This is a genomic window from Bradyrhizobium sp. SZCCHNS1050 (genome assembly GCF_032484785.1).
Classification (GTDB): Bacteria; Pseudomonadota; Alphaproteobacteria; order Rhizobiales; family Xanthobacteraceae; genus Bradyrhizobium.
The window spans coordinates 1-114,821 of record NZ_JAUETR010000001.1; the positions used below are offsets into that span (position 1 = coordinate 1).

102 protein-coding genes and 1 riboswitch (1 of these 103 running past the window's edge) are annotated in these 114,821 nt (G+C 65.1%); of the genes, 46 read left to right on the forward strand and 56 right to left on the reverse strand.

Features of this window, described 5'->3' with window-relative positions; translation table 11 throughout:
• The first annotated feature begins 858 nt into the window (after positions 1-858).
• Complete coding sequence (locus QX094_RS00005) at positions 859-2,058, forward strand: IS256 family transposase (RefSeq protein ID WP_315714240.1); 1,200 nt, start codon at positions 859-861, stop codon at positions 2,056-2,058.
• A gap of 681 nt (positions 2,059-2,739) precedes the next feature.
• On the opposite strand, the gene QX094_RS00010 is transcribed toward QX094_RS00005, so the two are convergent.
• From QX094_RS00010 to QX094_RS00020, 3 genes are all read right to left on the reverse strand, one after another.
• Entirely contained in the window at positions 2,740-2,967 is a 228-nt protein-coding gene (locus QX094_RS00010) for a hypothetical protein (protein WP_315718641.1), read from the reverse strand.
• Between the two features lie 330 nt (positions 2,968-3,297).
• Positions 3,298-3,507 carry a PRC-barrel domain containing protein gene (locus QX094_RS00015; protein WP_315718640.1) on the reverse strand — a complete coding sequence of 70 codons (210 nt, stop codon included), beginning with the start codon at positions 3,505-3,507 and terminating at the stop codon, positions 3,298-3,300.
• A gap of 143 nt (positions 3,508-3,650) precedes the next feature.
• The gene (locus QX094_RS00020) at positions 3,651-5,318 is read right to left on the reverse strand and encodes a tannase/feruloyl esterase family alpha/beta hydrolase (RefSeq protein ID WP_316184464.1); all 1,668 of its coding nucleotides are present in this window, start codon (positions 5,316-5,318) and stop codon (positions 3,651-3,653) included.
• Positions 5,319-5,504: 186 nt separating this feature from the next.
• On the opposite strand from QX094_RS00020, the gene QX094_RS00025 reads away from it, so the two are divergent.
• A complete protein-coding gene (locus QX094_RS00025) occupies positions 5,505-6,863 on the forward strand; it encodes an LLM class flavin-dependent oxidoreductase (RefSeq protein WP_315755046.1) in 1,359 nt (452 codons plus the stop codon).
• Positions 6,864-6,875: 12 nt separating this feature from the next.
• On the opposite strand, the gene QX094_RS00030 is transcribed toward QX094_RS00025, so the two are convergent.
• Positions 6,876-7,526 carry an aspartate/glutamate racemase family protein gene (locus tag QX094_RS00030; RefSeq protein WP_315755044.1) on the reverse strand — a complete coding sequence of 217 codons (651 nt, stop codon included), beginning with the start codon at positions 7,524-7,526 and terminating at the stop codon, positions 6,876-6,878.
• A gap of 115 nt (positions 7,527-7,641) precedes the next feature.
• Entirely contained in the window at positions 7,642-8,304 is a 663-nt protein-coding gene (locus tag QX094_RS00035) for an O-methyltransferase (protein WP_315755042.1), read from the reverse strand.
• A 93-nt stretch (positions 8,305-8,397) separates the two neighbouring features.
• On the opposite strand from QX094_RS00035, the gene QX094_RS00040 reads away from it, so the two are divergent.
• Both QX094_RS00040 and QX094_RS00045 read left to right on the forward strand, forming a co-directional pair.
• Entirely contained in the window at positions 8,398-9,048 is a 651-nt protein-coding gene (locus tag QX094_RS00040; RefSeq protein WP_315755040.1) for a TetR family transcriptional regulator, read from the forward strand.
• Between the two features lie 357 nt (positions 9,049-9,405).
• Positions 9,406-10,845, forward strand: a complete 1,440-nt coding sequence (locus QX094_RS00045) for an IS1182 family transposase (protein ID WP_315716201.1) — start codon at positions 9,406-9,408, stop codon at positions 10,843-10,845.
• 146 nt (positions 10,846-10,991) lie between these two features.
• Here QX094_RS00045 and QX094_RS00050 read toward each other — a convergent pair whose 3' ends face one another.
• Complete coding sequence (locus QX094_RS00050) at positions 10,992-12,827, reverse strand: hypothetical protein (RefSeq protein ID WP_316184466.1); 1,836 nt, start codon at positions 12,825-12,827, stop codon at positions 10,992-10,994.
• A gap of 1,161 nt (positions 12,828-13,988) precedes the next feature.
• Between QX094_RS00050 and QX094_RS00055 the strand changes: the two genes are divergently transcribed.
• The 5 genes from QX094_RS00055 to QX094_RS00075 all read left to right on the forward strand — a co-directional run bounded on the left by QX094_RS00055 (position 13,989) and on the right by QX094_RS00075 (position 17,965).
• On the forward strand, positions 13,989-14,609 hold the full coding sequence (locus QX094_RS00055) for a nitroreductase family protein (RefSeq protein ID WP_316166948.1): 621 nt from the start codon (positions 13,989-13,991) through the stop codon (positions 14,607-14,609).
• A gap of 92 nt (positions 14,610-14,701) precedes the next feature.
• Complete coding sequence (locus tag QX094_RS00060; RefSeq protein ID WP_315718465.1) at positions 14,702-15,997, forward strand: O-acetylhomoserine aminocarboxypropyltransferase; 1,296 nt, start codon at positions 14,702-14,704, stop codon at positions 15,995-15,997.
• Positions 15,998-16,001: 4 nt separating this feature from the next.
• Entirely contained in the window at positions 16,002-16,784 is a 783-nt protein-coding gene (locus QX094_RS00065; protein ID WP_316166952.1) for an alpha/beta hydrolase, read from the forward strand.
• Positions 16,785-16,907: 123 nt separating this feature from the next.
• A complete protein-coding gene (locus tag QX094_RS00070; protein ID WP_316184468.1) occupies positions 16,908-17,312 on the forward strand; it encodes a BA14K family protein in 405 nt (134 codons plus the stop codon).
• 140 nt (positions 17,313-17,452) lie between these two features.
• On the forward strand, positions 17,453-17,965 hold the full coding sequence (locus tag QX094_RS00075; protein WP_316176121.1) for a hypothetical protein: 513 nt from the start codon (positions 17,453-17,455) through the stop codon (positions 17,963-17,965).
• A 60-nt stretch (positions 17,966-18,025) separates the two neighbouring features.
• On the opposite strand, the gene cyoB is transcribed toward QX094_RS00075, so the two are convergent.
• The 13 genes from cyoB to QX094_RS00140 form a co-directional block, all read right to left on the reverse strand.
• Positions 18,026-20,029 (reverse strand): cytochrome o ubiquinol oxidase subunit I, encoded by a 2,004-nt coding sequence (gene cyoB, locus QX094_RS00080; RefSeq protein WP_316184470.1) that lies wholly within the window; start codon positions 20,027-20,029, stop codon positions 18,026-18,028.
• Positions 20,030-20,044: 15 nt separating this feature from the next.
• Entirely contained in the window at positions 20,045-21,814 is a 1,770-nt protein-coding gene (locus tag QX094_RS00085) for an SDR family oxidoreductase (RefSeq protein WP_316184471.1), read from the reverse strand.
• A 171-nt stretch (positions 21,815-21,985) separates the two neighbouring features.
• Positions 21,986-22,894: a flagellin gene (locus tag QX094_RS00090; protein WP_315828416.1), complete on the reverse strand. Its 909-nt coding sequence runs from the start codon at positions 22,892-22,894 to the stop codon at positions 21,986-21,988.
• Positions 22,895-22,909: 15 nt separating this feature from the next.
• Positions 22,910-24,667 carry a flagellar hook-associated protein FlgK gene (flgK, locus tag QX094_RS00095; protein WP_316184472.1) on the reverse strand — a complete coding sequence of 586 codons (1,758 nt, stop codon included), beginning with the start codon at positions 24,665-24,667 and terminating at the stop codon, positions 22,910-22,912.
• Positions 24,668-24,694: 27 nt separating this feature from the next.
• Complete coding sequence (locus tag QX094_RS00100; protein WP_315718457.1) at positions 24,695-25,147, reverse strand: flagellar protein FlgN; 453 nt, start codon at positions 25,145-25,147, stop codon at positions 24,695-24,697.
• A gap of 15 nt (positions 25,148-25,162) precedes the next feature.
• A complete protein-coding gene (locus QX094_RS00105; protein WP_315754493.1) occupies positions 25,163-25,432 on the reverse strand; it encodes a hypothetical protein in 270 nt (89 codons plus the stop codon).
• A gap of 2 nt (positions 25,433-25,434) precedes the next feature.
• Positions 25,435-26,673, reverse strand: a complete 1,239-nt coding sequence (gene flgE / locus QX094_RS00110) for a flagellar hook protein FlgE (protein ID WP_315769942.1) — start codon at positions 26,671-26,673, stop codon at positions 25,435-25,437.
• 22 nt (positions 26,674-26,695) lie between these two features.
• Positions 26,696-27,361: a flagellar hook assembly protein FlgD gene (locus QX094_RS00115; RefSeq protein ID WP_315718454.1), complete on the reverse strand. Its 666-nt coding sequence runs from the start codon at positions 27,359-27,361 to the stop codon at positions 26,696-26,698.
• A 364-nt stretch (positions 27,362-27,725) separates the two neighbouring features.
• Entirely contained in the window at positions 27,726-27,998 is a 273-nt protein-coding gene (locus QX094_RS00120; protein ID WP_315754497.1) for a hypothetical protein, read from the reverse strand.
• Between the two features lie 231 nt (positions 27,999-28,229).
• Positions 28,230-28,655, reverse strand: a complete 426-nt coding sequence (locus QX094_RS00125) for a flagellar export chaperone FliS (RefSeq protein ID WP_315828418.1) — start codon at positions 28,653-28,655, stop codon at positions 28,230-28,232.
• Entirely contained in the window at positions 28,655-30,370 is a 1,716-nt protein-coding gene (fliD, locus tag QX094_RS00130) for a flagellar filament capping protein FliD (protein WP_316184473.1), read from the reverse strand. Before fliD ends, QX094_RS00125 begins: the two co-directional genes overlap by 1 nt.
• Before the next feature lie 61 nt (positions 30,371-30,431).
• A complete protein-coding gene (locus QX094_RS00135) occupies positions 30,432-31,256 on the reverse strand; it encodes a flagellin (protein ID WP_315718450.1) in 825 nt (274 codons plus the stop codon).
• Between the two features lie 138 nt (positions 31,257-31,394).
• Positions 31,395-32,099 carry an RNA polymerase sigma factor gene (locus QX094_RS00140; protein WP_315754502.1) on the reverse strand — a complete coding sequence of 235 codons (705 nt, stop codon included), beginning with the start codon at positions 32,097-32,099 and terminating at the stop codon, positions 31,395-31,397.
• Positions 32,100-33,039: 940 nt separating this feature from the next.
• On the opposite strand from QX094_RS00140, the gene QX094_RS00145 reads away from it, so the two are divergent.
• The gene (locus tag QX094_RS00145) at positions 33,040-34,371 is read left to right on the forward strand and encodes a hypothetical protein (protein ID WP_316184475.1); all 1,332 of its coding nucleotides are present in this window, start codon (positions 33,040-33,042) and stop codon (positions 34,369-34,371) included.
• An 18-nt stretch (positions 34,372-34,389) separates the two neighbouring features.
• Entirely contained in the window at positions 34,390-35,115 is a 726-nt protein-coding gene (locus tag QX094_RS00150; RefSeq protein ID WP_315718447.1) for a formyltransferase family protein, read from the forward strand.
• Here the strand turns inward: QX094_RS00150 and bluB are convergent, their stop codons facing one another.
• Together bluB and QX094_RS00160 are read right to left on the reverse strand one after the other, a co-directional pair.
• Positions 35,116-35,772, reverse strand: coding sequence for a 5,6-dimethylbenzimidazole synthase (bluB, locus tag QX094_RS00155; protein ID WP_315754509.1), 657 nt, complete (start codon positions 35,770-35,772; stop codon positions 35,116-35,118). It lies immediately after the preceding gene.
• Positions 35,769-37,109, reverse strand: a complete 1,341-nt coding sequence (locus tag QX094_RS00160) for a cobyrinate a,c-diamide synthase (protein ID WP_316187409.1) — start codon at positions 37,107-37,109, stop codon at positions 35,769-35,771. The genes bluB and QX094_RS00160 overlap by 4 nt, the downstream gene beginning before the upstream one ends.
• 47 nt (positions 37,110-37,156) lie before the next feature.
• Here QX094_RS00160 and QX094_RS00165 point away from each other — a divergent pair, with 47 nt between their 5' ends.
• On the forward strand, positions 37,157-38,287 hold the full coding sequence (locus QX094_RS00165; protein ID WP_315754512.1) for a cobalt-precorrin-5B (C(1))-methyltransferase: 1,131 nt from the start codon (positions 37,157-37,159) through the stop codon (positions 38,285-38,287).
• Here the strand turns inward: QX094_RS00165 and cobM are convergent.
• Genes cobM through cbiE form a run of 3 tightly spaced genes read right to left on the reverse strand, consistent with a single transcriptional unit; the run spans position 38,257 to position 40,651 of the window.
• A complete protein-coding gene (gene cobM, locus QX094_RS00170; protein ID WP_316184478.1) occupies positions 38,257-39,018 on the reverse strand; it encodes a precorrin-4 C(11)-methyltransferase in 762 nt (253 codons plus the stop codon). The genes QX094_RS00165 and cobM overlap by 31 nt on opposite strands.
• Complete coding sequence (locus QX094_RS00175; RefSeq protein ID WP_315754516.1) at positions 39,015-39,419, reverse strand: cobalamin biosynthesis protein; 405 nt, start codon at positions 39,417-39,419, stop codon at positions 39,015-39,017. The genes cobM and QX094_RS00175 overlap by 4 nt, the downstream gene beginning before the upstream one ends.
• Complete coding sequence (gene cbiE, locus QX094_RS00180; protein ID WP_316187412.1) at positions 39,416-40,651, reverse strand: precorrin-6y C5,15-methyltransferase (decarboxylating) subunit CbiE; 1,236 nt, start codon at positions 40,649-40,651, stop codon at positions 39,416-39,418. The genes QX094_RS00175 and cbiE overlap by 4 nt, the downstream gene beginning before the upstream one ends.
• A 14-nt stretch (positions 40,652-40,665) precedes the next feature.
• Here cbiE and QX094_RS00185 point away from each other — a divergent pair, with 14 nt between their 5' ends.
• Positions 40,666-41,439, forward strand: a complete 774-nt coding sequence (locus QX094_RS00185) for a cobalt-precorrin-6A reductase (RefSeq protein WP_316187414.1) — start codon at positions 40,666-40,668, stop codon at positions 41,437-41,439.
• On the opposite strand, the gene cobJ is transcribed toward QX094_RS00185, so the two are convergent.
• From cobJ to QX094_RS00225, 8 genes are read right to left on the reverse strand one after another with little or no spacing between them, the layout of a single operon-like run.
• The gene (cobJ, locus tag QX094_RS00190; RefSeq protein WP_316187416.1) at positions 41,403-42,170 is read right to left on the reverse strand and encodes a precorrin-3B C(17)-methyltransferase; all 768 of its coding nucleotides are present in this window, start codon (positions 42,168-42,170) and stop codon (positions 41,403-41,405) included. The genes QX094_RS00185 and cobJ overlap by 37 nt on opposite strands.
• Positions 42,167-42,925, reverse strand: a complete 759-nt coding sequence (locus QX094_RS00195) for a precorrin-2 C(20)-methyltransferase (protein WP_315718438.1) — start codon at positions 42,923-42,925, stop codon at positions 42,167-42,169. The genes cobJ and QX094_RS00195 overlap by 4 nt, the downstream gene beginning before the upstream one ends.
• Positions 42,922-43,554: a precorrin-8X methylmutase gene (locus tag QX094_RS00200; protein ID WP_315718437.1), complete on the reverse strand. Its 633-nt coding sequence runs from the start codon at positions 43,552-43,554 to the stop codon at positions 42,922-42,924. The genes QX094_RS00195 and QX094_RS00200 overlap by 4 nt, the downstream gene beginning before the upstream one ends.
• Positions 43,547-44,830 carry a precorrin-3B synthase gene (cobG, locus tag QX094_RS00205; protein WP_316187420.1) on the reverse strand — a complete coding sequence of 428 codons (1,284 nt, stop codon included), beginning with the start codon at positions 44,828-44,830 and terminating at the stop codon, positions 43,547-43,549. The genes QX094_RS00200 and cobG overlap by 8 nt, the downstream gene beginning before the upstream one ends.
• Entirely contained in the window at positions 44,827-48,246 is a 3,420-nt protein-coding gene (gene cobN / locus QX094_RS00210; RefSeq protein WP_316187423.1) for a cobaltochelatase subunit CobN, read from the reverse strand. Before cobN ends, cobG begins: the two co-directional genes overlap by 4 nt.
• Before the next feature lie 9 nt (positions 48,247-48,255).
• Positions 48,256-49,293: a cobalamin biosynthesis protein CobW gene (cobW, locus tag QX094_RS00215; RefSeq protein ID WP_315718434.1), complete on the reverse strand. Its 1,038-nt coding sequence runs from the start codon at positions 49,291-49,293 to the stop codon at positions 48,256-48,258.
• 20 nt (positions 49,294-49,313) lie between these two features.
• A complete protein-coding gene (locus tag QX094_RS00220) occupies positions 49,314-49,709 on the reverse strand; it encodes a DUF1636 domain-containing protein (protein WP_315718433.1) in 396 nt (131 codons plus the stop codon).
• Between the two features lie 3 nt (positions 49,710-49,712).
• Positions 49,713-50,345 carry a HupE/UreJ family protein gene (locus tag QX094_RS00225; RefSeq protein ID WP_315828430.1) on the reverse strand — a complete coding sequence of 211 codons (633 nt, stop codon included), beginning with the start codon at positions 50,343-50,345 and terminating at the stop codon, positions 49,713-49,715.
• A 118-nt stretch (positions 50,346-50,463) separates the two neighbouring features.
• A riboswitch (cobalamin riboswitch) is annotated at positions 50,464-50,657 on the reverse strand.
• Between the two features lie 34 nt (positions 50,658-50,691).
• Here QX094_RS00225 and cobU point away from each other — a divergent pair.
• From cobU to QX094_RS00240, 3 genes are read left to right on the forward strand one after another with little or no spacing between them, the layout of a single operon-like run.
• Complete coding sequence (gene cobU, locus QX094_RS00230) at positions 50,692-51,228, forward strand: bifunctional adenosylcobinamide kinase/adenosylcobinamide-phosphate guanylyltransferase (RefSeq protein WP_315754529.1); 537 nt, start codon at positions 50,692-50,694, stop codon at positions 51,226-51,228.
• A 16-nt stretch (positions 51,229-51,244) separates the two neighbouring features.
• The gene (gene cobO, locus QX094_RS00235; RefSeq protein WP_315718430.1) at positions 51,245-51,853 is read left to right on the forward strand and encodes a cob(I)yrinic acid a,c-diamide adenosyltransferase; all 609 of its coding nucleotides are present in this window, start codon (positions 51,245-51,247) and stop codon (positions 51,851-51,853) included.
• Positions 51,854-51,857: 4 nt separating this feature from the next.
• Positions 51,858-53,351 carry a cobyric acid synthase gene (locus tag QX094_RS00240; protein ID WP_316187426.1) on the forward strand — a complete coding sequence of 498 codons (1,494 nt, stop codon included), beginning with the start codon at positions 51,858-51,860 and terminating at the stop codon, positions 53,349-53,351.
• Here the strand turns inward: QX094_RS00240 and cbiB are convergent.
• On the reverse strand, positions 53,338-54,309 hold the full coding sequence (cbiB, locus tag QX094_RS00245; RefSeq protein WP_316187429.1) for an adenosylcobinamide-phosphate synthase CbiB: 972 nt from the start codon (positions 54,307-54,309) through the stop codon (positions 53,338-53,340). The two genes, QX094_RS00240 and cbiB, sit on opposite strands and share 14 nt — an antisense overlap.
• Positions 54,310-54,346: 37 nt before the next feature.
• On the opposite strand from cbiB, the gene cobD reads away from it, so the two are divergent.
• Positions 54,347-55,402, forward strand: a complete 1,056-nt coding sequence (cobD, locus tag QX094_RS00250; RefSeq protein WP_316187431.1) for a threonine-phosphate decarboxylase CobD — start codon at positions 54,347-54,349, stop codon at positions 55,400-55,402.
• Here the strand turns inward: cobD and QX094_RS00255 are convergent.
• The 3 genes from QX094_RS00255 to cobT are packed head-to-tail and all read right to left on the reverse strand — an operon-like array spanning position 55,399 to position 57,763.
• The gene (locus QX094_RS00255; protein WP_316187433.1) at positions 55,399-56,118 is read right to left on the reverse strand and encodes an adenosylcobinamide-GDP ribazoletransferase; all 720 of its coding nucleotides are present in this window, start codon (positions 56,116-56,118) and stop codon (positions 55,399-55,401) included. The two genes, cobD and QX094_RS00255, sit on opposite strands and share 4 nt — an antisense overlap.
• The gene (locus QX094_RS00260; protein ID WP_316187435.1) at positions 56,115-56,708 is read right to left on the reverse strand and encodes a histidine phosphatase family protein; all 594 of its coding nucleotides are present in this window, start codon (positions 56,706-56,708) and stop codon (positions 56,115-56,117) included. Before QX094_RS00260 ends, QX094_RS00255 begins: the two co-directional genes overlap by 4 nt.
• Positions 56,708-57,763 carry a nicotinate-nucleotide--dimethylbenzimidazole phosphoribosyltransferase gene (gene cobT / locus QX094_RS00265; protein ID WP_316188181.1) on the reverse strand — a complete coding sequence of 352 codons (1,056 nt, stop codon included), beginning with the start codon at positions 57,761-57,763 and terminating at the stop codon, positions 56,708-56,710. The genes QX094_RS00260 and cobT overlap by 1 nt, the downstream gene beginning before the upstream one ends.
• A 142-nt stretch (positions 57,764-57,905) precedes the next feature.
• Between cobT and QX094_RS00270 the strand changes: the two genes are divergently transcribed.
• Both QX094_RS00270 and QX094_RS00275 read left to right on the forward strand, forming a co-directional pair.
• Positions 57,906-60,263 (forward strand): Orn/Lys/Arg decarboxylase N-terminal domain-containing protein, encoded by a 2,358-nt coding sequence (locus QX094_RS00270; RefSeq protein ID WP_316184491.1) that lies wholly within the window; start codon positions 57,906-57,908, stop codon positions 60,261-60,263.
• An 8-nt stretch (positions 60,264-60,271) separates the two neighbouring features.
• A complete protein-coding gene (locus QX094_RS00275) occupies positions 60,272-60,844 on the forward strand; it encodes a GNAT family N-acetyltransferase (RefSeq protein ID WP_315718423.1) in 573 nt (190 codons plus the stop codon).
• Positions 60,845-60,853: 9 nt separating this feature from the next.
• Here QX094_RS00275 and QX094_RS00280 read toward each other — a convergent pair whose 3' ends face one another.
• The 3 genes from QX094_RS00280 to QX094_RS00290 all read right to left on the reverse strand — a co-directional run bounded on the left by QX094_RS00280 (position 60,854) and on the right by QX094_RS00290 (position 62,547).
• Positions 60,854-61,066, reverse strand: a complete 213-nt coding sequence (locus QX094_RS00280; protein ID WP_315754543.1) for a hypothetical protein — start codon at positions 61,064-61,066, stop codon at positions 60,854-60,856.
• Between the two features lie 270 nt (positions 61,067-61,336).
• Positions 61,337-61,465 (reverse strand): hypothetical protein, encoded by a 129-nt coding sequence (locus tag QX094_RS00285; RefSeq protein ID WP_316184493.1) that lies wholly within the window; start codon positions 61,463-61,465, stop codon positions 61,337-61,339.
• A gap of 32 nt (positions 61,466-61,497) precedes the next feature.
• Positions 61,498-62,547 (reverse strand): hydroxyacid dehydrogenase, encoded by a 1,050-nt coding sequence (locus QX094_RS00290; RefSeq protein ID WP_316184495.1) that lies wholly within the window; start codon positions 62,545-62,547, stop codon positions 61,498-61,500.
• 151 nt (positions 62,548-62,698) lie between these two features.
• Between QX094_RS00290 and QX094_RS00295 the strand changes: the two genes are divergently transcribed.
• From QX094_RS00295 to QX094_RS00305, 3 genes are all read left to right on the forward strand, one after another.
• Positions 62,699-63,250, forward strand: a complete 552-nt coding sequence (locus QX094_RS00295) for a thiamine pyrophosphate-binding protein (RefSeq protein ID WP_316184497.1) — start codon at positions 62,699-62,701, stop codon at positions 63,248-63,250.
• Complete coding sequence (locus tag QX094_RS00300; RefSeq protein WP_316184499.1) at positions 63,247-63,846, forward strand: thiamine pyrophosphate-dependent enzyme; 600 nt, start codon at positions 63,247-63,249, stop codon at positions 63,844-63,846. Before QX094_RS00295 ends, QX094_RS00300 begins: the two co-directional genes overlap by 4 nt.
• 130 nt (positions 63,847-63,976) lie before the next feature.
• Entirely contained in the window at positions 63,977-64,330 is a 354-nt protein-coding gene (locus QX094_RS00305) for a VanZ family protein (RefSeq protein ID WP_316187437.1), read from the forward strand.
• Positions 64,331-64,382: 52 nt separating this feature from the next.
• Here the strand turns inward: QX094_RS00305 and QX094_RS00310 are convergent, their stop codons facing one another.
• Positions 64,383-64,772, reverse strand: coding sequence for a DUF1236 domain-containing protein (locus tag QX094_RS00310; RefSeq protein WP_315718467.1), 390 nt, complete (start codon positions 64,770-64,772; stop codon positions 64,383-64,385).
• Between the two features lie 948 nt (positions 64,773-65,720).
• Here QX094_RS00310 and QX094_RS00315 point away from each other — a divergent pair.
• Complete coding sequence (locus QX094_RS00315; protein WP_315828441.1) at positions 65,721-66,227, forward strand: hypothetical protein; 507 nt, start codon at positions 65,721-65,723, stop codon at positions 66,225-66,227.
• A 355-nt stretch (positions 66,228-66,582) separates the two neighbouring features.
• Here the strand turns inward: QX094_RS00315 and QX094_RS00320 are convergent, their stop codons facing one another.
• Positions 66,583-66,846, reverse strand: coding sequence for a hypothetical protein (locus tag QX094_RS00320; protein WP_315828442.1), 264 nt, complete (start codon positions 66,844-66,846; stop codon positions 66,583-66,585).
• Between the two features lie 345 nt (positions 66,847-67,191).
• On the opposite strand from QX094_RS00320, the gene QX094_RS00325 reads away from it, so the two are divergent.
• Positions 67,192-68,595: an ABC transporter substrate-binding protein gene (locus tag QX094_RS00325; protein WP_315828443.1), complete on the forward strand. Its 1,404-nt coding sequence runs from the start codon at positions 67,192-67,194 to the stop codon at positions 68,593-68,595.
• A gap of 171 nt (positions 68,596-68,766) precedes the next feature.
• Here QX094_RS00325 and arr read toward each other — a convergent pair whose 3' ends face one another.
• From arr to QX094_RS00365, 8 genes are all read right to left on the reverse strand, one after another.
• Complete coding sequence (gene arr, locus QX094_RS00330; protein WP_315718415.1) at positions 68,767-69,180, reverse strand: NAD(+)--rifampin ADP-ribosyltransferase; 414 nt, start codon at positions 69,178-69,180, stop codon at positions 68,767-68,769.
• A 121-nt stretch (positions 69,181-69,301) separates the two neighbouring features.
• Entirely contained in the window at positions 69,302-69,934 is a 633-nt protein-coding gene (locus QX094_RS00335) for a glutathione S-transferase family protein (protein WP_316184742.1), read from the reverse strand.
• Between the two features lie 295 nt (positions 69,935-70,229).
• Positions 70,230-70,814, reverse strand: coding sequence for a HEAT repeat domain-containing protein (locus tag QX094_RS00340; RefSeq protein ID WP_316171908.1), 585 nt, complete (start codon positions 70,812-70,814; stop codon positions 70,230-70,232).
• Between the two features lie 215 nt (positions 70,815-71,029).
• On the reverse strand, positions 71,030-71,821 hold the full coding sequence (gene hyi, locus QX094_RS00345; protein WP_316184504.1) for a hydroxypyruvate isomerase: 792 nt from the start codon (positions 71,819-71,821) through the stop codon (positions 71,030-71,032).
• Positions 71,822-71,855: 34 nt separating this feature from the next.
• Positions 71,856-73,643: a glyoxylate carboligase gene (gene gcl / locus QX094_RS00350; protein WP_315754561.1), complete on the reverse strand. Its 1,788-nt coding sequence runs from the start codon at positions 73,641-73,643 to the stop codon at positions 71,856-71,858.
• A gap of 171 nt (positions 73,644-73,814) precedes the next feature.
• On the reverse strand, positions 73,815-75,617 hold the full coding sequence (locus QX094_RS00355; protein ID WP_316187439.1) for an adenine deaminase: 1,803 nt from the start codon (positions 75,615-75,617) through the stop codon (positions 73,815-73,817).
• Positions 75,618-76,212: 595 nt separating this feature from the next.
• Positions 76,213-77,034, reverse strand: a complete 822-nt coding sequence (locus tag QX094_RS00360; protein ID WP_316187441.1) for an IclR family transcriptional regulator — start codon at positions 77,032-77,034, stop codon at positions 76,213-76,215.
• A gap of 126 nt (positions 77,035-77,160) precedes the next feature.
• The gene (locus tag QX094_RS00365; protein WP_316187443.1) at positions 77,161-79,302 is read right to left on the reverse strand and encodes an acetate--CoA ligase family protein; all 2,142 of its coding nucleotides are present in this window, start codon (positions 79,300-79,302) and stop codon (positions 77,161-77,163) included.
• A 188-nt stretch (positions 79,303-79,490) separates the two neighbouring features.
• On the opposite strand from QX094_RS00365, the gene QX094_RS00370 reads away from it, so the two are divergent.
• The 3 genes from QX094_RS00370 to frc all read left to right on the forward strand — a co-directional run bounded on the left by QX094_RS00370 (position 79,491) and on the right by frc (position 83,361).
• Positions 79,491-80,222, forward strand: a complete 732-nt coding sequence (locus QX094_RS00370; RefSeq protein WP_315718407.1) for a GntR family transcriptional regulator — start codon at positions 79,491-79,493, stop codon at positions 80,220-80,222.
• Between the two features lie 61 nt (positions 80,223-80,283).
• Positions 80,284-82,017 carry an oxalyl-CoA decarboxylase gene (gene oxc, locus QX094_RS00375; protein WP_315828567.1) on the forward strand — a complete coding sequence of 578 codons (1,734 nt, stop codon included), beginning with the start codon at positions 80,284-80,286 and terminating at the stop codon, positions 82,015-82,017.
• Positions 82,018-82,083: 66 nt separating this feature from the next.
• A complete protein-coding gene (gene frc / locus QX094_RS00380; protein WP_315718405.1) occupies positions 82,084-83,361 on the forward strand; it encodes a formyl-CoA transferase in 1,278 nt (425 codons plus the stop codon).
• Positions 83,362-83,518: 157 nt separating this feature from the next.
• Here frc and QX094_RS00385 read toward each other — a convergent pair whose 3' ends face one another.
• On the reverse strand, positions 83,519-84,118 hold the full coding sequence (locus tag QX094_RS00385; protein WP_316187445.1) for a hypothetical protein: 600 nt from the start codon (positions 84,116-84,118) through the stop codon (positions 83,519-83,521).
• A 210-nt stretch (positions 84,119-84,328) separates the two neighbouring features.
• Here QX094_RS00385 and QX094_RS00390 point away from each other — a divergent pair, with 210 nt between their 5' ends.
• A complete protein-coding gene (locus QX094_RS00390; RefSeq protein ID WP_315716201.1) occupies positions 84,329-85,768 on the forward strand; it encodes an IS1182 family transposase in 1,440 nt (479 codons plus the stop codon).
• Between the two features lie 274 nt (positions 85,769-86,042).
• Here QX094_RS00390 and QX094_RS00395 read toward each other — a convergent pair whose 3' ends face one another.
• On the reverse strand, positions 86,043-86,771 hold the full coding sequence (locus QX094_RS00395) for a PRC-barrel domain-containing protein (RefSeq protein WP_316188182.1): 729 nt from the start codon (positions 86,769-86,771) through the stop codon (positions 86,043-86,045).
• A 90-nt stretch (positions 86,772-86,861) separates the two neighbouring features.
• Positions 86,862-88,052 carry an HWE histidine kinase domain-containing protein gene (locus QX094_RS00400; RefSeq protein WP_316187447.1) on the reverse strand — a complete coding sequence of 397 codons (1,191 nt, stop codon included), beginning with the start codon at positions 88,050-88,052 and terminating at the stop codon, positions 86,862-86,864.
• Between the two features lie 1,847 nt (positions 88,053-89,899).
• Between QX094_RS00400 and QX094_RS00405 the strand changes: the two genes are divergently transcribed.
• The gene (locus tag QX094_RS00405) at positions 89,900-91,696 is read left to right on the forward strand and encodes an ATP-binding protein (RefSeq protein WP_316175931.1); all 1,797 of its coding nucleotides are present in this window, start codon (positions 89,900-89,902) and stop codon (positions 91,694-91,696) included.
• Positions 91,697-92,002: 306 nt separating this feature from the next.
• On the opposite strand, the gene QX094_RS00410 is transcribed toward QX094_RS00405, so the two are convergent.
• The gene (locus QX094_RS00410) at positions 92,003-92,479 is read right to left on the reverse strand and encodes a peptidoglycan-binding domain-containing protein (RefSeq protein ID WP_316175930.1); all 477 of its coding nucleotides are present in this window, start codon (positions 92,477-92,479) and stop codon (positions 92,003-92,005) included.
• 482 nt (positions 92,480-92,961) lie between these two features.
• Between QX094_RS00410 and QX094_RS00415 the strand changes: the two genes are divergently transcribed.
• From QX094_RS00415 to QX094_RS00470, 12 genes are all read left to right on the forward strand, one after another.
• Positions 92,962-93,099, forward strand: a complete 138-nt coding sequence (locus QX094_RS00415; protein ID WP_315716173.1) for a hypothetical protein — start codon at positions 92,962-92,964, stop codon at positions 93,097-93,099.
• 392 nt (positions 93,100-93,491) lie between these two features.
• Positions 93,492-94,490 carry a tripartite tricarboxylate transporter substrate binding protein gene (locus QX094_RS00420; RefSeq protein WP_315716172.1) on the forward strand — a complete coding sequence of 333 codons (999 nt, stop codon included), beginning with the start codon at positions 93,492-93,494 and terminating at the stop codon, positions 94,488-94,490.
• A gap of 9 nt (positions 94,491-94,499) precedes the next feature.
• Complete coding sequence (locus QX094_RS00425; RefSeq protein ID WP_316175929.1) at positions 94,500-94,994, forward strand: tripartite tricarboxylate transporter TctB family protein; 495 nt, start codon at positions 94,500-94,502, stop codon at positions 94,992-94,994.
• Positions 94,995-95,035: 41 nt separating this feature from the next.
• Positions 95,036-96,535, forward strand: a complete 1,500-nt coding sequence (locus tag QX094_RS00430) for a tripartite tricarboxylate transporter permease (RefSeq protein WP_315753031.1) — start codon at positions 95,036-95,038, stop codon at positions 96,533-96,535.
• Positions 96,536-96,743: 208 nt separating this feature from the next.
• Positions 96,744-98,030 (forward strand): oxalate/formate MFS antiporter, encoded by a 1,287-nt coding sequence (gene oxlT, locus QX094_RS00435; protein WP_316175928.1) that lies wholly within the window; start codon positions 96,744-96,746, stop codon positions 98,028-98,030.
• Positions 98,031-98,273: 243 nt separating this feature from the next.
• Positions 98,274-99,593, forward strand: coding sequence for an oxalate/formate MFS antiporter (gene oxlT, locus QX094_RS00440; RefSeq protein ID WP_316175927.1), 1,320 nt, complete (start codon positions 98,274-98,276; stop codon positions 99,591-99,593).
• A gap of 220 nt (positions 99,594-99,813) precedes the next feature.
• The gene (locus QX094_RS00445) at positions 99,814-100,233 is read left to right on the forward strand and encodes a CBS domain-containing protein (RefSeq protein WP_316175926.1); all 420 of its coding nucleotides are present in this window, start codon (positions 99,814-99,816) and stop codon (positions 100,231-100,233) included.
• Positions 100,234-100,370: 137 nt separating this feature from the next.
• Positions 100,371-101,339, forward strand: a complete 969-nt coding sequence (locus tag QX094_RS00450) for a zinc-binding dehydrogenase (RefSeq protein ID WP_316175925.1) — start codon at positions 100,371-100,373, stop codon at positions 101,337-101,339.
• Positions 101,340-101,447: 108 nt separating this feature from the next.
• Complete coding sequence (locus QX094_RS00455) at positions 101,448-102,836, forward strand: cation diffusion facilitator family transporter (protein WP_316175924.1); 1,389 nt, start codon at positions 101,448-101,450, stop codon at positions 102,834-102,836.
• A 207-nt stretch (positions 102,837-103,043) separates the two neighbouring features.
• Positions 103,044-105,368, forward strand: a complete 2,325-nt coding sequence (locus tag QX094_RS00460) for a PAS domain-containing sensor histidine kinase (RefSeq protein ID WP_316175923.1) — start codon at positions 103,044-103,046, stop codon at positions 105,366-105,368.
• Between the two features lie 20 nt (positions 105,369-105,388).
• Positions 105,389-105,544, forward strand: coding sequence for a hypothetical protein (locus QX094_RS00465; RefSeq protein ID WP_316175922.1), 156 nt, complete (start codon positions 105,389-105,391; stop codon positions 105,542-105,544).
• Between the two features lie 114 nt (positions 105,545-105,658).
• Entirely contained in the window at positions 105,659-105,976 is a 318-nt protein-coding gene (locus QX094_RS00470) for an antibiotic biosynthesis monooxygenase (protein ID WP_316175921.1), read from the forward strand.
• Positions 105,977-106,040: 64 nt separating this feature from the next.
• Here the strand turns inward: QX094_RS00470 and QX094_RS00475 are convergent, their stop codons facing one another.
• Both QX094_RS00475 and QX094_RS00480 read right to left on the reverse strand, forming a co-directional pair.
• Entirely contained in the window at positions 106,041-106,580 is a 540-nt protein-coding gene (locus QX094_RS00475) for a DUF4240 domain-containing protein (protein WP_316175920.1), read from the reverse strand.
• Between the two features lie 323 nt (positions 106,581-106,903).
• Complete coding sequence (locus tag QX094_RS00480; RefSeq protein ID WP_315716160.1) at positions 106,904-107,797, reverse strand: LysR family transcriptional regulator; 894 nt, start codon at positions 107,795-107,797, stop codon at positions 106,904-106,906.
• Positions 107,798-108,058: 261 nt separating this feature from the next.
• Between QX094_RS00480 and QX094_RS00485 the strand changes: the two genes are divergently transcribed.
• From QX094_RS00485 to QX094_RS00505, 5 genes are read left to right on the forward strand one after another with little or no spacing between them, the layout of a single operon-like run.
• A complete protein-coding gene (locus tag QX094_RS00485) occupies positions 108,059-108,535 on the forward strand; it encodes a formate dehydrogenase subunit gamma (protein WP_316171189.1) in 477 nt (158 codons plus the stop codon).
• Positions 108,532-110,088 (forward strand): NADH-quinone oxidoreductase subunit NuoF, encoded by a 1,557-nt coding sequence (locus QX094_RS00490; RefSeq protein WP_316184527.1) that lies wholly within the window; start codon positions 108,532-108,534, stop codon positions 110,086-110,088. The genes QX094_RS00485 and QX094_RS00490 overlap by 4 nt, the downstream gene beginning before the upstream one ends.
• A 25-nt stretch (positions 110,089-110,113) precedes the next feature.
• Positions 110,114-112,993, forward strand: coding sequence for a formate dehydrogenase subunit alpha (fdhF, locus tag QX094_RS00495; RefSeq protein ID WP_315768112.1), 2,880 nt, complete (start codon positions 110,114-110,116; stop codon positions 112,991-112,993).
• A 1-nt stretch (position 112,994) separates the two neighbouring features.
• Positions 112,995-113,843 (forward strand): formate dehydrogenase accessory sulfurtransferase FdhD, encoded by an 849-nt coding sequence (gene fdhD, locus QX094_RS00500; RefSeq protein WP_315768114.1) that lies wholly within the window; start codon positions 112,995-112,997, stop codon positions 113,841-113,843.
• Positions 113,833-114,075: a formate dehydrogenase subunit delta gene (locus tag QX094_RS00505; RefSeq protein WP_315716156.1), complete on the forward strand. Its 243-nt coding sequence runs from the start codon at positions 113,833-113,835 to the stop codon at positions 114,073-114,075. Before fdhD ends, QX094_RS00505 begins: the two co-directional genes overlap by 11 nt.
• Positions 114,076-114,108: 33 nt before the next feature.
• Here the strand turns inward: QX094_RS00505 and QX094_RS00510 are convergent, their stop codons facing one another.
• A protein-coding gene (locus tag QX094_RS00510; protein ID WP_316187451.1) for a bifunctional [glutamine synthetase] adenylyltransferase/[glutamine synthetase]-adenylyl-L-tyrosine phosphorylase crosses the window boundary here: on the reverse strand, positions 114,109-114,821 show its 3' portion. Its footprint extends 2,245 nt past the window's final position; the window shows 713 of its 2,958 coding nt (coding positions 2,246-2,958); the start codon falls outside the window, past its right edge; the stop codon is at positions 114,109-114,111.

Sequence of the window (114,821 nt, forward strand, 5' to 3'; positions counted from 1 at the left end):
AGCCAGGATCAAACTCTCAAGTTGAACTTGAAGCTTTGAACCGGCTGATCACAACGTTTGACGAGGTCCCACCAATCAGTACCCACGCTTCACAGCGCAAATACCATGGTGTTACCTTTGAAACATTGTCCGCCGAAGTCTTCTCGTCCGATCCCAGAACCAAAAGCCGAAGCCTTCAATCCCGAGACCCGCAAGGACTCCGCCGTCCACGTTTCTCTTTCTTCATCTTCACTTGTCAAACAGCCCGCACTTGTTAGTTCGCTTCGAACTAATTAGTGCATCAACTTCTTTGGTCTCTTTCACCGTGGAAGCCCCGATTGCCGGGGCGCTTCACATAGCTGATTTTGAGAGACCGTCAAGAGCCTTTCTGAAGAAAAACTCAGGAGCCAGTCGGAAGAAGAAACATCAAAGAAAACAACGTTGGTCCCGAAAGTCGGGGGCCTCAGTCATCAGTGATGTCCGGCTGGCGTGGTGGTGAGATAGTGCGATGCCGCATCCTGCGCAAGAACTTTTTGCGACGGCTGTGCAGAAATGTGGATAGCGCTGTCGCCGCCCACGCTCGGCCTCCTCACACGCCGTTTCTGTTCCATTTTGGAGCGGCGGGCGCGCGCAGCGTCAGGAATTGCTCGCCTTCGGTTGCACCAGCGCACGATGCGAGTGCGGCATGGGCATCAGGACGAGATCCTTCCGCCGGACAAGGTGGTCGTGTCCCCGGAGGTGGTGTAGCTCGGTGGAGCAAAGCCGCCCGGACGCGCGCTCCCAAATAGCGCCGTAGCGGGCGGGCGGCTTTGCGGTGGTCACCGGCAGTTCTCCGGTAGGATCGGGTTGCGACACGCCAACGCAACCGAGGAACCACCGATGACCGAAGACATGATGAACCTGCGCACGCTGGTAGAGAAGACCCCAGACGCCGATCTGCTGCGCGAGATGATCGGCTTTGCGGCCCAGCGCCTGATGGAGCTGGAGGTCGAGAGCCAGACCGGGGCTGCCTATGGCGAGAAGAGCCCCGAACGTCTGGCCCAGCGCAATGGCTACCGCGACCGGATCTGGGAGACCCGCGCCGGTGCGGTGGAGCTGCGCATCCCAAAGCTGCGCAAGGGCTCCTATTTCCCCGGCTTCCTGGAGCCGCGGCGCATGGCCGAGAAGGCGCTCACCGCCGTGGTTCAGGAGGCTTACGTTCAGGGCGTCTCGACCCGTTCGGTCGACGATCTGGTGCAGGCGATGGGCATGACCGGCATCTCCAAGAGCCAGGTCAGTCGGTTGTGCGGCGAGATCGACGACAAAGTGAAGGCCTTCCTCGGCCGTCCAATCGAGGGTGACTGGCCCTATCTTTGGATCGACGCCACCTATGTGAAGGTGCGCCAGCAGGGGCGCATCGTCTCCGTCGCGGTGATCGTTGCAGTCGGCGTCAACAGCGACGGCCGGCGCGAGGTTCTCGGCATGGACATCGGGCCGTCCGAGGCCGAGACGTTCTGGACCGCCTTCCTGCGCAAGCTGGCCCGCCGCGGCTTGCGCGGCGTCAAGCTGGTGGTGTCCGACGCCCACGAGGGCATCAAGGCCACCGTGACCAAGGTGCTCAACGCCAGCTGGCAACGCTGCCGCGTCCACTTCATGCGGAACGTGCTGGCTCATGCCGGCAAGAGCGGACGGCGCGTGGTCTCCGCCTTCATCGCCACGGCCTTTGCCCAGGACGATGCCGAGGCCGCTCGCACCCAATGGCGCAAGGTCGCCGATCAGCTCCGTCCCAAGCTGCCCAAGCTTGCCGGCTTCCTCGACGAGGCCGAGACCGACGTGCTTGCCTACATGACGTTCCCGCCGCAGCATCGGACCAAGTTGCACTCCACCAATCCGATCGAACGCCTCAACGGCGAGATCAAACGGCGCACCGAGGTGGTCGGCATCTTCCCCAATGAGGACGCTATCGTCCGCCTCATCGGAGCTGTCCTGCTCGAACAGAACGATGAATGGGCGGTCCAACGCGCCCGCTACATGACGCTGGAAACCATCGCGCCATTGAGCGATGATCCGAACGTCAGCCTCACGGCTATCGCCAGCTGACAGGCCCGGCTCCAGCCGGCGAACGCGGTGGGCCGCCAGCTACACCACGCTTGGGGACACGATCGACAAGGTTGGTCGACAGACGCTGTCGAGATTGCTGGTGCCGATTTCGAGGGTCGCGATCCCCTCCCCCGCCTGCGACGATCGCGGCGCGGCGCGGAACGCCAATGGTTCCGGACCGAACGGGCCGCTGAGCCCGGGATCGAAGTTCGCGGCGTCGCACACATTCGCGAATGCGAACTGGCATTGGTCTCGCCACCGCGAGCACGGAAGTGATGCGAGGGACGATCGGCGATATCCGCAAGCCTGGCGGTGACGCGGCCGGGAATGGCTCGGCTGTCCCGGCCGGATCGGTCAGCCCTGTTGCCGCAAGCTCCGGAAATACCACCAGCCCGACGAGGGCGCCCTCGCCACCAACCAAACATGCTTCAATCAGCGCGGGCTTGGAATTGGTTCATCGTGCTCGCGTCTCTGGACTGACTTGCCCAACGCACGGACGTTACGGTCGCTTGGGACGTCGATCCTGTCGAGCGCGTCGTTGCAGCGATGCCAGCATCAATTCGAGCCCGCATGCAGCAAGAGCAGCCGCGGCATTGTTGCTTGGTCGACATTGTTGCCTGGTGACCTGCCGCGTGGTGACCTCCGCGGCGCCGCGTCGTCCGAGTCCGGCGCGAGACGGCGTCAACGCGATCGCGGCGGCGTGCTGCGTGCGGGAGCCGTCAGGAAGCGATCGAGCTCGACGATCGCTTCGGCCTCGCGGGCGCGCCGCAGCTGCCTGGCCTGCTCGATGCCCGGGGGCAGACGTTTCGCCCTGTCTCGCGCTTCGCGCGCCATCTCCAGCAACCGCTCACCCAACGACATCGTCTGCTTGACACGCCGGCGCCGCTTCTTTTGACCTTCTACGTCCATGCGGGATTGCATCCAGTTTCATTGATGCGCATCGACGACTCTAGATCAGGAGCTGCCGCGCGCATCAACATAAGTGAATCGGCCGTGACCAACGTCGTCCGGGCGGCAGAGCAGCAGCGGCCGGCCGCGCCGGGAGCATCGAGGCTAGCCGCAGCGCCGCCGACGGCTCCTTCGCACGGCTGGGATGCGTGGACCGGGGGCGGTCTCTGCCCGCCCCGGTCCCATCGGCTGATGCGCGCGGTTGGGCAGAACGAGCATGCGCTTTCGCCGCAGCGTCCGGAGCCAGTCCAGCACGTCGTTGCGCGACCTGAGTGGACGAGGCAATGCCACTCAGGCCTGCGCGAACTTGATGGTCGACACCGGCCAGCGGCCGTCATGGCCACCGATGGTGATGCGCAGACCGTGGAGTTCGTCAAGATGGACGTACTCCACTGTTCCGGCCTTGCCGTCGCTCAGCGCCACAGCCTTGCCGACCAGCTCGGTCTGCGCCCGTTCGAATTCGCGCAGGATGCAGAAGGCTCGCGTCTTGACGGCAACCATGAGGAACTTCGAGACCTGAGGGGGGAACCGCCGGGCAGCACAGGCCGCTCGACGGTCGTTCAAGTCGGCACGCGGACGCCGCACGTCAACCCGTCCTCAAGCAATCGTGCGCGCCGCAAGGCAGCGAGCGCCGGGCTTGCCCATCAGCGGCACTCGAAATTCGCCGCATCCTCGAGGCTGCCGCTGCCCTTGTAGGTCAGCACCCTCGGGAACGCGCAGAGATCGCGTGTGCGCCCGGGCCATGGCACATCGGGCGCGCGACGCGCGGTGGCCCGGATCGCATCGGGCGCCGCGGCCGTGCCCTCCACCCATCGGTCCAACGCGGTCAGCAAGTCGAACTGATCGGTGGCGGGTCCGCCGCCGCAATGGTTCATGCCGGGAACCAGGAACAACCGTGCGAAGCCGTCGGCATCAGCGCCGTATTTGGTCTTGAGCTGATCGACATAGTCGACGGTGTCGAGCGCCGAGAAGATCGGATCGGCCGTGCCGTGATAGAATAGCATCTTGCCGCCCTTCGCCTTGAAGGCGTCGAGATCGGTCGAGGTCGCGGCCTCATATTCCATGCCGGCGTCGAAGCCGCCGGCGCCCTTCATCACCTTCCGCGTATCGCGGTCGAGATCGAAGTTGCGCACCCAGGCGACGAGATCCTCCGGCGTCTCCGGCGGGCTCATGAAATCATAGGCGACGCCGCCGGGAATGAGCGTGAGGTTGCGCGCATTGGGCGGACTCGCTTTGGGCGTACCGAGCTTCCAGGCGCGCCAGCCGGGCGCGGCGAGGCCGGGATCATACGGCCAGCGCGCATAGATCAATCCGCCCATGGAATTCCGGCTGCCGTCGAACATCAGCTTGACGGCTTTCAGCTTGGGGACAGGCAGGCACTGCGAACTCTGGCCCTCCTTGCAGGCGAGCACGGCCGGATCGAAGCGGCAGGCCATGACGTCCTGCACCATGCCATCCTTGGCGCCGTCGGCGCCATCGCACGACGCGGTCACGGCATCGGCCACCAGCTTCAGGTCCTCGTCGCTCAGCGCGCTGCCGACATCGGCCTTGCCGTCCGGGCCGGGCGGCGCGATCGCCAGCAGCGCCTGCTCCTGCGCGATCACATCGATGCCGGCCAGCGGCACGCGATAGGCCGGCGCGCCGGCGATGACGCCGTCGAACAGCTCCGGGAAGCGCTGCGTCACCGCCATCGCCTGGCGGCCGCCGTTGGAGCAGCCGGCGAAGTAGGAGCGGCGCGGCGCCTTGCCGTACAGCTTCTCGGCCGCGGCCCTGGCGGCAGCAGCCACCGGCGGAATCGAGCTGTAGCCCTTGTCGCGCCGCGCCTGCGGATCGAGGCCGAACAGATAGGGCCCGAGCGGTCCCGGCTCCTCGAGATGGCCTGCGTCGGTCGAGGCCACGGCATAGCCGTTCGAGAGTCCATTGGGCGGCGTGGCGCCGGTGAGCAGGCCGAGCGCCGGGCGCACCACACCGTCGACGCCGCCGCCGCCCTGGAAGACGACCTTGCCATTCCACGTCGCAGGCAATCGCAGCTCGTAGCCAACAGCATAGGGCTTGCCGTCGATGCCGGTACGCTCGTTGATCTTGCCCCGGATCAGGCAGTGATCCGGCGCAGGTGCGGTCGCGCCCGCAGGCGCGGGCGGCGCCAGTTGCACGCCGCCCGCAGCGACGAATTCCGCCGTGACGATGCGGCCGCTGCCGGAGAAGCCGTGCGCCAGCGTGGCGCAGCTCGCCTTGAAATCCTCCGCCTGCGCGGACGCCATGGCCGACGTCGTCAGCAAGACCGCGGTCAGCGCCGTCACACGGATCGTCATCACGGTCGTCCTCACACCTGCGGGCCAAAGCCCGTCACGCATCGTCGTTGCTTCGCGGCGCGCTCGATCGCTTCCGACCATAGCCAAGCCTGCGCCCGCCGCAAGCGGCCGTGCGCATGGGTGCGATTGAAAACGTCAGCCGAAGCGTGCCATCTGATGGGTGTCAAGGAAGCGTCGAGGGACATCATGGCTGCGGACATCAGGTTGAATGCGTTTGCGATGAACTGCGTCGGGCACCAGTCGCCCGGCCTGTGGCGGCATCCGCGCGACCGTTCCTCCGACTACAATCGCCTGCCCTATTGGCTCGACCTCGCCAAGACCTTGGAGCGCGGCCGCTTCGACGGACTGTTTCTCGCCGACGTGCTCGGCGTCTACGATGTCTATGGCGGCAACCCCGACGCGGCGCTCCGCCACGCCATCCAGGTGCCGGTGAACGATCCGATGATGCTGATCTCGGCGATGGCCGCCGCGACCTCCCATCTCGGCTTCGGCGTCACCTGCACCTTGTCCTATGAGCCGCCCTACCCGTTCGCGCGGCGGATGTCGACGCTCGATCATCTCACCGAGGGCCGTATCGGATGGAACATCGTCACCGGCTATCTCGACAGCGCCGCACGCGGCATGGGCAGGGAGCGCCAGACCGCGCATGACGATCGCTACGACGTCGCCGACGAGTACATGGAGGTCGTCTACAGACTGTGGGAAGGCAGCTGGGAGGACGACGCCGTCAAGCGCGACCGGACAAGCGGCGTGTTCACCGATCCCACGAAGGTTCACCGTGTCAGCCATCGCGGCGAGAACTACCAGCTCGACGCCATCCATCTCTGCGAGCCGTCGCCGCAGCGAACGCCGGTGCTGTATCAAGCCGGCACCTCGCCGCGCGGCCGCGTGTTCGCCGGCCGGCATGCCGAATGCGTGTTCATGTCCGGCCCGTCCGCCAAGATCATCGCGCCGCGCGTCGCCGCGATCCGCCAGGCCGCCGCCGACGCGGGTCGCGCGGGCAGCGACATCGTCATCTTCAGCATCGCCACCGTCGTGCTCGGCGAAACCGATGCGGCGGCCGAGGCGAAGTTCGCCGACTATCGCCGCTACATCGACCACGAGGCGTCGCTGACCTTGATGTCGGGCTGGACCGGCGTCGACTTCTCGACCTACGACCTCGACCAGCAGGTCCGCCACGTGCTCAACGATGCCGGCCGCAGTGCGATGGACAACGTCACGCGGGCCGATCCGGACCGGGTGTGGACCGTGCGCGAGGTTGCCGAGCATGTCGGCATCGGCGGTATCGGCCCGGTGTTCGTCGGCTCACCGGCGAAGGTCGCCGATCTCATCGAGAGCTGGATCGAGCAGACCGGCGTCGACGGCCTCAACCTCGCCTTTGCGCTGTCGCCGGAGAGTTTTGCCGATGTCGCCGACATGCTGGTGCCGGAGCTGACCCGGCGCGGCCGCTACAAGAAGGCGTATCAGCCAGGGACGTTGCGCGAGAAGCTGTTCGGCCGTGCCCGGCTCGCGGCGCCGCATCCGGCGGCGAGCTACCGGCCGTAATGCCGCTGGCACTCAGCCCGACAGACGCGACAGCAACACGGCCACCGCCGCCGCGATCGGCTTGATGATCGGCACCGCGAATTGCCGCTGCAACTGATCGGCGGCCTGCGCCAGCGGCCCGCCGCCGATGATCACGGCCTCGGCGCCGTCCTCGGCAATACAGGCGCGCGTGGCTTCAGCCAGGGCGGCAGCAAGCCGCGCCGGATCGACGGCGAGCGCGGCCGGGTCGCCTTGCGTCAGACGCGTCCCGGTGAACTGCGCCGACAGGTTCAGCCTGTCTGCAAGGCCCGCGATGCTCGCGACCAGCGCAGGCGTCACCGTGGCAACGCCGAAGCGCCGCCCGCCCTCTGCGGCCTCGCGCATCGACGCCTCGCCGATGCCCGCCACCGGCAGCGAGCACTGGCTGCCAAGCTCCGCGGCGCCGGGATCGCCGAACGCCGCGACGATGATGCCGTCGCAAGCATCGCGATGCGCGCGGCCGATATCGACCACTTCCGCCGCCGATGCGGCCAGCGCCTCGGCATCCACGATCATGGCCGGCGCCCGCGTCGCGGTCGCGCCGACCACCTCGGCCCGGCCGGCGCAGCAGGCCGCCGCAATCGACACCATCATCGCGGTGGTCGTGGCCGAGCTGTTGGGATTGATCAGGAGGATGCGGGGCATGAGGACGGTTGCTCAGATGACGAAGCTCTCCTCGTGAACAATCGTCGGCCAAACGTCAACTCCAGGCCCATTCGCCGATGAGGGTGGCGGGCATCCGCCGTTCGTCGCCGGCCGATCACCCGATCCGCATCGACAATTCGACTTCGTCGCCGAACGGCACCGACAGATAGCCGTTATCAGGCGAACGGACGTAGGCGAGGTAGTCGGGGCTGTGGTCGGCATTGTCAGCGACGATGAACGCGCCGGCGCTGAGCCGGCTCTCGAGCAGCGCCAGGATATCGCCATACAGCGGCTTGGCGCCGTCGAGCAAAACCAGGTCGATCGCGTCCGGGAGATCACCGCTCAAGGTCTGCAGGGCGTCGCCCTGGCGGATCTCGACCAGATCGGCCAGGCCGCCCTCCGCGAGGTTGGCATGGGCACGGGCGACCTTGGACGGCTCGAACTCCGTGGTGATCAGCCGGCCGCCGCCATTGTCGCGCAGCGCCGCGGCGAGGAACAGCGTCGAGATGCCGAACGAGGTGCCGAATTCGACGATCGATCGCGCACCGACGCCGCGCGCCAGCATGTAGAGCAGCATGCCGGTGTCGCGCGACACGGGCAACGGAAAGTCCTTGAGCTGCGTGTAGAGCTCGACATGACCGGACCTGCTGCGCATCAGTTGCGCGCCCCGTTCGGCCATGCCGGCGAAGATCGGGCTCGTCTCCGGCCGCAGCAACGTGGCCTCGGCAAGCAGGCGATCCAGCAGCGGCGCCACCGGCTGAGTGGTCAGGGTGATCATTGATATTCTCCGTGTTCTCGATGCGTGTCGTTTGCGTCGAAGTCAGAATACGAATAATCATTCGCATTCGCTAATCGCATTTCGGAACGCTCCATGGCCCCGGCTCGAAAAGCCCCGATTTCCCCGCGAAAACTGCCGCAACAGGCACGCTCGGCCGACCTCGTCGCGGCCATTCTGCAGGCGGCTGTTCAGGTTTTGACCAAGGAAGGCGCGCAACGTTTCACCACGGCCCGTGTCGCCGAGAAGGCCGGCGTCAGCGTCGGCTCGCTCTATCAGTACTTCCCGAACAAGGCGGCGATCCTGTTCAGGCTGCAGAGCGACGAGTGGCAGCAGACGACGAAACTGCTGCACGGCATTCTGGAGGACACGCGCCGTCCGCCTCTGACGCGATTGCGCGCGCTCGTTCACGCGTTCCTGCAATCGGAGTGCGACGAGGCCGCCGTACGCGGCGCGCTCGACGACGCCGCCCCGCTCTATCGCGACGCGCCCGAGGCACGCCAGGCCAGGGCCAGTGGCCGCCGCGCCATGCTCGCCTTCATGCGCGAGGTGCTGCCTCGTGCCGGAGAGACCGAGCGCGCGCGTGCCGCCGACCTGATCAAGACGACGCTCGGTCAGGTCGGCAAGCACTTCTCGGAGACACCGCGAAGCCGGGCCGAGATATCGGCCTATGCCGATGCGATGGCCGACATGTTCTGTGCGTACCTCTCCACCGCGAACAAGCCCCACAGACGTAAGGCCGGGTAGTCCTAGAGCCGGCGCCTCTCCGGTCAAGCGGCCTCTCGGGGCACTCCCGCCATGCGCGGGCTTGTCCCGCGCATCCACGCCTCTCCCACGCAAACTGGGAACCTCTGCACGGCCACGGGCTGCCGCGACACTACGTTGACTTGATGCCGTCGTATCCCAGATCGCCGCCGACTTGATGCAGCGCCGCAGGTCGGGTGCCCGCAGCCAACAACGGACCTCTCATCAGACTCCGGGAGTGCCCGTTAAGGGCGATGTCCGGACACGACAGAGGCGCCCGACCGTGTCGCGAATGACCCTGGCTGTGTGAAAACGCTGCGCGGCTGTTATGATTCTCCAGTGATTCTTTTGGGGGAATCGATGAGGCGCTTCGTTGAAGAGGCGGATCGTGGGCAATGGACGCTGTTGCCTGAATGCCTCGATGATTTCATTGACGAGAGCAACCCCGTTCGCGTGATCGACGCATTTGTCGAAGCGCTCGATTTGTCTGAGATGGGTTTTGAAGGGGTGGAGCCGGCAGCCACCGGTCGGCCGTCGTACCACCCCTCGGTTCTCCTGAAGCTTTACATCTACGGCTATCTGAACCGGGTGCAGTCGAGCCGGCGGCTCGAACGGGAGGCCGGCCGCAATCTCGAGGTGATGTGGCTGCTGGGTCGGCTCGCGCCCGATCACAAGACCATCGCCGACTTCCGTAAAGACAACGGCCTGGCGCTTCGCATGGTCTGTGCGCGCTTTGTCGAACTCTGCCGTGGGATGGGCCTTCTGGCGACGGCGAGCGTCGCCATCGATGGCAGCAAGTTCAAAGCCGTGAACAACCGAGACAAGAACTTCACACGGGCAAAGGTCCAACGGCGGCGTGCTCAGCTGGAGGAGAGCGTCGCGCGTTATCTGAGCCAACTTGACACGGCCGACCGCCAGGAGCCGACAGAGGCGCTGGCTGCGAAGGTGACGAGACTTGCCGAGAAGCTCACGAAGCTGAAGGAGGAAATGGGCAAGCTTGCCGCGTATGAGAAGCAGATGCTTGCGTCGTCCGATCAGCAAATCTCTCTGACCGATCCCGACAGCCGCTCGATGGCAACGAGCGGCCGCGGCTCCGGCGTTGTCGGCTACAATGTACAGGTCGCCGTGGACACCGAGCACCATCTGATTGTGACGCACGAGGTCACGAACAGCGGTTCAGATCGCGCCCAACTTGCTAACATGGCCAAACAGGCAAAGGCCGTTCTCAAGAGCGAGACGCTCGACGCTGTAGCCGATCGCGGCTACTTCAATAGCCCAGAGATCCTCGCGTGCCACGAGGCCGGAATCACGGTGACGCTGCCCAAGCCGCAGACGTCAAATGCTAAGTCGGAGGGACGCTTCGGTAAGCAGGACTTTGTCTATTTGCCAGAACAGGATGCCTATCGCTGCCCAGCTGGAGAGCGATTACCGTATCGCTATACAAACGAAGAAGACGGCAAGGTGTTGCGGCGCTACTGGACCACAGCCTGTCAAACCTGTTCGCTCAAATCCCAGTGCACGCCGGGGCCGGAGCGGCGGATTACACGGTGGGAGCACGAGCATCTGCTTGAGGCAGTGCAGCAGCGCCTTGACGCAAACCCGGAAGCGATGCGCCAGCGGCGCGAGACGGTCGAACATCCGTTCGGCACGATGAAGGCCCGTATGGGAGCGACGCACTTCCTCACTAAATCGCTCCCAAAAGTAGCCGCCGAGATGGCCCTATCGGTTCTGGCCTACAACCTCACACGGGTCATGAACATCGTCGGGGTCAAGCCGTTGATCGCGGCAATCACAGCCTGAGAAACGCCCGCGTCCTCGTGGTCAGGACGGACGTCCGCAAGGCCGTTTTTACACGACCAAGACCCTAACCGGAAAGTCGCGTAACACAAAAGATAATGGGGTGATCTCGTGCAACGTGTTCATATAGCGATCGCGGGCCTGCGAGCTCAGTCCGATAATCGGCCCGCAATCTTTACGAGGGCCTCGGCTGTCGTGTTCTTGTAAGGCTGCGCGTACGCGATCTGCATGGCCTCGGCGAAGCTCGCCATAGCATCGGCCGTGAGGCCCGCCTTCGCCTGCGCACCGCCGATTGACGCTAGGGCTTCGACCTGATCGCGCCCCCAGGTGACGTGTTGCGTCACCTGCTTCGCCTGGTCGATCCTGCCGGCTTCAGCCCGGGCCTTGGCAATCGACGCGAGCAGCTCGGAGCGACGATAGAGATTGTCCTCGGCCCCGGCGGCATCGATTGCTTCGGCGATCCGTCCAGCCTCGGCGAGCCCCTCGGCGACGACGCCTTGCCCTTGGGGAATGATATCAGGACCCAGCCTGAGCGCCGACGCGTTTTGAAAGGCGTCCACCGTGCTGCCGGCTCTTGCTTGCGCCTTGGCGATCGCGCGCAGTGCATAGCGACGGTCATAGTCGACGTTGACGAGCTTGCCATCGCTCATGACCTTTGCGACATATCCCGACGTAGCCATGGTACCGCCGATCAGTCGGGTGACATGGAGGGCTTCATCGATCAGATCAGCATCCGCTTGTGAGACGGCGATTTTCGACAAAAGCCCGTCGTTCGGTTGGAACGACAACGCAGCTTGGACGGCCCGGTCGAAGGACGCGATCGATTGTGTGGCCATGCCGGCCTTCGCTTGCGCCTTGGCAATGGCGTGCCAAGCGAAGGCGCGTGGTTTGTCCTGATCGATTGGCTCCGCGAGCGCGATTGCTTCGTCCAGGCGGCCGTTGTTCGCCAACGTCGTTGCGATAAGGCAGAGCACGGTGGCGCGCTGCTCTCCATCCGTGAAGGCGGCGACGAAATCTCGGACATTATCAGGGACCTTGGCCTTCACAGGCGAACTGGGCGTCGTCGCCTCATCGGCGATGAGATCGGGCGTCAGCCGAGGCTCGAGAATGTGCCCGAGCACGATGCCGCGCTCCCATCGGTCATCGATCGAGCGCGCAACTTCCAAGGCCGAACCGACCGCACCGGCCCGCGCTAGCGCGACGCCAATGGCTGCAAACGTCTGGGCGCGCTCCATCGAGCGCGGGACCAGTCTCGCAACCCGCATGGCGTCGGCGACTTTTCCCGCGCGGGCCTGCGCTTGCGCGATGATGGCGAGCGCCGGGATGAATTCCGAGGGGTGATGAACGCCCGTCGTCGCTATGGGCGGCGGATACCGCTGTTCGACCGCTAGCACTGTTTGAAGCGCGGCCACGATCTTGTCGTCCTCTCCCCGCGCCACTGCGCTGGCGCGCAGCTCCCAGGTCACCCGGCGTATGATGAGGGCACGATCCGGCAAGTCCTCGATCGCCTGCACCCGTCGAAGCGCATCGTCAAGCCGGCCGGCGTTCCCCTCTGCAATCGCGATCGCCCCGAACGCCGCGGCCTGTACGTGGCGGTTCTCGATCGATTTGGCGGTCTTCAGCGCGTCGGCGAGCTTGCCGGCCTGCGCCTGAACCTGCGTGATGATCTCGAATGCGTCGTCGCGACGATAGCTATCCTTCGCGATTGACTTTGCGGCCTGCACGGCCAGATCGATCGTCCTGGCGGCCCCAGTGAACAGGCCGGCCTTCAACTGTGCCTTGGCAATCTCGCCGAGCTTGTGCGCAGACAAATGCGGGTCGTCGATGGTGCGGGCGACCTCTGCGGCCTCACGTAGGACGCAGGCCCGTCTCGGGGCTATGAGGCATTCATCCCAACTGGCGTCGGACGCGTTCGCGACCGATTGAGCGGCTGCACCGTATGCCAAAGCGAGGATGAACGGGCGGATGATGATCGTCCAGATCATGACTTTCCTGACTCCTGCCGCACCTTTCCACCATCGTGCTGTGGCCAGGAAATGGCAATGACTGGATGAGTTCCTGATGCCTGGTCAGTCGGTGTGTTCGACTTCTCGTTCGGGCTGAATGCGGACGCCGCCGGCTCGATCGCAGAGGTCTGCCTTAGTCACGGGCTGTCCTCCCGAACGTGCCCACTCCGCGGCTCCTGCCCCCCATGGCTGCCGGCTCGGCGCACCGCGCAAGTCTGCGGGCTCCGGCCAAATCCGCTCGTGAGCTCCCGCGCTTCATTTCGGCCGGCAGTTCGATAGGACATGCCCGCCCAGACCTCTGCGGAGGGTCGCGAAGACTTCATGGCCGGGCCGAGGCCCTGCCATGACGTCGCGGCAGAGGGACACAAACTGATTGTGATATGCCGAAGCCCCAGGGCTTGCGTGACGAGCCGATGGCTTCTCCTCGCGCGTGCGCGACGAAACGGAATTCGCCCGCGTTCTCAAGCTGATTTGCCCTGTCCAGTCCCGTAGCCGAAAATATTTCTGTTTCTTTTTTTCAGAACTCGTGATTGAATAGCGCCATCCCGCCCGATCGAGAGGGGCGCTTCGCGAACGTCACGAAACGTTGGTGCGGGATGCGATGGCCGGTTCTCGTCGCAGCGTGCGTCACGCGCGCGGACGAACGATGGGAGCCGGACGGCGAAATCGCGTGGTCCTGATACTCCGATGCTAGTATCAAGTCTGCGACGAGGCTCGGCTTCGCGCAGGCGACGGTGGCCAGAAAGCTCGGCGCGCCGGGGAGAACGCGTATAAGCCGTAAGCCCGTTGCGCAGGGAAGGCCGGATGTCCGGCTGATCCTGTGGTAACCGCCGCGTGCTTCCTTTTTGCACGCGGGCCATGGGTGTCAGTCGACGCCCGGCCTTCCCTGTGCCCTCTCTCGATGGAGAGACGAACGGCAGACATCTCTCGGACGCCTTGCGCGTCGCGAGGATGCGGGCGGCTGTCTCGTCGGATCTCGCGCAACACGGAACCAAAACCTCTTGCGACGCAGGCACATGAGAGACGTTCCTCTCCGATCTGGACTCCCAAAGCACCGTGAGCCACACAGAGGTCGCGATTGTGCTGCGCAGCGAGGCGCGGCACGAGGCCCGACGACGGGCCTGAACGAAGGAGACCCCCGTGACTGCCCATCTTCCTCCCCCGACCGGCCGCATCACCGAGCATCCGGCGCATCGCATCTTCGTCGATCGCTGGTCGCCGCGCGGCTTCAGCGACGAGGCGCTTCCCGAGACGGAGCTCCTGACCTTCATCGAGGCGGCACGCTGGGCGCCCTCCTCCTACAATTCGCAGCCCTGGCGCTTCCTCTACGCGCTGCGCGGCTCGGCCGAGTTCGACACCTTCCTGGCGCCGCTGGTCGAGTTCAACCGCGGCTGGGCGCAGCATGCCGCGGCGATCGTCTACGTGCTGTCGAAGAAGACCTTCATCCCGGCGGGCAAGACCGAGCCGGCACCGACGCGCACGCATTCCTTCGATGCCGGCGCGGCCTGGGCCAATTTCGCCAACCAGGCCGCGTTGTCCGGCTGGATCACCCATGGCATGAGCGGCTTCGACGTCGCCGCCGCGCAGACGGCCCTCGGGGTGCCCGCCGGTTTCGCCGTGGAGATCGCGATCGCGGTCGGCCGCAAGGGCGATGGCGAAAAGCTGCCGGCCATGCTCAAGGAGCGCGAGAAGCCGAGCGCACGCCTGTCCATCGCCGAGATCGCCTCGGCCGGCCTGTTCCCGCAGCGCTTCGGCGGCTGATCGATGTCGCAGGGGCGGCGCACCGCGCCGCTCCTGACGGACCGCGAAATCTGTGGCAGAAGATGCGATCTGCTTGAGGAGAGTTGATCCGCATGCCGCCGCCGAAACCGCCCGCCTTCGAGACCCTGAGCCTGCACGCGGGCCAGCACCCGGATCCCGCGACCGGCGCCCGCGCGGTGCCGATCTATCAGACCACGTCCTATGTGTTCGACGACACCGAGCACGCCGCGGCGCTGTTCAATCTCGAACGCGCCGGCCACATCTATACCCGCATCTCCAACCCGACCACGGCCGTGCTCGAAGAGCGGCTCGCCGCGCTCGAAGGCGGCGTCGGCGCGGTCTGCACCGCGAGCGGCCAGGCGGCGCTGCATCTGGCCATCGCCACGCTTCTGAATGCGGGCGATCACATCGTGGCCTCCTCCTCGCTCTATGGCGGCACCATCAACCTGCTCGCGCACACGCTGCCGCGCTTCGGCATCACCACGAGCTTCGTCAAGCCCAGGGATCACGACGGTTTCCGCGCTGCGATCAAGCCGAACACGCGGCTCCTGATCGGCGAGACCCTCGGCAACCCCGGCCTCGAGGTGCTGGACATCCCCAAGGTCTCGGCGATCGCGCACGCGGCCGGCGTGCCGCTCCTGATCGACAACACCTTCGCCACGCCCTATCTGAGCCAGCCGATTTCCCAAGGCGCCGACATCGTGATGCACTCCGCGACCAAGTGGCTCGGCGGCCATGGCATCGCGATCGGCGGCGCGATCATCGATGGCGGCCGGTTCGACTGGCGCGCCTCGGCCAAGTTCCCGCAGCTCACCGAACCCTATGCCGGCTATCATGGCATCGTCTTCGACGAGCAGTTCGGCGCGGCCGCCTTCATCATGCGCGCGCGGACCGAAGGCCTGCGCGATTTCGGCGCCTGCCTGTCGCCGACCAACGCGTTCCATCTGCTGCAGGGCGTAGAGACGCTGCATCTGCGCATGGAGCGGCACGTCACCAACACCCGCGCGGTGCTGGAGGCGCTGACCGCCAACAAGGCCGTCGACTGGGTGCTGCATCCTTCGCTCGAGACCCATCCGGACCATGCGCTCGCCAAGGAGCTGTTGCCGCGCGGCGCCGGCTCGATCATCTCGTTCGGTATCAAGGGCGGACGTCCCGCGGGACGCAAGTTCATCGAGAGCCTGAAGCTGATCAGCCATCTCGCCAATGTCGGCGACGCCAAGACGCTGGTGATCCACCCCGCCTCGACCACGCATCAGCAGATGGACGCAGCCCAGCTCGCCGCGGCCGGAATCGGCGAGGAGCTGATCCGGCTCTCGGTCGGCATCGAGGCGGCCGGCGACATCATCGACGATCTCGGACAGGCGCTGCGCGCCTCGCAGAAGGTGTGAGCCCATGCAACTGTCGATCGGAGATCACGAGGTCTTCGCTGCCACGGGCGGCCGCGAGTTCGATTCGTCCCTGCCCGCCGTCGTCTTCATCCATGGCGCCGGCTTCGATCATTCGGTCTGGGCGCTGCACAGCCGCTGGTTCGCCCATCACGGCTTTGCCGTGCTGGCGCCCGATCTGCCGGGCCATGGCCGCTCGACGGGGCCGGCGCTGCCGACCATCACCGCCATGGCCGATTGGATCGTCGCGCTGTTGCAGGCGGTGAACGCGAAGCCCGCTCACCTGATCGGGCATTCGATGGGATCGCTGATCGCGCTGGATGCCGCGGCGCGCCATCCCGATCGCGTGTCGGCGCTCAGCCTGATCGGCACCGCGGCAGCGATGACGGTCGGACCTGACCTCCTGAAGGCCGCCGAAGCCAACGATCACGCCGCCATCGACATGGTCTCGATCTGGGGCCTCGGTTTTGCCGCCGAGCTCGGCGGCAGCCGCGCGCCCGGGCTGTGGATGCATGGCGGCGCGCAGGCGACCCTGGAGCGCTGCGCGCCGGGCGTGCTGTTCAACGATCTCTCCGCCTGCAACGACTATCAGGATGCGCTGGCAGCGGCGGCCAGGATCAAGGTTCCGACGCGGCTGATCCTCGGCGAGAAGGACATGATGACGCCGCTGAAGGCCGGCAAGGCGCTGGCGGCTGCAATCGCGCAATCGCGCACCATCGTGCTGCCCGGCGCGGGGCATACGATGATGACGGAATGTCCGGATGCGCTGCTCGACGCGCTGATCGAGTAGCTTGCGGTCACGGTTCGCTCTTTGCTGCGACCTCGCGCCGCCGACATGCTCCTTTGCAGCGCGGAACGGAGGGCGACGGCGAGCCGTTGCCCTCCGGCACAACGAACAGAAAGGAGCACGCAGATGGATCTGCGCAAACTTTTGACGGTCGCCACCATCGGAACGATGTCGCTCGCGGCCGCATCGCCGCTCGCCGCAGCGCCGTTGCTGTCGAACCACCCGGCGCCGACCCCAGCCGCGCAGAACGCGACCGAGCTGCAGCAGGTGCAATATCGCCACTGGCGCGGCGGTTACGGTCATCGCCACGGCTATTACGGCCATCGCTATGGCGGGCATCGCCACGGCTACGGTGCGGGTGCCGCCGCCCTGGGCGGTCTCGCGGCCGGCGCGATCATCGGGGGCGCCATCGCCAACAGCCGCGCCGAGGCCGCCAACGCCCAGGCCTATTGCGCCCAGCGCTTCCGGTCCTACGACCCGGGCTCCGGCACCTATCTCGGCAATGACGGCCTGCGCCATTCCTGCCCGTAGCGACATCAAGGCCGATGCCGGTCTCCGGCATCGACCGCCGCCTGGACCCATGGCGCGTGACAAAACGTCCGCTGCGACAAATGCAACGAAGTTCGTCTCATCCGGTTGAGTATGAGCCTGAATCAACGGGAGACATCGGGATGGTCACCTTCAAAGCCGCCGCGACGCTCGCCATCGCCGGCGCACTTTCTGTATCCACGCTGCACTCGGTATCGGCTGCGCCGCTGACGTCGCTGTCAGCAGCCGCCAAACCGGGCGCCGAAAGCTCGAATGCCGTGCAGGTCCGCTACGGCGGCTGGCATGGCGGCTGGGGCGGCGGTGCCGCAATCGGCGCGGGGCTGTTGGCGGGTGCCCTGATCGGATCGGCGATCGCCGCCCCCTCCTACTATGGCGGCTACGCGCCCTATCCCTACTACGGCGGGTATCGCTACGCCGCCTATCCCTACGGCTATGGCGGCTACTACCCGGCCTACCGCCCCTATTACGGCGGCTACGGCTACGGCTACAGCTACGTGCCGCGCCCGATCTATCGCAGCTACGGCTATTCCTATGGCCCGCGGCCGTGGCGCCACAGCTACGGCTATTACCGCGGTCCGGGTTGGGGCCATCACCGCCACGGCCATGGCGTGATCCGCGCCCATCATCGCTGGTGATGTGAATTCGCCGGTGCGTGCGGCTGGCCCGACGCACCGGCAGCTTCCCTTCGATGGGTCTCAGGCCCCGGCAGCCGCCGACGACGACAATCCCTGCCGCGCTTCGATGATGCCCCGATCGATCCGGGCGACCTCCGCCGCAGGGATGACGTACTCGTCGTGATCGCGCCAGGCAAACACGACGAATGTCGCCAACGCGCCCATTGCGCCGAGCGCCACCATCCACCAGATGTGCCAGATCAGCGCGAAGCCCATGACCGTGGCGAAGAAGGCGCAGACGAATCCCGTGGGGGAGTTTTTTGGCAGCTCGATGTCCTGGTAATCCTTTTCCCGCGTATGGAGCTGCTGGTCTTTTGCATTTTCCTTGATCCGCCAATACGCATCCTGCCCCGTCACATTCGGCAGCACCGCAAAATTGAACACCGGCGGCGGTGAGGACGTGGCCCATTCGAGCGAGCGGCCGTCCCAGGGGTCGCCGGTCGTATCGCGCAGGAGCTCGCGATCGCGGATGCTGAAGACCAGTTGGAGAATCTGAAGAATGACGCCGATCGCGAGCAGCGCCGTGCCGAACGTTGCAGCTGCAAGCCAGGGACGCCATTCCGCGACATCGTAGTGCTGCATCCGTCGGGTCATGCCGAGCAGGCCGACGACATAGAGCGGCATGAAGGTCACGTAGAAGCCAATGAGGGTGAACCAGAACGCCGCCTTGCCCCAGCTCTCATACAGCCGAAAGCCGAACGCCTTTGGAAACCAGTAAGTGACACCCGCGAACACCCCGAACAGCACGCCGCCGATGATGACGTTGTGGAAATGGGCGACCAGGAACAGGCTGTTGTGCAGCAGGAAATCCGCCGGCGGCACCGCGACAAGCACGCCGGTCAGCCCGCCGATCATGAAGGTGATCATGAAGCCGACCGACCACAGCATGGGCGTCGTGAAGCGCACCCGCCCGCCATACATCGTGAACAGCCAATTATAGATCTTCACGCCCGTAGGCACCGCGATGATCATGCTCGCAATGCCGAAGATCGCGTTCACGTTGGGGCCCGCCCCCATCGTGAAGAAATGATGCAGCCAGACCATGAAGGAGATGACGCAGATCGCCATGGTCGCCAACACCATCGAGCGATAGCCGAACAGCGACTTGCTCGAGAACGTCGCGACCACCTCGGAGTAGATCCCGAACGCCGGCAGAACCAGGATGTAGACCTCGGGATGTCCCCAGGCCCAGATCAGGTTCATGAACATCATCATGTTGCCGCCGGCCTCGTTGGTGAAAAAGTGGAAGCCGAAATAGCGGTCGAGCATCAGCATCGTCAGCGTCGCCGTGAGGATCGGAAACGCCGCGACGATCAGCAGGTTCGTTGCCAGCGTGGTCCAGCAGAACATCGGCATGCGCAGATAGCTCATGCCCCGGGTGCGCAGCTTGAGGACGGTGGTGACCAGGTTGATGCCGCTGACCAGGGTCCCGACGCCGGAGATCTCCAGCGCCCAGATGTAATAGTCCACGCCGACTCCCGGCGAGTAGGTCAACTCCGACAAGGGCGGGAACGGCAGCCAGCCGGTGCGCGCGAACTCGCCGACCACGAGGGACACGTTGACCAGCAGCGCGCCGGTGGCCGTGAGCCAGAAGCCGACGGAGTTCAGCGTGGGAAAGGCGACATCCCGTACCCCGAGCTGCAGCGGCACGACCAGATTCATCAGCCCGATCACGAACGGCATCGCCACGAAGAAGATCATGATAGTGCCGTGGGCGGAGAAGATCTGGTTGTAGTGCTCCGGCGGAAGATAGCCGTTGGAATGAAACGCCACCGCCTGCTGCGTTCGCATCATGATCGCATCGGTGCCGCCACGCAGCAGCATCATGAAGGCGAGCAGCATGTACATCACGCCGATCCGCTTGTGATCGACGCTGGTGATCCATTCACGCCAGAGATAAGGGAAGTACCCCTTCGCCAAGACCCATCCGAGGACACCGAGGATCGCCACCAGCACGAGGCCTGCGGCCACGAGCGGGATGGGCTGGCCAAAGGGGATCGCCGACCAATCGAGCTTGCCGAGCATGGACGCCCCCGGGGATCAGCGAGTAATATGTCGGCGCGATGGCCGCGAAGGCCGGCGGGCGCGCGCAAGAGCAACCAACGCGATGCCTCCGAGCCCAAGTGCCAATCCAATTCTGCTGAGCTGCCCGGCCGGCGGCAGCTTCTTGCGCACGAGCCAGCCGCCGCTCACCGCGGTGCCAGCGGCGATCGGCGCCAACACGGCACCTGTGCTGCGTGGTGCGCCCTTCGCGCGCGACAACAGGAAACGGAACGCCGTGCTCAGGAGTCGCTCGGTCGGCCAGCGCGCCAGGGCATAGGAGATCTGCCCGAGCCGCGCCGGCCAGCCGACGGCGACTTCGTCGTGAGGAGCGCGGATCAACTGCAAGAACGTCTCGGCGACGTCCTCGGGCCGATACAGCAGCGGTCCTGGACCGAGATGGCGGCCGGACATGTTGGCGCCATGCACGAAGCCGGGCGTGTCGACCATCGCGGGGAATACGCTGCAGACGTGGATATCCTTGTGACCGGCGAGTTCCTGACGCAAGCTCGCCGAGAAGCCGCGGAGGCCGAACTTGCTGGCGGTGTAGGCGGCGGCGAACGGAGTCGGAGCCCATCCGCCGAGCGAGATGTTGTTGATCAAGGTTCCGCGCTGCTGCCGCAGGAAGACCGGCAGAACCGCATAGGCACCGTTCATCGTCCCCAGCAGATTGACCTCGATGGTCTTACGGTGGAGCGCGATGTCGGCGTCCTGATAGGCGCCGAACACCCCGGTTCCGGCGTTGTTGATCCAGACATCGATGCCACCGAACGTCTGCACGGCCTGATCGGCCAAGTGCATGACCGCGGCTGCATCGGTCACATCGGTGCCGACGGCGATGGCGCGCCCGCCAAGGGTTTCGCATTCGGCCGCGACGTCTTTCAGAACGTCCACGCGCCGCGCGGCCAGCACGATGCTGGCCCCTTCCCGCGCCAAGGCGAGTGCCGTCGCCCGGCCGATGCCGCTCGAGGCGCCCGTCACCACGACGCGCGTTCCCTTCAGATCACGCATCAGCCGGCGCGCCTCGGGGGAGGCATCCAGCAGCCAGCCGAGCGCGCGGCGCAGCTGGTGCGCGCCGCCGGTGTCGAACCATCGGCCATGGGAAAAGACGACACGTTCGGGCGCCAGCGCAATCAACCGCGCCGCCGCGAGCCGGACGGCACGGCCGCCGAGCCGCAGCAGCATCCGCAGATGGGTCGGTGCCTTGCCATCAGGCGCGGTGATCCCGAGCAGATTCGCCGCGGTCCGCGCCACGATGCCCAGACCTTCCGGTGCCAGGTTCTGCACGAGGTCTGTCAGGACGAGTGTGCGGCTCGGCCTGTGAAACAGCTCCACTTCGGTGAACATCGGTGCGGCAACGAGCACCAACTGGATATCTGCGGACCATTCGTCCGGCGTGACATCGGTCAGCTCACGATCGATACGCAGGCCGCTTCGGCGAACCTGCTGGCGCTCTGCCAAGCCCGGCGCAGCGAAGACCTGCGCATTCGGCAGGGCCGCCTGCCAGTCCGGCAGGAACATCCAGTGCGCGACGTTGGGCGCGAGCAGATATTTGATGGGTCCCAGCTGCTCCAGCTCCTCCCGCAGCGCATGAGTGAAGCGCGTGGTCGAGTGCAGCAGCAGATCACCGCTCGACAGGCGGATCACCGTCATGCGCACGGAGAGCGGCAGTCCGGCGGCCCGAATCCGGCCGCCGTCGACGATCCACACATTGTCCGCCACGGGCCGCAAGCCATGGCCGTAGCTTCGAGGCTGAGTTATCTGGTCCATGAGAGTTCCGCCGACGAGATGCCCGTCAACAAACCTCCGGCGCGGCGCATGGTTTCAATCGGCCGGGAATGCGGATCCCAAGGCCGGCCGCCGGCAAGGTCTAGGCCCGCCTGGCAGATCCGGCTCTGCTCGGGTCCCTGCGCCCTGCATCGCCGCGCGATAAGTCGGGGCTCAACGCAGGTAACTGGCCAGGTTCAGGCTCTGGATCTTGGAGATGGCGGTATAACTCGCCGTGAGCTGGGCTTGATAAGTCGAGAGCTGGGCGGTGACCGCCGCCACATCGACGCTGGTCAGGTCCGTCGCCAGGCTCTCGGCATAGCTCTTGTAATCGGTCTGCTGCGACTTCGCGCTCTCGATCCGGGACGCCGCATCGGAGAGCTTGGCCTGTACCGTGGCGACATCGTCCACCGCCTGATCGGCAAGCGACAGCGCGGAGGTGATGTCGGTTCCGGACAGGGTCGAGCTGTTGGCCACGAACTTCAGGACCCGCATGACCTCCTCGAACGCCGGATTGTCGGCAGTAACGCCATAGGTGACCGACTGCCCATCGGAAACCCGGACCGAGGCAAGCTCGCTGTCGCCCTGAAAATAGCTGGTATCCGTCGTGGTCAACGATCCCGTGCCGGAGGCGAAGCTCGACGTATCGACCGCCGCCGTCGCGGTCCGCGCACCGCCGAACAGATATTGCCCGTCGTACTGGGTGTTCAGAATGCCCGACATCTGCTGCAGCAACTGCTGCGCACTGCTGATCGCGGACGTGGTTCCCGTGCTGCTGCCGGAGCTCGCAGCGCTCAGGGCCGTGCGCAGCTGACTGACGATGTCCGACACCTGCCCCACGGCAGAGTACATGACCTGCACTTTGCTGTCCGCCAGAGTCGCAGCGTCGATGTAGGACTGCGCCCGCGCGACAGAGACCTGCAGATTGACGACGTGCTGGGTGTCGGCGCCGTAACCGGCGAGATACTCGGCCTTCAGCCCCGAGGCCTCCTGCACCTGGAGGTTGGCCATGGTCGCCTGCGTCCGCAGCGCGCCCGTGATCATCTGGTCGGAGTTCGAGAATGTCGCAATCCGCATCGTCATGATGTCCACTCCGGACTAGGTCGATTGCACGGCAGTGAGCAGCGACGAGAACATGCTGTTGACCACGGAGATCAGCTGCGAGGCGGCAGCGTATTTGTTCTGCAGCGAGCTCAGCCGCGCCGTCTCCTCGTCGAGGTTGACGCCCGATTGCGAGGACAGCGAACTGGCATAGCTCGACTGGGCCGTCGACTTCGCGGTGTAGGCAGTGGAGGCCTGCGACGCCTTGCTGGCGACATTGGCGACGATCGCCGCGGCGTAGTCGGCGAACGAGCCGGTCGTTGCGCTCAGGCCGCCAGCCGAGGCGAAGCTGGTCGAGCCGGTCAGCTTGTCAACGAGCGCGTCGATGACCGTCGCCGAGCCGGCCGTCAGCACCTGGCTGCCGGTCGTCAACGTCGCGGAGCCGTCGAGCGTGCCGGTGGGCAAACCGGCCGCGCCGCTCAGGATGCTGCTGTTGACGGCAAAATTGGCGGCGCTCGTGCCGGTGACGAGGTCATTCATGCCGAAATAGTCGGAGAAGCCGCTGCCGCCGACCGCGCTGGTCATGTCGTTGATCGCGATGCCGTTCGACGACGACGTGGCGCTGATCGACAGGTGTCCGCTGGAATCGATCGAGGCAGAGACCCCGGAGATGCCGTTGAGCGCCGTGACCAGATCGCCCACCGTCGCATAGGACGACAGGTCGAGATCCTCGTACGAAACGAGATTGCCGCTCTGGTCAGCCACGGCGATGCGGACCGTTCCGGACGCCGACAGGGCCGTCGTACTGCTGACGCTCGCCGACCCGGTCAGAGCGGTCGGAGGTGGAACGGCCGATGCGCCATTGGTGATCGCATTCAGCGACGATTTCAGCTGCGAGGCCAGCTGATCGAGCTGGGTCTGCGCGGCCGGCAGGGTCTCGTCCCGCAACGTGACTAGCGAACCGATCTTGCCCGACGTGATCTGCGACGTGACGTCGACGCCGTCGACCATGATGCCGCTGAAGCCGCCGGACGCATAGCTCGACGCCGCCGAGACATTCGCCGAGGCCGTATAGCTCAGCGTGTGCGCCGAGCTGTCGACGAGAGCTCGCCCCGACGAGGTATAGACCTGAAGGTCGCCGTTCGACGCCGCGTAGTAGCTGACGTTCATATAGGACGAAAGGTCCTGCAACGCGGCATTGCGCTCGTCCTCGAGATCGGCGGTCGATTGGCCGGACGCCGCCATCTTGCGGATCTCGACATTGAGATCGGCGATCTGTTGCAGGTCGTCGTTGGCGCTCTGAACCGACGACGCGATGTCCTTGTCGGCGTTGGCCCGCAACGTCTGCACACCGCTCGACGTGCTGCGCAGCTGGCTGGCGAAGTCATCCAGCGCGCTGACGACTGCCGATTGCAGCGAAACACTGCTGGGCGAGCTCGCCAGCGACGACAAGGCGGACTCCAGCGATGCCAGCGAGTTTGCCAGCGACGTTCCCGTCGTCGAGGTGCCGGATGGGGACGCGCTGCCGAACAGCTGCTGCAGTTGCGTCAGATAGTTGTTCGTGGTGTCGGCCGCGCCGAGCTCCGAATTGGCTCCGATCAAGGATTTCAGCAGCAGCTTGTCGACATTGCTCGAAATGCCGGTAATGGAAACGCCGGTCCCGATTCCGCCGGTCACGTTCGTGACCTGGTTGGCCGTCTTCTGCGTATACCCCTTCGTGTCGGCGTTCGAGATGTTCGACGACGCCACGCTGATCTGCAGCTCCGTGGCCGAGATGCCGCTGAAGGCGACCAGCCGTGCTATGTCGAGCGACATTGCCCTACTCCCGCTGTTGGCTGGCCATCACGCCCTCACGTTGGTTCCACAGGACGTCGCACGCGCGGTACGACGTCCACCGGCGCCATAGGGCGAGGCATTCGCGATCTGCTCGCGGATCGCCTGCATCACCGCCTCGATGCGACGATTGCTGGCTTCGATCGCAGCCCGCAGCCGAACGAGGTTCTCGTCCATCGCGCCACGAAGGTTGAAGATGTGCTCCATGAGCTGCTCGCGCAGCACACGGTCGCGGACGTCGAGGCTCGCCGTTCGCCTGGCGCATTCGGCGACCCGCTGCTCAAACAGCCCGGCGAGCCGATTCTTGTCGTCGAGCTGCTTGGAACGCGAGGCCGGGAGCCCTTTGGCAAGCTCCGCATTCTCCTCCGACACCACCGCGATGAGTTCGTCGATCAGCGCGATCAAGGTCCGCACTTCATCTTCGCTGGCCGGCCGCTGATCGGCCTGAATTGCGTGTTTCATCCTGTCGCTCCCATCCTACTGTTCACGCTGCGGTCGGCGGCTGATCTGCGCGACACGGGCGTAGGTATTCAGCGCCGTCACCCTCACGGTGGCGACCTTGAGCTCTTCGTCGAGCAGCGCGCATTCACGCAGCAGCTTTCGTCGGACCGTTTCGATATCGTCGATCAAGGCCAGCAGTTGCGCGCGGTCGTCCTTGCCGGCGGTCGCAGCGCGCAGTCTCAGCCGCTGCAGCCTCTTCAGCAGAGCCTCGCCCTCGCCGAGCCGCTCCCTCTTCAGGTCGGCCATGATCACCTCATCGACGAAATCAGCGTGTCGTACATCTTGTTGACGGCCGAGATCACCTGCGATGCCGCCGAATAGGCCTGCTGAGCCGAGATCATGTTGCTGAACTGGCCCGTGGTGTCGGTCGTGCTCGATTCCAGCTCACTGCCGTAGATGGTTCCTGCACCATTCTCGCCGGACGCCTGCAGGGTCGCATTGCCCGACGTCGCCGTCGACGTGTACATGCCGCTGCTATGCGCCACGAGACCATTGGGATCGGCGAAGGTCGCTACCGCGAGCTTGTAGATCGGAACCGTCTGTCCGTTGGAATAGGTCGCCTCGACGAGACCATTCTTGCCGACCGAAATGCTGCTCAGCGTGCCAAACGAGATGCCATCGGAATTGGCGCTGAAGTTGGAGACGCTCGGCGTCGTGCTGCCGGACGACAACTGGGTCAGGCCGTCGGTACCGCCGCCGGTGGTGCCGAAGCTGAGCGCGATCGAGCTCGCCGCGGCGCCGTTGTTCCAGGTGATACCGAGATTGGTCGAGGAGACCGTGCTGAGCGAACCATCTGAGTTGAAATCGATCGTATAGGTGCCGCTCGTCACGGTGCCGTCCGACGCCGTCGCCGGCGCGAAATCAGCGGTCCATTCGTTCGCCGTCGCCCCCTTGGTCCAGGTGACGTTGAGCGTGTGCGATTGCCCCAGCGAATCGTACACGGTCATCGAGCTGCTGAAGGTGTCTCCGCTCGCGGCATCGGCCGGCAGGTTGGCCGCAAGCGACGTCTTGGTCGTCGCCCCACCATTCGTCAGCGCCACCTTCGTATTGACCGGCTCGAGGCCGTTGCCGACCACGTTGCCGGTTGCATCGGTGCGCCAGCCTTCGAGATAGTAGCCGTCGTTCTCGAGATAGCCGGCATTGTCGGTGGTGAACGCGCCGTTGCGGGTGTAGAAAGTCTCGCCTCCGGCCGAAGTCGAGTTGGTCGCGACGAAGAAACCCGAGCCCTGGATTGCGACGTCGGTCGCGTTGGTGGTGGCGGCCAGCAGCCCCTGCTGCGTGATGTTGGCACGGCCGGAGACCGAGACGCCCCCCGAGGAATAGGCTTTCGAACTGCTCGATGCCGTCACCAGCTGCTCGAACAGGCCGGAGGTGGTCTTGTATCCGGTCGTATCGGCGTTGGAGATGTTGTCGCTGATCATGGCGAGCGACGAACTCTGCGCATTGAGCGCCGAGATCGCCGATGACAGGGCTCCAGAAAGACTCATAATTGTACTCCGGGTAATGCCGTCAGGAGGTGACGCCGATGATGTTGCTGGCGCTGACAGGAACGCCGCCGACGGTGAGCGAGGGCGTGCTGGTCGAGGTGTCGATGCCGGTTACGGTCCCGGTGACCGTCGTGTAGTTGAGGACCGAGGTGCCCGCGGAGTCCGTCGCCGTCACGGAGATCGTGTACTGGCCGCCGTCGCTGAGCTGATTGCCGCTGGAATCGGTGCCGTCCCAGGTGATCGAATTGGCGCCCTTGTTGCCGGTCCCGGTGCCGGTCCAGACCGTGCTTCCGGAGGAATCCTTGATCGAGATCGAAACGTTCGATGCCGCCGACGACAGCGAATAGCCGAACGTCGCCGAGCCGTTCGATAGAACGGCGGTGTCACTCTTGGCCTCGACGGTGTGACCGATGTAGTTCACCGAATTCAGCGTCACCAGGCTCGAGAACGAGCCGGCCAGCGAGGTCATGCTGCTGTTGAGCGACTGCTGCGAGGTGTAGTTGGCGTAGGACGTCATCTGGTTGATGAAGTCGGTCACGCTGGTCGCGTTGAGCGGATCCTGGTTCTGGAGTTCGCTCACCAGGAGCTGAAGAAAGTCGGTCGAGCTGAGCGTCGTACGAGATGTGTCGCTGGATGATGAGGTCGATGAGGTGGTCGCAGTCGACGAACTCGCGGCGGAAACGGTCATGGCAGAACTCCGGCTCGCGCCGCGAACGGCGGCGGGACACAGCACGACCACGCGGTCGTGAAGGCGTTTGCTGATCAAACGGCCGGAGCGCCGATTCCAGGCGCACAATTAGTCGGTCGAATTAGTTGATCCGACGGCAGATTTTGCCGCTGCGCGGTTGCGCTGGGTGGGCAAAAATCGCCTGGTGCGAGGCCCCGATCTGCATCGGCGCGACGGCTCGCCGTCGCCGCACTCGGGCGCCTGGACTCGCGCGCAAGAGAGCTCGACAGATTGAGCGAGATGACTGATGCGATGGTGTTGCGCTTCCAGCGCCGAAGTCCAACCGGCCAAAGCGTAGCCGCCCAAGCTCGGCCCTGGCTAGGGCTCAGCCAGGCTGGTGGGCGTCGGCCGGGGCGGTTGCCGCTTCCTCTTGGGTCAGGCGATGGGCCGCAGCAAGGATGCGCGACGTCAAGCCCGCGGGTGCACGCGCCGGCGGCGACGAAAGCGCCTCACGAACAAGACGTGCCTCGGACAGCAATCGATCGGCTTCGGGAGAGGATGCCAGCAGGTCAGCAGCTGACTGACGCTGCTCCGCTGGCCAGCGCGAGATGTCCTCACCCAGCCTGCCGATCAGATCCTCGAATTCCCTGACGTCCATCGTCCGCCCAATCCAGCGCTTCCAGCTTGGTCATAAAGCATTCAGCCCGCGAACGAAATTGATATCGGCAATTGTGGCGATCGACCGCAACCGGACACGGAAAACTCCGTACTTTTCGGGAGCCGTATGCACGCGAGGCCGCACTGGATACCGAAACGGGAGACAATGCAGCCCGTTTCTGATCCGTTTCCCAAGATTTCCGCGGTGCGGCAGGGGCCTGATTCGCCAGAGCTACCGAGGGTTGGCCGAATCACCGGCCGCTCGCTTTCCCCGGGTTGCCGCCTCGACAGCCTCCCACGCCTCCCGCAGTTCCAGCAGACTTTCGGTGATCCGCTGGAAATTCTCGCGCATGTGAGGTCGACCGTAGGCCCGCAGCGCGGCCACGATCAGGGCGTTGTAGGTTCCGAACAGCTGGTCGGCGACCGGCCCGCCGCGCGTCGGATCGAGGTGAAGGCTCAATCCGCGCAGAATGGCCGTCGCCCGGGTCACATGGATGTGCCCCTCCTCGAAGCGGCGAGCCTCCTGCGCCTGCAGCGACTTCTGCAAGCTCATCATCGCTCCGTTGAGCAGCATGATGACGGCCCGCAGCGGCGGAACGGCCACCGCAGCGCCGCGATAGGCCTGACTTGCGAATTGCGCCATCGAATTCTGGGTCATCAGTTACTCGAACTCGCGTTGAGAAGGGCTTTCAGATAAGTGAGCGTGTTGTTGGCGCTCTCGATCGCAGCCTGATATTTGGCGTACTGCGCCGTAAGCTGCGTCTGGAACGTGGAGGCCGAGCTCTTGATGTCATCGACCTTGGCCTGCATCGTGTCGTCCTGCGAGGTCAGATTATCGATCAGCGTCTGCAGCGATCCCGTGCTGGATGATGCGGTCTTGGCGATCTGGTAGATCTGGGTCGCGAGCCCCTGTGTGGAGGTCACGGTGATCGATTGCGACGTCGAGCCGGCATAGGTGAAGGCCATCCCGGCATAGATCGTCCCGGAATTGCCCACGATCGTGTTGCCGCTCACCGTGAACAGGGAGCTGTCGCCACCGACGGACGCCGCCGAAAGATTTCCCGACGAATCCACCGTCAGATCAAGGGTGAACGACTGCGGCGACGACCCGGTATTGACCACGCTGAGCTGGCTCGACGAGGTCTTGGTCTGCGCCGACAACAACGTCGTCACGCCGCTCAGATTGGTGCTGAGGATCGTCGACAGCGTGCTGGTATCGAGTTCGAGCTCGTTCTTCTCGTTGAACGACAGGCCAAGGTCGGCCATCGTCAACCCGCCGACCGAGGTTCCGAGCACGGCCTGAAGCGAATTCATGATGTCGCGCATGGTGCCGTCGCCGAACAGGACGGAGCTCGAGGACGCCGTCCCGTCTGAATTGGTGGTCTGCTGCGCGATCACGGCATCGCGGAATGCATTGTAGTCGGTAACGAATGTCTGCAATGCCGACGAGATCTGGCTCGTGTCCGTCCCGATCGTGACGGTCAGCGTCGTTCCGGACGGGGTCGCCTGCAGCAGGTCGAAGGTGACGCCACTGAGAACGTCGGTGATGTCGTTGGTATCGCGCGTCAGGCTGATCCCATCGAGCGTGAATTCCGCTGCCTGCGCGGTCTGCAGCACCGTCGCGAAGGCTCCCGAGCTGTCGGTCACCCCGAGCTTGTTGAGGATGTCGTCCCCGGACGAGCTTGCATAGGTAATGTCCGCCGCATCCTGGGTCCCCGTCAACACCAGCTGATAGGACCCGCTCGATACCTGGACGATCGACGCCTCGACATTGGTCGTGGAGCTCTGGGCATTGATCGCGTCGACGACATCCTGCAGCGACATGCCGCTGGTGATGGTGATGTCGGCCGTGCTGCCCCCGGACAGGCCGAGCGAGAACGTACCGGAATAGCCGAGTGCCGCGGTCTGGCTCGACTGCGTCGCGCCCGTCACCTTGTGAGCCGTGGCGACCTGGCTGATCGTCAGCGTGTGGCTGCCGGTCGCGGCTCCGTTGCTCACCGACATCGACAGAGCCGATGAGGCGCTGACGTCGCCGGTCGCGCTGATGGTGGCGGCCCGCGTGGCGAAGGCGTTGGTCGCAAGCGAGTTCACCATCGACGTCGCCAGTGACGACAATCCAGATGACAGCGTCTTCAGCGCGGTCTGCAGCGTCTGATACGCCGTGATCTTGGCCTCATTGGCCGTGATCTTGGTCGAGATCTGGGTCGCCTGGGTGAGCTTGGCATTGACGGCGGACTCGATCAGCGCGGTCCAGTCGATCGTGCTCGTCGTGCTCGTGCCCGACGTCGTGAGCGAGCTGCTCGAGCTCGCCGACGATGATGAAGACGACGACGTCGTGCTGCTCGTGCTCGAGGTTGCGCTGCTCACCGTCATCCGTCGTCGTCCTCCAAGGAAGAAGCCGGACCGGCGAGGCGCCGGCCCGGCAGATCACGGCTCAGCCCAGCAGCTTCAGGAGGTACTGCGGGATCTGGTTGGCGGCGGCTTCCGCCGACACCGCGGCCTGGGTCTTCACCTGCGCCGACGACAGCTTCGCCTGCTCGGACGCGATGTCGACGTCCTTGATCGCGGAATTGGCCGATTGCAGGTTCTGCGTCTGCGTGGAGATCGAGTCGGCCGAGAAGTTGAAGCGCGACTCCTGCGCGCCGATGTCGGCGCGGGCCTTCGACACGGTGTCGATCGCGGTGTCGAGAGCGGTCAAGGCTGCGGTCGCGCCGGTCTGGGTGCTGACGTCGAGCGACGAGACGCCGAGCGTGCTCGCGGTGAGATCCGACAGCGTGATGTTGATGGTGTCGGACGCGGACGAGCCGACCAGGACCGAGACGCCCGACGAGAAGGTGCTGGTGCCGTCGAGCAGGCTCTGGCCGCTATAGCGCGTTCCGGTCGCGATCGACGAGATTTCACTGGTGAGCTGCGAGAATTCCGACTGGATGTAGGTGCGGCTAGTTCCGACCGTGGTGCCCGATGCGGACTCGGAGGCCAGCGACTTCATGCGCGCCAGGATGTCGCTGATGTTGGATGCGCCACCATCCGCGGTCTGCAGGATCGACGTCGCCTGCGCCGTGTTGGTCGCGGCCTGCTGCAGCGTGGTGATGTCCGACGAGATGCGCGTCGAAATGGCGAGACCGGCCGCGTCGTCCGAGGCTGACGTGATGCGCGAACCGCTCGACAGCTTGGAGAGCGAGCTCGTCTCCTGGTTGGAGTTGATGTTCAGGTAGCGGACGGCGGAGTTGGCGGCGATGTTGGTGGAAATTGCGGGCACGGTGAGGACTCCTGAGTGATCGGCAAAGCACGCCGCATCGTGGAAGGACTGACGGTGCGGATCGGCCCCGTCTGACCGATCAAACGGAAGCGCCTGAGGGAATCAGGCGGGAATTCTCCCGCGACGGGATTTTTATGGTTAGCAATCCGTGAAGGCGCCGCGAATGTCGCGCTCGTGACGCCGCAGCATGTCGCGCAGATGCTGGCGTCCCCGTTTCAACAGCGACTCCACGGCGGCCACTGTCGTGTCCATCACCTCGGCGATCTCGCCGTTGCTCATGTTCTCGTGATACGACAGGATCACAGCGATCCGTTGCTGTTCCGGAAGCCGCTGCATCGCTCCCTCCAGGAGGTCGCTGAGCTCCGCACGCTCGATGACGCTCACTGCATCCGGCTTGCCGTCCGCAACCTCGGGCACCACATCGACATTCTCGGTCCGCGGCTTGCGCCGGATGTCGATGCAGCGGTTGCTGACGACGCGATAGAGCCAGGTCGAGAATTTGGCGCGGCCGTGCTGCCACCGCCCGCGGTGCGTCCAGACCTTCAACATCGTATCCTGCACGACGTCCTCTGCATCGGCAGCATTGCCGACGATGCGCAACGCAATCGCATAGGCGCGGTCGATGTGGCGCTCGACGAGGAGACGAAATGCGAGTTCCTCTCCGGTGGCCAGCCGGTCGAGCAGATCCTTGTCCTCGTCAAAGATCGCAGCCTCGCCTGGCGGCGCGGAGTCGGGAACGGTGCTGGCCGACTCGCTCGACAGCAGCGTCGCAACGTCCGGCGCCTCCGGCTCCTTCGAAGATACGCCATCGGCCGGGGCCCAGACGTCCAGCGCGTAGCTCATTTCCGAATCTCCAACCCGCAATGCCGATTACGCAATTCGCAGACGGCTTCCGATCGTTGAACGCTGCGATCGAGAGAAGCAGGCGAAGATTTTTTGTGACTTTTCAGGTAGTTAGATGGAATGTTTTGCCTAGGGACAGGCAAATTCTGCCGCACTCGGATCGAGCGCTCGACGGTCGTTGAGAAGGAAAGGCCGATGTTCGGCATGGCGGGGATTTCATTCCGGAAGACGAATTCAGCAGAAAACGCGAGCCGCAACGCTTACTAACAGCATCCGTGGATGCGTACCGCGCACGCCAAATCCGCGCTCGCGCAAGGTCCGGAATTCTTGCGAAACGATCATCTCGCCCGGCAATTTTTTCCGAATCACCTCGACGAAATTATCTCATTTTTCGACTCTGTCAGTTGCCGCAGACGCGATTTTTGAATCGCGTGACGATTTTTGCGACATGACGCGCCTGATCTGTCGCGTTCTTACGTTGTAGTTGCTGATGACGCGACAAATGAAGCGAACGACGTGATGCGTCGCGCGCCATCGACACGCGCCTGGATGTCCATCGATGTCCATAGCGTCACCGAATGTTGCTGAATGTTTCGATCGATACAGACTCTCCGGAGCGGAGTTGCGTTCAACGTATCAGCGTGAAGCGCGGGATCCGCGCAGCGATCGCTTTTGCGCGCCCAATCGCTCACGTCAGTGCTGGTCAACTTGATCAGACCGGACGCGAATGCTCGTACTTCCGCTTCTGCAATCACGATGTCGATTCAACCGTTCGGGTTTCGAGCGGCGCGCCCGGCAACATTGCGAAACGAAGTTCGCGTTTTCCGTGTCGAGAGCCTCGTCCTACGCGCATCATCGCAATTCATCAGTGCAAGCACATGCGCGATCGACGCGCCTGATTGGCTGACGTGGTCCGTTTGATTGTGCAGGAGGACCCGGCATGACGCGACAAGGCCCGAAGACCATTGACGACGACCCGCTGCAAGCCCTGCGCGCTCTTGGCGTCAAGCTCGGTCAGCAGCAAGGTCGTCGTCTCCAATGGCTGTCGAGGACGTTCGGGCCGCCGATTCACTGCGGCGACCGTCCGTCGCTTGGCCGTGGCCGTACGGTCGTCCTGCTCGACCCGCCGACGGGCGCGGGTGCCGAACTGCTGCATGGCTCGCTGACAACGTATGACGCCGTGGTCATCCCCTTCGGCGAAAATCCTGCGTTCGATTTCCTGAAATCCAAGTTGACCGCGTTCGGTACCGTCGGCACCTCAGCCGACGGTCCGCATGAATTGTGGTGGGGCGGCCGCGACTGGCCTGCTCCGGAGGCGGCACCCGCAGCCGCGATGCGTGTCGTGTCCTGCCATCCAACGACCGTCGGCGACCTGCACGTCTATCATCTCAGACGCTCGCTGCAGCGGTTCGGGCTCCCATTCGACATCGAGGCGATCGATCGACGCCCCGGCGAGCGTCTGAGCGCTGCCGACAAGGCCGACTTCATCGCGCGGATGTGGCAGCGTCACCGCGAGCCGCTGTTGTACGTCGAGGCCGACGTGATGTTTCAAGCCTCCCCGGACCTTCCTCATCTGACGGGCTGCGACTTCGCCGTCCATAAGTGGAACGGCTGGGAGATGTCGCCGCGCACCCTCTATTTCGGTCGCTCCAAGGCGGCCGAGACAATGCTGACGACCTGGCGCGAGATCGCCTCGTCATACCCCGATGTCTGGGGCGGCTATCTGATCGACCAGGCCTGGAGTGCGGTAACGTCTCAGATCGCGCTCGACACGGTCTGGCTTCCCCGCAGCTTTCATGCCGTTGCAGGGGAAGCCGGGGTCCGCAACGCGACGATCGTGCACAATCTGAAGCCGACCAAGGCTGATCTTGGTCCCGACCCGGACTTCGCCGAGGTGGCGCGGTCGCCGCGGCGGGCTGGGCGCGTCGGCGCGCTGGAGTCGCTGCTCGTGGTGCGCTCGAGAGTGAAGTCCGACCGGGGCATCACGGTCATCCTGCGCGACGTCGAACGCAGTAGCGCACGCGCAACGGCTGACAGCATCGAGAGGCTGACCAGCGCCTTCGTCGCCGATTGCGGCGGCTTTGGCCGCCTCGAGCTTTCGCTGTGCTCGTGGCCGCCGGAGGTTCGCATCGCGAGGGAGGCCGCTTTGCTGGCCGACAACATGGTGCTCGAGATCATCCCCGGTCAGGAACTGCCGGCCGATCTGTTCGCCGCCACCGCCGCCTCGGAAGCGACGCGCCGGCCCGCCAGCTTCAACGCCCATCGCCACTGACGCCAGCCAGGACAAATCATGTTCGACACCATCATCCTTCTCACCGGCAGCCGCGACCAGCAGCTCGCATTGTCGGAGCTCCTGCGGGCGCACAACCCTGCCCTCGCATTCCGTTTCGCGGTCAGCCTGCAGGACATCGAAGCCATCGAGCGCGACGTGCTCGGCAGATCCCGCCTGCTTGCCTTCACGACCGGCGTCATCGTGCCCGCCGCCATCCTTCAGGCGGTCGGCCACGGCGCCTACAATTTTCATCCGGGCCCGCCGGATTATCCCGGCTGGGCACCGGCCCATTTCGCGATGTACGACGGTGCGACGCGCTTCGGCGCGACGGCCCATGCGATGGAGGCCCGGGTCGACTGCGGCGCGATCGTCGGTGTCGAGACGTTCGACATCCCGCGAGGCGTCGATGTCCGCGGCTTGGAGCAGATGACGTTCGTGCGGCTCGCCTATCTGTTCTGGCGGATGTCGCGCGACCTCGCCTGCCATGCCGGCCCGCTGCCGGCACTCGGCACCGGTTGGAGCGGCGCGAAGAGCACCCGGCAGATGTACGCCGCCATGTGCGACATGCCCGTCGACATCGATCCGGCCGAAATGGCGCGCCGCATCCGCGCCTTTCACGACGATTTCCGCGGCATTCCACTGACCCTCAACCTGCACGGCACACGGTTTCAGCTCATGCGCGCCGCGGACGCTGTCGGCGAGCCGATGACGGTTGACGCACCGGCGCTGGCGCTCGCATCGTGACTAGCGCTTGAGCGGCTTGATCACGGTCTGGTCGAGCCGCGTTTCCCAGCCGTGACGTTCCAACTCGGGATCGTCATGCTCCTCCTGCGGCCAGCCGACGCAGAGATACGCAATCAGGCTCCAGTCGGACGGCAACTCGAGTTCACGACAGACAGCCGCCGGGTCCAGGATCGACACCCAGCCGACGCCGAGACCTTCCGCGCGCGCTGCCAGCCAGAACGTCTGGATCGCGGCCACCACCGAGTAGCGGAGCGTTTCCGGCATCGTGGCGCGGCCGAGACGATGGCCGGTGGCAGCGCCCTCGTCGGCACAGACTGCGAGATGGACCGGCGCCTGCGTCAAGCCTTCCAGCTTGAGTCTTGCATAGAGCGCGCGGCGCTCACCATCATAGCCGGCGAGCGCGGCCTGGTTCGCGTGCTGGAAGTTCTCGATGACCGTCGCGCGGCGTTCAGGGCTCTCGACGAGCACGAACCGCCAGGGCTGGCAGAAGCCGACGGATGGCGCATGGGACGCGAGCGCGAGCAACTGTTCGATCAGCTCTGGGGAGACCGGATCGGCGCGGAAACGGCGGACGTCGCGACGCCAGCGCACCAGCTCGGCAAAGCGCTGCCGGAATGTCGCGTCGAACTGCGGAGGGCTTCGGCCTGGCTCGCTCATGCGCCCTCCCCGCTCAGGACGTGCAGGAACGATCCGGTCACCGACCCGCGCCGGGCGCCGTGCTCGGCGACAACGCCGCCCGACGCATCGCGGCACGCGATCAGCGGATCGTCTGCCTCGCTCAGGATGGTTGCATAGTGGAATTCGTGACCGTGAACGACGGCCCCTCTTCCGCCGAGACTGCAGTCGGCCAAGAGCGTCGCTTGACGATAGCCGAGATGCAGGCGGCGGCGCGCGAACGACGTTTCCAGCGACAGCAGCCCGGCCATCGCATGCCGGACACCGTGAGCATCCTCGAGTCCTGTCCCCAGCGTCATGTAGCCGCCGCACTCACCGTGGATCGGCACGCCGCGTAACGCCATCGCGCGCAACGCATCGAGGAACGACCGCGCCGAGGCCAACCGTCCCGCATGCAATTCGGGATAGCCGCCTGGCAGCCAGACCGCGTCGGCTGCGGGATCGGGAGCCTCGTCGTTCAACGGCGAGAACGGAATGGTCTCCGCGGCCTGAGCGCGCCAGTGCCGGAGGAGGTGCGGATAGCTGAACGAGAAGGCGGCATCTGCTGCGAACGCGATGCGCTGTCCGGGCGGTTTGAGGCCGAGGCTGGATGTCTGCGCCGCCAGATCGGGCGCGCGGATCGGGTTCGCGAGAGCGAGCAGCGCGTCGAGATCGACCGATCCGGACACGCTGGCCGCGAGACGCTCGAGATGGGCCTCGATGGCCGTGATCTCCTGGGCCTGGACCAGGCCGAGATGACGTTCCGGCAAGGTCAATTGCGCGTCCCGCGCCAGAGCGCCGAGGACCTTGATTCCGATAGCCGCGAACGCCGGCTCGATGAGCGCTCGGTGGCGCTCGCTCGCGACCCGATTGAGGATCACCCCGGCCACGCGAACATCGTCGCGAAAACGCGCGCAGCCGAGCGCGACGGCGGCGGCCGTCTCGGTCTGCCCACTGACATCGAGAACGAGCACGACTGGCCAGCCGGTCAGGGCTGCGAGATCCGCGGCCGAGCCGCTGCCCGCGCGCCCGGGATGTGACGCACCATCGAACAGGCCCATGACGCCCTCGATGATGGCGATATCGGCGTCGGCGGCAACGCTGCAGGCAAGCCCGAGCAGTTGCCGCGCCGACATCGCCCAGCCGTCGAGATTGTAGCTCGTCCGTCCTGCAGCGGCCGTGTGATAGGCAAGATCGATATAGTCCGGGCCGCATTTGAAGGGTTGCACGCGCGCGCCGCGCCGGCTGAGCGCACGCAAGAGCCCGAGCGTGACCGTCGTCTTGCCGGCGCCGGAACGCGGCGCGGCGATGATGATTCCGTTGGGCGCCACCATGGTCATGGCCGCAACGCCGTCGAGGCATGGCAAAATGTGCTATGCGAGCGGACATGATGGAAACCGTGGATCCGCCGAACCGACCGCTGAAGCGTGGCTGGACGACCGGCAGCTGCGCCACGGCCGCGGCGCGCGCCGCCTACGAGCTGCTGATCACGGGCAACTGTCCTGCCATGGTCGAGATCGCCCTGCCGGGCGGACGTCGCGTCGGCTTTGCGATCGCGATGCATGAGGCCGACGGCACCAAGGCAACCGCGGGCGTGGTCAAGGACGCCGGCGACGATCCTGATGTCACGCACGGTGCGCTGGTCAAAGCGACTTTGCGGCGCGGTGCAGACAATTCCGGCGTGACGTTCCGCGCCGGCCCCGGCGTCGGCACAGTGACGCGACCGGGATTGCCGCTGCCGCCGGGAGAACCTGCGATCAATCCGGTGCCGCGCGAGATGATCGCGGCGGCGATCAATGAGGCCGCTGCCGCGCTCGGCGCGGCGCGCGATGTGGCCGTCGAGATCTCCATTCCCGGCGGCGAGGAGCTCGCCAGGAAGACGCTGAACCCGCGGCTCGGCATTGTCGGCGGCCTGTCGATCCTCGGCACCACGGGAATCGTGGTGCCGTTCAGTTGTGCTGCCTGGATCCACTCCATCTATCGCGGTATCGACGTCGCGCGCGCGGCTGGCCTGCCGCACATCGCCGGCGCGACGGGAAGCACGTCCGAGAAGGCCGTGCAGCAGCTCCATGGCCTGCCGGAGACGGCGCTGATCGACATGGGCGATTTCGCCGGCGGCATGTTGAAATATCTGCGCCGGCATCCGGTCGCACGCGTCACCGTGGCCGGCGGCTTCGCCAAGATGACCAAGCTCGGCCAGGGCCTGCTCGACCTGCATTCGCGCGCCGGCGAGGTCGATCTCGGCTGGCTCGCGAACACGCTGCATGACGCGGGGGCGCCGGCCACGCTGGTCACGAGCGCGCGCACGGCCAACACCGCGCTGCAGGTGCTGCAGGAGGCCGAGCGGGTCGGATTTCCCGCCGGCGAGGCCGTCGCGCTCGCCGCCTGGAAGACGGCGCGGCGTGCGCTGGGCGACAACGACATGGCCCTCGACGTCGCCGTGTTCGACCGTGACGGCCGGCTGGTGGGACAAAGTCAGGGACCGGCTCATTCGCCCCTCCCGCGGAAGCGCCGCTGATAGCCGGTATCGTACAGCGCGCTGTCGCGAAAATCCTCGGCTGCGAGCGCGCGGCCCACGAGGATCAGCGCGGTCCGCTCCACGGCGGAAGCCGCGGCTCGTCCGACGATCGTCGCCAGCGTGCCGGTCAGGACCAACTGATCCGGCCAGCTCGCGCGATAGACGATTGCCACCGGACAGTCGTCACCGTAATGCGGCCGCAGCTCGTCAACGACTTTATCGAGAACGTGGATCGAGAGATGGATGGCGAGCGTGGCGCGCGACTGCGCGAACAGCGAGAGCTGCTCCGTCTCCGGCATGGCCGACGCGCGGCCGGACGTCCGCGTGAGCACCACCGATTGGGCGAGGCCCGGCAAGGTCAGTTCGCGGCCAAGCGCGGCGGCAGCCGCCGCGAACGACGGCACGCCCGGTGTGATCGTGTAGGGGATCCGCAACGCATCGAGGCGCCGCAATTGCTCGCCGAGCGCGCTCCAGATCGAGAGATCGCCGGAATGCAGTCGCGCCACATCTTCGCCCGCGAGCGTGGCGCGCTCGATTTCGGCGACGATCTCGTCGAGCGACATCGGTGCCGTGTCGACGATACGCGCGCCGGGTGGACAATGATCGAGCAGCGCCCGAGGGACCAGCGAGCCCGCATAGAGACACACCGGGCAGCGCGCGATCAGGTCGCGGCCGCGCAAGGTGATCAGGTCCGGCGCGCCTGGACCCGCGCCAACGAAATGCACCGTCATGAGGCAGGCTCCGCAACAATGGCGCCGTCGCCCTCCGCCACCGCGCAGGTCGCTACGGCGTTTGCGACGCGCACGAGGATCAGCCGGGCATTCACGCCGGCGGCAGCGAGCGCCGCCGTCTCGGCAACCGAAGGTACACCCTTCAAGCACCTGACGCGATCGCTCCGCGTGATCGCGCGATCGGCAACAGCCGCCATGTCAGCAGAGGCGATGGCGACGAGCGGACGGCCAAGCCGCTGCGCGGCGCAGATCACGCCAGGCTCACTGGCCTTGTCAGCCGCAGTGGCGAGCACCGACACGTCTGCGGGCGCGAGGCGCGCAAGCGAGAGCGCATGCGCGATGACCGCCTCGATATCTGCGACGTCGGCGGCACGCCGGCAACCAATCCCGAGCGCGATCATGGCTTCGTCACCCGCCACTGCGTGATCGGCATGGCCTGCCGCCAGCCATGCATGCGGCCAACCGGCTCGATGCGCGAAACGGCGATGCGGATCAGTTCACCGCCATGCTGGCCGAACAACGCGCTGAGCCGCGTCTCGCCTTCGAGCGACACCACGTTGGCGACGAGGCGGCCGCCGGGTTTCAACCGCGACCAGACGGCTTCGAATACCCCCGCTTCCGAAATGCCGCCGCCGATGAAGACCGCATCCGGCGTTTCGAGATCCGCCAGCACCGCTGGCGCGCGCCCCGTCACCAGTGTCAGCTCGGGAGTGCCGAGCGCCAGCGCGTTGCGCATCGCCCGGTCGGCCCGGTCCTGGCGCGCCTCGATGCCGATTGCGCGCAACGAGCCATGACGCAGCAGCCACTCGATTGCCACCGAACCCGAGCCCAGCCCGACGTCCCACAACAGCTCGCCCGGACGCGGCGCCAGGGCCGACAACGTCACGGCGCGGACCTCGCGCTTGGTCAACTGGCCGTCATGCTCGAACAGGTCATCGGCAAGACCGGCGGTCAGCGGGATCACGGGCGCGTCAACCTCCGCGTCGACATCGATCGCGATCGTCGTCAGCGGATGAATATCAGAGAGATCGAACGCGTCGGCCGACGCGCTGCGCACCCGTTCGTGCGCGCCGCCGATCGCTTCCAGCACCGTCAGGCGCGAGCGTCCCATGCGGCGTGAGGTCAGCAGCGCGGCGAGCCGTGCGGCAGTGGAACCGTCCCAGGCCAGGGCCAGAATGCGCGCCGCCGGCGCGAGATGGCGGATGATCCCTTCGAGCGGGCGGCCGTGCAGCGTCACCTGCGCCACATCCTGCAGCGGCCAGCCGAGCCGTGCCGCTGCGAGGCTGAAGGCCGAGGGCTGCGGGACGCAAAGCATCTCGGCGGACGCGAAACGCTGCATCAGCTGCTTGCCGACGCCGTAGTTGAAAGGATCGCCGCTTGCGAGAACGACGACGGGCTCTCCCCGTCGCGCCGCGATCTGGTCGAACGCGAGCTTCAGCGGGCTGGGCCACGCCAGCCGTTCCCCCGCAATCAACGGCGCCGCAAGCTCGAGATGGCGCGCGCCGCCGACCACGAGCGCCGCCTGCGCGATGAGACGTCGTGCAGACGTTGAGAGACCGTCAATACCATCCTCGCCAATCCCGACGATGGACAGCCAGCGCTGCGCGTTGCAAGTTGCGGCCGAGTTCACCATGGACCCTGCCCCGCATGCGCATCCTCATTCTCGGCGGGACGACCGAGGCTTCGGAGCTGGCGAAGCTGCTCGCCGGCGACGACCGGTTCGCAGCGACGCTTTCGCTCGCCGGCCGCACCGCTTCGCCCAGACCGCAGCCGCTGCCGACGCGCATCGGCGGCTTCGGCGGCATCGGCGGACTGGAAGCCTGGCTGCGCGATCATGCAATTGACGCCGTCGTCGATGCCACGCATCCCTACGCCGACCAGATCTCGCGACATGCGGTTGCAGCCTGCCATGCGCTGTCGGTGCCGCTGGCGTCGATCCGGCGCGCGGCATGGCAACGTCAGGCCGGCGACCGCTGGATCGAGGTCAGCAGTGCCGACGACGCGGCTTCCGCGCTCGGAGCAGATCCGGCGCGTGTGTTCCTCAGCCTTGGTCGCCTGGAGCTCGCAGCCTTCGCAGCAGCCTCGCAGCATCACTACGTCGCGCGAACCATCGATCCGCCTGGCGACGTCGCGTTGCCGCCCGACATTCGCTTCGTCCACGATCGCGGGCCGTTCGACGAGGCGACAGAGGAAGCCTTTCTGATCCAGGAGCGCATCGCTTTCGTGGTGTCGAAGAACTCCGGAGGCGCCGCGACCTATCCGAAAATCGCAGCCGCGCGGCGGCTCGCGATTCCCGTGGTGATGATCGCCCGACCCGACAAGCCGCAGGGCGTCGCGCTGGACGGCGCGCGAGCCGCGTTGCAATGGCTGGAGGCACGACTGGCTCATGCGCCGCCCTCGACCTCGCGGCGCAGCGTATAGACGTAGGGCGCCTTTCCCTCGCGCGCGATCAGGCGCGTGGCGGTCGATCCGATCAGCACGAGCGTTCGCATGTCCGCCTTGCCGGGATCGACGTTGCCCAGCGTGGTGACGATCCGTCTGACCTCACCACTGCCCGCGGCCCGCACGATGACGACGACGGTCGAAGCCGGCTTGATCCGCCGCAGCAGCGCGAACGCCTCGCCCAGCTGATGAGGTCGCGCCTTGGACAGCGGATTATACAGCGCGATGACGAAGTCGGCGGCGGCCGCCGCCTCGAGGCGGCGGCGGATGGTCGTCCAGCTCTTGAGATTGTCGGACAGCGAGATCGCGCAGAAGTCGCCACCGAGCGGCGCCCCGACCTCGGCCGCCGCCGCCAGCATGGCTGTGACGCCAGGCTCGACGCGGATGTCGAGGTCACGCCACGCCGCCGGTCCCGCCTCGACCGCTTCGAACACCGCTGCGGCCATCGCGAACACGCCGGGATCACCGCCGGACACCACCGCGACCTGCTTGCCGTCGCTTGCGAGCGCGAGTGCGTGGCGGGCGCGGTCGAGCTCGACGCGATTGTCGCTGGCGTGCCGGATTTGACCCGGACTCGTCGTGGTCACCCTGTCGAGATACGGTCCATAGCCGATCAGATCGGTCGCGCCTGCGATGGCGGCCGCGGCGGCCGGCGTGATCAGTTCGGCCCGCCCCGGGCCGACGCCCACGATCGTCAGTGTACCCGTCATAGCCGGCGCCCTTGTCCGGGGATCAGGATCATCGAGAAATAGGGGCCGCGGTCCAGTTCGACCTCGGCCAGCGGCGCGACACGTTGCGCCTCCATCGTGCCGCGCTCGACATAGAGCGCGCGATCGAGCAATCCGGCGCTGATGATCGCGCGCTTCACTTTAGCAAGGTTGCGCCCGACCTTCATGATGACGGCGGCCTCGCAACGCGTCAGCCGGTCATGCAGGACGTCCTCGCCCAGCGTGCCCGGCAGCACGGACAGGACATCGTCGCCCCAGGTGATGGGAACATTAGCCTTGGTCCAGCAGCCGGACATGCCGGTGACGCCCGGGACGACCTCGACCGGATGATCGCGCTCGAGCCGCCGCCACATATGCATGAACGAGCCGTAGAAGAACGGGTCGCCTTCGGACAGCAGACCGACCGATCGCCCCGCCGCCAGATGCGCGGTGATGCTCTCCGACGCGCGCCGGTAGAAATCGGCGATCTGGGACTGATAGGACAAGTCGGCGACGGGCAATTCCTCCGTGACCGGATATTCGAGCCGCAGCTCGTGGCGGCCGGATTCCATCAACGGCGCCACGATCCGTCGCGCGTTGCCTTCCATCCCGCGCTTGGCAAAGAACGCCACCACGTCGACGGACCGAACCAGACCAGCGGCGCGCAAGGTCAGATAGCGAACGTCGCCCGGACCGACGCCGATGCCGTACAGCGTACCCGGATCGGCCGAGCCCGCGATGGTGTCGAGCAGGCTCATTCGACGTCGCTCGCGATCGCATTCACCGCCGCAACCGCCATGGCGCTGCCGCCCTTGCGGCCCTTGACGATCAGATACGGTACCCGACCATCGGCCGCGAGCGCCTCCTTGGACTCGCGGGCTCCCACGAACCCCACAGCCGTTCCGATCACCGCCGCCGGTCGCGGCGCGCCCTGATCGAGCATGTCGAGCAGATGAAACAATGACGTCGGCGCATTGCCGATCGCCACCAGGGCGCCGCCGAGGTGCGGCCGCCACAGCTCCAGCGCTGCTGCGGATCGGGTCGTGCCGAGCTGCGCGGCGAGCGCCGGCACCTCGTGCGCATCGAGCGTGCAGATGATCTCGTTCCTCGCCGGCAACCGCGCCCGCGTGATCCCCTGCGCCACCATCTTGGCATCGCACAGGATCGGCGCGCCACGATCGAGCGCCTCGCGCGCCGCGGCGGCGAAGTGTTCGGACATCGCGATGTCGGAGGTGATCTCGACCATGCCGCAGGCATGGATGATACGCACGGCGATCTTCTCTTCCAGTCCGCGGAAGCGCGACAGATCGGCCTCGGCGCGGATGGTCGCGAACGAGCGGCGATAGATCTCCGCGCCGTCCTTGATGTAGTCGCGCAGCTCAGACATCGGCCTTTTCTTTCGTTTCGAACAGCCCGTCGACGTCGATCTCGGTGGGATCGAGCATGCCGCAGGGCTCGCTCTTCACCGTGCCGTTGCGGACGACGTGATAACCTTCGCCCTCGCCGACCAGCACGACGTCCGCGGCTGCCGAGCGTGCGCAGCCCTTGGCGCAGCCGGAGACGTGCAGCGTGCCGTTGAATCCGGTCCGAGCCATCGCATCCGCGAGCACGCGGGCATCCTGTCGCGTCGCCAGTCCCGTCGATGGACAGCAGCCGACGCCCGAGCACGCGTCGATGCGCATCAATGGATCGGTATCGTCGACGACCAGGTCGAGCCGGGCTGCATCCGCCACCAGTTGCTCCGCGGTCACGACGCCCGCGGAGACATAAAGCGCGCGCCATGGTGACAGGCGGACCTCGGCGACATCGTGCGCCGCGAGCATGGCCGCAAGCCGCGCCAGCGTGCCACTATCGATGCGGCCGAATGGCACGCCGAGACCGACGGCGCAGGTTTGATCCGTCAGAGCAATGATGCCGCAACGTCGTTGCGATATGGTGGCTGACGCTGTCGCGATGACGTTTGAAACGTTTGAAACATCGAGGCCCAGTTCAGCGCGGATGGCAGCGCTCGCTTGCGGCTGCAACGTCGCGGAACGTCGCGTCGGGCTGTGTTGCAGCACCAGCCGCGCGAGGTGAACGGCCGTCGACGCCGCGTCGGTCACGGCTGCCGTTCCCAGCCACACATCGTCGTTCGAACTGGCAATGCCGACGGCGATCCGCCTTGCCTCAGTACCACCACAGGCGACGAGACGAACATCCGCGGCGAGCCCGGTCAGCGGCAGCCTGCCGCCGCCGTCCAGCGCAAAGCCGAACTTGGGCGGCAGCGCATGGAGCGCCTGATCCGAGGCCAGCAGCGTCTCCAGCTCGGCGGCGACGGGGCGCATGTCGACCCATTCGGCCGGGTCGAGTCCCGCCAGCGGGTTGACGACGATGTTGCGGATGGCCTCGAGCTCGGCGCTGTCATCGAGCAGGCCGAGCGATGCCATCAGTTCCCACAGCGGCGCGAGCGTCTCGGACGATACGCCGCGAATCTGCAGATTGGCACGGCGCGTGAGGTCGATCTGGCCATTGCCGTAGCGCTGAGCGGCCTCGGCAAGCTCACGCAGCGCCGACACCGGCAACGCGCCACCATGCGGCCGGACACGAACGATGAGGCCGTCGCCGCTCGGCATCGGCCGCCGCGCGCCCGGGCACCAGCCCTTGATCTCGACCGAGGCGGTCATGACGCGCTCTCCGCTTGCGTCAGGCGCGCGCGGGCATGCGCAAGCTCATCGGCGACGGCATTCCGGCGTGGCACCCACAGCTGCCGTCGCAGCGCGTCTTCGAATCGCGCCACGATCGCGGCGACGGCCGCGGGATTGCGTGCGGTCATGCCGTCCAGCACGGCCTCGTCGCGCAGCAGCGCACCATGCGCCAGATCGAACAGGTGCTCGGCAACGGTGTCGGAGGTGGCCGCAAAGGCGTAGAGCGCGTCGACGCCCTGCGCGATCTCGGCGACGCCGCGGTAGCCATGCGCGAGCATTCCCGCGATCCAGCGCGGATTGGTGAGACGGCCGCGCACCACGCGGGCAATCTCCTCGCTGAAGCTCCGCGCCGCCGGCGCCTCCGGACGGCTGGTGTCGAGATGAAGCAGTACGGGCGACGCGCCGAGCGACGCTGCAGCGGCTGCGAAGCCTCCGGCGAAATCGGCCACCTCCTCGCCATCGAGGAGGTCGCGCTCACGATCGTCCTGCGGATGCACGAGGGCATCGGCGCTGCGGACACGGGCGCGGAACGTGTCGGAGGCCGACACGCCGTCATGCGCTCCGCCGAAACTGTAAGCGGTGCTCTCAAGATACGCTTCGCCGAGCTGCGACCGGCTCGTCCAGTCCATCCCGAGCGCGAGGTCGGCGGCAACGGCGCCGTAGCTGCCGGGCGCGCCGCCGAACACGCGCGCCAGGCTCTCGCCGCGCCGCCGTGCCGCGGCCAGCGGATTGTCGGCATCGTCCTCGTCGAGTGACGCCACCTTCTGCACGGCGAGATCAAACAGCGCGATCTGCGCTTCGAACAGGTCGCGGAACAGCCCCGAGATCCGCAGCGTCGCATCGATGCGCGGGCGGTCGAGCATCGCCAACGGCAGCACGTCGACGCCGGTGACCCGATTGGAGTTGAGGTCCCAGCGCGGCCGCGCGCCGAGATAAGCCAAGGCCTGGGCCAGATCGTCGCCGCCCGTGCGCAGCGATGCGGACGCCCAGAGATCGAGCATGAGCGCGCGCGGGTAGTCGCCATGATCCTGCAAATAGCGCCGGATCACCTCATCAGCCGCGCGTACGCCGACCAGGGCCGCGGTCCGGGTCGGGATCGCGCGCGGATCGATCGCGGTCAGATTGCGGCCCGTGGGCAGCACGTCGAGACGGCCGCGGCTCGGCGCGCCGGCGGGACCGGCAGCGACGCGCCGGCCATCGAGCGCGGCCAGCAACGCGCTTCGCTCGGCCGCAGCGCTCGCGGCGATCCGTGCGGCGATGTCGGCGCGATCGACCGTCACCACCTGCCCCATCGCCGCCGTGATCGCATCGGCCAGCAGGGCGGTCGCCGCCGTGTCGGGCGCCTCCCCAAACACATGCAGGCGGTCGCGCACCGCGAGCTCCTTGATGTCGCAGAGCTGCGCATCGAGCTGCGCGATCGCCTCGCGTCCGGTCATGGCACGGTCGAGCCCGCAATCGGCGGCCAAGCCGCCCTGCCAGGCCCGCGCAACGATTTCCTCCTCGAGCAGTTTCAGGCGGCGTTTGTCGAGGCCATCCGCCTCGGCATATTCCTCGACCAGCCCCTCCAGCTCCAGCAGGGATCCGTGCAGACCGGCCTGCGACAGCGGCGGCGTCAGATGCCCGAGCGTCAGTGCCGACAACCGCCGCTTGGCCTGCATCGCTTCGCCGGGATTGTTGACGATGAAGGGGTAGATCACCGGCAGCGGGCCCAGCACGGCCTCCGGCCAGCAGGCATTTGACAGCGCCAGCGCCTTGCCCGGCAGCCATTCCAGCGTGCCATGCGCACCAAGATGGATCAGCGCATCGATCAGCTCGGCCTCTCGCAGATATGCATAGAGCGCGACATAGGCGTGCCGCGGCGGCACGCTGGTGTCGTGATAACCGGACTTGCGATCGGCGCGACTGCCACGATCCGGTTGCAACAAGATCAGGAGTTTTCCCGCACGCAGCACCGGAAAATGGAAGGCGCCATCCCGGAACGCCGGGTCCGCTTCCGCCTCTCCCCAGATGTCATGTAGCGCACGCTGCAGATCGTCCGGCAACAGCACCAGAGCACACCGATAGGCCGCGAGCGGCACCACGAGCTCATCCGCCTCGTCCCGCAGCAGCGTTTCGATATCGTCCGTGGTCGGCGCTACGCGGCCGATGTCGTACCCCGCCTCCGCCAACAGCCGCGCAATGGCGGCTGCGCTTGCGCTGGTGTCGAGACCGACGGCGTAGCCGCGGCGGCCGCCGCGCGACGGATAATCGGAGAGCACCAGCGCCACACGCCGCTCGCCGGCCGGCAGCCCCCGCAATTGCGCCCATCGCGCCGCCAGCTGCGCGACGTAAGCAATGCGGTCCTGTTGAGGTACATAGCGCATCGCGCTGAACTGCAGACGCTCATCCGCCGGCGCCTCGCCCTTGAACGCAATCGGGCGCGCCAACAGCCGGCCGTCGAGCTCCGGCAGCACGACATTCATCGCGAGGTCCGTCGGCGACAGTCCGCGCGCCGACGAGGCCCAGGCCTCTTCCGTGCTCTGCGCCTGGATGATTTGCAGAACTGGTGCATCGGCCACGTCGAGCACCGTGGTGCCGTCGTCGCGCAGCGCCGAGAACGCGGTGGCGTTCAAAATGATCGCAGGACGCCGGCGCTGGACGAGTCGCGCCAGTGCATCCCCGATATTGGGATCCTTCAGGCTGGTCACCGCGACCGCGACTGCCGCCAGCCCTTTGGCTTCGATCGCCCGCATCAGCTCAGCCATCCCGGCCGTATCGGCAGCGAGCAGGCTCGCACGGTAGAACACGATCAGCGCGCTCGGCCGCGCATCATCATGGCCGCAGAGATCATCGATGCCGACGGCTCCGCGATCGGGCATGAAGCCGACGATCGAACCGATCGCGATCGGTTCGGCAAACTGCGCGTCGCGCCCGAGCAGCGTCGCGAGATAGCGCAGGGCCTCGCGCGCATTGCCGACACCGCCCTCGTGCAGATAACCGTAGAGACGCGAGGTCGCGTCCTGCGGCAAGGTCGAGAGCTCAGCAAGCCTGTCGTCGGCGCGATCGTCACCCGGCAGTGCCGCGAACAGGATGTGGCGGCTGCGGCAGACCGATGCGATGCGCTCCAGCCCGTACCGCCAATAGTCGAGCCCGCCGAGACAGCGCACGACGACGGCGCGCGCGCCCAGCACGACGCGGTCGACATAGAGATCGACCGACATCGGATGCTTCAGCCGTTTCAAGCTGGCGAGGCGCAGGCTCGGCAGCTCATCTGACGACGCGGTCCAGGCTTCGGCCAGCGCCGACAGGTCGGTGTCCGAGAACGACAGCACGACGATCTCGGCCGGCGACTGTGCAAGATCCACGGCCTGTTCGAGGTCGTCGAGATCCGCGCCCGTCGTCGCCAGCAGGTGCATCGGTAACGCCTATCCTGTGATCAGGCTCTGGATGGCAGCGGCATCGAGGCCGCGCTCGCCGATGATCACCAGCCGCCCCTGCCGCGATTCGCCCGAGCGCCACGGGCGCTCGAACTGATGCTGGATGCGGCTACCCACGGCCTGCACCAGGAGGCGCAGCGGCTTGCCGGCGACTTCCACGAACCCTTTCACCCGCAACACATCATGTGCGTCGACGGCGGCCGCGATGCGGTCGACGAGCGCATCGGGCGAAGCCTGCGCCGGAACGTCAAGCACGAAACTCTCGAAATCGTCGTGATCGTGCTCGGCCTCGTTGTCGTGATGCGACGGCCGGGCCGCGAGATCGTCCTCCGCGGCGGCACCGAGCCCGAGCAGCACCGAAGCCGACAGCCTGCCGTGCTCCGTCGCGATCACCTTGACGGCACGCTGCACCTTCGCCGCGATCTCGGCGGCGACGTCCTTGCGCTGCTCCTCGCTCATCAGGTCGCTCTTGTTCATCACGACGAGATCGGCGCACAGCAGCTGGTCCTCGTAGACCTCCTCCAGCGGATTGTCGTGATCGAGCGACGCATCGGTGGCGCGCTGCGCGGCGAGCGCTTCGGGATCGTCGGCGAAGCGTCCCGCGACCACCGCCGGACCATCGACGACCGCAACGACGCCGTCGACGGTGACGCGCGTCGCGATCTCGGGCCAGTTGAAGGCCTGCACCAGCGGCTTCGGCAGCGCCAGCCCCGAGGTCTCGATCACGATATGCTCAGGCGGCTCCTTCTGATCCAGCAGGCTCCTGAGCGCGGGGACGAAATCATCGGCAACGGTGCAGCACAGGCAGCCGTTCGACAGCTCGACGATGCGATCCTCCGGACAATCCGGCACGCCGCAACCCTTCAGGATGTCGCCGTCGATGCCGACATCGCCGAACTCGTTGACGATGATGGCGAGCCGGCGACCGTTCGCGGTCTCGATCAGGTTGCGCACCAGCGTGGTCTTGCCGGCGCCGAGGAAACCGGTGACGATGGTGCAAGGCGTCTTGGCGAACGACTTCGTCATGGCGATACGATCTCTCGTTTTCAGCGTGGCGCTGACAGCGCAGGCACGCGCGCGACGGTGTTCTTGCGAATGTATTCGGGACGCTCGCGCCAGGCCGGCAGGCCGGCGTCATGGCGCTGATGCAGTTGCGCAAATGTCAGCACATCCCGCGCATGCAGATCCGGATCGAGCGCGCCGAGCACATAGGTCCATTTGCCCGGCGCCGTCACCGCAACCGTGCACGCACGATTGCAGTTCGACAGACACTCGACACCGACAACGGTGACACCGGCGCGCTGCGCGGTCGGCAACGTCTCGATCGCGGCGAGCAAACGGGCTCCGGCCCGCGGCTGATCAGGCGGCGTAGGTTCCGTCCCCTGCGAACGGCAAGTGACGCAGACGAACAGCGTCGTCTCACCAGTCTCGGATGCGGTCATCAATCAGCCGATCACGCCGGCCGCCGTCGCCGCGGCGACCCCACCCACCAGCACGATGGCAGCGCCCGCGAGCCGCAGCGCCAGCGGCGCAGCCGTCTTGGCCTTTGCCGACAGCAGCCTGGTGCCGAGGAACGCGCCGGCGGCGATGATGGTCTGGATCACGAGCAGACCGACGAGATAGGCCCCGAGCGGGGTATTCTCGGCCCCGACGATCGATTCGCCCAGCGCATATCCATGGACGAGACCGGTCACGGCGAACAGGCCGGCGACGGGCAGCACACCGAAACGGCCACGCATCACCACCACCAGCCCAACCACGACGGTGGTCAGGCCGACCAGCAGCTCGGCAGCCGGGATGTTGGCCTTGGCCACATGAAGGCCGACGCCCGCGATCATCGCGGTGGTGAAGGCGAGCACCGGCGCGAAGCCGCGGCCCAGAAGCGCTGCAACGATGCCCGCGCCCACGATCGCCGCCAGATGGTCGATTCCGATGACAGGATGGCCGAGGCCGGACAGCATCCCCTGCGCAAACGTCTGCGGCAGCTTGCCCCCCATCATGTGATGCGCGAAGGCGGGATCGGTGGCGAGCAGCACCAGGCTCGCGGCTGCAAAGGTCGTGGTACGGGTCAACTTCATGGCCGTCTCCGTCGCTTGCCGGCTCCCCAGAGGACCGGACGATGCGCTGCATCCGACGGCACCCCGCCCATCCCGGCGGGATCAGAACCAGCATCGCGACTCCCCGCGCGACGGGTCGGCCAACAGCAATGTCGACGGCAGGTCTCCTGGCTCTCGGGTCACCGCATGAAGCCACCTTCCCGGTTTCCCAGTGGTGTCTTGGCCTCACACTCGCCGATTACAGTTGCGGGGGCAGCCACGGCCTTGGGTCAAGAACCCGCACCGTGTTCCCTAAATCTCTCCTTTCGGAGAACCGTCATCTGTTAGATACGGGTCGCACCAAAGCCCGTCAATCGGAATCGTCCCCATGGTCCCCGCCCCGCCGCATCCCGCCCTGCCGCGCCTGACGCTGGTGCTCGGCGGTGCGCGCTCGGGCAAGAGCCGCCATGCCGAGGCCCTCGTCACCGCCCTTCCCGCGCCTTGGACCTATGTTGCAACCGCGCAGGCGTTCGACGCCGAAATGACCGACCGGATCGCCCAGCACAAGGCGCGCCGCGCCAAGGGATGGCAGACGCTGGAGACGGCGCATGATCTCGCGGGCCTCGTCCGGGCAAGCGGAGAATCGGGCGTACCGATGCTGATCGATTGCCTGACGCTCTGGCTCAGCAACGTGATGCTCGCCGACATGAACGTGCCGGCCAGATGTGCCGAGCTGATCGACGCGCTCAGGAACGCGCATGGCCCGATCGTGGCCGTGTCCAACGAAGTCGGATTGGGCATCGTGCCGGACAACGCGCTCGCGCGCGCCTTTCGCGATGCCCAGGGGCGACTGAACCAGGACATCGCGGCCTTAGCGGATCGCGTGATCCTGATGGCGGCGGGACTGCCGCTGACGTTGAAGTGACCAGGAGAAAATGCCGATGACCGGAAGTGCCGACGATTCACGCCACAAGGCGAAGATGGAGAACCGCAAGGCGGTGCAGGATGCCGAGGTCGCCTCCAAGACCGTGGAGAAGGGCCTGCTGATCGTTCACACCGGCAAGGGCAAGGGCAAATCGACGGCGGCGTGGGGCCTGATGCTGCGCGCACTCGGCCGCGGCTTTCGCATCGGCGTCGTGCAGTTCGGCAAAGGTGCGTGGGAAACAGGCGAGCGCAAGGCGATCGAGAAGTTCGGCGATCAGGTGTCGTGGCACACGCTCGGGGAAGGCTTTACGTGGGAGACGCAGGATCGTGCGCGCGACGTCGCCGCGGCCGAGCGCGCCTGGGCGAAGGCTAAGGAGCTGATGGCGGATCCGTCGATCCGGCTGCTCGTCCTCGATGAGCTCAACATCGCGCTGCGCTACGATCACCTTGATATCGCAGACGTCGTCGCCACGCTCGCAGGGCGCCGTCCCGATCTGCACGTCGTCGTCACCGGCCGCAACGCCAAGCCGGAGCTAATCGAGGCCGCCGATCTCGTCACCGAGATGAACCTCGTGAAGCATCATTTCGCGGCCGGCGTGAGGGCGCAGGAAGGCATCGAGTACTGAGTTCATGAGCGCGCGGGCCATCATGTTCCAGGGCACCGGCTCCGACGTCGGCAAATCGCTGATCGTCGCGGGGCTCGCGCGCGCGCTGACATTGCGCGGCCTCAAGGTGGCGCCGTTCAAGCCGCAGAACATGTCGAACAACGCCGCCGTCACCGCTGATGGCGGCGAGATCGGCCGTGCCCAGGCGCTGCAGGCGCGCGCGGCGCGGCGGCCGATGACGGTGCACATGAACCCGGTGCTGCTGAAGCCACAAAGCGAGATCGGGTCGCAGGTCGTGGTGCAGGGCCGCGTCATCGGCACCGCCAAGGCGTCGGCCTATCAGGCGATGAAGCCGCAACTGATGGCGGCCGTGCTCGACAGCTTCCATCAGCTCGCGGCGGATGCCGACATCGTGCTGGTCGAAGGCGCAGGCTCCGCCTCCGAGATCAACCTGCGCGGCGGCGACATCGCCAACATGGGCTTTGCGCAGGCGACGCAGATTCCGGTGGTGCTGATCGGCGATATCGATCGGGGCGGCGTGATTGCGAGCCTGGTCGGCACCAAGACGGTGATCCCGCCGGACGATGCCGCGCGCGTGGCAGGTTTCCTCGTCAACAAGTTTCGCGGCGACCCCGCCTTGTTTGCGTCGGGCATGAACGAGATCGCGCAGCGGACGGGGTGGACATCGCTCGGGCTCATTCCGCATTTTCCGGATGCGCGCCGCCTGCCAGCGGAGGACGCGCTTGGCCTGGCTGAACGCGGATCATCGGGAGGACAACGGCCGAAGGTCGTCATCCTCGCCTACCCGCGCATTTCCAATTTCGACGAGTTCGATCCGTTGCGGCTGGAAGATGGAATCGATCTGCAGTTCTTGCGGCCAGGCACGCCGATCCCCGGCGACGCATCGATGGTGATCCTGCCGGGCTCGAAGGCGACGATCGCCGATCTCGCCGCCCTGCGCGGCGCCGGCTGGGACATCGATCTGGCCGCGCATCTTCGCCGCGGCGGTCGCGTGCTCGGCATCTGCGGCGGCTATCAGATGCTCGGGCGCGTGATCAGCGATCCCGATGGGCACGAGGGTGCAGCTGGTTCCGTCGCGGGACTTGGCCTGCTCGACGTCGAAACGACCCTGACCGATGACAAGGCGTTACGCGAGGTCCAGGGCACGCTGACGCACGATAAGCTCTCGTTCCGCGGCTACGAGATGCACATCGGCCGCACGGAGGGACGGGCGACACAGTGCCCCTTCCTGACCTTCTCCGATGGCCGGCGCGATGGCGCCATCGCGCCTGATGGCCTGGTAGCCGGCTGCTACGTGCATGGCCTGTTCGCCGACGACGGCCTGCGCAGCCATTGGCTGCGCGGCCTCGGCGCGACGACCAGCGGCCTCTCCTATGAGATCGATGTGGACACGACGTTGGATGCACTCGCGGCGCATCTCGAGCGCTACGTCGACGTTGACCGTATCCTGGCATTGGCGAGCAAGCCCGCGCCGCCCGTGGCGGCTACAGGATCCTGACCAGGACGAGTCCTGCGACGACCAGGGCTTGAACCAGACAGGCCAGCCGATACAGCCGCAAGGCCTGCCGGATGTCGGACGCGTCGAGATCGGCGCGCCCGTCGCCCATCCAGGCATCGGTGACGAGATGACCGTGATAGACGCGCGGCCCCGCCAAGCGCAGTCCGAGCGCACCGGCCATCGCCGCTTCCGGCCAGCCGGCGTTGGGCGAACGGTGCTTCGACGCATCGCGTGCAACGGCTCGCACCGCGGCCGAAGCCGAGGCGCTCGGGATGCAGGCCGCGGCGGCTGCGATCCACAGCGCGGACAGGCGCGAGGCCGGCAGGTTGACGAGATCGTCGAGCCGCGCCGCCGCCCAGCCGAACGCGCGGTGACGGTCCGAGAGATGACCGATCATGCTGTCGGCGGTGTTGAGAGCCTTGTAGATCAGGATGCCCGGCAGCCCGCCGACGACGAGCCAGAACACGGGTGCGACGACGCCATCGGAGAAGTTTTCTGCCAGGCTCTCGATCGCGGCCCGCGCGACGCCGGCCTCATCCAGCCGCTCGGGATCGCGGCCGACGATCATCGAGACGGCTCGGCGGCCGCCCTCGAGCCCCTCCTGCCCCAGTCCCTCTGCAACCGCGGCGACATGCGTGTCGAGACTGCGCTGGGCCAGCAGGCTGCTTGCCGCCACACCAAGGATGATGGTTGCGACCGGTTCGCCGACGAGCGCCTGCATGACCCATGTTGCGGCGAGACCGGTGGCCATCATCCCCGCGACGAGCAGGCACACGAGCGCAATGCCGCGCGCGCGTCGTGCGGCAAAGCCGTCTGCTGCCCTGTTCCAGCGGCGGTCCCCCCATGCTATCAGCGCGCCCACCCACATCACGGGATGACCGATCCGCTGCACCAGGACCTGGGGATAACCGACCGCCGCCTCGACGAGGAGCGCCGTGAGCGCGAGAGAGACGAACATCGATCTCCACTGAAGGAAAGACATGTAAAGGAAAGAGATGGACGACAGACCGACTAGCATGCGCGCGGACGAGCCGGAAGCGATCCTTCACGGCGGCGATCTCGCTGCGATCAGCCGTCGCTATCCGGATGCGCCACAGCCGTGGATCGATCTGTCGACTGGAATCAACCCGATCCCCTATCCCGTGCCGGCGATCCCGGCTGAGAGCTGGGCAAGGTTGCCCAGCAAGCTCGACGAGCAGGCGCTGTTGTCCGCTGCTGCCGCACGCTACGGCGTGCGGACACCCGCATCGATCGTTGCAGCCGCAGGCACCCAGGCGCTGCTCCAGATCCTGCCGCGTCTGCGCGCTCCAAGTTCGGTTGCCGTGCTGGCGCCCACCTACGAAGAACATGAGCTCTGCTGGCGCAGCTGCGGCCACCAGGTGCGTCTGGTCGACAAGGTCGAAGCACTGGCCGAAGCAGACGTCGCCATTGTGGTCAACCCGAACAATCCCACGGGGCGATTGATGCCGCGCGCCACACTCCACTTGCTGGGCGTGTTTCTCGCCCGTCGCAACGGTTTGCTCGTGGTGGACGAAGCCTTTGCTGATTTCTGTCCCGTTGAGGCAAGCCTGATACCGAACTTGCCACCAGCCACGCTGGTGTTGCGATCGTTCGGAAAGGCTTACGGCCTCGCCGGATTGAGACTCGGCTTTGCCATAACTTCTCAGGACCTGGCCGATCAATTGCGCCGTGCAGTGGGTCCATGGGCCGTATCTGGACCTGCGCTCGCGGTTGGCTCGCTTGCTCTCGCTGACGACCGATGGCTGCAGGAGGCACGCGTGCGGCTGATGTCAGACGGACAACGCCTCGATACGATGCTGACCACGTCCGGCTGCAGGATTCACGGCCCCCCTACGTCCAGGGCTCTTGGAGGAACGCCGCTGTTCAGACTGGTCGAGAGCACGGATGCTGCCGCATTGGCCGACCGGCTCGCCCGCCATGGCATCCATGTCCGGCGTTTTCCGGCTCAAACAAGCTGGCTGCGCTTCGGCCTGCCGGGCCATGAGACAGGCTGGCAGCGGCTGGCGCAGGCGCTCGGCAGCGCGTCCTAGCCGAGAACGCAGGCGGCCAGCAGCAGCGTTTCCGTGACCTCGATGCTGGCGCCGTGGCAATCGCCGGTGATGCCGCCGAGCCGCCATTGCCAATAGAACGCGATTCCCGGAACCAGAGCGATCGCGATCAGCGTCGGCACCGCACCGGCCAGCGCGCCGATCGCGAGCGCGCCGCCCCAGGCGACGATGACGTTCCAGCCGACGCTGTTCGAGATGCTCGCCCCCAGCCCTGGCTTCAACGACAGCAGGGTCTTATTGCAGATCAAAGTCCCCCAGCGTGCCCAGGCCGGGATCAGCACCAGCGCCCAGGCCGTCGGGCCCGTCGCCAGCTCGGCGATCAGCACCAGCTTGGCGGCGATCTGCAAGCTGATCGCGACGACGGCAAAGCTGCCGGCATGGGGATCGCCCAGCACGGCGATGAAGCGTTCCGGCTTGCCATGCGAGGCGCCGAACGCGTCGGCGACGTCGCCGAGCCCATCGAGATGCAGCGCGCCGGTGATCCCGATCCAGGCGACCAGCACGGTCAGCGCGACGATCCAGGGATCGGCATCATGAAAAAGGCGGGCGACCAGCGCCAGACAGGCGCCAATCACCAGTCCGGCTGCCGGAAACCAGACCGACGCCCGTGCAAGATCGTCCGGTCGCGACTCAGCGACCCGCGGTGTCGGCAGCCGTGTCAGGAACTGCAATGCGATCCAGAATTCACGCAGACTCATGGCTGGATGATCTCGACGATTTCGCCCCAAGATACACCATCATCGCCCTGCCCGGCTTCGAGCGTGATCCGCGTGCCGGGCCGGATGCGCAGGCTCCACAGCTGGCGCAGCGGCCAGCCGAGCAGATGCGAGAGCGCTGCGCGCATGGCGCCGCCATGCGCCACCACCAGAACCGGCGCAGGCTCGGGCCGGACAAGGATACGATGTGTTGCGCGCGCCACCCGCGCCTGCAAATCGGACCAGCTCTCACCGCCCGGCGCCCGGATTACAGCATCGGCATGGAAGGCGTCGAGCAAGGCTTCGCCTCCGGGCTCCGCGGCGATGTCGCGATGCGTCCGCCCGTCCCAGAGGCCGAAATCGAGCTCGCTCCAATCCGCGTCGATGTCCAGCGCGCAGCCGGTCAGCCGGGCATAATCCTCCGCTGCCGCACGCGCGCGCGCCAACGGCGAGCTGACGACGCTGTGCCAGATCCGGCTCCGCGTCTGCCGCCGGAATTGATCCCAGCCGAGGTCGCTGAGCGGCGGGTCGGTACGGCCGTCGAGATGGCCGTCCCGTCCTGTCGTCCCGTGCCGCAGCAGATCGATCCGCATCAGGCTTCGCGACCCGATACGGCGGCCTCGGCGAACGTCGCCATGCCGTTGTGGAGTGCGCAGGCGAGCCGGATGATCGGCAGCGCAGTGGCGGCGCCCGAGGCCTCGCCGAGCCGCAGATCGAGGTCGATCAGCGGACGGGCACCGAGCGCGTCGAGCACGATGGCGTGGCCGCGCTCGGCCGAGCGATGCGAGAACAGCAGCCACGGACGGCAGGAGGGATTGAGGCGGACGGCGACCAGCGCCGCGACCGAGACGATGAAGCCGTCGACCAGCACCGGCCAGCGCCGCTGCGCGGCGGCGACGATCGCGCCGGCCATCGCAATGATCTCGAAGCCGCCGACGGCAGCCAGGACGTCCGCGACGGCCGCTCCCGCCGTGAGCCCGTGTCGCCCCAACGCATCGGCAATCACCGCAGCCTTCCTCGCCCGTCCGTCGGCGTCGAGCCCGGTGCCGCTGCCGACGATGTCCGCGGGCGCGCATGACAGCAGCGCAGCGGCGATCGCTGCCGCCGACGTCGTGTTGCCGATCCCCATCTCGCCGAAGATCACGAGCTGCGGCGCGTGATCGGCCTGCCGCGCCACCGCGCGCCGTCCGGCGTCGGCCGCGAACGCAACCTCCTCCGGCGTCAGCGCCGCCCCGGTGCTGAAGTCGCGCGTGCCGCGCCGCGGCTTGTCGACGACGACACCGGGCACCGGCTCATCCGCCAGCGTACCGACATCGACCACCTCGAGCGGACAGCCCAGGCTGCGCACCAGCACCGAGATCGCTGCGCCACCGGCCGCGAAGTTGTGCAGCATCTGCACCGTCACTTCCGGCGGATACGCCGACACGCCCCGCGCCGCGATGCCATGATCCCCCGCGAACAGCACCACCGGGACCCGATCGGCCCCCGGCCGCTCCAACGCCTGCAGCGCCGCCAGCTCGACCGCCACCTGCTCCAATCGCCCAAGGGCACCAATCGGCTTGGTCAACTGGGCCTGGCGTTCCAGCGCCGCCTGCCGATGGAGCTCGGACGGGGCCACACAATCAAGGCTGATCCATTCGGGAAGCACCACGGATCCTTTCAGCATCACTCGGGTTCGGGACGATTGCCACCGCGAGGCGGCCGAGACAAGCTCCGTGAGGCGCCCTATTGTCATCGAACCGTCATCGAACGTGACGACAGGTGGCTGCCACCCAGCCCGAAAGACTCTCATGGAATACTTCCGCCGCTTCACCTTCCTGTTCGCCGCTCCCGTGTTCGAGACCGACGACCTTGCGGGCGTCCGCTTCAACCAGATCATCGAGGAGATCCAGCGCTCGGGCTTCGAGGTGGTGCGCGCCCGCAAGCTGGAGGACGCCGAGATCGCCGTGCAGACGGATGCCGCGATCGGCTGCATGGTCGTCGATTGGGGCAAGAAGGGCCTGGAAGGCAAGACGGCGTCGCTGATCAACCTGATGCGCCGTCGCGGACTGGACTTCCCGATCATCCTCCTGATCCGCCGCAAGCGGTTCGAGGATCTGCCGGTCGAGGTGCTCGACTTCATCGACGGATACGTCTTCCTGTCGGAGGAGACGCCCGCCTTCATCGCCAAGAACCTGGTCAGCCGGCTGAAGCAATATGCCGAGACACTGAAGACGCCATTCTTCGGCGCGCTGGTCGACTACGCCGAGGAAGGCAACCAGCTCTGGACCTGCCCCGGGCACAATGGCGGCGTGTTCTATAGCCGCAGCCCGATCGGCCGGGTGTTCGTCGAGCATCTCGGCGAGGCCGTGTTCCGGGACGACCTCGACAATTCCGTGCTCGATCTCGGCGATCTCCTGACCCATGAGGGGCCGGCGCTGCGCGCGCAGAAGGAAGCGGCGCAGATCTTTGGCGCCGAGAAGACCTATTTCGTCCTCAACGGTACCTCGACCTCCAACAAGGTCGTGCTCGGGGCCCTGGTCACCGACGGCGACCTCGTGCTGTTCGACCGCAACAACCACAAGGCCGCCCATCACGGCGCGCTACTGATCTCCGGCGGAGTCCCGATCTACGTCCCAACGGTTCGCAACCCCTGGGGCCTGATCGGCCCGATGCGCTGGGATCTGCTCGATGAGGAGCACCTCCGGCAACAGATCCGCGACAACCCGCTGGTCAAGGATCCTGACGCCTGGCGCAAGCCGCGCCCGTTCCGCGTCGCGGTGGTCGAGCAGTGCACCTATGACGGCACGATCCACAGCGCCGAAATGATCCTGAAGCGGATCGGGCACCTCTGCGACTACATCATGTTCGACGAGGCCTGGGCGGGCTTCATGAAATTCCACCCGCTCTACGCTGGCCGCTTCGCCATGGGCCTCGGCGATCTCGGGCCCGACGCTCCCGGCATCATCGCCACGCAATCGACCCACAAGCAGCTCGCGAGTTTCTCCCAGGCATCGCAGATCCACGTCAAGGACCGCCACATCAAGGGACAGCGGCGGCGGATCGAGCATCGCCGCTTCAACGAAAGCTTCATGCAGCACGCCTCGACCTCGCCGTTCTACCCGCTGTTCGCCTCGCTGGACGTCGGCGCGCAGATGATGAAGGGCCGCTCCGGCGAGGTCCTGTGGGACGACACGATCCGGCTTGGCATCGAGTTGCGCAAGAAGATCCGGGCGATGCGCCGCGAATTCGAGGAGAAGGAGAAGGATCCGGCGCGGCGCTGGTTCTTCGAGCCATTCGTTCCGGATCGCGTATCGATCCCCGATGCGGCCAATCCCGGGGCTAGCCACGACGTGGCCTGGGAGGCGCTCTCGACCGACCAGCTCGCGACCGATGCCGCGCTGTGGCAGCTCGCGCCCGGGGCGGCATGGCACGGCTTTCCGGATCTCGCCGCTGGCTTCACCATGACCGACCCCAACAAGCTGACCCTGCTCACCCCCGGCTTCGATCGCACCACCGGCGGCTATGCCGATCACGGCATCCCGGCTCCGATCGTCGCGCAATATCTGCGCGAGAACCGCATCGTGGCGGAGAAGAACGACCTCAACTCGTTGCTCTTCCTGCTGACGCCGGGGGTCGAGGCGAGCAAGGCCGGAACCCTGATCAGCGGTCTGGTCGCCTTCAAGCGGCTCCACGATGACAACGTGCTGCTGGAGGACGCGATTCCGGAGTTCACCCGCAAGCGCTTTGCGCGTTACGGCAAGCTGCGGCTGCGCGACCTCTGCGCCGAGATGCACCGCTTCTACCGCGAGGCCGAGGTGAGCGCGCTGCAGGCGAAGCAGTTCCAGCCACAGCACTTGCCCGAGATCGCGATGTCGCCGCGCGAGGCGGCGCGTGCGTTGATGCGCAACGAGGTCGACTACCTGCCGATCGACCAGATCGCCGGGCGCATCGCGACGACGCCGTTCGTGGTCTATCCGCCGGGCATCGCCACCATCGTTCCGGGCGAACGGCTGTCCGAACGCGCCCAGCCGATGATCGATTACCTCAAGATGTTCGAGCGGGCGTTCAACGCCTACCCCGGTTTCGACGTCGAGATCCAGGGGCTGTACAAGGAGCTCGACGAGTCCGGCCGGATCCGGCTCCATACCTATGTCTGCGCAGAGTAATTCGAACCATGGACAGCGCGATCACGGCTCGCGAGACCGAGCCGACGGTCCTCGTCAGGCCGTCACGCGACGAAGATGTCGAGGCCATGCTCTCGATCTACCGGCGGCACGTCCGCCGCGGGGTCGAGGACAGCGCCGCCGGTTCCGGGGCGCCCGAGCCGGACGATCTCAAGCAGCGGCGCAAGAATCTGCGCAATCATCGGCTGCCACATCTGGTCGCGACATTCCGCGGCGAGGTCGTGGGCTATGCCTATGTCGTCCTGTTCAGGAAGCGGCCAGCCTATCGGTTCGCGGTCAAGCATTCGATCTATGTCCACCATGAGCATCTCGGCCGTGGTGTCGGCCGGCTGCTGATGCAGGCGCTGATCGATGCTTCCGCAGCGGCCGGATATCGCCAGATGATCGGCTATATCGACGCCGACAACGTCGCCTCGCTCGGCATTCATGAGCGCTTCGGGTTCGCCAGGGTGGGGCTGCTTCCGGGCGTCGCCTACCGTTACGGCCGCTGGTGCGACACCGTGATGGTGCAACGCTCGCTGGGCCCCGGGGCCAGCGACGCGCCGGCTGGGCTGCGCCGCTGAGCCGCAGGGTCAGGAGGGAAAGTCGGCCGCCTTCACCTCGATGCGGTCGGCATGCAGCGACCAGTCGCGCAGCTCCTGCTGTTCGCAGAACCGGGACTTTGCGATCTCTGCGGCTTCGCCTTCGCTCTCGGCCTCAACCTCCAGCGTGCTCTGGCAAATCTCGCACTGGCGGCCGTTCTCGCCCAGCACGTCCTTCATGAAATGGATGACATAGCGCGACATGCAACCTCCTGTCTCTCACGGAGTGCTCGGAGGTGATGTTACCGCGCTTCCCAGCTCGCTGTTGACCGATATCAAGCGGTCGCTGCAAATATTTGACGCAGCTCGTGGAACCGGCGCTCAGGCACCGACCGAAGGCAGGCTCGCCGCGGCGATTGCGACGAACTGCGAGACGGCGCGACGGACGCGGCCGTGGGTCGACTTCAGGATCGCGTTCAGCCTGCGCATCGGACCAACTTCCCTTCCGCGCCGAGCGAAAAACGTGGCCTAAGCTCATGGCGCGACATGAAAAATGATCAGCCTCCATCGTGCTGTCGAGACGGCGCGGAAAATAGCAATGTCCGCTTCGCCGAAGCCGCCCAGGAGAGAAGATTTGTTGCCGCGCCGCGGCTTGCGACGCATGAAATCTTCTCCTCGCAATTCCCCTCTCCCGGCTAGGCGGGTGTCACTCCGAATGCCTCGCGGAAACGGGCGCTGTAGCGCGGCCAGGCCTCGGGGTTGATCAGGCGCGGCGGCCGCCCGCCGTCGAGCGCGGCGAGCAGTTGCTCGGCGGCGATCCGGCCCATGTTCTGCCGCGCCTCGCGAGTCACGCCGGCCGTATGGGGACTCGCCAGCACGTTGTCGAACTGGAGCAGCGGATGGTCCGGCGGCGGCGGCTCCTTGGCCCAGACGTCGAGGCCGGCGCCGGCGATGCGCTTTTCGCTGAGGGCGGCGAACAGCGCCTCCTCGTCATGGATGAAGCCGCGGGCGGTGGTGACGAAATAGGCGTGTGGCTGAATCAGTGCGAACTCGCGGGCGCCGATCATGCCCCGGCTCTCCTTGGTGAGCGGGCAGTTGACCGAGACGAAATCAGAGCGCCGCATCAGGTCATCGAGTTCCACCTTCTCCGCGCCGCGTGCCGCAATCTCCTCCGGCGAGAGATACGGGTCATAGGCCAGCACCGTCATGCCGAGGAGGCCGCGGCACAGCTCGGCAACCCGGCGGCCGACATGGCCAAGCCCGACGATACCGATCGTCCGCCCCTGCACCTCGTTGCCGATCAGATCGTTGCGGTTGACGTCGCGCTCCCGCCGCAGCCGGCGGTCGGACTGGATGATGCGCTTCGACAGGGTCAGCATCATGCCGAGCGTGTGCTCGGCCACCGAATGCGCGTTGCCGCCGGACTGGTTCACGACGAGGACGCCGGCCCCGGTGCAGGCGTCGACGTCGACCGGGTCGTATCCAGCCCCGTTGCTCGACACGACGAGGAGGTTTGGGGCGCGGCGCAGCAGGTCTGCATCGACATGGAAGCGCGGCGCGAGCTCGTCGCGGGCCGCCCCGATCTGGTAGGCGTGAGCCGCCGCGAGGATCGGCGCCGTCTCGGCCTCGGAGCTCTCGTTCTCCAGCCGGTCGAGCCGGACGTCGGGGCGTGCGGCGAGCAGCTCGCTGAAGATCGGGTGGGCCAGATATTTGACGTAGAAGACGCGCTTGGAATTCGCGGCCATGAACAGGCGACCTCCTGGTGTCTTGGTTCTTGATGTCGGACTTGAAAGGCGGATGCCTGACCGGCCGGGCCGGCATGTTGACAATCGTCCCGGTGCCGTCAAGCTCAGCGCCAAACAGCGCCCCCCATCAGGGACGACCGGAGGAACAGCAATGGCCGCCGATGCCGATGCGGCGCGATCCGCAAGCACCGTGCCGAATTGGCACGAGATCGTGCTGCAGACGTTCAAGCGCAACGCCGTCGACCTCATCCCCTACGTTCCCGACCGCGTCCTGACGCCGCTGATCCACAGCCTGCACGACGATCCGTTCTTCACGACGTTTGCGACGGCGCGCGAGGAGGAAGCGGTCGGCATTCTCGCGGGCGCCTGGATGGGCGGGCGCCGCGGCGCGCTCCTGATGCAGACATCGGGCTTCGCGACCTTGCCCAACGTGCTGGCCTCGCTGGTCGTGCCCTGCCAGATCCCGCTGATCATGATCGTGTCCGAGCGTGGCACGCTCGGCGAATTCAACTACGGCCAGTCGCTGGTGTGCCGAACCATGCGCCCGGTGCTCGATGCGCTGGCGATGGAGCATCACACCATGACGCGGCTCGACGAGCTCGAATTCATCATGGACCGCTCGATCAAGCAGGCGGTGGCGACCCAGGCGCCGGTGGCGCTCATCCTGTCGCCGCTGCTGACCGGCGGAAAGGTGTTCGCATGAGCGCGACCATCAGCAACACCAAGGTCATGAATCGCACCGACCTCACCTGCCGGCTGGTCGCGAAACTCAAGCACGAGGAAGCTGTCATCGGCGGCATCGGCAACACCAATTTCGATCTGTGGGCGGCGGGCCCGCGGCCGCAGAATTTCTACATGCTCGGCAGCATGGGGCTTGCCTGCCCGATCGCGCTCGGCGTCGCCCTGGCGCAGCCGCAGCGCCGGGTGTTCGCGCTCGAGGGCGACGGCTCGCTGCTGATGCAGCTCGGCTGCCTGACCACGATTGCGACGCTGGCGCCGAAAAATTTGGCCATCATCGTCATGGACAACGGCATCTACCAGATCACCGGTAGCCAGCCGACCTCGGCCCGGCAGGCCGACATTGTCGCCATTGCCGCCGGCTGCGGCATTGGCGCCAGCCATTGGGCTGTAGACGAAGAGGATTTCGAACGCTTGATCGATCTTGCGTTCGAGGCGCTCGGTCCGGTGCTGATTGCGGCGAAGATCGACGACAAGCCCGGGATGGGCGCCACGAGGCGCGATCCGGCCCAAATCCGCGAGCGCTTCATGCAGGGTCTGGGAGTCCGGCAGCCGATCTGAGGCGCCTGACCAAAGCTGTCTGCGGTACGATGAGAAGGCCAACGTCCGGCTTCCGAGCCGCATTAACTACACCGGTGCCTCAAGCGACCGTGACCCCGGTTCGTGGCCCGGAACGTGCTAAGCAGCGTCCATGAAGATCGCGATCCGCCTCTCGGCCTGGCTGCTCGCCGCAGCCGTTGCCTTCGCAACGCTCGGCCCGCCCAGCTATAGGCCCCATTCGCAGCTTGGACAGGACGGCGAACACGCCCTCGCCTTCATCCTGATCGGCCTTGCGTTCGGCCTCGCCTATCGCAGTCATCGGCTGCTGACCACCGGGATTGCGGTGATCCTGATCGGTGCACTCGAACTCGCGCAGTTCCTGGCGCCAGGGCGTCACGCACGGCTGGAAGACTTCGTCGTCGACGCCGCGGCCGCCTGCATCGGATTCGGCCTGTCCGCGGCCATCGACTGGCTCATCCGACAGATCCGCACGCAGACCGCATGACAAGAGGCCCCGCCGCTGATGCGACGAGGCCCCTGCCTGTCAGAATGTCAGATCACTCGATGATCTTGATGACGCGGCGGGTGCGCGGATCGACGATCACGCGGCGATCGTTCACGACGGCATAGCGATACTCGGTGTAGCGCGGTACCGGACGCAGTTCGACGGTGGCGGGCAGCGGCTCGCCGACCACGACACGCTCATGGACGACCACCGACGGCGCGCGCTCGGCCTCGATCGAGTTGATGACCGCGTTCGGAATCTCCAGGCCCGCACCGACGGCGGCGCCGACCGTGCCACCAACCATGGCGCCGACCGGACCGGCAACGGCGCCGCCGGCCGCAGCACCATTGGCGGCACCTTCGACGGTCGTGGACTGGGCGAACGCAGCGGTCGACGCCAGCAGCGAGGTGGCGATCAGCGAAACGGCAAGACGGGTTCTCATCATTGTCTCTCCTCCAGTGCTTTCGAGATGCCGTTCAACACCAAGGGATCGCCTGCAGTTCCGGTTCCAAATGGCCGAAACTTCATCATGCCAAGGGAACCATCATGCCAAGGGAACCAAGCCTCGAACTCTTCACCATCGTCGGAGATGATGGAGAGATTGCTCAGTTGCTATCCACGTTTCAAACAACCGCGCGCAGGTTCGCACTCTCGCGGCGGATCACGCCCGAGTCCTGCGATCGATCGCCCTCCGATGACATCGAGAGGGCGCAGGGAATGCCGGGTGAAGGCCTCACCCATGGCCCGCCTGCTGAAAAAAATGCAGGCGGCAGGTACCACAGGCAAAGCCGATCAACCGGCATTCCCTGCGCGGCGGTCTTAACGCTTCTTTCGCGCTCTCCTCGGGGACCGGCTGATTGACCCCGTCGCTCGCGCGAGAGCTAAGCTCTCGTCGCGCGCTTGACCTCGGCACCGGGAGGCCAGGACCACACGACTTCGCGTCCGTGATGTGTCGTTCGTCCGCATGCGCAAGCACATGCTGCGACACCTCACGGCCACCGCATCCCTGCCCCACGTGTCGTGACGATCGCGCGCAACGTCCCTCTCATCGAGGCAGGATGCGCACATCATGCACGATTTCTGAAAAATGGAAAGCGATTTCTTGGCGTCGCAGCGATGTGCGCGAGATCAGCTTGATTTCGTGGACGAATTCGATTCGTCCGATGCGGCGTGTCGTAGCCCTGGCGGCGCTCGTTTCAACCACGTGAGCACAAAGTGCCCAGACTGATTTGCCCGACGAGCGCGTGCAACCCTTGTCCTTCGGATCGCTTCTGGCCCGTCACGACCTTCCCGGTCGATGGCGGCGATGTCCGCGCTGGAGGCCACATCGGAGCAAATCGTGGAATGGTCAGCAGACAGCTCTTGACCAAAGTGGAACCGGCAGCCGTTATTGCGCAAGGCGATGGAGTTCGGTCGATCGGATGATGGACAGATGAGGCTGGTGAGGGTGACGCTGGTCGCGGCGTTCATGCTTGGGAGCATGCAACCGAGTCATGCTGCCGTGCGCATTGTTTTTGATCAGGGCGGACGGATTGGAAACTATATCGACAGGTTCAAAGTTTTACGCGACTTCGGCGCGTCCGTCATCATCGACGGGATCTGCGCCGGCGCCTGCACGCTCGTGCTGGCGTACATTCCCCACGACAGCATCTGCGTGACCCCAAGAGCCGTATTCGGCTTCAGGGTCGCCGACAATCCTGGGCCCGATGGGAAGGCTATTCCCAACCCTGAAGCCACGCAGATGCTCTATGATCGTTACCCACCCGCAGTCAGGCAATGGATTACGCGGCACGGCGGCATGACCGCGCGCGCGATCTACCTCCGCGGCCGGCAACTCCAAGCGCTGTATCGGCCCTGCACCACCGATGTGGAAGGTGGACGAGGCCAGCCACGGTAGCCAATGCCCACGGATGATGCTGCGCCGGGTCACCATGACGAGGCGATCCCGCAGTGGCCGGGCTCGAGGCCACCCAAGAGTTCTCGGATTCAAACCCCGACTCTGAAGCCGAGCCGCGTCTTGAACTGCTAGAGGACTGTAAACACGCCGGTGATTTTGACGGCTCTACGCCTCAACGGCAGCTTGCGTTTTGTCGGCGATATTACGGGCTCACTCGTGAAGCTGCCATGTCTGCTTCGGACCATGTCGGACCTTCCCGTCTGCGGGGCAGGTCCGTTGTTAGGGTCGAATCGGAAGCAAGCGGTCGGGCGCGTGGAGGGCGCGTTTGACCCAAAGCCGACTTGATGTCTCGGCTCTAACGGCGTTCTTGCCCTGCTGCATAACGGTTCATGTCCTTTACGGCTGCATTGAACGCAACCCTGATCTCGGACTGACTAAATGAGCGATCCCAAAGCTCGGTCATGAGGAAATTGATGATCTGACTTAGAGGGTCGCGATCAACAAAAGCGCCTCTCTCTCGTAGCTTTTTGCAGTGCTCAGCCAAACCTGCAGCGGCGTCGGCTGCCGCAAGATAGGCTCGTTCATCCTCAGTCAGATCATCTGGATTGTCGGCCGTCATTCGGTTCCTGCCGCCATCATTATCGATAAGTTCGCTACATCGGGCTCTTTCCTAGCCGTCGCAAGATAAAGAATGCGCGAAAAAACTAAGAAGAAATGAGACGGCTTGGCATGTCCGGAATTGGGCCCTTTCCGGACCTTCCGGAGTGGTGCTGAGAATGTCCGCTCTCGGGCCCGATCGGAAGTAGGCGCCGGAGTGCCTCAGGGCCCCTTTTGACCCCAAGCGACCCACCAAGGCTTGCTTTCATCAACTCTCGCCAGCCGACGGAACATTCCGGGTTGACACCGGTTCGCCCAAGTTCCAGTGCGCGTGGAGCCGACACGCGTTTTCTCAAGGGGTCCGCTGATGTCATCGTCCGATGTGGTCAGGAGTGCTCACGACCGCCGTCAACGAAGGCTGCTGATCGTGTTGGCCTTGGGATTTGTCGCCTTTGGCGCCGCCGCGGCGGGCCTGTTCTACGTCTTGCAGCCCGAAACTCTCCGGATCGCCGTCGGACCGGCGGCGAGCGACGACCACAAGGTGGTCCAGGCGATGGCCGACGCCTTCGGTGAGGAAAGCAGGACCGTCCGGCTCTCCCCGATCACGACCGGCGGAGCGGCTGAATCCCTGGCCCTGCTGGCCGCCGACAAAACCGACCTGGCGGTCGGCCGCGGCGACCTCGGCATGCCGCCCGATGCGCAAACACTGGCCGTCCTGCGCAAGAACTATGTCGTGCTGTGGTCGCCCTCCGGGCGACGCGGCAACGAGCCCAAGCAGAAGGCCGGCGGCAAGATCGCAGATATCGCCCATCTGGCAGGTCACAAGGTCGGCATCATCGGGAGGACCGGAGCAAACGTCGCGGTGCTCCAGGCCATTCTGGAGGGCTCCGGCGTGCAACCCGATAAGGTTGCCACGGTTCAATTCGGGACAGACGAGATCGAGAAGCTTGCGCAAGACCCCACCCTCGATGCGTATCTCGCCGTCGGTCCGCTCGACAGCAGGATCACGGTGGACGCCATCACCGCGACCTCCCGAGCCCGCGGAGCTCCGACGTTTCTTCCGATCGAAGCATCGGAGGCCATTGCCCTGAAGCATCCGCGCTACGAGGCCGAGGAAATTCCAGCCAGCGTCTTCAACGCGAAACCGGCCTGGCCGGAGGACAAGGTCGACACGATCAGCGTCAATCACCTGATCCTGGCCAAGAAGGAGCTTTCAGAAGCCAAGGCGGCGGCCTTCTACCGGCAGCTTTTCGCGGTCCGCGACACGATCACGCAAGGCCTCGCCGGCGCTTCGCACATCACGAAGCCCGATACCGAGAAGGAGACCGAGCCTTCCGTACATCGAGGCGCCGCGGCGGTGATCAACGGCACGGAGCGAACCTTTCTGGACAAGTACAGCGATTATTTCTGGTTCGCCTTGCTCGTACTTTCCGGCATCGGTTCGGCCGCCGAATGGCTGCGCCGCTATCTGAACCGGGATGAACTGGAGGACGACACCAGCGGCCGCAACCGCATTCTTGCGGTGGTTTCGGAGGTGCGCAATGCCGGCTCGGAACACGATCTGCTGAGCTGGCAACGAGAGGTCGACGGGATCATCGCCGAGACACTCAAGGGCTATGACGATGGAGCCATCGAACCAGAGGACTTGGCGGCATTCGGCCTGGTCCTCGAACTCTTCAACCATGCCGTCGCCGAAAGGCGAGCGACGCTGCCAAGCGGCGCCCCCGATCAAGCATGGACGCCAAGTCCAACCCTCGCCTCTCGGCGATAGGCTCGGCTCATGAGGAGGAGATTTCGTGCGTCGACACCAGTTCGAACGCACCTTGCCACCGGACTTTTTCGATGTTCTGGACGGAGGGCGCCGCGTGGCGAGCGCGTCGCAGCATCCGCAAACAGCCATCGGGCGCGACGGATCGACGGCAGTGCGATGCCGCCGCGCCGTTCAGTCGATGATGCCCGGCCCTTCGGTCATTGCGCGCGCAACGCCCTCCTTCATCTGCCTCACCACATCCGGGGCGTGCCCCTGCCAATGAACGACCTCGGCAATGACGCGCAGAGGCGCGCGGGATCGATGAGACCGCGTCGGATTTCCCGGGAACTTCTTGTCCGTCAGGTTCGGGTCGTCAACGAACGGACCTGTGGGCTCGACGACGTAGATCCGTCCCCGTCCGTCACCGGCAGCCAACTCGGCGCCCCAGATCGCCGCATCCAGCGTCGCCGTGAAGTAGACCCAGGACATCGGCTCCGCCTCGGTGAAGTTGGACGGATACCCGACAGCGATCAGGTCGCCCGGCCGCAGATCGGCGCGCGTGCCGTGGAAGAAGGATTGCGCAAACACGGTCGCAACAGATGACATCAGTGACCTCGGATGGGTTTCCAGCACTCGTCATCTGCCGCGGAGCGACGGTCGAATGCAAATGATCGTTTCGTCTGTTGAAGACATTGTCGGCGACCTATCGCCTCTCTCGTTCCGCAACCTAGCTGGTCCACCAGCGCCGCGTGGCCTGGCACGTCTCCAGCGCCCGCTGGTAGCCGGCGCGGACTCGCAGCCGGGTCATGTATGCTTGCTCCGCATCACCGAACACCACACCGACGTTCTTCCGCGCCATCTCGAGCGCGTAGCCCACCGAAATGTCCGCCGCGGTGAACGCATCGCCGGCCATGTATGGCCCGCGCTCCAGCCGTCGCGTCACCAGGCTCAATCGGGTCGTGAACACGTCCATCGCCTGCCGCGCGCTCCAGTTGTTGCGCTCGCTTTCAGGCGCAAGGTGCCGGGCTCCCGAAACGAAATAAAGCGAGGCTGCGAGGCCCGCCTCACCGAGGTGGAGAAACTGCTGATAGGCAGGAAAAGCAACATCATGTGCCGCGGGCGCCAGCGCTGTCGGCCCATAGCGTCCCAAGATGTACTCCATGATCGCAACGGACTCGACCATCGTGACGTCGCCATCGCGGATCGCCGGAATGAATCCGGCGGGATTGATCGCCAGGAATTCGGCGTCGTTCTCGACCCCGGCCAGGAGGTCCACGTCCCGCAGCCGGTACGGCAGCCCCATCTCTTCGAGCAACCAGACGACACGGAAGCCTCTGCCCTCTCCGAACACAGTGATCATCGCTCGCAATCTCCTCCGTTGTCCGCTCCCAGGACGGCCCTCCGTTCGTCAGCCCGACATGCGGCCGGAGATTTTCTCAGCGGCTCCTCGAACTCCGGCTTGGCGCAGCACATCGTGATCAGACTCGAAGATGAAAAGACGCACTAAAGATGTCGGCGGCTAGCCCATCCCAAACCGTCCAAACAGGTGGGAGCACAGCCCGCTTTCAGGTCTGAAGCAGAAGCAGGCGACCAAGGCCCTCAATGGCTGCATTTGGCCCGCAGCGGGCATCCTAAGCCTACGAAACGAGCTGGGATCAGCGGCTCGAAAGTGTTTGGATAGCCCGCCACGCTGCCTTTCGAACGTGACCGTCGACGTCCGAGGACAGCTGTGACAACACTGGTAGAATGTCAGGGACTGAAAACTTCTCGGCTAACTCGCAAGCCCATTGCCGGTGTCGGGCAAGCTCATCAACTTGGAATGCATCGAAAAGCGTTCGCCAATGGGCAGACTGGGCTCGCTGCCGCAGGACCCAAGCAGCTTCGCGCCGAATTTCATTTTCCGAGGCGTCGTTGTAGATGCGAAACACCGTCGGAAAATCTGCATCGACCCAGATTGTACCCAGCGTGCGAATAGCGGTTTGCCGTGTCGCTTTGGATGGATTTGCCAGTAGAGCTACCACAAGCTCGTGCGCCTCTTGCAAATCCCATTGTGCGACGACTTCACACGCTGTGCGCACAACGTATTCTGATGGATCACGGAGAGCCCTCAAAATGATAGAGCGCAACTCGCGCCCATGTGGGTGACGTCCGATTGCATCAATAGCCGCCCGTCGTTCAAATTGATCTTCGAGTCCGGCTGCGTTGGCCAGTGCCTTTAGTGCCGCCGCACCTTCTTGCAAGGCGAGTTTGCGTATGACTTGGTGGGTAGTCGGCGGGTGCGCGCCGGAGGGCGAATTGCAGGACACGACAGCGTTCCAATGTAGGATTGTTCTACTGTTGCACCAAGCGGGGCAGTTCTGCAATCGGCCCAACGCGGACTTTTCAGCCGACGCCGGCGACGTCGGCTCGCAGACATTAACTGGAAAAGGCCGGTGAAGGGACCAAGGAATCAAGCTCAGCTCGCGGGAACGACCGCGCGGTCCGTCAGCCACCCCAAGCCCTCTCCCGTCGTCGCCTGCGGCTTGTACTCGCAGCCGATCCAGCCGGAATAGCCGATCGCATCGAGGTGGCGGAACAGGAAGGCGTAGTTGATCTCGCCGGTGCCGGGCTCGTGCCGGCCGGGATTGTCGGCGAGCTGGACGTGGGCGATGCGGGCGAGATGCTTCTGCATCGTGCGGGCGAGATCGCCCTCCATGATCTGCATGTGGTAGATGTCGTACTGGACGAACAGATTGTCGGACTCGACCTCCGAGATCAGCTGAAGCGCTTGTGCCGTGCGGTTGAGGACAAAGCCGGGAATGTCGAGCGTGTTGATCGGCTCGATCAGCAGCTTGATCCCCTGCGCTTTCAGTGCGGTCGCGGCGAAGCGCAGGTTGCGGACCAGCACCTGGTTGAGCTCGCGCGGGTCGGCATCTTCGGGCGCGATGCCGACGAGGCAGTTGAGCTGGCGGCAATCCAGCGCCTTCGCATACTCGATCGCGCGACGCACCCCGTCGCGAAATTCGTCGACACGATCAGGCAGGATGGCGATGCCGCGCTCGCCCGCGGCCCAATTGCCGGCGGGCAGATTGTGCAGCACCTGCGTCAGCCCGTGGCGCGCGAGCTGCTCGCGCAGCTCGGCCTTGTCGAAATCATACGGGAACAGATATTCGACGCCGCCGAAGCCGGCCGCCTTGGCGGCGGCGAAGCGGTCGAGGAACGGCAGCTCGTTGAACAGCATCGTGAGGTTGGCGGCAAAGCGCGGCATGTCATGGGTCCTCGACTGAGTGCGATGGCTGCGGTCAGGCCGGCTGCAAGGTGCGCGCCGGCTCGGCCGGCGTCTCGTCGACCGGCAGATCGAGCACCTCCTCGAACTCCACGACGTTGTCGATCTCGGTGCCCATCGCGATGTTGGTGACGCGTTCGAGCACGAACTCGACCACGACAGGCACCTGGTATTCCGCCATCCATTCCCGCGCGGTCGCGAACGCAGCCTGCGCCTGGCGCGGGTCGGTGACGCGGATCGCCTTGCAGCCGAGGCCCTGCGCGACCGCGACGTGGTCGACGCCATAGCCGCCGACCTCCGGCGCGTTGATGTTCTCGAACGAGAGCTGCACCTGATAGTCCATCGAGAAGCCGCGTTGCGCCTGGCGTATGAGGCCGAGATAGGCATTGTTCACGACGACGTGGATGTAAGGCAGGTTGAACTGCGCGCCAACCGCGAGCTCCTCGATCAGGAACTGGAAGTCGTAGTCGCCGGAGAGCGCGACGATCTCGCGCCTGGGATCGGCGGCGCGGACGCCGAGCGCGGCCGGCAGAGTCCAGCCGAGCGGCCCCGCCTGCCCCGCATTGATCCAGTGGCGCGGATGGTTGACGCTGAGGAACTGCGCGCCGCCGATCTGCGACAGGCCGATGACGCTGACATAGCAGGTGTCGCGGCCGAACGCCTTGTTCATCTCATGATAGACGCGCTGCGGCTTGATCGGCACCTGATCGAAATCGCTGCGCCGAAGCATCGTGCGCTTGCGATCCTGGCACGCCGCCGGCCACGCCTGCCGTTCGCGCAGTCTGCCCGCCTTGCGCCACTCGCGCGCGACGGTGATGAACAGCTCGAGCGCCGCCTTGGCGTCCGAGACGATGCCGAGATCGGGATTGAACACGCGGCCGATCTGGGTCGGCTCAATGTCGACATGCACGAAGCTGCGCCCCTTGGTGTAGGTCTCGAGCGATCCGGTGTGGCGGTTGGCCCAGCGGTTGCCGATGCCGAGCACGAAATCGCTCTCCAGGAAGTTGGCGTTGCCGTAGCGGTGGCTGGTCTGCAGGCCGACCATGCCGGCCATCAGCACATGATCGTCGGGGATGGCGCCCCAGCCCATCAGGGTCGGCACCACAGGCACGTTGACGGTCTCGGCGAAGGTGACGAGCAGATCACTGGCATCGGCGTTGATGATGCCGCCGCCCGCGACGATCAGCGGCCGCTCGGCGGCATTGAGCATTTCCAGCGCCTTCTCGATCTGCTTGCGGCTCGCCGCGGGCTTGTAGACCGGCAGCGGCGTGTAGGTCTCGTCGTCGAACTCGATCTCGGCGAGCTGCACGTCGAGCGGCAGGTCGATCAGCACCGGGCCCGGACGGCCCGAGCGCATGATGTGGAACGCCTGGCTGAACACCCGCGGGACGAGGCCGGGCTCGCGCACCGTCACCGCCCACTTGGTCACGGGCTTGGCGATCTGCTCGATGTCGACGGCCTGGAAATCCTCCTTGTGGAGCCGCGCCCGCGGCGCCTGGCCGGTAATGCAGAGGATCGGAATGGAGTCTGCGATCGCCGAATAGAGCCCGGTGATCATGTCGGTGCCGGCCGGGCCCGAGGTGCCGATGCACACACCGATGTTACCGGCCTTGGCGCGGGTGTAGCCCTCGGCCATGTGCGAGGCGCCCTCGACGTGGCGGGCGAGAATGTGGCGGATCGAGCCGCGCCGTTGCAGCGCGGAATACAGCGGATTGATCGCCGCGCCGGGAACGCCGAAGGCGCAGGTGACGCCTTCCTTCTCCAAGATTCGCACCGCAGCATCGATCGCCCGCATCTTCGCCATCTCGCGCTTCCTCTTTTGGTTGATGCGCGAGGATCGCTGCTGACGGCTGCGATCTCAATTCAGTCGTCGATTTTTCCCACGATGCGGCACGCTCGGCAAAACACGGGTGGCCTCAGTTAGTTAGGACGACAAACAGCTGACATGTTCTAACAGCATGACGGTTCGATGGTGCTATTCGAACAGCGGCGCAAGCTCCATCTGCGGCACCAGCACGAGGCCCTTGTCGGTGATACGAATTTCCGGAATGACCGATAGAGGAATCAAATTGAAGCCCATGTAGGGAATGGTGCAGCCGGCTTCCGCCCATTCCTTCTTGAGCAGCTTCACCTCCTCGGCGACCTCGGTGACGCGCTTGTCCGACAACAGGCCGGCGATCGGCAATGGAACCATCGCCCGCACCTTGCCGTCGGCCACGACACAGACGCCGCCCTGCTGCGCGCCGATCGCGGCGACGGCGGCCTGCATGTCGGCCTCGTTGGTGCCGGCGACGATGATGTTGTGGCTGTCATGGCCGACGCTGGAGGCGACGGCGCCGCGCTTGAGGCCAAAGTCCTTCAAGAGCCCGTGCGCGACATTGCCGGCCGACTTGCCGTGGCGCTCGATCACGGCGACGAAGCAGAGACCGTAGCGCGCAAACAGCGTCTCCCAATCGTTGGCCGGCTCGATCGCGACCTTGTCGTGGATCAGCGTGATGCCGGGCAGCGCCGTCTTGATCGCATTGACGGTGCAGGCCTTGGTGGGCAGCTCCGGCGTCAGCGTCATCTGTCTTGGCAGCTTCACCGTGGCATAGGCGGCCTTCGGGTACTGATAGCGCTGCGACAGCGCCTGATCGAGACGCGGCGTGATCTTGCCTTTGTCCACCACCAGCTCGCCGCCATACCAGGTCGATTGCGGCTTCAGGCCGTCGTCGAGCAGCACCAGATCGGCGCGGCGGCCACCGCCGAGACCGCCGATCTCGCCATCCATCGCAAAGCGCGTCGCGCCGTGCAGCGAGCCCATCGACCACGCCTGCTCCGGCGACATCCCCGCCTTCACCGCCTCGCGCACCACCCAGTCGAGGCCGAACAGCATGAGATCGTCGGCATCGCGATCGTCGGTGCACACGGCGGTGCGCTTGTGCGAGGCGCCGAGCTCGGTGACGGTGCGGATCGCCTGCGGCAGGCTGTGCCACGGCGTCGTCGGCGGACCACCGCGCAGAAAAATCCAGACGCCGGCATCGAGCAGGTCGTCGGCGATGTCGCGGTCGATCGCCTCATGCGTATCGGTGACGCCGCTCGCGGCATAGGCCGCGACGAACTCGCGGCCATAGACATGCCCGGACACCGGCCGTCCGCGCTGCAAAGCCGCCGCAAGGATGGCATGGCTGCGCTCGTCGCCCATGCAGACCGGCACGAAATCCATCTTCTCGCCGAGCGCGACCGCCTCCGGCCAGCGATCGAACAGGCCGGCGATCTTGTCCGGCGTGAGATCGCCGCCCGCCGTCTCCAGCGCCGCCGAGGTCGCCGGCACGGTCGAGGGCACGGTGAGGAAGATCGACAGCGGCGCCTGCCGCGCATCCTCCAGCATCGCCTCAACGCCGGCGACGTCCATGACGTTGCCGATCTCGTGGCTGTCGCAGAAGATCGTCGTGGTGCCGTTGAGCAGCGCGGCCTCCGCATAGGCGCAGGCCGTCACCATCGAGGATTCGATGTGGATGTGCGGATCGACGAGGCCGGGCGCGATGATGCCGCCGGCCGCGTCATGGATCGCGAACCCGCTCGGTATCGCCTTGTGCGCCCCGGCCGGCTTCACCGCCGCGACGCGCCCGCCGGTGATCCACAGCTCGCGGTTCGGGAGAATGCGCTCCGAATAGGTCGACAGCACGCGGGCGCCGGTGATGACGAGATCGGGTGCGGCGCGACCCGATGCGACGTCGGCGAGCCGCCGCGTCATGGTGTGCAGGGGGCCGACCGAGAAGCGCGTGAGTTTGGTCATGCGGTGAACTCGCTGAACGTGCTGGCCTATTGCGGCAGGATCGTTGCGCGACGTCGCGGCCCCCGCAAGCCCAAATAGGCTAGCGACCTGCTCACGTCTTGAGCATACGCGGGGGAACGACCGTGCCGATCGGGTTCGAGGGCAACAAGTCGGCGGGTAAGCGCCTCACGCAATCAACTCACGCCTATAAAGAGGAATCTAGTCGATGAAGGAAGTTGTAACTGCGGGACAAGCTAGCATCATAGTGGTTGGTCGCAGATTTTAGCTTATCCTGTTGACCCCGGCCTATGACTTCCGAAGTTTGACACTAGATTTCGGATTTTCGGTTGACATTTCGTTCCTGTTATGTTCAAATGATCGTCCATTTCGGCAAGTCGTTTGAGCAAATGGTGAAAAAGTTTGCACTCCCCCTTAGATTGTGTTGCAAGGAAGCATTAGGCTCTCAACCTCTTCCCGTTCTGCAATTGCAGCCAAAAGTGTAGATAGATTTCTCCTGTCGGATAGAAAATGGGGGTGACCTCTAAGGTCCCCCCACTCGACCGAGCTATTTATCTCGTGGTCCCCGCTATATTCGGCGTAGTTCCGAACGCCAAAGCTAGTCAGGCTGCGCCACGCCCCGGAGCGCCGCCGTCAGCTCCCCTGCGATATCCCGCACCATTCCCCCGACCACCGGCACCCGATCCTCGGTCAGCCGGCTCGCCAGGCCCGACACCGAGATCGCCGCCACCGGCTCGCGGCAGGAATCGTGGACGACGGCGGCGATGCAGCGCAGGCCGAGGCGTGCCTCTTCGTCGTCGACGGCGTAGCCCTGGCGGCGGATGGTCTCGAGCTCGCGGAACAGGTCGCTGGCGCGGATGATCGATTTCTCGGTCAGGCGCGGCATGCCCTGGCGGTGGATGATGCCGTTGACGTCGTCATCGGAATAGGTCGCGAGCACCGCCTTGCCCATGCCGGAGGCGACCATGGCGAGGCGGCCCCCGACCTTGGTCAGCGAGCGCATGATCTCGCGGCTGTCCAGCCGCAGCAGCACCATCAGCGATTCATCGTCGACGACGGCGAGATTGGCGGTCTCGCGCGACTGGTCGCGCAGCCTTCGCAGATAGGGAATCGCCAGCGCGACGAAATTGCGCCGACGCGTGAAGGTCGCGCCGACGGCAAAGCTCTGCGCGCCGACGTGCCATTTCGATTCCATGCGGTCGAACTGGACGAAGCGGCGCTTCTCGAGCGTGGTCAGCAGGCGATGAACGGTCGAGGTCGAAAGCCCGGCACGGACGGCGAGATCGCTGAGGCGATAGCCTTCGTCGTCTTCGGCGAGAATCTCCAGGATCTGGAGCGCGCGGCCGACGGATTGCACGCCGCCGTCGCGGGGTTCGGCCGCAGCATCCGCGCGTGGCTCGATCGTCTTGCGACGGATCACGTGGCGCCTCTCTGCACCGCCCTCACAGGCGGCGCCGTTGCCGGACGGACGGATCTTGCTTCGTCACGCTATCAAAGAAAGTGCCGCCCCGGCGAGACGCCGGAGCGGCATTCGCATCGATTTGACTTAGAGCAGGCCCGCGCCGCGCGCCCACTTGTACTTGGCGCCGAGCACCTCGACCGGCAGCTCGGTCGAATAGGCATAGGCCGGGATGCCGTTCTGGTAGAGATATTCGGCGGCCTCCTCGACCTCGACGTCGCCGGCGAGCGAGGCGACGATCGGCTTGACGAAGCCCTTGGCCTCCATCTCCTTCTTCACCTCGACCATGTTGCGCGCGAACACCATCGGCGGGGTCACGATCGTGTGCCAGTAGCCGAGGATCAGCGCGTGGATGCGCTCGTCCGACAGGCCGAGCTTGACCGTGTTCACATAGGTGATCGGCGGCTCGCCGCCGGTGATGTCGACCGGGTTGCCGGCGGCACCGAACGGCGGGATGAACTTGCGGAAGGCGGCATCGAGGTCGGCCGGCATGGTCATCAGCGACAGGCCGTTGTCGACGACGGCGTCGGAGAGCAGCACGCCCGAGCCGCCGGCGCCGGTGATGATGAGGACGTTCTCACCCTTCGGCGTCGGCAGCACCGGCACGCCACGGGCAAACTCGAGCAGCTGGCGCAGCGAGCGGGCGCGGATGACGCCGGACTGCTTCAGCACGTCCTCATAGATCTTGTCGTTGCCGGCGAGCGCGCCGGTGTGCGACGAGGCGGCCTTGGCGCCAGCAGACGTGCGGCCGGCCTTGAGCACGATGACCGGCTTCTTCTTGGAGACGCGCTTGGCGGCTTCCGCAAAGGCACGGCCGTCCTTGAGGTCCTCGCAGTGCTGCGCGATCAGGTTGGTGTTCGGGTCCTGCTCGAAGAAGGCGAGCAGATCGTCCTCGTCGATATCCGACTTGTTGCCGAGGCCCACGATGGCCGACACACCCATTTTCGCCGAGCGCGAAAAACCGATGATGGCCATGCCGATGCCACCCGACTGCGACGACAGCGCCGCGTGGCCCTTGACGTCGTAGGCGGTGCAGAAGGTCGCGCAGAGATTGGCCGGCGTGTAGTAGAAGCCGTAGATGTTCGGCCCCATCAGGCGGACATTGTACTTCTTGCCGATCTCGACGATCTCGGCCTGCAGCTCCGGTTCATTGGCTTCGGCAAAGCCCGACGGAATCAGCACCGCGCCCGGGATCTGCTTCTCGCCGCATTCGGTCAGCGCGCCGGCGACGAACTTGGCGGGGATCGCGAACACCGCGGTGTCGATCACGCCGGGCACGTCCTTGACGCTCTTGTAGGCCTTGTAGCCGAGGATCTCGGAGGCCTTCGGGTGGATCGGGTAGATCTGGCCCTTGTAGCCGCCGTTGATCAGGTTCTTCATCACCGAGTTGCCGATCTTGCCGTCCTCGGCGGAGGCGCCGATCACGGCGACCGCCTGCGGCTTCATGATGCGGTTCATCGCGGTGACGATTTCCTCGTTCGAGCGCGGCGCCGGACGGGGCTTGTAGTCGAAATCGACGACGATGCGGACGTCGGCCGCAATCGCGCCGGTCTTGGTCGCGAACACCGGATTGAGGTCGAGCTCGACGATTTCAGGGAAATCGCTGACCAGCTTCGACACCTTGACGATGACGTCCGCCAGCGCCTCGCGGCTGACGGCATCGCCGCCGCGCACGCCCTTCAACATTTCGTGGGCCTGGATGCCGTCGAGCATCGACAGGGCATCGTCCTTGGTCGCGGGGGCGAGGCGGAATGTCACATCCTTCAGAACCTCGACCAGCACGCCGCCGAGGCCAAAGGCCACCAGCTTGCCGAACGAGCCGTCGGTGATCGAACCGACGATCACCTCGGTACCGCCGGTCAGCATCTGCTGCACCTGGATGCCTTCGATCTTGGCGTCGGCCTTGTACTTCTTCGCATTCGCGAGAATGGTCTCATACGCCGTCTTCGCATCGTCGGCGGTCTTGACGCCGACAATGACGCCGCCGGCTTCCGTCTTATGCAGAATGTCGGGCGAAACGATCTTCATCACGACCGGAAAACCCATGTCGCCCGCGAGCTTGGCCGCTTCGGCCGCGGACTTCGCCAGTCCCTCCTTCGGCACCGGAATGCCGTAGGCGTCGCAGACGATCTTGCCTTCGGGCGCGGTGAGGCTGGTGCGTTTATCCGCCTTCACACGATCGAGAACGTCTCGGATCGTGGCCTTGGCATTCGGGATGGCGTCAGACATCGGGGCTTCCTCCTGGGGATTGCTGGTCGTTTATGGCATTTGGTATGCCAGACGCAAACTTTGTCAAGCGCGACGAAGATGTGGACACGCTGAAAAAGCTCGCAGCTTGACATCCTGGCATCTGGTATGCCAAAAAACTTGGACGCAAAATGCTGTAAACAAGCATCTCCCAAGGAGAGGAGACGGTCTTGTCTACAGAAAAAACGAACAAGGCATTGCCCATCATGGCCGAGGCCGACATCGCGATCGCTCGCATCGCCCCGGAGACGAGCTTCAAGAATAAGGCCTATGAGGCCTTGAAAGAAGCCATTCTGAAGATGGACATCTACGCCTCGCCCGAGCCTGTCATGCTCGACGAGCGCGCTCTCTCCGAGCGCCTCGGTGTCAGCCGCACGCCCATTCGCGAAGCGATCGCGATGCTGGAGCAGGACGGCTTCGTGAAGACCGTGCCGCGCCGTGGCATCGTCGTGGTGCGCCGGACCAAGAGCGAGATCGTCGACATGATCCGCGCCTGGGCGGCGCTGGAGAGCATGGCGGCGCGCCTGATCACCACGATCGCGCGCAAGAAGGACATCTCGGCGCTGCGCGACTACTTCAAGGACTTCGGCAAGGACCGCCCGCCGCAGGAGCACGTCGAGGAGTATTCGAAGGCGAACATCGCGTTTCATCAGGCGCTGATCTCGCTGTCGGAATCGCCGGTACTGGTCGACATGACCAACGACATCCTGCTGCACGTGCGCGGCTATCGCCAGCTCACGATCGGGCGCACCGATCGTATCGCGGCCTCCCTGCCCGAGCATCTCGCGATCATCGAGGCGCTGGAAGAACGCAACACCGAGCTCGCCGAAAAGCGGGCCCGTGATCACACGCTGGGCCTCGCGACCTATGTCGAGACGCACGGCCAGGAACTATTCAGCTGACAGGTTCAAACAGAAGAAGACGCCGCAAAGCGCCTTCGTAGACGACCAGGGAGAGAGGCGCATGGCGCAGACTGCTGTTAAGACCGAGGCACCGGACACGCACGAGGAGCTCACGGACGGTTTTCATCTCGTCATCGACGCGATGAAGCTGAACGGGATCGACACGATCTACAACGTGCCGGGCATTCCGATCACCGATCTCGGTCGCATGGCGCAGGCTGAAGGCATCCGCGTGCTCTCCTTCCGTCACGAGCAGAACGCCGGCTACGCCGCCGCGATCGCCGGCTTCCTCACCAAGAAGCCGGGCGTCTGCCTCACCGTCTCCGCTCCCGGCTTTCTCAACGGCCTCACTGCGCTCGCGCATGCGACGACGAACTGCTTCCCGATGATCCTGGTCTCGGGCTCCTCGGAGCGCGAGATCGTCGACCTGCAGCAGGGCGACTATGAAGAGATGGATCAGCTCGCGATCGCCAAGCCGCTGTGCAAGGCGGCGTTCCGCGTGCTGCACGCGCAGGACATCGGCATCGGCTTCGCCCGCGCGATCCGCGCCGCCGTCTCGGGCCGTCCGGGCGGCGTCTATCTCGACCTGCCGGCAAAGCTGTTCGGCCAGGTGATGAACGCGCAAGCCGGCGCGGCCTCGCTGGTCAAGGTGATCGATCCGGCCCCGGCGCAGATCCCCTCCCCCGACTCGGTGAAGCGCGCGCTCGATCTGTTGAAGAACGCGAAACGCCCGCTGATCATCCTCGGCAAGGGGGCGGCCTACGCGCAGGCCGACGAGGCGATCAAGACCTTCGTCGAGAAGAGCGGCGTGCCGTTCCTGCCGATGAGCATGGCCAAGGGCCTCCTGCCCGACCTGCATCCGCAGTGCGCCGGCGCGGCGCGCTCGACCGTGCTGAAGGACTCCGACGTCGTCATGCTGATCGGCGCCCGCCTCAACTGGCTGTTGTCGCACGGCAAGGGCAAGAGCTGGGGCGAACAGCCGAAGAAGTTCATCCAGGTCGACATCGAGCCGAAGGAGATGGACTCCAACGTCGAGATCGCGGCCCCCGTGGTCGGCGACATCGGCTCGGTCGTCACGGCTTTCAGCGAGGCGATGGGCAGCAACTGGCCCAAGGCTTCGGTCGAGTGGCTGAGCGCGGTGCAGAAGAAGCGCGAGGACAACGTCGCCAAGATGGCGCCGCGGCTGATGAACAACAACTCGCCGATGGACTATCACGGCGCGCTCGGCGTGCTCCGCACCATCATCAAGGAGCGTCCGGACGCGGTCCTAGTCAACGAGGGCGCCAACACGCTCGACCTCGCCCGCGGCGTCATCGACATGTACCAGCCGCGCAAGCGGCTCGACGTCGGCACCTGGGGCGTCATGGGCATCGGCATGGGCTCGGCCATCGCCGCCGCGGTCGAGACCGGTAAGCCGGTGCTGGCGATCGAGGGCGACAGCGCCTTCGGCTTCTCCGGCATGGAGGTCGAGACGATCTGTCGCTACAATCTTCCGATCTGCGTCGTTATCTTCAACAATGACGGCATCTATCGCGGCACCGATCAGAACGCGGCGGGCGACGACCCGGCGACCACCGTGTTCGTCAAGGGCGCGCGCTATGACAAGATGATGGAGGCCTTCGGCGGCGTTGGCGTCAACGCGACCTCGCCAGACGAGCTGAAGCGCGCCGTCAACGACGCGATGGATTCCGGCAAGCCGACCTTGATCAACGCCGTGATCGATCCTGCTGCGGGATCCGAGAGCGGCCGTATCGGCAACCTCAATCCGCAGAGCGTGCTGACGAAGAAGAAGTAAAGGCCACCCGCAAGGACATCAGATGCCCGCTGTCGCGGGATGACCAATCGTTACGGAGAGCAAGACATGACCAAGGCGCTCGAGGGCGTTCGCATTCTCGATTTCACCCACGTCCAGTCCGGACCGACCTGCACGCAGCTGCTGGCCTGGTTCGGCGCCGACGTGATCAAGGTCGAGCGGCCGGGCGTGGGTGACATCACCCGCGGCCAGCTTCAGGACATTCCCAACGTGGACAGCCTCTATTTCACGATGCTGAACCACAACAAGCGGTCGATCACGCTCGACACCAAGAACCCCAAGGGCAAGGAGGTTCTGACCGAGCTGATCAAGAAGTGCGACGTGCTGGTCGAGAATTTCGGCCCCGGCGTGCTCGATCGCATGGGCTTCCCCTGGGAGAAGATCCAGGCGATCAACCCGAAGATGATCGTCGCCTCGATCAAGGGCTTCGGCCCTGGTCCCTACGAGGACTGCAAGGTCTATGAGAACGTCGCGCAGTGCACCGGCGGCGCCGCCTCGACCACCGGCTTCCGTGACGGCCTGCCGCTGGTCACCGGCGCGCAGATCGGCGATTCCGGCACCGGCCTGCACCTGGCGCTCGGCATCGTCACCGCGCTCTATCAGCGCACCCACACCGGCCGTGGCCAGCGCGTCACCGCCGCGATGCAGGACGGCGTCTTGAACCTCTGCCGCGTCAAGCTGCGCGACCAGCAGCGCCTCGAGCACGGCCCGCTGAAGGAATACAGCCAGTTCGGCGAGGGCGTGCCGTTCGGCGACGCCGTGCCGCGCGCCGGCAATGATTCCGGCGGCGGCCAGCCCGGTCGCATCCTGAAGTGCAAGGGCTGGGAAACCGACCCGAACGCCTACATCTACTTCATCACCCAGGCCCCGGTCTGGGAGAAGATCTGCGACGTGATCGGCGAGCCGACCTGGAAGACCGACCCGAACTACGCCAAGCCCGCCGCCCGCCTGCCGCGCCTGAACGAGATCTTCGGCCGCATCGAGCAGTGGACCATGACCAAGACCAAGTTCGAGGCCATGGACATCTTGAACGAGTTCGACATCCCCTGCGGCCCGATCCTGTCGATGAAGGAGATCGCCGAGGACGAGTCGCTGCGCAAGACCGGCACTCTGGTCGAGGTCGACCACCCGACCCGCGGCAAGTATCTCTCGGTCGGTAACCCGATCAAGCTGTCGGACAGCCCGGCCGACGTCACGCGCTCGCCGCTGCTCGGCGAGCACACCGACGAGATCCTGCGCCAGGTGCTGGGCTTCAGCGACCATCAGGTCGCCGAGATCCACGACTCCGGCGCACTCGATCCGCCGCGCAAGGAAGCTGCTGAGTAAGCGGCAACGCAGCACCAAGGCAGGAGCGGCGCGAGCGCCGCAGCACCTACCTCCCACCGACATCAAGCCGCCGGCATCGCCCGGCGGCTTTTTGATTCCCGCCCACCGAGACTTGACCTCTCCTGGCACGCTTCTGCGAAGGATATCGCCCGCTGCCCTACTTGTCGCGCTGAGATCCACCCAAATCCCAGTCGGGCCGAACCTCTTGGTCTCTTGCGCGGCGATAAGCTGGCACCGGGTCGCCGGGTCGCGTCACCGCCAGCGCCGATAGTCGCTTGAGAGCTTTCTCGCGAACGCGCGCTGACAAATCAGACTGCGATAAACGTTGGAGTTTCTCGGCTGCCTCGGGCGTACCGATATCATGCAGCGCCCAGATGCACTTGATTGCCAGGGATTCATTGTCGTTGCAGGCGAGATAATCATGCTTGCGCAACGCGGTCCGATACAGGCAGTCAATGGTGACCGGCAAACGCAAATCTTGAAGGGCGCCGGCTATGTCTTCGTGACTGTGGTGCCAATCTTCTCCCATCAGCTTGCACAGCAACGGAGCCCATTGCCGCGAGAGACCAAACCGAAATGCGAGGATGAGCGCAAATCTGAGGTTATCGGTCGACCTCTCTGTCAAACTCTCCTCAAGCTCGACGCGAACGATCTCGGGCGTAGTTCGCGGATTTGCGCCGAATTGCGCGATGAAGGATTCCTCCGAGAGGCCTCCTTGCACAAGGTCCCAAATGAGGCGCCTTTTCGGGACGTCCATATCCGGCTCCAACGTCCAACGCTTCCAGTTCGATCGACCAGCTGATGACAACAATAGTTGTCGATCTTAGCTAGATAAATCTGCAATGTCGACGCGAGCGTCTGGATGACGCCTGTCCCAGTCGTAGAGAATTCGACGGCTTAGGACCCTGGCTGTGTGAAAACGCTGCGCGGCTGTTATGATTCTCCAGTGATTCTTTTGGGGGAATCGATGAGGCGCTTCGTTGAAGAGGCGGATCGTGGGCAATGGACGCTGTTGCCTGAATGCCTCGATGATTTCATTGACGAGAGCAACCCCGTTCGCGTGATCGACGCATTTGTCGAAGCGCTCGATTTGTCTGAGATGGGTTTTGAAGGGGTGGAGCCGGCAGCCACCGGTCGGCCGTCGTACCACCCCTCGGTTCTCCTGAAGCTTTACATCTACGGCTATCTGAACCGGGTGCAGTCGAGCCGGCGGCTCGAACGGGAGGCCGGCCGCAATCTCGAGGTGATGTGGCTGCTGGGTCGGCTCGCGCCCGATCACAAGACCATCGCCGACTTCCGTAAAGACAACGGCCTGGCGCTTCGCATGGTCTGTGCGCGCTTTGTCGAACTCTGCCGTGGGATGGGCCTTCTGGCGACGGCGAGCGTCGCCATCGATGGCAGCAAGTTCAAAGCCGTGAACAACCGAGACAAGAACTTCACACGGGCAAAGGTCCAACGGCGGCGTGCTCAGCTGGAGGAGAGCGTCGCGCGTTATCTGAGCCAACTTGACACGGCCGACCGCCAGGAGCCGACAGAGGCGCTGGCTGCGAAGGTGACGAGACTTGCCGAGAAGCTCACGAAGCTGAAGGAGGAAATGGGCAAGCTTGCCGCGTATGAGAAGCAGATGCTTGCGTCGTCCGATCAGCAAATCTCTCTGACCGATCCCGACAGCCGCTCGATGGCAACGAGCGGCCGCGGCTCCGGCGTTGTCGGCTACAATGTACAGGTCGCCGTGGACACCGAGCACCATCTGATTGTGACGCACGAGGTCACGAACAGCGGTTCAGATCGCGCCCAACTTGCTAACATGGCCAAACAGGCAAAGGCCGTTCTCAAGAGCGAGACGCTCGACGCTGTAGCCGATCGCGGCTACTTCAATAGCCCAGAGATCCTCGCGTGCCACGAGGCCGGAATCACGGTGACGCTGCCCAAGCCGCAGACGTCAAATGCTAAGTCGGAGGGACGCTTCGGTAAGCAGGACTTTGTCTATTTGCCAGAACAGGATGCCTATCGCTGCCCAGCTGGAGAGCGATTACCGTATCGCTATACAAACGAAGAAGACGGCAAGGTGTTGCGGCGCTACTGGACCACAGCCTGTCAAACCTGTTCGCTCAAATCCCAGTGCACGCCGGGGCCGGAGCGGCGGATTACACGGTGGGAGCACGAGCATCTGCTTGAGGCAGTGCAGCAGCGCCTTGACGCAAACCCGGAAGCGATGCGCCAGCGGCGCGAGACGGTCGAACATCCGTTCGGCACGATGAAGGCCCGTATGGGAGCGACGCACTTCCTCACTAAATCGCTCCCAAAAGTAGCCGCCGAGATGGCCCTATCGGTTCTGGCCTACAACCTCACACGGGTCATGAACATCGTCGGGGTCAAGCCGTTGATCGCGGCAATCACAGCCTGAGAAACGCCCGCGTCCTCGTGGTCAGGACGGACGTCCGCAAGGCCGTTTTTACACGACCAAGACCCGGAGCGGACATCCTGAGGCAGTTGCGCGAGGTTGCCCAGATGAACGCGTACGATCCGAGTTTCACGACGATCTAGGAGATTTCTTCATCCAGATCGAATGGTCGGACGTTACGGTCAACGAAACGATTGAAGCGTTGCAGACGATCGAGGCCGACGAGCATGGGCGTTTGCTCGCACCTATAGCCTGAACCCAGATTGTTCATCTGTGCTCAGCGACTCTGAAAAAACCCGTCATTATGGGTACGCCACTTTTTATCCGACAGCCACAAGTAGTCCTGATCAGGCATGAGGGGCACGGCTTTCACGATCTCTCTGGAAATCGGAAGAAAGAAGCTCGACCGATCCTGCGTCACCTTGAGCGATTTGATCGGCACGACGATGCTTTCCTTTCCCGTTGTAAAAAAGCCGCCAGAAGCGACGATCGCGTAATCTCGGCCATCTTTCGTGCCAAAAACGATATTTCTAACCTCGCCTACGATCTTGTCGTCGGAACTGCGGACTTCCGCGCCGATCATTTCGTCCGTCCTCAAGCCGGGGGTGAGTTCATCAATCCTTGAAAGCGGCTTTGCGTCCTTTTTGTCACGACTGCCCAGCGCCGCTCCGCGTTTAGCTCTCGGCTCCCGCGCTGCGTTTTGTTTATCGGCATCTTCCTCGTCATTATCGCCCAACGAGCCCATTGGCGGCCCGGCTATCAATTCACGGATATTTGCTAGAAGACGCTCACAGTCCTCCTGACGCCCGTAGGACCGGAGCGTGAATGCAGCATCCCGCAAACTTCTTAGATCGCGTACCGACTGACTATTGGCGGGACCACGCAGCTTGGGATTCTGTTGTATAGCTTCTTCCAGCTTGGCGTCGGCGATCTCACACTCTGCCTCAGCGCCTGTGGCTCCAATGGCTGCCAGAAAGATGGTCACTATCAGCGCTTGCAACTTCATCATTTTGTTGATCCGATCATCGGTAATATTCTTATGCGCTCAGTTCTCGAATCTGTTCAACAGTCCTGCGAACCGGATCGACGGAATGGCTCAAGCTTTCGCGATGATTGAGCTTAGCGGCACATCCAGCGAGTAGATCAAGCCGGCCGGCTCGTAAGAAAGCTGCACCTGGCCATGGAGCTGCTGACCGAGGGATTGCATCATGCGCGTCCCAAAGCTGCTGCGCGTGGGCGGCCGAACGGGCGGACCTCCTCGTTCCGTCCAAGTCAGGCAAAGCCGCTGCTTTTCCTCATCTATCTTCCAGGCGACCTCCACGCTGCCAGCGGAGGTCGACAGTGCGCCAAATTTTATGGTGTTGGTGCAAAGTTCATTGAGCGTCATTGCGAGGGCAATAACGGCACTTGAGGCCACCTTGATATCTGGCCCATTGAAATGGAAACGTCTGTTTCCTTGACTGTCAAAGGGCTCGGTTGCGCCGCTCACGGTGCGGGTAAGGCTGGCGTTCGACCAACTGACTTGCATCAGCAAATCATGGGCGCGCGATAGCGCCAGCAACCGGCCTTCCATAGCCTTCTGCCCGTGCTCGATACTGGTTGTGGTCCGAAAGCTTTGCGACGCGATGGCACTGACGGTTGCGAGGTTGTTCTTTATGCGATGATGGAGTTCGCCCACGATCAGCTTCTGCAACTTGTCTGCTGCATCGCGCTGCTCTGCGTCGATAGAAGACTGCATGAGCAAGGCCTTGGCATCGATGTTGGCCTGCTCAAGTAATAAGCGAAGGCTATCATTCTCTGCGGAGAGCGCGGCCTCTTGTGCGGATATTCGCTTAAGTTCGATTGCTTCCGGGCTGTAACCGTTCTTATCTGTCGGCAACAGGGACGCGTCTGGAATCGTCGTCAGTGCGCCCGCACCGACCATCGCCTGCAGTTCGGTGATCATTTGGCCATTGCTTAGCGGCTTGCCAAAGAAGCGGCTGTCCTGAGGCCTATCTGCGTCGGAAGGCTCAACTTGGCCGGAAACCAAAATGATCTTGATGGCCGGCCAGCGGTCGTGGACCGCGTGAGCAAGCTTGAGCCCATCCATGCTGCCGGGCATCTGAATATCGGTAAAGAGGAGCGATATGTCAGAGCGTGATTCGAGAATAGAGAGCGCCTCGTCGGCATCGACGGCCTGCACAGGAGAGAACCCGGCATCTTCCACAATATCCACCGCCCGCATACGCAGCATCATTTCGTCCTCGACAACGAGGACTTTTGGTACTTCAGGTAAATCGGAGGTCATGCAAACCCTGGAAAAGAGGAGGATAAGTGCGTTTCACGGCGTCGCCATGATTCGCGTCGGCCGGGCCGACACTTCTGCGAAGCCCAGTTCGCAAGCTGGCACTTTTCTGGCCATTGTCTTCAGGCGCGGGGCGAACCATCGTATGCTGGACGATGATAGCTTTCGGCGCCTTAGCGGCCGGCCGTTACCAGACGAGCTTGCACGATTGTTTGGCTTGAACTCGTATTTTGCAGACAGGATGTAGTGAAGTGAGGCCACGTCTGCGCTGAGCAGTTTGCTGACGCCGTTCTCACTGCCAGCCGGTCTCCCTTGGCTAACGCGGCGACCTCGCTCGCTTCGAGCTTTGGTGCAAAGCCAAGCAAGGCAACTGTCAGCGCTCCCAGAAGCGCGAAAATGCCGAGGGCTGTGAATGATCTTTTCATTGTGGTTTGCTGCCCCAGGTCGTCTCGATCTATCCACTCCGGAGATCATGGATGACAACAGCCATAACGAGAAATTGTTCCAGTTCCGCAATCCTCGCGTCGACGACTGGATTGCCTATAATTTGCCGATTGGCGCGCGTGAGGCCGTCAATTGGGGAGGCCCGGAGTCGCGGACGCGGTGCTCACTTCCGAAAAGCCCCTCGGCGTGGCAGAACAGATGCGAAGGGCGGCTAAAGCTAGCAACGCGGACGAGGCGATTGCCATCCTAGAAACGCGCCCGGATATTCATGTCGTCTTTACCGATATCCAGATGGCCGGATCGATGGATGGGCTCAAGCTCGCGCACTTTGTGCGTGGTCGCTGGCCCGATCAAGATCATCGCGACTTCAGGACATCATGCGTTCAAAGAAGCCGATTACCGGAGGGAAGCAGATTTCTGCCTAAGCCTTATGGCTCTGACAGCATCTCCTCGATACTCCGGGAGCTAACCTCTCAAGCTTTGTAGTTTCCATTTAAGGAATTGTCTTGTTCCAGAGTCGAGTTGTGTATTTGGAACACGCTACGCTCGGAGCTCTGCACCGGCGCTCCCAATTCACCGCGCAACCAGCCCTCTACCGTTCGAGATTTCATTGGATCGACGAATCCGATTACCCGCTGATGAATTTCCTCACACGCGGGGCATTTGAACGTTCGGATACCAAGACCAGACGAACCGGGCGTGATACGCGCCAAGATTGTGGGTCTCCGGCACTTAGGACATGGTGGCTCGTAAAACAGGCTCATGACGTACTCCCTCGCATCAGACGTGAACGCGATGCTCCCAGTCACCGGATAGATGCCCGCGACTGACCGGTGGGAATAGCTTTTACCCTCGCACTCCAACATGCTGATCAATACAGATCACCTCTCAGAAAAGTTAACCGGTGGAAATCCGCCAAGAGGGGGACAAACGGCCAGCCGCGCGATCACCGCCTACGGCTGACGATCGGGCCTGTATCGGCATGTCCGGTATTAGGGACGCAGCGGACGTGACACAGTCGCCGGAGGTTCGACCGCTTGTGGACCCATCTGAGACATCTCGCTAGCATCCCACATTGTAGTAGCGAAGGCCCCTTCCAGAGTTCTGCTTTGAACCGACACGATGGTCTTCCCTCAGCTTGAGGGCAGGCATGAGGCTGCGAAAATTCCCGATCCCATACCTGGAGGCGGGGCGTTGGCCCGCGTTCTCATCGTAGGCGTTTGACTCAAATCAAATAGAACCCGCCTTAGGCTCATAGGGTTTTGCATGGTGGGCTGTCGCGAGGTTCTTTCCAAAACTCTATCGGTGAAGAGTTCATGTCCAGGCGCGTACCTCCTGTCGAAAACCGTGGTCGATCCATTCGGTTCTGGTTGGGGTTGCTCCTCGTGGTCTGCACGGTTCCGGCAATGCTGGTCGCCGGCTACCTGATCACCGACTCGTATATTGCGGCACGCGACAATGCAGAACGCAATACCGTGGCCACAACACGCGCGCTGATGCAGGCGGTCGACCGCGAGCTGCTCAGCGTCCAGTCGAGCTTGCGGGTGCTTGCAAAGTCACCCTACCTGCAGTCCGGTGATCTTGCCGCCTTTCACGAGCACTCGCGCGAACTGCTGCAGTGGCTGACAGGCAATGTAATTGTCATCGCGGACGCGGCCGGACAACTCCTGGTCAGCACGATGGTCCCCTACGGTCAGCCGTTGCCCAGAACCAGCATCCCAGGCCTGGTCCGCACCATCTTCGAGTCCGGCCGACCTGCGATTTCCGATTTTTATATCGGAGCCACATCGAGACAGCCTCAAATCGCCGTCGGTGTGCCCGTGTTTCGGGACGGGAAGGTCGCGTATGCGCTTGTGATGGGCATTCTTCCCGCGAATGTTGCCGTAATCTTGGAGCGGCAGAAGATACCGGAGGGCTGGATCGTGGCGATCCTCGACACCGGCGGGACTATCGTCGCCCGGACCAAAGATCCGGAACTGTTCATCGGCCAGCAGGGAACGCCTGAATTCCAACGCCAGACGTCGAGGGCGCAGGAGGGCATCTACGAGACCCCGACGCTGGAAGGTATCGCAGTCATCGGCGGATACCACCGGTCGTCGATCACGGGCTGGATGATCGCATTCGGCGTTCCCAAGAGCGTCTATACGACGAATCTGCGATGGGCACTGATGATCCAGAGCGCTACCGCGGTCCTCGTGCTGTTGCTCGGTGCGTTGTTGGCGGCAAGTATCAGCAGGCGAATCGTCCGCTCGATCCGCGCGATGACGACCCCGGCGCTTGCGCTGGGACTGTCCAGGAAGATTGATGTCCCGACGGTCGAAATTCGGGAGGTGAACGAGCTAGGTCACGCTCTGACAACGGCTTCCCAATTGATCAACCAGCGCGAGGTCGAGCGCGACGAGGCGCAGCACCAAAAAGCGCAAATCGAGGAGTCGCTCCGGCGATCACAGAAGCTGGAAGCGATTGGCCAGATGGCCGCCACCATCGCCCACGATTTCGGAAATCTGCTCACCCCGATCCTAGGAAACTTGGATATGCTCGAGGAGCGGATCGATGATCCCCGCTCGCGATTGCGTATCAATAATGCCCTGGCTAGTGCCAAACGGGGCCAGCAGCTCGTCCGCTCCCTTATGGCCTTCGCACGCCAAGAGCCGTCGGCAGTGACGATCATCGACATCAATCAGGCGATCCTTGCCATGGAGGGAGTGCTGGAGCAGTCGCTGGGCACAATCGGCAAGCTGATCTTCAACCTCGCATCGGAGGCTTGGCCCGTACGCGGCGACGCAACCCAACTGGAGATGGCGATCATCAACCTGGTCGTCAATGCGCGCGATGCCATGACCGCGGAAGGCACCGTGCAAATATCGACGATGAATAGGACGCTGCACGGCGAGCACGACAATCTCTCGGGCGATTACGTGGCAGTCGCGGTTTCCGACACGGGCTCGGGCATGCCGCCTGAAATCCTCGCGGTTGCATTCGAGCCCTTGTTCACGACCAAAGAGCCGGGCAAAGGCACCGGGCTCGGTCTCGCCAGCGTTTATAGATTTGCCAAACAATGCGGCGGTGTCGCGGTGATCGAGAGTGAGCTCCGCAAGGGAACCACGGTCACGATCTATCTGCCGCGTGCGCGCAACGACGCAACGACTGATAGCGGTGACTCTCGGCTCGGCCAGGCCGCCGACCTGGGCGACGTGAAGTGACGTGCTTGGCCCATTTCGGGCCCAGAGGTCATTGATTGCGACGGTGTCGTTGAGAGCCACAGCAGACATCTGCCGAAGATGCGACAGCCTCTTCGTATCCGGCGGCCGGCCAGGCCGCATCCCGCAAGGGGTGGGAGGACTCGTAGTGGTCAAAGCAAGTTGATCCGATCTGCTTCATCCCCCGACATCCACGTCGCCATGCGCATGCTCTGGTAACATGAGTTCGCCCGGCGAATCGTGGTCACAACCGTCCTACAACGTGCCAGGTTGCGATGGCCGTCCTCCAGCTCTTTCGAGGTTGAACGCTTACCTGCCGAAAATTCCGCCCACCACGCGGTGCATCGCACCGCCGATCGCGCCGATGGGACCTCCGACATTGCGCTGATGTCGCGCGCGTCCCGTGCTGCGACGGGCTTGGCGGTCGGATTTGGCAGCCTCGGCGGCCGCGTCCATCAGGACCTTGTGCTGGGCGGCATTGAGGAAGCCGGTCGTGGGGTAGCCGCGCTCCTCCTGCCAATGGGCGAGGGCGGCGCGGGTCTGTTCGTCGAACGTCCCGTTGATCTTGGTGCCGAACCCGAGCCTGGTCAGCCCTCGTTGCACCGCGCGACGCTTCGCCTTGGTGAGGCCGATCTGGTTCTCGGCCTGCTGATTGGCGTCCTGGGCAGCGATCACGGTATCGGCGGGTGCCGACGCTTCACGAGGTGTGCTGCTCAGACCAGCGTGAGCGACCTGCGCGCTTCCGGCGATCGCTAGGAGGGACAGTGCCACGATCAAGGCGCGCATGGCCTTTCCTTCGCCGATGATACGTTTCTAGAAGAGATACAGCGCGCCGAACTGAACGATCAACATCCGGTCATGCCGCTCCGTGCGATTGCAGGGTAACTGCGGCCCGGGCGGCACGGTTCCCTGGCCCCGCGCCATTGTTCCCTCGCGTTGCACGCGGAGCACGCGATCGGAGCGCACCTGGGAGGTGTCCAGCAGTGGCCGCGATCCCGGATCGTCGTGGGCGAGCCAGCCGCGGCAGGCAAGCCGTCGCATAGCCGCGAATGCGTATCTAATTACCCTTCAACTGCTCAGAGCTCCCCATTGGGCGGCTCTTTCTGCATGCGAAGTCAAATTTCGATTGAAAATCCAAATCGTCACATTCCTGCTGCATCGCAAAACGCTCATACCGCCATGCAATATAATCCGTTGTATCTGGCATCTGGTATACGTAAATTCTCCTCAGTCAGAACGTCATACCGCCTCACTGAAGGAGACAAACCATGGCCAAGACCGTCGCCCTCCCCCTCGTCCAGCCCGTGTCGCTGTTCGGCCGCCTGCTGGCGACCCTCGACCGCGTGCTGATGACCAGCGCCCGCGCCGCCAACCGCAACGGCGACCTGCCCTATTTCGGCCTCTGAGGCTCGGCGCGCTTCGCGCGCGCAGGCAACCCTCGAAGCCCAACCAAGAGCCCCGGATCTCCGGGGCTTTTGCTTTTGCGACCCCCACGCGACCTGCGACATATTGGCCCCGTGGGCGTCCCACCCGATCTCCTCAATTGCGGTCGGTCACCTCTTCATACCAAAATCAAATCGGTCGATTTGCTGCGGATGCTCCTCTTGCTGCCTGATCCCGGCTGCCAACACAACTTTTGGCTGCATGGGCATGGCAAGGAAGTCCGGGGCTGGCGACGGCCTGAAGCTGGTCACGGTGGGGATGACACCGGCGGGCTCGACAGGTCGGTGGTGGTTCGATTGGGCACAGCGGCCGGAAGAAGCCGTGCGCTCTCGGGAATGAAGGGGAGAAAGCGTCGATGAAGCGTTCCGTGCGCGTGGCCGTTATGGCTGGCATCGCCCTGATGGCAGGGCATATCCCGGCTCTGGCGGGATGGGAGCCTGTCCGGCCGGTCGAGTTCATCGTTCCGGCTGGCACCGGCGGCGGTGCCGATCAGATGGCCCGGACGATCCAGGGCATCGTCACCAAGCACAACCTGATGAAGCAGCCGCTGGTCGTGATCAACAAGTCCGGTGGCGCCGGCGGCGAAGGCTTCCTCGACGTCAAGGCGTCGGCCGGCAATCCCCACAAGATCATCATCACGCTGTCGAACCTGTTCACGACGCCGCTCGCGACCGGCATTCCGTTCAACTGGAAGGACCTCACTCCCGTCGCGATGCTGGCGCTCGACGAGTTCGTGCTCTGGGTCAATGCCGAGAAGCCCTACACCACCGCCAAGGACTACGTCGATGCGGTCAAGCAGGCCGGCGGCACCCTCAAGATGGGCGGCACCGGCTCGAAGCAGGAAGACCAGATCATCACGGTAGCCATGGAGAAGGCGACCGGCGCGAAGTTCACCTACATCCCCTACAAGGGCGGCGGCGAAGTGGCCGTGCAACTGGTGGGCAACCACATCGATTCCACCGTCAACAATCCGATCGAGGCGGTGGCGCAGTGGCGCGGCGGCAAGGTCAGGCCGCTCTGCGTGTTCGACGACAAGCCGATGGGCTTTGACGAGCCGATCACCGACGGCAAGGCCTGGAAGGACATCCCGACCTGCAAGTCTCAGGGGCTCGACATCGAATATCTGATGCTGCGCGGCATCTTCATGTCGCCACGGGCCACCAAGGACCAGATCGAATACTACGTCGACCTGTTCAAGAAGGTGCGAGAGACGCCGGAATGGCAGGACTTCATGAAGACCGGCGCCTTCAACACCACCTTCATGACCGGTGCGGACTACGCGAAGTGGGTCGAGACCGAAGAGAAGCGGCACGAGCTCCTGATGAAGGAAGCCGGCTTCCTGGCCTCGAACTGAGCGGCTCGCATGAGAAGTCACGGTGGATCGGCCGGCCCCAGCCATAAGGCGGTCGAGGCCGGCGTCACGCTCGCCATCGCGCTGTTCGGGATCATCGTGATCATCGGCAGCGTGAAGGCTGGGATCAATTGGGGCGCCGAGGGACCGCGGGCGGGGTTCTTCCCGTTCTACGTCGGCCTGCTCATCGTCGCGGCCAGCGCGATGAATGTCCGCAACACGCTGCGCGAGGACGACGGCCGTGTCTTCGCCGAATGGGGCCAGCTCCGCCAGGTCATGAGCGTGGTGGTGCCGACGGCGATCTATGTCGGCGCCCTGCCCTTCATTGGCCTCTACCTCGCGTCCATGATCTTCATCGCCTGGTTCATGCGGTGGCTCGGCAAATATGGCTGGCTCACGGTGGCAGCGGTCGCGGTCGGCACGCCGGTCGTGACCTATCTGATCTTCGAGCGCTGGTTCATGGTCCCCCTCCCCAAGGGGCCGATCGAGGATTGGCTCGGGCTCTAACAAGAAAACTCATCCGCTGAGGGTTGCAGGACCAAGCTGGCATGGAAGAACTCGCCAATCTGTTTCACGGCTTCGCAGTCGCCCTCCAACCGTTCAACATCATGGTGATGATCCTCGGCATCGTGCTCGGGGTGATCATCGGCGTGCTGCCGGGACTGGGCGGCGCCAACGGCGTCGCGATCCTGCTGCCGCTGACCTTCAGCATGCCGCCGACCTCGGCGATCATCATGCTGTCCTGCATCTATTGGGGCGCGCTGTTCGGCGGCGCCATCACCTCGATCCTGTTCAACATCCCCGGCGAACCATGGTCGGTCGCCACCACCTTCGACGGCTACCCGATGGCGCAGCAGGGCAAGGCGGGCGAGGCGCTCACGGCAGCGTTCACCTCGTCCTTCGTCGGCGCGCTGTTCGCGGTCATCATGATCACGCTGATCGCGCCGCTGGTCGCTGGCTTCGCGCTTCAGTTCGGCCCGGCCGAGAAATTCGCCGTCTATTTTCTCGCCTTCTGCAGCTTCGTCGGCCTGAGCAAGGAGCCACCCTTCAAGACGATTGCGGCGATGATGATCGGCTTCGCACTCGCGGCTGTCGGCCTGGATTCCATCACCGGCCAGCTCCGCCTCACCTTCGGCGTCACTGAACTGCTCAACGGCTTCGACTTCCTGATCGCCGTGATCGGGCTGTTCGGCATCGGCGAGATCCTGCTCACGATGGAGGAAGGCCTGAGTTTCCGCGGCGGCAATGCGCAGATCAATCTGCGTGTCGTGCTGCACACCTGGAAGGAGATGCCGGCCTATTGGGTCACGTCGCTGCGCTCCTGCCTGATCGGCTGCTGGATGGGCATCACCCCCGCCGGCGCCACGCCGGCCTCGTTCATGAGCTACGGCATCGCCAAGCGCCTTTCCAAGCGCGGCAAGAATTTCGGCCATGGCGAGATCGAAGGCGTCGTCGCTCCGGAGACGGCAGCCCATGCGGCAGGCACGGCGGCGCTGCTGCCGATGCTGTCGCTCGGCGTGCCCGGCTCCCCCACGGCGGCGGTGCTGCTCGGCGGCCTCTTGATCTGGGGCCTGCAGCCCGGCCCGATGCTGTTCGTCGAGCAGAAGGAATTCGTCTGGGGCCTGATCGCCTCGATGTATCTCGGCAACCTCGCCGGCCTGCTCGTCGTGCTGACCTGCGTTCCGGTCTTCGCGGCGATCCTGCGCATTCCCTTCAGCATCATCGCACCGCTCATCCTCGTGCTCTGTGCCATCGGCGCCTATTCGGTGCACTCGAGCACGTTCGACGTGGTGCTGATGCTGGTGTTCGGCGTGCTCGGCTATCTGTTCAAGAAGTGCGGCTATCCGCTCGCGCCGCTGGTGCTCGCCATCGTGCTCGGCGACAAGGCCGAGGAGGCCTTCCGGCAGTCACTGCTGGGATCCCAGGGATCGCTCGCGATCTTCTTCTCCAACGGGCTGGTCGGCACCATCATGGCACTCGGGTTGATCGCGCTGTTCTGGTCGGCGATCCAGCAGGGCTACAACCGGTTGCGGGCGCTCGCCACATAAACTCGCCCTTGCTCCGATAGTTGAACTACAAATATCCTCTGCTGCGTCGTATTGTCGCTGCAACGATTTGCCTTGCTTCTGCAGGCTTTTTTCATCGATCGCTGGCCTAGCAGCGGGCACGGGCTCGATGAATCCGCTTGTTTATTGGCATATCATATACCAAACTCCGCATAGCTGTTAGGACAAGAATAGACAGCCTGGAGGAAACATGACGGACTTGGCTCACGCGGGGGCGCCCGCATCTGCAAGAGTAAGCGACGCCTATCGCTGGACGCAGCTCGCGGTTGGCGTCCTGGCGATGGTGATGATCGCCAACTATCAATATGGCTGGACCTTCTTCGTCCCGGATATCGCCAAGACCTTCGGCTGGGATCGCGCGTCGATCCAGTGGGCCTTCACCCTGTTCGTGCTGTTCGAAACCTGGCTCGTGCCGGTCGAGGGCTGGTTCGTCGACAAATACGGCCCGCGCATCGTCGTGCTCGTCGGCGGCGTGCTCTGCGCGATCGGCTGGATGATCAACGCCTACGCCACCTCGCTCGACGGCTACTATCTCGGCATGATCATCGCGGGCATCGGCGCCGGCGGCGTCTACGGCACCTGCGTCGGCAACGCGCTGAAATGGTTTCCCGACAAGCGCGGCCTCGCGGCCGGCATCACCGCGGCCGGCTTCGGCGCCGGCTCGGCGCTCACCGTCGCGCCGATCCAGGCCATGATCCGCGACTCCGGCTTCCAGACCACCTTCCTGTATTTCGGTCTCGGCCAGGGCATCATCATCGTCATCCTCGCCTTCTTCCTGTTCGCGCCCAAGGAAGGCCAGGTGCCCGCGGTCACTCAGAACACCAACCTCGTCCAGAGCCGCCGCAACTACAACCCGACCGAAGTGATCCGTCAGCCGATCTTCTGGCTGATGTACTTCATGTTCGTGATCGTCGGCGCCGGCGGCCTGATGGTGACGGCCAACCTCAAGCCGATCGCCGGCGACTGGAAGGTCGACAACATTCCGGTGACGCTGATCGGCATGACCATGACGGCGGTGACGTTCGCAGCGACCATCGACCGCGTTCTGAACGGCCTGACGCGTCCGTTCTTCGGCTGGATCTCGGACATGATCGGCCGCGAGAACACGATGTTCATCGCCTTCGGCATGGAAGGCATCGGCATCTGGGCGCTGTACATGCTGGGCCACGATCCGGTGTGGTTCGTGATCCTGTCCGGCTTCGTGTTCTTCGCCTGGGGCGAGATCTACTCGCTGTTCCCCTCGACCTGCACCGACACGTTCGGCACCAAGTTCGCCACCACCAATGCCGGCCTGCTGTACACCGCCAAGGGCACGGCAGCGCTGCTGGTGCCGATCGCGAACTACATGCAGCAGTCGTCAGGCAATTGGGACCGCGTCTTCATCATCGCGGCCGGCGCCAACATCCTGGCATCGATCCTCGCGATCGCGGTGCTCAAGCCCTGGCGGAGGGTCGTGGTGCAGAAATCGACGCTCTGACGCGCCCCTTCGCGCTGCAACAAAAATAAAAAAGAACGCTTCCAGATTGACGACGCTCGGCATTTTGCCGAGCGTTTTCTTTTGCTTGGCGGACGATTTCGCTCTCGTTGCAAAGCAACATGTCGCACCCTGTGTCGCAGGCCATATTGCAGACTGGAATATATTATACCAGAATGACTTCGTGCGCAGACGAGGAGCGCGCTCGCAGCGGCATCCTCCAAGAGAGCGCGTTAGGGAGGACACATGGTTTCCAGCACAGAGGCGACACCGCCTGTCCAGGCACAGTCCAGCGGCTTCCGCTGGCTCCAGCTCGCGATGGGCATCATCTGCATGGCGATGATCGCCAACCTGCAATATGGCTGGACACTGTTCGTCGATCCGATCGACGCGAAGTTTCACTGGGGTCGCACGGCGATCCAGCTGGCCTTCACGATCTTCGTCGTCACCGAAACCTGGCTCGTGCCGGTCGAGGCCTGGTTCGTCGACAAATACGGCCCGCGCCTCGTCATCATGTTCGGCGCCGTCATGATCTCGCTGGCATGGGTGCTGAACTCCTACGCCGACTCGCTCACCCTGCTCTACGCCGGCGCCGTCATCGGCGGCATCGGCGCCGGTGCGGTGTACGGCACCTGCGTCGGCAATGCGCTGAAGTGGTTTCCCGACCGCCGCGGCCTCGCCGCCGGCGCCACCGCCGCGGGCTTCGGCGCGGGCGCCGCGCTGACCGTCGTGCCGATCGCCAGCATGATCGCCTCTAGCGGCTATCAGAGCGCCTTCTTCACCTTCGGCATCGGCCAGGGGCTGGTCGTGTTCGTGCTCGCGATCTTCCTGCGGCCGCCGACCCACGCCGCGCCTGCGCGCAAGAAGCAGCTCAACCTGCCGCAGAGCAAGATCGACTACACGCCACCGCAGGTGCTGCGCACGCCGATCTTCTGGATCATGTATCTGGTGTTCGTGATGGTGGCCTCCGGCGGCCTGATGACCGCCGCCCAGATCGCCCCGATCGCGCACGACTTCAAGATCGCCAACGAGCCGGTGTCGCTCGCCGGCTTCCAGATGGCAGCGCTGACGTTTGCGATCTCGCTCGACCGCATCTTCGACGGCTTCGGCCGTCCGGTGTTCGGCTGGATCTCGGATACGATCGGCCGCGAGCACACCATGTTCATCGCCTTCGGCACCGCCGCTTTGATGCTGCTGACGCTGGCGAATTACGGCCACAACCCGATCGTGTTCGTGCTCGCGACCGCGGTCTATTTCGGCGTGTTCGGCGAGATCTACAGCCTGTTCCCGGCGACCTCGGGCGATACGTTCGGCAGCAAATATGCCGCGACCAACAACGGCATGCTCTACACCGCGAAGGGCACCGCCTCGCTCCTGGTCCCGCTCGCGAGCCTCGTCTCCGCCAAGTATGGCTGGCAGGCCGTGTTCGTGATCGGCGTTGCGCTGAATGCGACGGCGGCGCTGATGGCGCTGTTCGTGATCAAGCCGCTGCGGCGCGCCTTCATCCTCGGCAAGGAGGCGGCGGTCACCCAGACTGCGGCGCAGGACGTTCGCACCACCGCGTAAATCACCCGCTTCTTCCCGCGACTGCAGGAGGCGCATTCCCATGCGCCTCCTTTTCTTTTGCGCGCCGTGGATGCCAGATGCCAATCCGAGCGTGCATTTGACAGCATCACTGACCTTATTTTCCAGACAATCTGCCCAGAAAACATCAAGATCCCAGTTGACTTCTGGCATAACGTATACCAGACTTTCTCCTGTTCAAGACAACAAACGGGAGGGTGCCATGAAAGTCGGAGACATCCTGCGCAACAAGACGGCGCGCGTGATCACGGTGCGAATGAACGAGACCGTCGGCATCGCGGCGCAGCTGATGCGCGCCAGCAATGTCAGCGCCCTCGTCGTGAAGGACGTCGTCCGCACGGAAGGCAACACCGCCGCCGGCATGTTCACCGAGCGCGACGTGGTGCGCGCCATCGCCGAGCACGGCGCCGCCGGCGTCACCATGAAGGTCTCGCAGCTGATCTCGCCGCAGCGGCTGATCTCCTGCAGCACCGAGGACTCGCTCGAGCACGTGCGGCACCTGATGAACGTGCATCACATCCGCCACCTCCCGGTCATCGTCGACTTCGCGCTCGCCGGCGTCATCAGCATGCGCGACGTCTCCAGCGCCTTCGACGAAGCGGAAGCTCCGGTCGCCGCCTGACGCGTCCAGCCCGGTCAGCGGAACGGGTTCATCCCCCAGGGAGTCTTGTCGGAGCAGCGCGCCGCCTGTTAGGCGGTGCGCTGAGAACAGCGGCACAGTAAGGTCGCCGCTCATTCTGACCGACAGGATTCCTCGCGATGAAAGCCTATGTCTACGGCGCCCAGGGCGCCGCGATCACCGATATCGCCAAGCCCACGCCGAAGGGCGCGCAGGTCCTGGTCCGCGTGCGCGCCTGCGGCCTCAATCGCGCCGATCTCGGCATGACGAAGGGGCATGTGCATGGCGCCGCCGGCGGCGTCGGCACGGCGCTCGGCATGGAATGGGCCGGCGAGGTCGCCGAGCTCGGTCCCGACGCCAGGGGCGTGAAGATCGGCGACAAGGTGATGGGCTCGGGCAGCGCGGCGTTCGCCGAATACACCCTCGCCGACCATGGCCGCCTGTTCCACGCGCCGTCGAACATGAACTTCGACGAGGCCGCCACGTTGCCGATCGCGCTGACCACGATGCACAATGCGGTCGTTACCAACGGCGCGCTGCAGCCCGGTCAGGCCGTGCTGGTACAAGGCGCGAGCTCCGGCGTCGGCCTGATGGCGATGCAGATCGCCAAGCTCAAGGGCGCCTCGCTGGTGGTGGGCTCCTCGACCGATGCGATGCGCCGCGGACGGCTCAACGAGTTCGGCGCCGATCTCGCCATCGACTCCAGCGATCCCGCCTGGATCGATCAGGTGCTGCAGGCGACCAACGGCGAGGGCGTCGATCTGATCATCGACCAGGTGTCCGGCAAGATCGCCAATCAGAACCTCGCCGCGACCAAGGTGCTCGGCCGCATCGTCAATGTCGGCCGGCTCGGCGGCACCCATGCCGACTTCAACTTCGACCTGCACGCGGCGCGCCGCATCACCTATGTCGGCGTCACCTTCCGCACCCGTTCGATCGAAGAGATCCGTACGATCTTCGACGAGGTGAAGAAGGACATCTGGGGCGCGGTCGAGCAGCGCACGCTGCGGCTGCCGATCGACCGCGTCTTCGCCTTCGACGACATTGGCGCGGCGTTCGCGCACATGGAGGCGAACAAGCATCTCGGCAAGATCGTGGTGACCTTGTGAACGCAACCTTCTGAGATTTAGAAGCACTCAAAACAGCGCGCGGTCCACGCACATGGACCGCGCGATCCCGGCTTTCATGGTGCGGCCTCGGCTGCTACATCCGCCGCCATGAGAGACGCCGCCTCCCATGTCGATTCCGGGAAAACCCGTGTCGCCGCGATCTCGATCGCGGCCAGCGCCAGCATGGCCGCGGCGAAGTTCATCGTCGGCGTCCTGATCGGCAGCCTCGCGCTCGTCTCCGAGGCCCTGCACAGCGCCGTCGACGTCGTCGCCACCGTGATCACCTGGATGGTGGTTCGGGTATCGGACCGACCGGCCGACGACGAACATCATTACGGCCATGGCAAGCTGGAGAGCCTGTCGGCGCTCGGCGTCATCGCCCTGCTCTACGTGCTGGCCGGCGGCGTGCTGGTCGAATCCGTCAGCCGGCTGCGCGAGGCGGCGCCGCCGCCGTCGCTGTCGGCGATTCCGTTCGTGGTGCTGCTGGTCGACATCGCCGTCAACTTCTGGCGCGCCCGCGCGCTGCACCGCGCCGCGCACGAGACCCACAGCCAGGCGCTCGCCGCCGACGCGCTGCATTTCGCCTCCGACGTGCTCGGCTCGATTGCCGTCATCGCCGGCCTGGTCCTCACCGCGTTCGGATTCTGGTGGGGGGATTCCGCCGCCGCGGTCGCGGTCGCCCTGATGATCTCGGTGCTCGGCCTGCGGCTGGCGCGCTCCACCGTAGAAACACTGCTCGACCGTGCACCAGAGGGCGCGGCCGAAAAGGCGCGCGCCGCGATCCGTTCGATCAACGGCGTCGTCGATGTCGAGCGGCTGCGGGTCCGGCTCGTCGGCGCAACGCATTTCGTCGACGCCACGGTGCAGGTGCCGCGCACCTACCCGATCGACCGCGTGCACGAGATCAAGCGCGATGCGCAGGCCGCGGTCGATGCCAGCCTGTCCGGCGCCGACGTCACCTTCACGACGGTGCCGGTCGCGCTCAGCAATGAGAGCGTGCGCGAGCGCATCATGGTGATCGCGCGCAATTCCGGCCTCGCGATCCATCACGTCACCGTCCATGACGTCGGCGGCCGCCTGATCGTGGCGATCGACCTCGAGGTCGACGGCGACATGAGCCTGTTCGCGGCGCATGCGATCGCGCACGAGCTGGAACGCAGCATCCGCGACGAATTCGGCGCCGACGTCGAGGTCGACACCCATATCGAGCCGCTCGAGCCAGAGCTGCCGTTCGGCGTCGACGCGCCGGTGCAGCGGATCGCCGAGATCGCCGCCGCCCTGCAGCGTCTCGCCGCCGAGACCGACATGTACGACGTGCACAATGTCCGCGTCCGCAACACCGAGGCCGGCGAGATCGTCAACTTCCACTGCCGCGCCGCGCCGTCGATGAGCGTGCTGAAGGTGCACGACAATGTCGACCACATCGAGCGCGGGGTGCGTCGCGCCTTCCCGAGCGTCAAGCGCGTCATCAGTCATGCCGAGCCGCCGCACGGCTGAAGCCAAGACGTCATGCTGCGTTCCCGCTTCGGACTCACTCTGCCGGCTTTTCGCCATGGCAAATCCGCATTGGATAAGATTTATTAGCTTTTGCCAAATCGTTGACTCTCGACAGCCCGAGAAATCTGGATTCAAATCAACTTGATTCGGAAGCGGCTGGGGCTCTTTCGAAATTCGGGTATCCAAGAAGTTTCGGGGGTCTACAGCATGACGCGTGCGCATGCCGCGAACGCGTGCGTCCAATCTTCTGATTCCATCAAGGGGTTGGCGCAATCGATCGCGAAACCGGCCTATCAAAGGCTGCTGACTGCTGAGCCGGTATTGCGTCGTGCTGTCCCTACTTTGATCATCGCCTTTCTCGTCACCATCTGCCTCGGCGCCTTCGTCCAGGTGCTCGACCAGAGCCGTCAGAAGCGCGGCGCGACCAAGCGCGACCTGGCCGCGATCTCCGACTTGCTCGCCGATCGCATCGGCAATCTGGCGATGCGCCCGGACCGCATCGCCCATATCGAGCACCTGCAGAGCCTGCTGCCCGACCTGATCCCCGCCTGGGGCGCAGCGCCCGGCCGCCACGTGATCGTCACCGGCGCCGACCACCGCATCCTGGCCCGGGTTCCGGTCGACGCCGCGCTCGGCGAGAACGACCGTATCCTCGATCTGATCTCGACCGCGCAGCTCTTGGCCACGCCCGGGCTGCAGGGCGCGGTCACCGAGATCACCTTGCCGAACGGCCGTCCGGCCTTCGCGGTGTCGCAGTTGATCAAGGCGCTGCCCGGCCGCGTCGTCGTGATCCAGGAGAAGCTCGAGCCGATCTGGGGCTCGGACGCCGCGCTCTCTGTGACCCTGTCGGCGACGACGGGCTTCGTCGTGCTGATCCTGGGCTTCGCCTTCCACTGGCAGTCGACCCGCGCCCGCGAGGGCGACCTGATCAACGACGCCGTGCGCGGCCGCATCGACACCGCGCTCAATCGCGGCCGCTGCGGGCTGTGGGACTGGGACCTGTCGCGCGGGCGCATCTTCTGGTCGAACTCGATGTTCGCGATGCTCGGCCTGGAAAACCGCACCGACCTCCTCACCTTCGGCGAGGTCAACGCGCTGGTGAACTCGGACGACATCGACCTGTTCGAGATCGCCGACCAGCTCGTCGCCGGCGACATCCATCAGATCGACCAGAGCTTCCGGATGCGCCACACCGAGGGCCACTGGATCTGGCTCCGGGTGCGCTGCGAGCTCAGCCAGGGCACCTCCGATTCCGGCCTGCACCTGATCGGCATCGCGGTCGACGTCACCGAGCAGAAGAGCCTGGTCGAGAAGACCGTCGAGGCCGACTTGCGCCTGCGCGACGCGATCGAGACGATCTCGGAAGCCTTCGTGCTGTGGGACGCCAACAACCGGCTGGTGCTGTGCAACTCGCACTTCCAGAAGCTGCACAAGCTGCCGGACTCCGCGGTGACCCCCGGCACCTCCTATGAGACCGTCATCGAGGTCGGCAAGATGCCGGAGATCCGCACCCGGCTGCACGACCACAGCCAGCAGGCGCCGGGCGGGCGCACCTTCGAGGCCCAGCTCGACGACGGCAGCTGGCTGCACATCAGCGAGCGCCGCACCAAGGACGGCGGCTACGTCTCGGTCGGCACCGACATCACTCGCATCAAGGAGCATGAGCAGAAGCTCATCGACAACGACCTGCGCCTGCGCGCCACCGTGATCGACCTGCAGCGCTCGCAGAGCGCGCTGGAGCGCCAGGCGATCGAGCTCGCCGACCTCGCCGAGAAGTACTCGCAGGAGAAGACGCGCGCCGAGGAAGCCAACCAGACCAAGTCGAAATTCCTCGCCAATATGAGCCACGAGCTGCGCACGCCGCTCAACGCCATCATCGGCTTCTCCGAGATCATGGGCAGCGGCATGTTCGGCTCGCTCGGCTCGGAGAAGTACCAGGAGTACTGCCACGACATCCTGACCTCGGGTCAATATCTGCTCGAGGTGATCAACGACATCCTCGACATGTCGAAGATCGAGGCCGGCCGCATGAAGCTCGACATGGAGCCGCTCGACCTCGCCAAGACGCTGGCGGAATCGCTGCGCGTCGTCTCCGGTCGCGCCTTGGACAAGAGCCTCGTGCTCGACGCCGACATCGGAGGCAGCATCCCGGTCGTCGCCGACCGTCGCGCCACCAAGCAGATCATGGTCAACCTGCTGTCGAACGCGGTGAAGTTCACCCCCGAAGGCGGCCGTGTCACAATGCGGAGTCGCGTGTTCGAGGACAAGGTCGTGCTCATCATCGCCGACACCGGCATCGGCATCCCTGCGCAGTCGCTGGCGCGCCTCGGCCGCCCGTTCGAGCAGGTCGAGAGCCAGATGACCAAGACCTATCACGGCTCCGGCCTCGGCCTCGCCATCGCCCGCTCGCTGGCCCAGTTGCACGGCGGCTCGATGCGGCTGCGCTCGCGCCTCGAATGCGGCACCGTCGTCCGCGTCACCCTGCCCCGCGACGCGTATAAGGCCACGGCGAGCATCTCGGTCGCTGCTTGAGCGCGTTCAGGGTCGGTTTGGTGACCCATCCGCTGTTCCGGATCGTCCGCCACCCCAACTGCTTGCTCAACATCCTCCCCGAACTGGTGATCGGCCTGATCATCTACGCCATGCCGCTCGTCTTGCGCATCCGGCAGGAGGAGACAGTGATGCGGGAGCAATCTGCGACCTACTGAGCGGACGCTCCTGCTCCGCGGGCTCGCAGCGCGGACCGCAACTTTCACCAAGTCCGGCGCTCGACGTCCGTGCAAGGGTTCGGTGACCATCATCGTCCCCAAGGGAGCATCGCGATGCTGAAGCGGATATGGCGCGGCTGGACCGGGGCGGCGGAGGCCGATGCCTATGAGGAGCTGCTGCGGTCGACGATCTTTCCAGCCATCGTGGATCGGGCAATCGAAGGATTTCTAGGCATCGAGCTGCTGCGCAGGCCGCTGGAGGCCGAGGTCGAATTCGTGACGATCATGACCTTCGCCGACCAGGCGGCGGTGGTTCGCTTCGCGGGTCCGGCGCATGACGCGGCGGTGGTACCGCCCGCGGCGCGGAAGCTGCTCAGCCGCTATGACGGCGAAGCCGCGCATTACGCGGTGAAGCTCGTGTGTCATGCATGACCGGGGCGCCATCAAAGGTCCCTGCATCCCGACGAAGGCACCGCATCTCCTCACGAGGAGACTTTCAGACCAGTGGGCTTTGCCCGAACCGCTGCCACAGCTTCGGATAGCGCCGAGCCAGATGCTCGTCGTCCTCCTCGAACGGATCGCCGGACGGCCCCGGTCCACCCAGGCCGGCCTCCGGCTCGGAGTGGTCGCGGACATCGCCTTGTCCGCCGCGCTCCCGAAACACCCGGTTGGCGACGTAGTAGATCTCCTCGAATTCCCAGACGCCGTCCGGTCCTGGCGCTCCATTGAACTCGGCGAGGCTGTCCGGACCGGCCATGGCGGCCTCATAGACCTCCCGGCCGCGCGTGACGAGCCAGCGCCGGAAGTACTCGAAACCATCATCCGAGCAGCCGCCATGTACGACATAGGCGGCGCCCCAGAGGTCCCAGGTATAGGCCTCGTTCAGATAGCGGCGAAACGCGACCTCGAAGCCGATGGTCTGCTCCAGGGACAGTTCGCATAGCGTCAAGGCGAGCAGATCGCTCTGCGCGTCAGGATCGCCGCCGGCGCCGGCAAGCGTTTGCGCGATGATCGACCAGAATTGGTCGGCTGGCATGGCCGGCTCCGTCATGGCTTCCCTCTCGGTCAAGTCGAAACGTATCGTCGTATCTCACGGCGCGGCATCGGATGTCCAAGACCGGGAAAGTCGCATCCTGAATTTCGGGAGGGCCTCAACCGCGCACACGACCACCCGATACGCTGGGCCATCGATCTGACGCCGCTTCGAAGCATGCGCTCGCGACGTGGACCGTCTCTGCCGCAGCAGCTTGAACTGCTCCGCTGAGCGCCGTGGTTGCGAGCGCAGCGAAGCAAGACAACGCCGTCGTTCACCGCCGGTGGCGAGTGACTGCGCCAGCGGCAACTCCGCGGACGCGCGCCTCACGCCTGCAGGCTGGGCGCGACCTCGCGGGCGATCTGGACCAGCGCCGCGATCAGCGGGGTCATCGGGTCACGCTGCGGGATGACCAGGCCGATCTGGTAGTTGATGACGGGATCGACGATCGGGATCGAGCGCACCTTGTCGGCGAGGCCGAGCGTTTCGGCGAGCTTGGCCGGCATCACGCTGGCCCAGCGGCCGGTCTTGACATGGGTGTACAGCACCAGCAGCGAGTTCGACGTCAGCGTCGGCGTCACCTCGTTGCCGGCGGCCTTCAGAGCGCGGTCGATGATGCGGCGGTTCTGCATGTCCGGGGTCAGGAGGCACAGCGGCACCTGCCCGACCTCCTGCCAGGTCACCTGATCGCGATCGCCGAACATCGCGTCGGGCGCGGTCAGCAGCCGGTAGCTCTCGTTGTAGAGCGGGATGGTGCGGACGCGGCCGATCGGCTCGTTCTCGATGTAGGTCAGCCCGGCATCGACCTCCAGGTTCTCCAGCAGCCCCAGCACGTCGGCCGACGTGCACGACATGATGCGGAACCGGACCTCCGGATGCTTGGCGCGGAACGGCGTCGTCAGCGACGCCACCATGCCGAGCACCGTCGGCACCGCCGCGATCCGGATCTCGCCCGATAGCTTGTCCTTGAGCCCGTTGATCTCCTGGCGCATCGCGCGGAAGTCGCCGACGATGCGGCGCGCCCAGTCGAGCGTGCGCTCACCCTCCGGCGTAAAGCCCTGGAACCTGGAACCGCGCTGCACCAGCATGACGCCGAGGATCTCCTCGAGCTGCTTGATGCTGGTCGACATCGTCGGCTGGGTCACGCCGCAGGCCTCGGCCGCGCGGCCGAAATGACGCTCCTTGGCCAGCGCCAGCAGCAGTTCGAGCTTGTCAATCAAGAGGTCGGCCTTCCAGCGGTTGAAGGGCCCAGTTCCGCACGTTTTCGGCGGTGCGGGCCACGGAGAAACCTATCACGGCGCGGCGGGCCCGGACACGGTAAAACGCGGCCGCAAGCCGGTCGCGCGAGCGCCCGTTTTTCGTCAACTTGTAGCTATCTCACGATTGCGTTTCGCTATCGCAGCACGGGACTGCTTTATTGATATCTTGAGCAATTCCAATTTGGATGTGCGAAACGCTTGCAACGCAGAATCGGGATCAGGATGACGCCGGTGTACGAGACGTGGGAGGCGGCGCGCGGCGCCGAAATCATCGCCCAACATAGCGGGATGGAGGGAGCAACCTTGCCCATCCTCCATGCGTTGCAGGAGACGTTCGGCCACGTGCCGGAGGATGCCATTCCGATGATCGCATCCGCTCTGAACCTCTCGCGCGCCGAGGTTTACGGCGTGTTCACGTTCTACCATGATTTCCGGGCCAAGAAGGCCGGTCGTCACGTGCTGAAGCTGTGCCGCGCCGAGGCCTGCCAGGCCGCCGGCGGCGATGCGCTCGCGGCGCGTGCCGAAGCGAAGCTCGGCATCTCCATCGGCAACACCACGGCCGATGAGCGCGTCACGCTCGAGCCGATCTACTGTCTCGGCCTGTGCGCAACCGCGCCGTCGGCCATGCTCGATGGTCGCCTGGTCGGCCGGCTCGACGAAGCCCGGATCGATGCTCTCGTCTCGGAGGCCCAGCGATGAGCGTGCGTCTTTTTGTCCCGTGTGATGCCGGCGCGCTCGCCGTCGGCGCCGATGAGGTGGCGCAGGCGCTGCACAAGGCCGCGCTGGAGCGCAATGTCGATATCGAAATCGTCCGCAACGGCTCGCGTGGGTTGTACTGGCTCGAGCCGCTGGTCGAACTGGAGACGGCGCAGGGCCGGTTCGGCTTCGGACCGGTGACGGCAGACGACGTGCCGTCCCTGCTCGATGCGATCGTCGCCGACAAGCCGCACAAGCTCTCGCTCGGCCTGACCGAGGAGATCCCGTGGCTGAAGCGGCAGACCCGCCTCACCTTCGCCCGCTGCGGCATCATCGATCCGCTGTCGCTCGACGACTACCGCGCCCATGGCGGCTACAAGGGCCTGACCCGCGCCCTGACGCTGACGCCCGATGCTGTGATCGCCGAGGTCACGACCTCGGGTCTGCGCGGCCGCGGCGGCGCAGGCTTCCCGACCGGCATCAAATGGAAGACGGTGGCGCAGACCGCGGCCGACCGCAAATACGTCATCTGCAACGCCGACGAGGGCGACAGCGGCACCTTCGCCGACCGCATGCTGATGGAAGGCGATCCCTTCGTCCTGATCGAAGGCATGACCATCTGCGGCATCGCGGTGGGCGCCACCAAGGGCTACATCTACACGCGCTCGGAATATCCGCACGCGATCGCGACCATGACCAAGGCGATCGACATCGCCAGGAAGGCCGGCCTGCTCGGCGACAAGATCGCGGGCTCCAACGCCACGTTCGAGCTGGAGGTGCGTACCGGCGCCGGCGCCTATGTCTGCGGCGAAGAGACCGCGCTGATGGAGAGCCTCGAGGGCAAGCGCGGCATCGTCCGCGCCAAGCCGCCGCTGCCCGCCCATCATGGCCTGTTCGGCAAGCCGACCGTCGTCAACAACCTGTTGTCGTTCGCCGCCATCCCCTTCATCCTCGACGAGGGCGCCAAGGCCTATGCCGATTTCGGCATGGGCCGCTCGCGCGGCACGATGCCGATCCAGATCGCCGGCAACGTCAAGTTCGGCGGCCTGTTCGAGACCGCGTTCGGCATCACGCTGGGCGAGCTGGTCGACGACATCGGCGGCGGCACCTTCACCGGCCGCCCGGTCCGTGCGGTGCAGGTCGGAGGCCCGCTCGGCGCCTACTTCCCCCGCGCCCTGTTCGACACGCCGTTCGACTACGAGGCGTTCGCCGCCAAGGACGGCCTGATCGGCCATGGCGGCATCGTCGTGTTCGACGACAGCGTCGACATGTCGAAGCAGGCCCGCTTCGCGATGGAGTTCTGCGCCATCGAATCCTGCGGCAAGTGCACGCCGTGCCGTATCGGCTCGACGCGCGGCGCCGAGACCATCGACAAGATCCGCCGCGGCGAGCGCGTCGCCGAGAACATCGCCCTGGTCGAAGACCTCTGCGGCACTATGAAGCTCGGATCGCTCTGTGCACTCGGCGGCTTCACGCCCTACCCTGTGCTCTCGGCGCTGAAGCACTTCCGCGAAGATTTCGGCCCCCAGCAGCCGCGCTTGCAGGCTGCGGAATAAGATATCGGGAACAAGGACACCGACCATGTCGCTCATCCACGAAACCGATTACGGCACACCGCTCTCCAAGTCCGAAAAGATGGTCACGCTCACCATCGACGGCCAGAGCATCACCGTTCCCGAGGGCACCTCGATCATGCGCGCGGCCATGGAGGCCGGAACGCAGATCCCGAAGCTGTGCGCGACCGACATGGTCGACGCGTTCGGCTCGTGTCGCCTCTGCCTCGTCGAGGTCGAAGGCCGCGCCGGCACCCCGGCCTCCTGCACCACGCCGGTGGCCGCGGGCCTCGTCGTTCACACCCAGACCGAGCGGCTGAAGAAGCTGCGCAAGGGCGTGATGGAGCTCTACATCTCCGACCATCCGCTCGACTGTCTGACCTGCGCTGCCAATGGCGATTGCGAGCTGCAGGACATGGCCGGCGCCGTCGGCCTGCGCGACGTGCGCTACGGCTATCAGGGCGACAACCACGTGTTCGCCGACGCCTGCGGCGAAGCCAATCCGGCCTGGCTGCCGAAGGACGAGTCGAACCCGTATTTCACCTACGATCCCTCCAAGTGCATCGTCTGCTCGCGCTGCGTCCGCGCCTGCGAGGAAGTGCAAGGCACGTTCGCGCTGACCATCTCCGGCCGCGGCTTCGACAGCCGGGTGTCGCCGGGCATGAGCGAGAGCTTCCTCGGTTCGGAATGCGTGTCGTGCGGCGCTTGCGTACAGGCCTGCCCGACCGCGACCCTGACCGAGAAGAGCGTGATCGAGATCGGCCAGCCGGAGCATTCGGCGGTCACCACCTGCGCCTATTGCGGCGTCGGCTGCGCCTTCAAGGCGGAGATGCGCGGCGAGGAAGTCGTGCGCATGGTGCCGTACAAGGATGGCAAGGCCAATCGCGGCCATTCCTGCGTCAAGGGCCGCTTCGCCTATGGCTATGCGACCCACAAGGAACGCATCCTCAAGCCGATGATCCGCGAGACCATCGACCAGCCCTGGCGCGAGGTCTCCTATGACGAGGCCTTCAAGTTCGCCGCCGACAAGCTGCGCGGCATCCAGGCCAAATACGGCCGCGACTCGATCGGCGGCATCACCTCGTCCCGCTGCACCAACGAAGAAACCTATCTGGTGCAGAAGCTGATCCGCGCCGGCTTCGGCAACAACAATGTCGACACCTGCGCCCGCGTCTGCCACTCGCCGACCGGCTATGGCCTTGCCACCACCTTCGGCACCTCCGCCGGCACGCAGGACTTCGACTCGGTCGAGGACAGCGACGTCATCATGGTGATCGGCGCCAACCCGACCGATGCGCATCCGGTGTTCGGCTCGCGCATGAAGAAGCGGCTGCGCCAGGGCGCCAAGCTGATCGTCGTCGATCCGCGCAAGATCGACCTCGTGAAGTCGGCGCACGTCAAGGCCGACTATCATCTGCCGCTGCTGCCCGGCACCAATGTCGCGATCCTGACTGCGCTGGCCCATGTCATCGTCACCGAGGGCCTCGTCAACGAGACCTTCGTGCGCGAGCGCTGCGATTGGAGCGAGTTCCAGGACTGGGCCGAGTTCGTCGCGCTGGAGAAGAACAGCCCCGAGGCGATCGCCAGCATTTCCGGCGTGGACCCGGAAGCGATCCGCGGCGCGGCCCGGCTCTACGCCAAGGGCGGCAACGGCGCGATCTATTACGGCCTCGGCGTGACCGAGCACAGCCAGGGCTCGACCACGGTGATCGCGATCGCCAACCTCGCGATGGCGACCGGCAATATTGGCCGCCGCGGCGTCGGCGTGAACCCGCTGCGCGGCCAGAACAACGTGCAGGGCTCGTGCGACATGGGCTCGTTCCCGCATGAGCTGCCGGGCTACCGCCACATCTCGGGCGACGCGGTGCGCGACCAGTTCGAGGCGATGTGGAACGTCAAGCTCAACCCTGAGCCGGGCCTGCGCATCCCGAACATGTTCGACTCCGCGATCGAAGGCACCTTCATGGGCCTCTACGTGCAGGGCGAGGACATCCTGCAGTCGGATCCCAACACCACGCATGTGGTGCAGGCGCTATCGTCGATGGAATGCGTCATCGTGCAGGACCTGTTCCTGAACGAGACCGCCAACTACGCCCACGTGTTCCTGCCGGGCTCGACCTTCCTCGAGAAGGACGGCACCTTCACCAACGCCGAGCGCCGCATCCAGCGGGTGCGCAAGGTGATGACCCCGCTCAACGGCATGGCCGACTGGGAGGTGACGATCGGTCTCGCCAAGGCGATGGGCTTCGAGATGAAGTACAATCACCCGTCCGAGATCATGGACGAGATCGCGGCGCTGACGCCGACCTTCGCCGGCGTCTCCTATCAGAAGCTCGAGGAGATGGGATCGGTGCAGTGGCCCTGCAACGAGAAGAATCCCGAGGGTTCGCCGATCATGCATGTCGACGGCTTCGTCCGCGGCAAGGGCAAGTTCGTGGTCACGGAGTATGTCGCGACCGACGAGCGCACCGGCCCGCGCTTCCCGCTCCTGCTCACCACGGGGCGCATCCTGTCGCAGTACAATGTCGGCGCCCAGACGCGGCGCACCGAGAACGTGGTGTGGCATGGCGAGGACGTGCTGGAGATCCATCCGCACGATGCCGAGCAGCGCGGCATCCGCGACGGCGACTGGGTGCGGCTGACCAGCCGCGCCGGCGAGACCACGCTGCACGCGCTGATCTCCGAGCGCGTCGCCCCCGGCGTGGTCTACACCACCTTCCACCACCCGCTGACCCAGGCCAACGTCATCACCACGGACTATTCGGACTGGGCCACCAACTGTCCGGAGTACAAGGTCACGGCAGTGCAGGTGTCGCAGTCCAACGGACCGTCGGACTGGCAGAAAGCCTATGACGAGCAGGCCCGCAACTCGCGCCGCATCGCCCCGGTCGTGGAGGCAGCGGAGTAGCATGACCGATGCAGTGCGCATCGCGGATCGTCTGGTCTGGCGCGACGGAGCCCTCACCGAGGGCCACCGCCGCGTGCCGGAGGAGACCGCGGTCGCACTGACCTACAATGGCGGCACCCAGGCCGTCATGATGGCGACGCCGCAAGACCTCCGCGACTTCGCCATCGGCTTCAGCCTGAACGAAGGTCTCGTCACGAGCCGAGACGACATCATCTCTCTCGACGTCGTCGAGCTGGATGACGGCATCGAGCTCAGGATGTGGCTGCCCGACGCGCAGGCCGAACGCTTGGCCGAGCGCCGCCGCAACATCGCCGGCCCCACCGGCTGCGGCCTGTGCGGCATCGATTCGATCAGCGAAGCGGTGCGGCCGGCGGCGCATGTCCCGGACGGCCGGCGTTTCGCTCCGCGCGACGTCATGGCGGCGCTTGAGGCCATCGAGCCGCTGCAGAAGCTCAATCACGAGACCCGCGCGGTGCATGCCGCGGCGTTCTGGACTCCCGCGCGCGGCATCGTCGGCTTGCGCGAGGATGTCGGCCGCCACAACGCGCTCGACAAGCTCGCTGGCCACCTCGCGCAAACGCGCTGTGCGGCGAGCGAGGGCATCGTGATCCTGACGAGCCGCGTCTCGGTCGAACTGGTGCAGAAGGCTGCTGCCATGGGCGCACCCATCATGGTCGCGGTCTCCGCCCCGACCGCGCTCGCCATTCGCATGGCCGAGGCCGCCGGCATCACGCTGATTGCGGTGGCCCGCAACGACGGCTTCGAAATCTTCACCCATCCCGAACGGATCGTCGCGAGCGCCGAGACCGGCGCGCGATCAACACAGACGGACAACACCCATGTCGCATAACCCCTCCGAGCGCCTCGTCTACATGGCCAACCAGATCGGCAAGTTCTTCCAGAGCCAGGGACAGGAGAAGGAGGTCGCCGGCGTCGCCGAGCACATCAAGAAGTTCTGGGATCCGCGCATGCTCAAGACGATCTATGCGCACCACGACGCCGGCGGCGCCGGCCTCGACCCGGCGGTGAAGGAAGCGATCGGCCGGCTGAAAGATGCGGCGGTCGCCAAGGAAAAGGCATAGGCGGCCGGCCGTGCTACCGCGCGGCTGATCGGGTCATCCCTCCACGAGTGCGGTGAACACGCGCCGCACCTCGGTCTGCGTTTCGCGCAGCCGCGCCTCGAGCGCCGAGAAATCCGGCGCGTCGCCCGCCCGGGCCATCACCCGCAGCAGGTCCTCGCCGGCCTGATCCGGCTTGAACTTGTCGCTGACGCACAGCCGCACGATCTGCGTCAGATCGTGATACAGCCGTGCGGCCTGACGCAGGATCACGGCTTCAGCACGCGGCAGCACGCCGAGCCGCTCGGCATTGTCGAGCACTGCAAGCGTGCTGACATCGAGGATGTCTGGCGTCGTCGCGGCATGGACGAGTTGCAGATATTGCGCGACGAAGTCGATGTCGACCATGCCGCCGGCGGCGTGTTTGAGGTCCCACAGGTCGGCCTCGCCCTTCTCGGCCGCGATCGCGCGGCGCATGTCGGCGACGTCGCGCGCGATCGCGCTCCTGTCGCGCGGGCGCCGCAGCGCGGCCTGGATGATCTCTTCGATCCGGGCCCGAAACGCCGGCGACGCCGAGATCACCCGTGCCCGCGTCAGCGCCATGTGCTCCCAGGTCCACGCCTCCTGCTCCTGGTAATGCGCAAAGGAGTCGATGTGCGAGGCCAGCGGGCCGGCGCGGCCCGACGGCCGCAGCCGCATGTCGATATCGTAGAGCACGCCGTAATTGGTGCGCGAGGTGAAGGCCGAGATCAGCCGCTGGGTGAAGCGCG

Coding starts and splice junctions, on each gene's coding strand:
- QX094_RS00005 (WP_315714240.1), top strand. CDS start 859: ATGACCGAAGACATGATGAACCTGCGCACGCTGGTAGAGAAGACCCCA.
- QX094_RS00010 (WP_315718641.1), bottom strand. CDS start 2,967: ATGGACGTAGAAGGTCAAAAGAAGCGGCGCCGGCGTGTCAAGCAGACG.
- QX094_RS00015 (WP_315718640.1), bottom strand. CDS start 3,507: ATGGTTGCCGTCAAGACGCGAGCCTTCTGCATCCTGCGCGAATTCGAA.
- QX094_RS00020 (WP_316184464.1), bottom strand. CDS start 5,318: ATGACGATCCGTGTGACGGCGCTGACCGCGGTCTTGCTGACGACGTCG.
- QX094_RS00025 (WP_315755046.1), top strand. CDS start 5,505: ATGGCTGCGGACATCAGGTTGAATGCGTTTGCGATGAACTGCGTCGGG.
- QX094_RS00030 (WP_315755044.1), bottom strand. CDS start 7,526: ATGCCCCGCATCCTCCTGATCAATCCCAACAGCTCGGCCACGACCACC.
- QX094_RS00035 (WP_315755042.1), bottom strand. CDS start 8,304: ATGATCACCCTGACCACTCAGCCGGTGGCGCCGCTGCTGGATCGCCTG.
- QX094_RS00040 (WP_315755040.1), top strand. CDS start 8,398: ATGGCCCCGGCTCGAAAAGCCCCGATTTCCCCGCGAAAACTGCCGCAA.
- QX094_RS00045 (WP_315716201.1), top strand. CDS start 9,406: ATGAGGCGCTTCGTTGAAGAGGCGGATCGTGGGCAATGGACGCTGTTG.
- QX094_RS00050 (WP_316184466.1), bottom strand. CDS start 12,827: ATGATCTGGACGATCATCATCCGCCCGTTCATCCTCGCTTTGGCATAC.
- QX094_RS00060 (WP_315718465.1), top strand. CDS start 14,702: ATGCCGCCGCCGAAACCGCCCGCCTTCGAGACCCTGAGCCTGCACGCG.
- QX094_RS00065 (WP_316166952.1), top strand. CDS start 16,002: ATGCAACTGTCGATCGGAGATCACGAGGTCTTCGCTGCCACGGGCGGC.
- QX094_RS00070 (WP_316184468.1), top strand. CDS start 16,908: ATGGATCTGCGCAAACTTTTGACGGTCGCCACCATCGGAACGATGTCG.
- QX094_RS00075 (WP_316176121.1), top strand. CDS start 17,453: ATGGTCACCTTCAAAGCCGCCGCGACGCTCGCCATCGCCGGCGCACTT.
- cyoB (WP_316184470.1), bottom strand. CDS start 20,029: ATGCTCGGCAAGCTCGATTGGTCGGCGATCCCCTTTGGCCAGCCCATC.
- QX094_RS00085 (WP_316184471.1), bottom strand. CDS start 21,814: ATGGACCAGATAACTCAGCCTCGAAGCTACGGCCATGGCTTGCGGCCC.
- QX094_RS00090 (WP_315828416.1), bottom strand. CDS start 22,894: ATGACGATGCGGATTGCGACATTCTCGAACTCCGACCAGATGATCACG.
- flgK (WP_316184472.1), bottom strand. CDS start 24,667: ATGTCGCTCGACATAGCACGGCTGGTCGCCTTCAGCGGCATCTCGGCC.
- QX094_RS00100 (WP_315718457.1), bottom strand. CDS start 25,147: ATGAAACACGCAATTCAGGCCGATCAGCGGCCGGCCAGCGAAGATGAA.
- QX094_RS00105 (WP_315754493.1), bottom strand. CDS start 25,432: ATGGCCGACCTGAAGAGGGAGCGGCTCGGCGAGGGCGAGGCTCTGCTG.
- flgE (WP_315769942.1), bottom strand. CDS start 26,673: ATGAGTCTTTCTGGAGCCCTGTCATCGGCGATCTCGGCGCTCAATGCG.
- QX094_RS00115 (WP_315718454.1), bottom strand. CDS start 27,361: ATGACCGTTTCCGCCGCGAGTTCGTCGACTGCGACCACCTCATCGACC.
- QX094_RS00120 (WP_315754497.1), bottom strand. CDS start 27,998: ATGGACGTCAGGGAATTCGAGGATCTGATCGGCAGGCTGGGTGAGGAC.
- QX094_RS00125 (WP_315828418.1), bottom strand. CDS start 28,655: ATGACCCAGAATTCGATGGCGCAATTCGCAAGTCAGGCCTATCGCGGC.
- fliD (WP_316184473.1), bottom strand. CDS start 30,370: ATGACGGTGAGCAGCGCAACCTCGAGCACGAGCAGCACGACGTCGTCG.
- QX094_RS00140 (WP_315754502.1), bottom strand. CDS start 32,099: ATGAGCTACGCGCTGGACGTCTGGGCCCCGGCCGATGGCGTATCTTCG.
- QX094_RS00145 (WP_316184475.1), top strand. CDS start 33,040: ATGACGCGACAAGGCCCGAAGACCATTGACGACGACCCGCTGCAAGCC.
- QX094_RS00150 (WP_315718447.1), top strand. CDS start 34,390: ATGTTCGACACCATCATCCTTCTCACCGGCAGCCGCGACCAGCAGCTC.
- bluB (WP_315754509.1), bottom strand. CDS start 35,772: ATGAGCGAGCCAGGCCGAAGCCCTCCGCAGTTCGACGCGACATTCCGG.
- QX094_RS00160 (WP_316187409.1), bottom strand. CDS start 37,109: ATGACCATGGTGGCGCCCAACGGAATCATCATCGCCGCGCCGCGTTCC.
- QX094_RS00165 (WP_315754512.1), top strand. CDS start 37,157: ATGATGGAAACCGTGGATCCGCCGAACCGACCGCTGAAGCGTGGCTGG.
- cobM (WP_316184478.1), bottom strand. CDS start 39,018: ATGACGGTGCATTTCGTTGGCGCGGGTCCAGGCGCGCCGGACCTGATC.
- QX094_RS00175 (WP_315754516.1), bottom strand. CDS start 39,419: ATGATCGCGCTCGGGATTGGTTGCCGGCGTGCCGCCGACGTCGCAGAT.
- cbiE (WP_316187412.1), bottom strand. CDS start 40,651: ATGGTGAACTCGGCCGCAACTTGCAACGCGCAGCGCTGGCTGTCCATC.
- QX094_RS00185 (WP_316187414.1), top strand. CDS start 40,666: ATGCGCATCCTCATTCTCGGCGGGACGACCGAGGCTTCGGAGCTGGCG.
- cobJ (WP_316187416.1), bottom strand. CDS start 42,170: ATGACGGGTACACTGACGATCGTGGGCGTCGGCCCGGGGCGGGCCGAA.
- QX094_RS00195 (WP_315718438.1), bottom strand. CDS start 42,925: ATGAGCCTGCTCGACACCATCGCGGGCTCGGCCGATCCGGGTACGCTG.
- QX094_RS00200 (WP_315718437.1), bottom strand. CDS start 43,554: ATGTCTGAGCTGCGCGACTACATCAAGGACGGCGCGGAGATCTATCGC.
- cobG (WP_316187420.1), bottom strand. CDS start 44,830: ATGACCGCCTCGGTCGAGATCAAGGGCTGGTGCCCGGGCGCGCGGCGG.
- cobN (WP_316187423.1), bottom strand. CDS start 48,246: ATGCACCTGCTGGCGACGACGGGCGCGGATCTCGACGACCTCGAACAG.
- cobW (WP_315718434.1), bottom strand. CDS start 49,293: ATGACGAAGTCGTTCGCCAAGACGCCTTGCACCATCGTCACCGGTTTC.
- QX094_RS00220 (WP_315718433.1), bottom strand. CDS start 49,709: ATGACCGCATCCGAGACTGGTGAGACGACGCTGTTCGTCTGCGTCACT.
- QX094_RS00225 (WP_315828430.1), bottom strand. CDS start 50,345: ATGAAGTTGACCCGTACCACGACCTTTGCAGCCGCGAGCCTGGTGCTG.
- cobU (WP_315754529.1), top strand. CDS start 50,692: ATGGTCCCCGCCCCGCCGCATCCCGCCCTGCCGCGCCTGACGCTGGTG.
- cobO (WP_315718430.1), top strand. CDS start 51,245: ATGACCGGAAGTGCCGACGATTCACGCCACAAGGCGAAGATGGAGAAC.
- QX094_RS00240 (WP_316187426.1), top strand. CDS start 51,858: ATGAGCGCGCGGGCCATCATGTTCCAGGGCACCGGCTCCGACGTCGGC.
- cbiB (WP_316187429.1), bottom strand. CDS start 54,309: ATGTTCGTCTCTCTCGCGCTCACGGCGCTCCTCGTCGAGGCGGCGGTC.
- cobD (WP_316187431.1), top strand. CDS start 54,347: ATGGACGACAGACCGACTAGCATGCGCGCGGACGAGCCGGAAGCGATC.
- QX094_RS00255 (WP_316187433.1), bottom strand. CDS start 56,118: ATGAGTCTGCGTGAATTCTGGATCGCATTGCAGTTCCTGACACGGCTG.
- QX094_RS00260 (WP_316187435.1), bottom strand. CDS start 56,708: ATGCGGATCGATCTGCTGCGGCACGGGACGACAGGACGGGACGGCCAT.
- QX094_RS00270 (WP_316184491.1), top strand. CDS start 57,906: ATGGAATACTTCCGCCGCTTCACCTTCCTGTTCGCCGCTCCCGTGTTC.
- QX094_RS00275 (WP_315718423.1), top strand. CDS start 60,272: ATGGACAGCGCGATCACGGCTCGCGAGACCGAGCCGACGGTCCTCGTC.
- QX094_RS00280 (WP_315754543.1), bottom strand. CDS start 61,066: ATGTCGCGCTATGTCATCCATTTCATGAAGGACGTGCTGGGCGAGAAC.
- QX094_RS00285 (WP_316184493.1), bottom strand. CDS start 61,465: ATGCGTCGCAAGCCGCGGCGCGGCAACAAATCTTCTCTCCTGGGCGGC.
- QX094_RS00290 (WP_316184495.1), bottom strand. CDS start 62,547: ATGGCCGCGAATTCCAAGCGCGTCTTCTACGTCAAATATCTGGCCCAC.
- QX094_RS00295 (WP_316184497.1), top strand. CDS start 62,699: ATGGCCGCCGATGCCGATGCGGCGCGATCCGCAAGCACCGTGCCGAAT.
- QX094_RS00300 (WP_316184499.1), top strand. CDS start 63,247: ATGAGCGCGACCATCAGCAACACCAAGGTCATGAATCGCACCGACCTC.
- QX094_RS00305 (WP_316187437.1), top strand. CDS start 63,977: ATGAAGATCGCGATCCGCCTCTCGGCCTGGCTGCTCGCCGCAGCCGTT.
- QX094_RS00310 (WP_315718467.1), bottom strand. CDS start 64,772: ATGAGAACCCGTCTTGCCGTTTCGCTGATCGCCACCTCGCTGCTGGCG.
- QX094_RS00320 (WP_315828442.1), bottom strand. CDS start 66,846: ATGACGGCCGACAATCCAGATGATCTGACTGAGGATGAACGAGCCTAT.
- QX094_RS00325 (WP_315828443.1), top strand. CDS start 67,192: ATGTCATCGTCCGATGTGGTCAGGAGTGCTCACGACCGCCGTCAACGA.
- arr (WP_315718415.1), bottom strand. CDS start 69,180: ATGTCATCTGTTGCGACCGTGTTTGCGCAATCCTTCTTCCACGGCACG.
- QX094_RS00335 (WP_316184742.1), bottom strand. CDS start 69,934: ATGATCACTGTGTTCGGAGAGGGCAGAGGCTTCCGTGTCGTCTGGTTG.
- hyi (WP_316184504.1), bottom strand. CDS start 71,821: ATGCCGCGCTTTGCCGCCAACCTCACGATGCTGTTCAACGAGCTGCCG.
- gcl (WP_315754561.1), bottom strand. CDS start 73,643: ATGGCGAAGATGCGGGCGATCGATGCTGCGGTGCGAATCTTGGAGAAG.
- QX094_RS00355 (WP_316187439.1), bottom strand. CDS start 75,617: ATGACCAAACTCACGCGCTTCTCGGTCGGCCCCCTGCACACCATGACG.
- QX094_RS00365 (WP_316187443.1), bottom strand. CDS start 79,302: ATGTCTGACGCCATCCCGAATGCCAAGGCCACGATCCGAGACGTTCTC.
- oxc (WP_315828567.1), top strand. CDS start 80,284: ATGGCGCAGACTGCTGTTAAGACCGAGGCACCGGACACGCACGAGGAG.
- frc (WP_315718405.1), top strand. CDS start 82,084: ATGACCAAGGCGCTCGAGGGCGTTCGCATTCTCGATTTCACCCACGTC.
- QX094_RS00385 (WP_316187445.1), bottom strand. CDS start 84,118: ATGGACGTCCCGAAAAGGCGCCTCATTTGGGACCTTGTGCAAGGAGGC.
- QX094_RS00390 (WP_315716201.1), top strand. CDS start 84,329: ATGAGGCGCTTCGTTGAAGAGGCGGATCGTGGGCAATGGACGCTGTTG.
- QX094_RS00395 (WP_316188182.1), bottom strand. CDS start 86,771: ATGAAGTTGCAAGCGCTGATAGTGACCATCTTTCTGGCAGCCATTGGA.
- QX094_RS00400 (WP_316187447.1), bottom strand. CDS start 88,052: ATGACCTCCGATTTACCTGAAGTACCAAAAGTCCTCGTTGTCGAGGAC.
- QX094_RS00405 (WP_316175931.1), top strand. CDS start 89,900: ATGCTGGTCGCCGGCTACCTGATCACCGACTCGTATATTGCGGCACGC.
- QX094_RS00410 (WP_316175930.1), bottom strand. CDS start 92,479: ATGCGCGCCTTGATCGTGGCACTGTCCCTCCTAGCGATCGCCGGAAGC.
- QX094_RS00415 (WP_315716173.1), top strand. CDS start 92,962: ATGGCCAAGACCGTCGCCCTCCCCCTCGTCCAGCCCGTGTCGCTGTTC.
- QX094_RS00420 (WP_315716172.1), top strand. CDS start 93,492: ATGAAGCGTTCCGTGCGCGTGGCCGTTATGGCTGGCATCGCCCTGATG.
- QX094_RS00425 (WP_316175929.1), top strand. CDS start 94,500: ATGAGAAGTCACGGTGGATCGGCCGGCCCCAGCCATAAGGCGGTCGAG.
- QX094_RS00430 (WP_315753031.1), top strand. CDS start 95,036: ATGGAAGAACTCGCCAATCTGTTTCACGGCTTCGCAGTCGCCCTCCAA.
- oxlT (WP_316175928.1), top strand. CDS start 96,744: ATGACGGACTTGGCTCACGCGGGGGCGCCCGCATCTGCAAGAGTAAGC.
- oxlT (WP_316175927.1), top strand. CDS start 98,274: ATGGTTTCCAGCACAGAGGCGACACCGCCTGTCCAGGCACAGTCCAGC.
- QX094_RS00445 (WP_316175926.1), top strand. CDS start 99,814: ATGAAAGTCGGAGACATCCTGCGCAACAAGACGGCGCGCGTGATCACG.
- QX094_RS00450 (WP_316175925.1), top strand. CDS start 100,371: ATGAAAGCCTATGTCTACGGCGCCCAGGGCGCCGCGATCACCGATATC.
- QX094_RS00455 (WP_316175924.1), top strand. CDS start 101,448: ATGAGAGACGCCGCCTCCCATGTCGATTCCGGGAAAACCCGTGTCGCC.
- QX094_RS00460 (WP_316175923.1), top strand. CDS start 103,044: ATGACGCGTGCGCATGCCGCGAACGCGTGCGTCCAATCTTCTGATTCC.
- QX094_RS00470 (WP_316175921.1), top strand. CDS start 105,659: ATGCTGAAGCGGATATGGCGCGGCTGGACCGGGGCGGCGGAGGCCGAT.
- QX094_RS00475 (WP_316175920.1), bottom strand. CDS start 106,580: ATGCCAGCCGACCAATTCTGGTCGATCATCGCGCAAACGCTTGCCGGC.
- QX094_RS00485 (WP_316171189.1), top strand. CDS start 108,059: ATGACGCCGGTGTACGAGACGTGGGAGGCGGCGCGCGGCGCCGAAATC.
- QX094_RS00490 (WP_316184527.1), top strand. CDS start 108,532: ATGAGCGTGCGTCTTTTTGTCCCGTGTGATGCCGGCGCGCTCGCCGTC.
- fdhF (WP_315768112.1), top strand. CDS start 110,114: ATGTCGCTCATCCACGAAACCGATTACGGCACACCGCTCTCCAAGTCC.
- fdhD (WP_315768114.1), top strand. CDS start 112,995: ATGACCGATGCAGTGCGCATCGCGGATCGTCTGGTCTGGCGCGACGGA.
- QX094_RS00505 (WP_315716156.1), top strand. CDS start 113,833: ATGTCGCATAACCCCTCCGAGCGCCTCGTCTACATGGCCAACCAGATC.